The organism is Bacillus sp. KH172YL63 (assembly GCF_011398925.1).
Classification (GTDB): Bacteria; Bacillota; Bacilli; order Bacillales; family Bacillaceae_B; genus Rossellomorea.
Window position 1 is genome coordinate 3,997,672 of the sequence record NZ_AP022842.1, and the last position, 115,343, is coordinate 4,113,014.

The window sequence follows — 115,343 nt, forward strand, 5'->3', positions numbered from 1 at the left end:
AGATTCAGGAGGTGAAAGACAATGTCAGCCGCAATGACGAACCAGCAACGCAAAAAAGTCGAAACTCTATTTGTCTATTTATTCTTAATCCTGGCATCAATCGCGACCATCCTGCCTTTATTCTGGATGATTTCGACTTCATTGAAATCAGGGGACATCATCTTTGAAATCCCCCCGAAGTGGATCCCAGAAACCTTTGAATGGGAAAACTATTCACGGGCAGTTACGGATATCCCTTTTTTCCTCTATTTTAAAAATACGGTCATCATCACCGGTTTTCGGATGTTTGCAGAAGTCTTTGTCTCCGCACTGGTTGCCTATGGATTCGCCCGCTTTCACTTTCCAGGAAAGAACATCTGGTTTGTGATCCTGCTCTCTACCATCATGCTGCCTGGGGAAATCACGATGATTCCTGTCTTTATCATGTTCAGTGAAGTCGGCTGGATCAACACCTTCAAGCCGCTTATCGTACCGTCCTTCTTCGGAGGGCAAGCCGTATTTATCTTTCTGCTGCGGCAATTCTTCATGTCCATCCCGAAAGAACTGGAAGAGTCGGCTGTCATGGACGGAGCGAACAGGTTCCAGATCTTTTATAAGATCTTCCTGCCATTGTCCAAACCGGCTTTGATCACAATCGGTTTATTCTCATTCCAGGGCTCATGGAACGACCTGCTCGGACCATTGATGTACTTAAATGACGCCAATAAATTCACCTTACAGCTCGGATTAGCCATGTTCAACGGAATGACCAAGGTAGAATGGGGGCCGTTGATGGCAGCTTCCCTACTTGTACTCCTTCCAACCATCGTGATATTCTTCGCGATGCAGAAGCATTTCGTCGAAGGCATCACTGTAACAGGAATCAAAGGTTGATCCAGTGCGCGGAGAGTCTTTCTCCGTCCACCATTCTATTACATTGGAGACGACACATATGAATCTCTCGAAAGACTTGAACGAAAATATCTTTTACCGCACGCTTCATTACATCTATTGGTTTCTATTGACCAACATCTATTTCTCCCTTTTCACCGTACCGTTCTGGTTCGTACTGCAGCTTTCATGGAATCCTGCCAATCTATTCAGCTGGTGTCTTCTTTTGATCAGCTTATTACCGGTAGGTCCTGCGTTGACAGCAGTGTACAGTGTCATGGGGAAATTACAACGGGAAAAGGCCATTTCTGTCACCAGGGATTTTTTCAAAGCGATGAAAATGAACGTTCGCCAGGCTATCCTTCCCTGGACCGCTCAATTGCTCATCACGTTCATCTTAATAGGGGATATTCTGTTTCTTACAGGTCACGAGGCGGGTACATACCTCACCCCGCTATGCTATCTGTTCTTGATCATACACGTCATCAGTGCCTTATATCTTTATCCCATTCTGTCCCGGCTGGAAATTCCCCTGATAGGATTGGTCAAGCTTTCCTACGGATATACTTTATTCCATATCAAAACGACGTTCATTCTTATTAGCCTGACCGCCATAACTGGTATACTAATATATAGCATTCCATTTATTTCATTTTTCTTTGTCATCGGCCCGTTCGCATATGGCGTCATATGGATCCTGAAGAGCACGATCCAAGAACTTGAAAAGAAACTAATCGTTTAGCAGATTGCGAGTGAAAAATTATGAAGAAGAAAGTAACGATGCAAGACATTGCCGATCGTTTAAATATATCGAAGAACTCCGTTTCCCAGGCGCTGACCGGAAAGCCCGGCGTCAGCGAAGAAACACGGCAAATGGTGAAAAAGGCCGCCAGAGAGCTCGGGTACGATTATCCGAAATCAAGGCAGCTTTCCACCGGGAAGAAAAAAGGAAGCATTGCCCTCATCGCATCAGACCTTGCCTTTTCTCTCAAAAGCTTCTTCGGTGATATATTCTTAAGCATTGAAAAAGAAGTAAGTCAAAGAGGGATGAGCCTGCAGATCCAATCGATCAACAAGGAATCGACACAGCAGCTGATCCTTCCTTCATTCATCGAGAATCAGTCTGTAGACGGGATCATCATCCTGTCACACATCAGCAACGACTACATCAACAAAGTTATCGGGACCGGCATACCGACCATCATGATTGACCACCACCATCCGACAAACAAATCGGATGCGATTTTGACCAACAACCGATTCGGTGCCTACACGGCCGTAGACCATTTGCTGAAACTGGGACACAAGGACATTGCCTATGTAGGGAACGTCGACTACTCCCCAAGTTACCAAGAGCGGTACGAGGGTTATGTCCACGCATTGAAGGATCACGGGATCACACCTCCCCAAGCGTTCACGTTCACAGAGGCAGCGGAAGAAGAAAGCATCATTCACGATTATATAAAGAACCTGACGACCAAGCCCACTGCCTGGTTCTGTGTAAACGACGGCCTCGGCTTCCTCGTCAACTCATGCCTGCAGCAGCAAGGCTACAAAGTTCCACAGGACGCTTCTGTCTGCAGCTATGACAACGGTCAGCTCTCGAAACTAGCGAGCCCTAAGATCACAACAATGGATATCGATTTGGAACTGTATGGAAAGAAAGCGGTGGAGCAATTGTGTTGGAGGATGGAGAATCTTGGGGAGCCTTTTCAGGAGGTGTTGATTTCTTCGGTGTTGGTGGAGAGGGAGTCTACCAGCACTCCTTCGTCGGAAGAATATTAAACTTAAGCATATTAAAAAGACCTAGAAGAATGATTTCTCACTCTTCTAGGTCTTTTAGTTTTTATTAAACAATAGTCATACTACTCTTGTGCCACTTCCACGCACTTTCAATAATATCCTCTAACGTGTACTTTGTCTTCCAACCTAATTCACGATAGATCTTCTCAGAGGAAGCTACCAAGATTGCCGGATCACCAGGACGTCTATCTGAAAGAATAACATTCGCTTCAATACCAGTTACCCTTTCACAAGTATCAATGATTTCCTTCACAGAATACCCTTTACCATTACCTAGATTATAGGTTGCTTTTTGAAGTTTCTCTTCCAATAAAGCATTCAGGCTTAATATATGGGCATTGGCCAAATCTGTAACGTGGATGTAATCACGAATGCACGTTCCATCATGCGTATCATAGTCTGTCCCAAATACGGAAATACTTTCGCGCTTCCCTAATAATTGTTCAAGAACAATGGGAATCAAGTGTGTTTCAGGGTCATGGTTTTCACCAATCTCTCCAGAAACATGGGCTCCGGCGGCATTGAAATATCTTAACACAACATAGTTTAGACCATACGCTTGGTGCAAATCTTCTAAGATTTGTTCCACCATCAGTTTGGAATGGCCATAAGGATTAATTGGATTCGTAACAGTCTCTTCTGTAATAGTATCCGTCTCAGGTATACCATATGTTGCCGCTGTAGAAGAGAAAATAAATTTCTTGACGCCGTGCTTCAACATCACATTTAATAGTGTTAAAGTATTTGAAACGTTATTCTCGTAATATTTGAAAGGATTCTGAACCGATTCCCCCACCAAGCTATTTGCAGCAAAATGCATAACAGCTTTAATTGGATAGTTAGAGAAAAGTTGATTCAGTGTTTCTCTATCCCCTAAATCACCTTGTACAAAATGAACCCGCTGATCAATCAAATATTCATGTCCAGTCGATAAGTTATCCAGAACAACTACCTCATTTTGTTCAGCCAATTCTTTCACTAGGTGACTGCCAATATAACCTGCTCCGCCAACTACTAGAATCATGTTACTTTCTCCTTTCAAACTGTCACTAGATAATGAACTCTATCCATTACACGCTTTTTAAGCATCTTTAACTTTTCTTGACTATCCGTTAGTAAGTTGTCCTGTACCACAAAATAAAACTTCGCTTTTGATTCTGTTCGTGATAGGGATTCACAAAATCAAGACCGTATGCGAGGAAATATTTAAATGCATATGAATTTAGAAGGTTGATTGTTTTCTTACTACCAAAACTACCAATTTAAATGAAAACTCCCTCTAAGGTTTTTTAATTCCATAGCCCCAACTAAACTTAAGTTAATATTAGAAACTCTAATAGAAAATACAAAGTTGAATTAAAGGTATTTAGTTTTTAAATTTTTTTATCCTCAAAGCCATTCGGATTTCCCGACTGCCACCTCCAAGCATCAGTACACATCTCTAAGATACCTTTTTCTGCTTTCCATCCAAGCTCCCTCTCAGCTTTTGTAGGGTCTGCGAAGCAAATAGCTATATCACCCGGCCTTCTCGTAATAAACCTATAAGGTATTTTTATATTTGTAGAGATTTCAAAAGCTTTCACTACATCTAAAACACTATGTCCTAGTCCAGTTCCCAAATTATAAGTCTCTATACCCTCTCTCTGGATTACTTTATTAAGAGCTTTTAAATGTCCCTTAGCAAGATCTACGACATGTATGTAATCTCTTACACCAGTTCCATCAGTTGTAGGATAATCGTTTCCAAATATGTTTAACTCTTTAAGTTTCCCTATTGCCACTTGTGTAATAAAAGGCATTAAGTTATTAGGTATTCCATTAGGATCTTCTCCTAACTGTCCACTTTTATGAGCACCAATAGGATTAAAATACCGTAAAATTGCTATACTCCATTTTTCATTTGCTATAGGCAAATCTTTCAAAATCTCCTCAATGATCAGTTTAGTTCTACCATATGGATTTGTAGCTTTCAGTTCAAATTCTTCAGTTATTGGAACATGGGTTGGATTTCCATAAACTGTGGCGGAAGAACTAAAGACTAAATTATATATATTATACTTCTCCATAAGTTCAATTAGAACTAGGGTTCCGGTAATGTTATTTGAATAATATTTTAAAGGTCTTTCAACAGATTCACCGACGGATTTCAGACCTGCGAAATGAATCACTGAATCTATTGAATTTTCTTCAAAAATCATATTCATTCCTGCTTTATCTAAAAGGTCAACATTATAAAACTTAACTTTTTTATTAGTTAAACTTTCAATGTTTTTTATTGAAATAGGACTACTGTTAGAAAAATTATCCACAATTACTACTTCGTGATTTTCCTTTAATAGTTCTACACAAGTATGGCTCCCAATAAATCCAGCACCACCAGTAACTAAAATATTCATTTTGCATATTCCTCCAGTTCTAAAATACAATGTTTCCATATACTCGCGTTACTTTTGACCTATAAACAAAAAGGCAAACGGCGTTCTTCTAATAACCACTGTAAATGAATATGAAATAAGTAAGGAAAGAACGAAACTAAGAGAAGTGAAAAGAAAATTCGAAAAAAAGATATCTGAAATTTCTTTTAATAATATAATTATTGCTAAATGAGCTAAATAAATCCCAAATGATTGCATGTATATTTTTCTTAAAACTTCAAATTGGAAAAATGAGCTAATCTTAAACAATAATAATAGTGAAAAAAAAGTATATATGGCTATTTCTGGTCTAAAAAAACCCAATAAAGCAGTTCTATTGGGTAGGTTCCACCATCCGAAATAGCAATCTATAAATAATATTATTAGTGAAAAACAGTAACCTAAAATTACCATCTTCAAACTGTATTTACTTATTATAGATTTAAAATTTACATAACTCCCTCCTACAACTATGCCTGTAAGATAGTATACTATCCACAAAAAATAACCTGATTGTAATACTAAGCTTATCCTATTAAAAGTTTTAGTGATTCCAATTGGTTGCTTTAAATAATATTCAAATACTATCAATCCAAGTATATTAAGAATAATTATAGATATTACATAAAGTTTTTTTCGGGCAATTTTTATTAAAAAAGGAGTTAATAAATAAAATTGAATTAGTAACGGTATATAATATAATTGAAAAAAAGGACCTGTGCCTGTAAATAAAGCTATTCCTATCTTTTTTAATGAAAACTCACTAACCATTAATAGACCCAATACTGTCCAAGTGACATATGGAATCATCCACTCTCTTATCCTTTTCAGAATAATCTTCTTAAATGTATATTTTTCGAAAGTCCAAAAAGCCAATATACCTGATACAAATAAAAATGCGGGTACTGAAAATCTACTTATCTGATTTATGAACATTGAAAAATAGAAAGTGGTACCACTAGTATTTTGATCTACTAAGAGACTTCCATAAACATGTATAGCTAACACAGCTAATATTGCAATCGATCTAATAAAGTTCAATTCCCACAAATTATTATTTCTGTTATACATAATTACTCCTAGATTTACTCTTTATACTATTTTGTCATTTCCTCATAAGTACATAATTTTTCAATATCCACCCAGTCTGATTCCAACCTAACTATATCATCTTCAAGTAATTCTTTCCCTCTCTGAACTTCAATAATCTGTAGATTCGTTATTGCTTTAATTCCATGAAATTGACCTTCCTTTATATATAGTACATCACCAGCTTTAACTTTATTTAATTTTCCATTAAGGGCGTATATCCCTTCTCCACTAATGATTGTCCACAACTCACTTCTATTATTGTGAAAATGGTAACTGATATTTTGTCCAGGATTCACCTCAAACCTTTTTGTTAAGACCTCATTACCATCCCTACTTTTTATTAAATCTAAAACAACGTAATGTCCCCATCTTCTCTCGACATGCATAGGTCTATTACTAAAATTATTTACGACATCTTTGATTCTAGGACTTGAATTTTTATCTGATACTAAGATTCCATCTGGGCTAGCTGCAACAATTAAATTGGAAGCTCCAATAATTGCTATAGGAATATCTAATTCATTAATCATATGTGTGTTAGTACAGTCGGTACTAATATTACCTTTACCAATTTGATTTGAAGACATTTCTTCAGATAATGTATTCCAAGTTCCAAGATCCTTCCATTCCCCGTTGTAAGGTAATACCGTTATCTTTTTACAGTTTTCTACAACTTCATAATCAAAGCTATTTTTGGGAAGGTCATTGTACCTAGATAACAATTCATTATATTTTATAGGGAAATTCATATTTTTTAATATGTCTAAGATATATTTCAATTTAAATGCAAATACTCCGCAATTCCATAATGCCCCTTCATTTATTAATTTTTCCGCACATTCTTCTGTGGGTTTTTCTGTGAAAGCCTGAACACTTCGATATTCTCTAATATCTACCTGATTATCAGGAAGTATATACCCGTATTTTGATGAAGGGTATGTCGGTTTGACACCAATAAGACCAATATCAACCTTACTTTCATTCAAAACACGCTCTAGATCTTGCAACCTATCAAAAAATCTATCCTCTACAAAAGGATCAACTGGGAGCACAGATATAACTTCATTTTCATCAGTTTCTTTCTTACTGTATAGATAACTTGCAGCTAAAGCAATCGCTGGAAAAGTATCTCTCCTACTAGGTTCAATTACTATTTCTCCTCGAGCTTCTAATTGATTTCTAATTATTTCGGCTTGTAACCGACTAGTAGCAATTATTGTTGAGTTTTCCAAATTAACTTTTCTTATTTGACCCCAAACCCTCTGGATCATCGACTGAGTATTATCTCTATCATCTTTTAATACTTTTAGAAATTGTTTGGATCTTAAATCATTTGATAATGGCCACAGTCTTTTTCCTGAACCACCTGATAATAAAATAACTTTCATTGTCTCACCCTTTTTGTCTTATTTGTATGGCTTTCGTTACGAAGTATAATTTATATTTTTTTTTAATATTATGCTTCAAATAAAGATATCCAAATAATCTAATGAATGAAAAAGCAATCGGGAAGGAATAATAACCCACATATTTGAAAAATACCATTATTATAATTAGTTGTATAAAAAGTTGAAGTATCTGAATTATAAATAGAACTTTTGTATTTTTTTCTTTATAAGTTATAATAGAGTAAAAATTATACTTAATACTAAAATAAAATCCAAAAGAAAGAATCAATATTGTCATTGTCAATAATTTCTCTTGGCTATAAATAAATTTAATAGCTACTAATAATACTATTATAAAAATTAAGAAAAATGATATTAATAGGGCATCAATCTTCTTTTCATTTTTTCGGAGCCATTCATAGATCTTGTGTGGAGATAGTGTTTGGACTTCAGAAAATGAATACTTTAGTAATGATGTACTAATAATCGATATTATCATAAACCATTGTATAGAAATCATATACCAACCTAATAGATTCTTATTTAAAAAATGTCCAATTATAATTTGATCTAGTCTCATTAATAAAACCGCTATTAGGGTACTTAAACTTATCCATTTAATATCAAACCAAAACCTCTTATTTATAACTTCTTTGGATATTGTGTACTTATAATTAACTTTCTTCAAATAAAACAATGTTGGTAATACGTTAGATATTATTAAAATTATAAGAATCATATTTAAATTTGTATCAGTAATAGCAACAAGCAATACAATTATTAATTTTATTGTTCCATTTAATATTGAAAATATTAGCTGATGTTTAATCATTTTATTTTTTATTAACATTGAATAAACTATTTGATACAAACTCGCGGCAGCTACATTAATAAAAATCAACGCAAACTCTATATTTGAACTAAACAGCAATACTCCTAAAAATACACAAAGTGATAGCATTAAATTAACAAGACTTAATATCGAATTTTCATACTCAGCATAGTTATTCGAAAGTAAGAAGGTTGATACCCCCAATTCCACAAAAGGAATAAATAAAAAAATCATTGCATATGCGAAGGAGAATTCACCAAAAAATCTCTCTGATGAAATTATTGACAAAAGTGTAAATAACAAGAAATTAAATACTGAGTTTAATATCGAACTACTTAATATTCCTAAAAATCTTTTCAAGTATTTTGTATAATCTTTCATATATCTCCAACTTTTTTTTCATATATATTTTTTTCTCTCTTTTTAGTTTACGATACAAGTCTAGGTTCCTTCTATTTCTTTGAACTTTTGAACCATAAAACACAGAGTATGGTGGAATATCTCCCCTTATGACCTCGCCGGCGCCTATTATTGAACCTTCTCCAATACTAACTCCAGGAGTGATAATAACATTCCCACCTACCCAAACATTTTCATCTATAGTAACTTTTTTTTCCACTGTCCTTGGGTCATAAGGAATTGAAACAATGTCCTTCCCTTCAAAATAGTGATTGCTAGTATATATAGTAATATTAGGGCCAATTATTGCTCCATTTTTTATTTCAAGCCCACCATTAGAAGAAACTTTTGCTCCAGGTCCAATATAAACCCCTTCTCCTAATGTAATTTTATTAGGTTGATAATATTCTCCCTTTTCTAGAATAGTATACCTACCTATTTCTTTGAATTTTCGAGCTCTTAAGTGGGTTTTTATTATTTTTAATATCATATTAAGCCACCAACTTATTTAATATTTACAAATTTTTGTGCTATATTCTGGACATTGTATTTTTCAACATTTTTTATAAGTTTAGTTGATGTTTCATAATAATATTTTTCATTAGAAATCAAATCAAAAATCACTTTATAAAAAGAAGAAACACTTCTCTTTGTAATAAGATTTTCCGCATCTAACTCGGTTAATACCTCAACAGGTCCTTCACATTGGTGAGATACGATTATTGGAACTCCTTTACTCGCAGCTTCTATTACTACCATTCCAAAGGATTCATTTAAAGACGGCACTATTAATATATCAACTTCATACTCTAATAAATTCAAAATATCTTTTCTTTCCCCTAGTAGACTTACCTTCTCTCTCAAACCTAATTTTTTTATTTGATCTAATACTTTACTTTCAAAATGATTTTCTTCTTTTGTATTAAAGGGTTTTCCACCAATAATTTTAAATTCTACATTCATATTTTTATCATTAATATACTTGCAAATATTAACAAAAAAATCATGCCCCTTTATCTCTTGAAACCTACCAATCATTGCTATTGTCGCTTTATTGCTAGTGATTTTTTTAGGCTTGATGTTTTTATTGTTTATTGGAATTCCTAAAGGTAATATCTTGAGTATTTCATTTTTTATATTTATTTGGTTTAATAAATTTCTTTTTACTGCCTTTGAAACAGCTAAGACATAGCTGCAATTTTTTATTAATAACCTCTCTAAAATTCTATATTCTGTCCAATTTGAATGTTCGATATAAATAATTTCCAATTTGCTATTAATAATTCTTATAAAAGGAATTAAATATAAAGTAGACTTAGAATTTAATACTACCGTATCAATCTGTTTTAAGTGTTTTCCTAGCTGTTTAAATATTCGAAAGAACTTGAAATTCCTAATGAGAGCTTTGTAGTTAAACTCAGAATTATAAATGCCCTCGAGATCTAATTTGGAATTTAGCTCCCCCCGGTTTAAAGTGAGGATTCTTGAAATATGATTAGAGTTATTTAGTTCTACTGTTAAATTATATAGGGAACTTTCTCCGCCCCCTATCCCAGAATATTCTGTGATAAACAAGTATCTTTTGCTCATACTCCCTCCATTATCTTACCGTTTACATCTGCGTTTTCTTTATATTTTTGTATATTTTTTTTGATTGTTTCTTCATTATTCAATAATTCATTAAAAGATTGAATAAATTCTTCCTTACTAAAACAAGTATCTAACCAGTTGTTTCCATCACCCACTGATAATGATATATTTTCTATCTCTAACATTTTTGATAAGTCTGATAATTTATGATCGTATATTATCGGAATCATTGGTGTTTCAAAGAGAGTAGAAAGTACCATTCCATGAAACCTCATAGGAACAACAAATTTAGATTTAATAATTTCTGTATAAACTTCTTCATATTTATTGTAATCTAATACACTAAATTCACAGTCAGTTAAGTGATTTATAAAATACTGTTTATCAAATTCTTTTTGGAAAGGAATAATTAATACATCGTATTTTTCAGAAAGAAATTTTATTATTTCTCTCATTGAATTAATGTACTCTTCTAATCTTTGTTCGTTATTATTCCACAGAGAATTATAAAATAAAGGTGTAGGAATAATTGAGACTTGATCCTTTTTAGTTACCATTTTATTTTTTTCATAAAACTCTCTTAAGTTTTCATTTTCAAACACAATATCGTTAGATAAAATAATGTTGTTAAGTCCTAATTTATCTAGATTATCTTTAGAGGTTTTATCTCTCACTAAAATAGAATCGGCTAGTGAGAAAACATCTTTTATTTTTTCTTTCTTAACATTCCCAACAAATGGACCAGCACCTACACCAATAAAATATTGCTTTTTTCCTAGTAGTTTAAAGAACTTCATTCTATTAATTAATCTTCTTATAACAACTTTGTTCCAATCTGATACTCCACCACCCACTGAATATAAAATTATATCTACCTCTTTATATGCTCTAATATTTTCCCATATATTTGCTCTTAGTATTAATTTAGCCCAACTTTTCATTGTGAATTCATGATCATATATCCAGTTATATTTTTTTGAAACTTTTTGATTACTCGCAATATAGATTTTATCTGGATTTATCCTTTTCATAACTTGCTCATAAGTAGATTCTAAGATTAATTCATCTCCTATATTTTTCTCACCAAACCACCCTACTATTAATACTTTCATTTTAATAACTCCTTATAAATTCCGATAACTTTTTTGGATGTTAATTCATAGCTAATCCCTTTATCAAATAAAAATTCCCTTAGTTTCGTGCCATCCATTGGAACATTTAAAAGTTTTTCACTCATTTGAACAAACTGATCTTTATTATCACAAATTAAGAATTCGAGACCTGATGATAATAACTCTTCTAAGTCCCCGACCCTTGAACAAAGAATAGGTGTGCCGCATGCTAAACTCTCTTTTACTATTGTGGGTGAGGCTTCAAACTTGGAGGTTAAATAACAAATGTCTGCTGCATTTAAATAAATATACATTTCTTTTGTACTTATTTTCCCACCGTAAATTACATGAATTTTTTTACTGATTTTTTTCTGGAGTTCATCAACAACATTATCAAATAAGTCAACGTTTTTCTCTATTCTCGGCTCATGAGGAAAAAGCAAAAGTATATCATTAACAGGGATACCTAATGACTCTTTTGCTTTATTTTTATCTATAATACGAAAATTATTGAAATCTATTCCCATAGGATTATTAGTTATTTTCATGTTCTTATAATATAATGTATTATCAGAATATCTAGTTAGTATTAGGTGATCCATCTGATTAAATATTTTTGTTCTGATGTCAAATATGGAAAAAATCTTCTCAATGAAAGCTTTCCTACCATGTCCATAAGCGGGGAATATTTCATTGTTCTTTATATTAATATTTCCCCCTTCGTGAATAGTCATAATTTTCTTTATTCCCCTATTACCTCTAATAAAAAATGCATACCAAGCAATATATGAATGATGAAAATGAATAATATCGTAGTCTTTATAGACCTTTAGAAACCTATTTAATCCTATTAAGTAGTTCAGCTTATTCTCTCTTCCATTTAAAAATAATAAGTCAACTTTTTCTCCTTGGCTTTTCATGAATTTATATTCCAGTTCTAAAAAATTCCCAAAATAGTCCATATCTTTGTATGGAAACATATTTGTTACTATCAAAATTTTCATATTATACTCCTCATTCAAATAAACTATGAAGTAAGGTATTATTTTTCGAATCAAACATATGATGATTTAAAATATATTTATAACCTTGCTCTCTTATATTACTGTACTTATTTTTTTCTTCTAATACACTTAATATACTTTCAATAAACTCACCATTTTCATTTGAAATTATTAAGTGTTCTTTGTTTATTATAGTCTTAATTCCTTCTACACTTTTATCTGAAGCGATTACTATACTATTTTGAGCTAAAGCTTCAAGTATCTTATTCTTCATTCCAGAACCTGATACCAATGGAGAAACATATATAGTAGAACAGTGTATATATTCTTTTAAACTATCAACTTTTCCTATCCCGAATATGTTATGATCCGGAGCATTATATTTTTCACTACCCACTCCTGCGAGTAATAATTTTAATTTCGGTTTTTTGTTTTTAATATATGGAAATATATCATTTATTAACCTTAAAGAAGCTTCGTGATTTGGTGGATATTCCATATTTCCTGTAAATAAAATATAATCACCATATGTTTTTCTAATTTCCCCCATCAATTTGATATCATTATTGATGTATAAATCATCCTCATCCAACCCTATTTCAAGAACTGAAAAATTTCTATAAGTTACCATTGATTCGATAAATTGCTTATCCAGTTCAGATACAAATATTACTTTTTTGAATTTTTTATATATTTGTGTTTCTAATTTTAAGTATGCAATTGAACTAATTGAGTAATAAATTCTTTTTAACCAATTAGAACTATTCATAGCTATTGACTGTTGTAATCTCGCAATTGAATCCTGAGCTAATAACACTGAGTTATCACCTTTTTTGATAAATGGAGCTAAATATATACTTTCTATTATGGAAAACTCATTAGTGCTATGGGTGTCTAATTCAGAAAATTTTTCTCTATAAGTATTCTGTACTGGTATATTTTTAGTTAGTAACAAAATAAAAGCTTTTATCTTATTTACTTTATTAATTTTTGGTTTATTAATTATGCAAAGTTCTACATCATTAATAGTTTGGCTTTTATAAAAAGATAGAATTTGCTGTATATACTTGGTGCTGCCTACCTTATTTTGTTTATTAATATCATTTTCAGTATAAAATTTTATTTTTTTCATTCTATCCTCCTAACTTCTTACCTATCATATGAGTTACATACCTAGCATTTCCAAATAAGTACCTTTTATATAAACGCTTGGGTTCTTGTATTAATCTAAATAACCACTCAAGTCCATATTTCCTCATAAAAAGGGGGGCTCTTTTTACATTACCTGAGTAATAATCAAACAAACCGCCACATGTAATGAATGCTTTTACGTTATATAATTCCTTTGAATGATCGTCAACCCATTTTTCTTGAACAGGACAACCAAATCCCACAAATAGTATATCTACTTCTAAATTATTTACAATACTAATTATGTCCGCTACATCCTTCTCCTCAAAATACCCGTGGTGGTATCCTACGAAATTGACATTTGGGTATTCTTTTTTAAATCTTTCTATTACTCTCTTCCCAGTTTCCCCCTTACCTCCTAATAAAAATATTCTGTATCCTAATTTTTTTTGATTTAATTCTTTTAATAGTTGAGGGAATAAATCAGTAGTTGCTATTCGTTCCTTAGCTACTGGTAATTTCAAAAATTTCTGGGTATATATAATACCCATACCATCAACATATACTATGTTTTTTTCGTTCTGCAATATCTCTTTATATTTATAATCATCTAGAAATTTAAGATAACAGTCCGGGTTCAGAGCATAAAAATATGATTTTTTATGCTCTGACACACTTGAAATGATTCTTTTTATTAGTTGGTCTGATGTATCTAAAAATAATTTTATTCCATTGAAATCCATTTAGATCTTTCCTCTTTTCCAAGAAAATATTATTCCCAACAAAATCCACACAAAACATGTTCTTAATGAGAAAATAAAAAGTATCCCAGATTCAGTAATACCTCTAATAAAAACTAATAATACTAGAGAAAAACTAATAAAGAATAATTGCTTATTTTTCCTAACACCTGCTTTTACAAAAATATATAAAAGAAATGTCATTATAGCAATAAAACCTAGAACACCAGTAATCACCATTAGATGAAGATACATGTTATGAGCACCTAAACCTTGTAAAGATGCTGGTAAATTGGAATCATAGAGGTTTCTAATTTGAGAAATAGGGGTACCCATAAAAAAATGGTTTGATATTATAATTTTTGATGCTCTCCAAAGCTCTTCTCTTCCAGAAAAAAGTTCGGTTTGATTAAATTTTCCTAAAAAATAAAAAACGTTTATAAACTTCTGGATAATAATTATTAGACCAAAAAGATAAATACTTAAATAAACATATACAGGCTTTATTTTTTTCTCTATAAACAAATATGCTAAAAATATTAGTAGTGATAAAAATATCGAGGTCCTACTTATAGTCATTATTACTAATATAATTGATAACACAAATGAAATTTTAGAAAATTTAATTTTATTTTGTATTCCTACTAAGCTGAAAAGCAATAGAAAAACTTGAAGGTCTCCAAATTCATTTACAGCAATAAACGGTCCAGAGATTATATTTTTCCCAAAAAAACTCTGTTCAATAAGGATACTATATAAACTTCCATTAATATTTAGGTATAATGGTTCACTAAATAGAATATACAAAATCAGTGACAGCATTGATACAAACATCGTTATCTTCATTAAAAATTTTAATATTTCTATTGATCGTTCATTTTCAAACGAAGTATATAGAGAGACTATATAAAAAAGTGTTATATAGTAGTAAATTCTTAAGAAGTATGATATAAAATCTGCCAAAGAGTTTCCGTTTGAAATTAAGCATAATCCCACAATAATTAGCAGGAAAAATATATTGACTTCAAAATAACTTTTCTTATTTGGTCGATTTAAGAATAAATAAAATGCATATGTTGAGTTAATTATTAACAAAACAAAAAATAATACCTGGTACAGTAAACTACTAAAACCTAGCCCAAGAGAATATATTATTGTTAGATTAATTAATAAAAATAGTTTCATGAAATTTCTCCATATTAGTAAGAGCCTTCAGTTTTTAGTAGAACCCAAATAGTTTTCATAATTATTTTCAAATCCAAACTTAAACTTCTATTTTTGATATATTTTATATCTAGCCTCACCATCTCTTTAAAACCAATATTACTTCTCCCACTTACTTGCCATAACCCTGTGCATCCAGGTGTCACCAAAAGCCGTTGCATATCGTGTTTGCTGTATTCTTTTACTTCTCTTGGTAGGGGAGGTCTAGGTCCAACTAAGCTCATTTCTCCCCTAAGCACATTAATTAGTTGCGGAAGTTCATCTATACTTGTTTTCCTGATGAATTTTCCGATCTTTGTAACCCGGGGGTCTTCTTTCATTTTAAACATAGCTCCACTGACCTCATTTTTTTGTATTAAATCAGCTAATTTGAACTCAGCGTCTGTAACCATGGAACGAAATTTATACATATTAAACTCTTTTTGGTTTTTTCCTACTCTTTTTTGTTTAAATAAGATTGCTCCCTTTGGATCATCCAGTTTAATAAGTACACCAATTATTATAAACAGCATTAATAATAAGATTATCCCAAGAGAAGCTCCAATAATATCTATGGTTCTCTTTGAAAGTTTATATATCTTACTTTCATTGATTACAACTATTTCAGTCGCTTCCATAAATATTAACTCTTTTTCCCCAAAGTTCGACACTTATTTATCACCCTTTACTAATTTACTTTTTCAGAGGAATTCTATCAATTAAAATACTTTCCATATATTCAATAATCCCATGCTTAATTTCTTCATTCTCTAACGCAAAATCTATAGTTGTCTTAACAAATCCGAGTTTTTCACCCACATCGTAGCGTTTGCCCTCGAAATCATAAGCATACACTTTTTGTGTCTCATTCAATTTTTGAATTGCATCTGTCAACTGAATTTCTCCACCTGCACCTTTTTCTTGTTTCTCAAGCAAATCGAATATCTCAGGTGTTAACAAGTAACGTCCCATAATTGCAAGGTTTGAAGGTGCTGTTCCTAAAGTTGGTTTTTCAACAAAATTGTTGACTTGATATCTCCTATCTTCCTTTGTAGCTGGATCAATAATTCCATAGCGGTCCGTTTGATTATGTTCAACCATTTGAACACCTATGACTGAGGAACCTGTTTCTTCATATTGATCAATTAGTTGCTTTACACATGGTGTTTTACTTACTACTATGTCATCTCCTAGTAATACCGCAAATGGTTCATTACCTATAAAGCTTCTGGCACACCATACTGCATGACCTAATCCTTTAGGTTCTTTTTGACGGATGTAATGGATATTTACAAGGTTACTTGAGTGTTGAACTTTCTCCAACAATTCAAATTTACCTTTTTCCTCTAAACTTCTTTCAAGTTCAGGTGCAAGATCGAAGTGGTCTTCTATTGCACGTTTTCCTTTTCCGGTAACAATAATAATGTCTTCAATTCCTGAGGCAATAGCTTCTTCTACAATATATTGAATAGTAGGTTTATCTACAATTGGTAGCATTTCTTTAGGCATAGCCTTCGTTGCAGGCAAAAATCTCGTTCCTAACCCTGCTGCTGGAATAATCGCTTTTCTTACTTTTTTCAATTTGGTATCCCCCTTGAATGTGTTTTGAAGGTTTTTTGTGTACGACATAATAAATACCTAATGAAAAAACACATTCTCCAAATGTTTTTTCATTAGGTATCCAATTGGTATCCAACCAACAATAAAGCGTTTTCATTATTTTTTTATTCTTTTTAAAATTAATATTTGTGGGCATCTAACCCTTCCTCACATCCCACCACCGACGACGAGCGTCTAAGGCGAAGTTGCCCCTTCACCCACGGCGTGACCGAGTGCCTCCGATGATAACGGTAAGGAGACATTCCCAAAATTCTACTGTTGTCTGTGTGCTGCTTATTCCGATTTACCAACGACAATAGTACCTTAGGATTACCTGTATCCTGATAGGTTAGAAGATTCCGAGGAATTTCTTCTTTTTGATCAACTCAGGTATTTCTTTATATATATTTTTCCCATCGACTAGCATCTCTGCATTTTCTGTAAAGTAATAGACCATGTCTATTCCGTACTTCTTCTCTATAAAGTCCATCGCTTCTTCCATTTTGAAGGTGCGATTATGAATATTATGGGCGTCTGATGCGATGAAATGTGTCAGGTTGGCTTGAATCATTTGTTGTGAGAACTTCTGGATGTTCTTGCCGAAGTAGCCTGTCAGGCTTGATGCCGTCAGCTGTGTCGCTGCGCCCCCCTGCACCAGCTTGTACAGTTTCTCGGGCCGCTCCATGAGTTCAGCGTTCCGTTCCGGGTGAACGATGATGGGCATCAGCCCTTCTACTTGCAGGTCATACAATAACTGTTCAGCGAACCGCGGGACGGAGCTCGACGGAAACTCGATGAATATGTATTGGGACATGTGGTTTAAAGGAAGAATCTCCCCTTTATGATAGTCCTCCAATATCTCCCCATAAATCCGGCATTCCTGCCCGGGAAGGACCTCGAGGTTTATGCCTTCATTTATGAAACGCTCATTGACTTCTTTCACCAATGGCAGGATGTCTGACTTCACGTTAGAATATTTACCATTCCGGTGATGGGGAGTTGCAATGATTGTATGAATCCCTTCTGAAACAGCCTGTTTTGCCATGTCTATGCTGTTGTAGATCGTTTTCGCTCCGTCATCGACCCCAGGAAGGATATGACTATGGATATCAATCATAACAACTCCTCCATTTCTAGTACATTTGACTTATTTTTGCATCGAATTCCATTTTACACCACCAGCATTCATTGTAAAGGGGTGTATTTTGTCGAATGTTGTTTATTTTCCGTAATAGTAATAATAGCTAGTGTCCGTGATCTTTTTATTATTAAGGACAGTGCCTAACAGCTTGCCTCTTGCTGACTCCAACAAATCCTTCGATTTTTTGGCTGCGTCGATTTCCGTTTTCCCGCTGGACACCACAAGGATAGATCCGTCGCATTGGTTAGCCAAGATCTGAGCATCTGTTACGACTAATACAGGCGGGGTATCAAAGATGATCAAGTCATATTCCTTGTACGCATCCTCGAAGAATTGCTCCATCGCCCGTGAGCTCAACAGCTCAGCCGGGTTCGGGGGCACGGGACCGCTTGAAAGGATATGAAGTTTGTCCACTCCACTGTCTTTCACGGCTTCTGTCAGTGCTACCTGTCTCGTCAATACATTCGTAAGACCCGTTGTATTAGGGAAGTTGAATGTATAATGGACCGTCGGCTTTCTCATGTCGGCATCGATCAACAGGACCGTCTTTCCCTGCTGGGCGAACACCACAGCCAGGTTGGCAGCCGTCGTCGACTTCCCTTCCCCTGGTCCTGATGATGTCACCATGATCGAGCGGTATTCTTGATCCACCGATGAGAATTGAATATTCGTACGAATCGTCCGGAACTGCTCCGAGATTGGAGATTTCGGATTAACCTTCGCAATCAATTTACGGATATTTGAGTTAAGTTTGTTTCCTTTTCTATTAAACACCGACACTTTCACCTCTGCGTCTTGACGTTCTTTCTTGGCGGTGGGCTACTTTCTGAAACTCGCTGTCTGTGATCGTCGGGATCACACCGAGGATCGGCATCCCAAGATGCTTCTCGATATCCTGCTCGTTCTTCACCGTGTTATCCATGAATTCCAATAAGAAGGCAAGTCCTACACCGGCCATCAATCCTACGACCATTGCAATCGCAATGTTCAAAAGGGGTTGCGGTTTGACAGGAGAGGGGTTCTCACCAAGCTCTGCTTTCGCCAGGATGCTGACGTTATCCACGTTCATGATCTTGACGATTTCTTCTTTAAACACTTCTGCCACTTTATTGGCAATATCTGCTGCCTGCTTAGGATCCTCATCTTGAACTTGAATGTTCACGACCTGGGAATCCTTCTGGCTTGCTACAGTGATATGTTCATTCAGGGTGCTTGTCGACATATCAAGATCGAGTTCATCTTTCACGATATCGAGGATGACAGGACTCTTCATGATCACGTTGTACGTATTGATCAATTGGAGATTCGTCTGTACTTCCCCGATATTGAGACCTGCTTGCTCCTGATTCGATTTATTGACGAGTAATTGGGTGGACGATTGATAAATGGGTGTGAGCACAAAATAACTGATCGCGGCACTTACCGTGACTGCCATCAGTGTCAGTATGATGATGAGACTCATACGCTTTTTGAGCGTATGTATGAGCTCTTTTAAGCTGATCGTTTCTTCCATGATTGCCTCCTACATATCTTGTAAATGAAAATCTTGTCATATTATATCATAAGTTCTTGTTATTTTAAGGGAATCTTGTCATAATTTTAATAGAATTGAAATCATTTGTTATATTTACTATTAAACAACAGTCAACCGTTTATTGGAAGTAGAATTCACACATTGGTTCTATTTTCCAACATTTTTTCAGAGGGGGATACACATGAAAAAAGCTTTCATTCTACTATTATTTATCATCGCCGCCGGGGTCATCGTTTATGGCAACCTGCATTGGAATTCCATGACGGCCACAAGCGGGGAGAAAGAAGGTCAGGAGACCGCGCCAGCCGTCACTTCCGAAACCAAAGAATCAGCGGCCAATGAAGATGACTATATATCATTTATGGAGAACTGGCCTGAAGGGGCACAGGAAGTATACGAAGAGAAAGCCAAAGCAGACGAACCGTTTCATATCGTCCTGATGGGATCACAGGCAATGGATGCAGCGGAAAAAGGCTGGGACGATCTTGTCATGGAGAAGCTTCAGGACGTCTATGGGGATACGATCACCGTACAGAGTGTTTCTTTCGACATGAATACACTTGAATTCGTAAATGAGACAAAGTATGGGGAAATCGCTGACTTCTCTCCAAATCTTGTCATCTTCGAACCTCTCACCCTGAACGATAACGGTGAAGTGGTGATCGAAGATTCATTAATCAACATCGAAACCATCATGGACGGTATTCAAGGTGATGCAGATGACACCTTTTTCGCTCTTACTCCTCCGCAGCCCGTCTATTCTCCCAACTTATATGCGTTCCAGATCGAGCAGACCCGGGAGTTTGCAGAGGATCATGAAATCCCGTATATCGACCATTGGGAGAATTGGCCAAGCGTAGACGACGAAGAAATCAAAAATTATCTGAATGCAGACAGCAGCCCGAATGCAGAAGGTCAACAAGCTTGGGCACAAGGGGTCATCGATTACTTGATTTCGGAATAAATTATGACAATTATAGTGATATTCATCCAAATATTGTGATAAAATGACGGTATTATCTATCACTCTATGAAAAGAAGGAGAAGTGCCTGTGAAAAAAGCATTGGTTTCCGTTGCTGCTACTGCTGTCTTATCTTCATCGTTCGCAAGTATCGCCTCGGCGAACACCTATAAAGTAGAATCAGGGGATTCCTTATGGTCGATTGCCAGGAAGCATGATACAACTGTTTCTACCTTGAAATCTCTGAATCAGCTTCAATCAGAAGTCATTTACCCGAATCAGGTTTTGAAGGTAGCAAAGAGTTCTGTCCCTTCCGTCAATACACCGGCTCCTGCCAAGCAGAAGGAAGAACCTGTTACATCGGCAGGGCAAACCTATACGGTTAAATCCGGAGACACACTCGGTGCCATTGCCAATCAATATTCGATTTCCTTATCGGACTTGATGGCATGGAACGGTCTCAGTAATCACTTGATCTACCCCGGTCAGGTATTGAAGGTGTCAAAGAACAGGGCCGCGACTGCAACTCCTGTACCAACGGCACCCGCCGCTCCCCCGAAGCAATCCAGCGAAAACGGGAGCACAACTTACACGGTAAAGTCCGGTGATACACTGTCTTACATCGGTGCACAATTTGGCGTAACGGTCCAGCAGCTGAAGAGCTGGAATGGATTGAAGAATGACATGATTTATGTCGGTCAGAAACTGTCAATCCAGGGTGCTTCCACGCCGACAGCACCTCAAGCACCTGAGGCTCCGCCGGAGAACGTATCCTCTTCTTTCAATGTAGATACTCTACTGAAAGAAGCCAAGTCCCACCTCGGTACGCCTTATGTATGGGGAGGATCAACTGCCGGAGGCTTCGATTGCAGCGGTTATATCTATTATGTTTACAAACAGGCAGGCGCTCCGATCCAACGCTTATCAAGCGGCGGCTATTACAATCGCTCCTACTATGTAAACAACCCACAGCCTGGAGATCTTGTATTCTTTGAAAATACATACAAAAAAGGCATATCTCATTTAGGCATTTACTTAGGAAATGATCAATTCATCCACGCAGGCGACAATGGGGTCCAGATCACGAGTCTGAGTAACTCTTATTGGAAATCCAAGTTTGATGGATTCAAGAGATTTTATGAATTATAGAAGGTACGGAAGGGCTGATAACCATGGATGGTTTTCAGCCCTTTTTCCAGTCTCCATCATATGACAAAATTTTTCATTAAAGTATATCTTTTTCTATCCATATCTTGTATATTCTTGTTATGTTCAAAATTATTCTAATTAGGTGGAATGAAACATGAGATCAGATAAACATACATCAAAGAGAAAATGGCCAAAGGTTGTAGGAATCATCGTTCTTCTTCTTTTCTTAGGGGGAGGCGCATATGCCTATTCTATCTACCATTCTCTCAATAAAACCGTGGAAACCATGAACGAGGAAATAGATCGTCCGAAATCGGAAAAGAGGACCGAAGAAGTTGAATTCAACAAGAAGCACCCATTCTCCGTCCTGCTCCTTGGTGTGGATGAAAGAGCCGGCGACCGGGGACGTTCCGACACGATGATCGTCGTGACCGTGAACCCTCAGGAAAAGACGACGAAGATGCTCAGCATCCCACGGGACACACGCGTGGAGATCGTCGGTAAAGGCATCGATGATAAGATCAACCACGCCTACGCTTTCGGCGGAGTAGAGATGTCGATGGATACAGTCGAACAATTCCTTGATATCCCAATCGATTACTATGCAAAAATCAACATGGAAGGCTTCAAAGACATCGTCAACGCTGTCGGCGGCGTGACGGTGAATAACGATTTCGCCTTCACCTATTCAGGGCATACATTCAATGAGGGTGCTCTTTCACTAAACGGCGATGAGGCCCTTCTTTATTCCCGTATGAGAAAGCAAGACCCACGTGGTGACTTCGGACGACAGGCACGACAGCGTCAGGTCATCCAAGCGGTCATCAAGGAAGGCGCCAGCGTTTCATCTCTATGGAACTACGGCGACATATTTGAAGCGATCGGTGATAACGTGAAAACGAACCTCACCCTCGATGAAATGGTTGAGATTCAAAAGAACTACAAAGATGCGACGAAAGACATCAAACAAAGCCAGATTGCAGGGAGCGGCGCCATGATCAACAACGGCAGCCAGGATATTTACTACTATATCGTCCCTGAGGAAGAAAGACAGAAGGTCCAGGAAGAGTTGAAAAGCCACTTGAATCTTCAGTAACCTGTTGCCGGCCCTCGTGGTCGGCTTTAAAAAAAAAAAAACATCCCCCAGCAAAAAAAGGACCGGCTCTTGGCTGGTCCTTTCCTGTACGCAATACTATTTCACTTCTGAAAGCTCTTTGATTTTATTGCGGATGAACATGATATACTTGTCATCTTCCTGAAGTTCAAATACGATCAGCGCTTTTTCCATGTAGCCCTTCGCTTTTTGAGGCTGATTCAACAGTTCTAAATTATAGCCGATTTGATAATGCAGCTCCCCCAATAAATAAAGGCTATCTTTATTCAAACACCACTTAATCGCGTCTTCACAATAGCGATTAGAGTCATTGATCCTGTTTAATTTCGTCAATACCCTCGACATATTATAGAATAGTCTTGTTTTGATGGTATAATCATTAATATGAGGCAGCACCTGGATATGCCCTTTGGCCTCTTCGAAGACGGCCAATGCTTTCTCGTAATCCTCATTATAATAAATGGCACCGATCGTCAGAAGGATTTCAATTTCACGTTCGAGCATGACTTTCCCTTTAACATGGGTGATATTCAACGCTTCCCTTAACGTAGAAATGGCAGCTTCGACATCCTTCTTCACTTCCCAGAGATATATGCCTTTATGCCAAAGAAGAAGCTGCATGTTTTTCTTATTCTGAAGAAACAATGGATTGACTTCTTCGGTCCGTACAATGTCCATCATCTCTTCAAAGCGGAGACTTCTCCTCATGATTTGGAGCTGCTTGAATACTTCCTGAACATAATCCAATCTTGGGGTTGTCCCAATATCGAAGAAATAGTTCACATCCACCCCTAATTTCTGTGAAATTTGATAGAGGGTCGACGCATAAGGGAACACATCTCCCTTCTCGATCTTGCTGATCTGAGCCTGGGTACAAATGCCTTCAGCCAATTCCTCCTGAGATAATCCGCTATTCTTTCGTAACTCTTTTATTTTTCTTCCTACTGCCCCAAAATCCATTAAACCCTCTCCTAAATATGCCTAAAGTTATATTTTTAGCTATAAACCTTAGAAAACACTGTTATATATTCATAAAATAAGAAAAAAGGATGATACACACACTTTTTACACTCTTAGGAAATATGTTTTAATAATTATAACATTTCTTTTAATAATCATAACGAAACTTCTTTTGAAGAAGAAAGGGAGGAAAGACCTATGAAAAGACGTTTTCTTGCAATTGTGACAGCTTCCATCTTAATCTTAGGATTTGCCGGAACGACAAGCGCTGCGAGTGTTTCTTCAAACTCCACTGTGACTACTCCTCAGAATGATTTACCAGGTTGGGCATACTGATTATACAGACTTTTTGAAAAGTGCTTCCTCTCTCAGGGAAGCTTTTTTTCTTCCCACGGATTTTTTCAATTTATGCTTAGAGTTATGGGAAAGGACAAAAAACGGTTGATTCCACCCTAAATACAAGTTGTTTAACCAAAATGGGTGCATCAGCCTAAAATCCCCTTTTTCCCGTGTGTGATAGGATAAAAGTACAATAACAGAAAGGGGGCTTCATGATGAAAAACATAAGCATGAAAGTAAATCCTCTATACTCAGATGTAGATTTGTCGATTGTATTTCAATTCGAATTCACCAAGGGAGATTGTAAGATCGGGGAAGCTATGGTTTCAACCTACGCCATGAATGACAGCGTAACCTATCGAAAGTCCCAGCACACCACAAATGCCCATATTGATAAATGCGCCGTCATCGATCAATACGAAATTGCAGGTGACCTCGGAGAAACATGCATGAAAAAACTCAAGCACTTCCTAAAAATCATCGGCATGAAAGAAATCCACGCCGGATATGAACTAAATAGACAAGAAAGCATATAAATAACCCTGTAAACTCAAAAAATCCACACTGACGTGGATTTTTTTACTTGGAGGGACGGACCTCACCAGAATTTCCTAATAAACCGCTTTAGGATCAGGTATTTTCTTCTGTTCGTTTGTTTGAAACGCACAAGCATTGGCACAGCGATTAGCTTCGAAATGTTTAGAAAGATCACAGCCAGTGCGAATGTTTTCACAAGTACATAGACCGGATTTATGAGAAGGATGAGTGATGCACATCCTATCCAAATGACAGCCTCAACAGTCAGTTTCTTCTCAAACGTTGTGCTCTTTATATGCAATAAAGAAGGGAGTTTGAAGACGACCACTGCAGATATAATCAGAAATAACCAGGCGAATACCATACCAATAAGCGCTTGCACCATTTGATTTAACCTCCTGAATGTTTCATACATTCCATCATTCTACAACTGACACTGAACTTCCTATGAGGACCTAAAAAAAGCTTTGGCATGTGGTGATGCCAAAGCTTTTACTTTAATTCACGAGAGTTTCCAGGAGTAAAAGGGCCGCGATACGGCTCGTCATATCCCTGATGTCGAGCGTAGGATCAATCTCTACAATATCCATCACAGTGACCTTCGGATGTTGCAAGGCGGTCTTTATGGCCACTTTGAGTGTATCCGGGTGCATGCCGCCCGGACCGATCGCCGGACACCCGGGTGCGAATGCCTGATCCAGCACATCCATATCCACCGACAGACAGATCGTATCCACCTGACCTTCAAGCTGCGAGAGGGCGTCCCGGATCATTGCCGATATCCCGCCATTGTACTCACGCACATCCTTCATCGTATGCACCGTCACACCCTGCTCGATGGCATAATCATGATACGCTTTCGCATTGGCGTAATTGCGGATGCCGATTTGGATGAGGTGCTCTCCCTTGAGGTGCCCTCCTTCTATCAATCTCCTGAAAGGCGTCCCGTTCGTCGGGCCACCGTCCTCCGTGTTCCGTAGATCATGATGGGCATCGAACTGGATGATTCCGACCGTTCCCTTCGTTTCCTTGATGGCTTTCACCGTGGACGTGGTGATGGAATGGTCGCCGCCAAGGATGATCGTGAAGGGTGATGCGTTGGTATTCATCACCTCTGTGAGGGATTCATAGATTCGTTGATGGGATTCTTCAATCGATGTCGGATGCATGGTGATGTCACCGAAGTCGATGATGGTTTTGTTTTCTTCGGCGAGGTCCGTCCCCCGTTCGATGTTGTATGTGGTGAATGCATTCAGGCACCGTCTGATCGCGTCAGGCGCGAAGCTTGCGCCGGAGTGGGAGATGGACGGTTTGGAGAGGGGGGCGCCGATGATGGCGATGTCCCCTTTCTTCCCTTCTACCCACGGCGTGCAGAGCTCCGATGCTTTCGTTGTGTACCGGTCCTTGAACTGGGCCTTTCCTGCCGGCTTAATGTGTTGAAATGTGCTCATGGAGCTTCTCCTTGCGGTAGATGATCCGGCCGTTTTTCATGACAGTGTGGGTGTGGTTCACGCCGTAGTGATACGGAACGTAATGATAGTTCGGGACATCCCACAGGACGAGGTCGGCTTTACGTCCCTTGATCAGTTTCCCGGCTGTGTCGCCCCTGTTGATTGCATAGGCTGCATTGACCGTGACGGCGTTCCAGATTTCTTCTGGCGTCATCTTTAATTGAAGCGATGCCAGGTTCATGATGAACTGCAGATTCTCAGTCGGCGAGCTGCCCGGGTTGAAGTCTGTGGACAGGGCGACGGCCGCTCCCGCTTCAATCATGCCCCTTGCGTTGGCAAACTTGCCTTTGTTCAGATAGAAGGACGTGCCTGGCAGCAGGACCGCGATCGTGTCGGTTTCTCCCAGTGCCGTGATGCCTTTGTCGGATGCGCCCACAAGGTGGTCCCCGCTCGTTGCCCCGATTTCGGTTGCCATTTCAGTGCCGCCGAGCGGATCGATTTCATCGGCATGAATTTTCACGGAGAATCCTTTTTCCTTCGCCTTGGAGAGGAAGCGGCGTGATTGTTCCACCGTGAACACGCCCGTTTCACAGAAGATATCGACGAACTCGGCAAGCTGGCCATTTTCGATGTCATTCAACAGATCGAGCATTTCATCCAGGAATTCATCGGAGCGCCCTTTGAACTCAGGTGGAATCGCATGGGCACCAAGGAAAGTGGAGACGATGTCCGCCGGATGGGTGTCGTTCAATTGTTTCGCCACCCGCAGCTGCTTCAGCTCAGTCGCCCGGTCAAGACCGTATCCGCTTTTCGCTTCTACCGTCGTGACCCCGTACTTGATCATTCGGTTCAGATGGAAGCGGGCTTTCTTCAAGAGTTCGTCTTCCGTCGCTTCCCGTGTCGCGCCAACAGTCGATAGGATGCCCCCTCCCCGCTTCAGGATCTCCAAATACGGGACTCCCTGCTGCTTGAGGGCCATCTCATGCTCACGTGACCCGCCGAACACCAGATGCGTATGAGGATCAACAAGCCCAGGCGTCACAAGCTTCCCTTCCCCATCGATCCTTTCCGTCGCCTTCAATTCCTGCGCCTCCTCATGGGTGCCGATCCATGCGATGAGCCCGTCCTTAATGGCGAGGGACGCACCTTCAAGCACTGGTAAATCGGCCATTTTTGTACCCTTTAGAGGTCCGTCCCCCTGGTTCCCATGATCCATTGTCAGGAGCTGGCCGATGTTGTCGATGATGGTGTCGTAGTGTACTGCGGTCATGTTATTCTCCTCCTTTGTTCATCGGAATGTGGATGTTGTGCTTTTCTGCTGTTTTCTCGGCGATGTCATAGCCTGCGTCGACGTGGCGGATGACGCCCATCCCAGGGTCGGTTGTGAGCACTCTTTCCAGGCGTTCCCGGGCAAGGTCCGTTCCGTCTGCGACAACGACCATTCCTGCATGAAGGGAGTAACCCATCCCAACGCCACCGCCGTGGTGGAAGGAGATCCAGGAACCGCCTGCCGCTGTGTTGATGAGGGCGTTCAGGATCGCCCAGTCACCTACTGCATCACTGCCGTCCTTCATGCTTTCGGTTTCCCGGTTTGGTGAAGCAACGGATCCGCAGTCAAGATGGTCGCGGCCGATGACGACCGGTGCTTTCAGCTCGCCGTTTTTCACCAGTTCGTTGATGGCAAGACCCATCTTCACACGTTCCCCGTAGCCAAGCCAGCAGATCCGGGAAGGAAGGCCCTGGAACGCCACCTGTTCCTGCGCCATATCAATCCAGCGGTTCAGCGCTTCGTTTTCAGGAAAAAGCTCTTTGATTAAACGGTCTGTTCTGTAGATGTCCTCCGGGTCACCGGACAGCGCTGCCCAGCGGAATGGTCCTTTCCCTTCACAGAATAACGGTCGGATGTAGGCCGGAACGAATCCAGGGAAATCAAAGGCATTCTCGACTCCTTCGTCCTTGGCGACCTGCCGGATGTTGTTGCCGTAGTCGAATACGATCGATCCCCGGTGCTGGAATTCAAGCATCGCTTCTACATGTTGGGCCATGCTTTTTTGTGATAGCTCCGTGTAGCGCTTCGGATCTTTTGTCCGGAGCTCTGCCGCTGCTTCGAGTGAATACCCTACAGGGACATAGCCGTTCAATGGGTCGTGGGCGGATGTCTGGTCTGTAACGATATCGATTTTCACGTCACGCTTGAGTAGTTCATGATGAACCTCTGCCGCGTTTCCAAGCAAGGCGATGGAAAGAGGCTTGCCCTGGTCACGTGCTTCATACGCCATCATCAGGGCTTCATCGATGGAGTCTGTTTTCACGTCACAGTATTTTGTATCAAGGCGCTTTTGGATGCGCTCTGCGTCGACGTCAACAGCGATTACGACTCCTCCATTCATTGTGACGGCAAGTGGCTGCGCGCCGCCCATGCCGCCAAGTCCCGCTGTAAGGGTGATCGTCCCTTTCAGGGAGTTGTTGAAATGTTTCTTCGCAAGTGCCGCGAACGTTTCGTACGTCCCTTGAAGGATCCCCTGTGTCCCGATGTAAATCCAGCTTCCCGCCGTCATTTGTCCGTACATCATCAGGCCTTTTTGATCAAGCTCATGGAAGTGCTCCCAGTTCGCCCATTTCGGGACTAGGACGGAGTTTGACAGCAGGACCCTTGGCGCCGCTTTATGGGTTTTGAACACACCGACCGGCTTTCCGGATTGAACGAGCATGGTTTCATCGTTCTCCAAGTTTCTTAATGTGTGGACGATAGCGTCGAAGGACTCCCAGTTACGGGCCGCCTTCCCGATGCCGCCGTAGACGACGAGCTCCTCCGGGATTTCCGCCACTTCGGGGTCAAGATTGTTATAGAGCATGCGGAGGACTGCTTCCTGCTCCCACCCTTTACATTCGAGGTCCGTCCCCCGTTTTACTTGAACGATTCGTTTGTCTGCCTTAACCATTTGTCGTTTCCTCCTTTGTTTTGGTTGGTGTGATCAGTGCGCTTAGGGTTGTTTGTTGTAGCCATTCGTTGGCCTTTTCTATGTCTTTCGAGAAAATCCGGTCCTTTGTGATGGAAGGGATGACCTTTCTCGCTGCTTCGTAAAATTGTTTTGTCTTGCTTGCCATGAGGTCCGTCCCTCTATGTTCTGCTGCCTGTAAGTTGCAGATGAGCTCTACTGCGAGGACTCTTCTTGTATTCTGCAGGATCTGGTAGGCGTGGCGTGATCCGATCGTGCCCATGCTGACGTGGTCTTCCTGGTTCGCTGAAGACGGGATGGAATCGACGCTTGCCGGGTGGGCGAGCGTTTTGTTTTCCGACACGAGTGAGGCGGCGCAGTACTGCATGATCATTGCCCCCGACTGAAGACCCGGCTGCGGGCTTAAGAAAGGAGGCAGATCGTTCAGCTGCGGATTCACCAGCCGCTCGATTCGTCTTTCCGAGATGTTCGCAAGCTCTGCCACGGCAATTTTCATAAAGTCCATGGCGAATGCAATCGGCTGCCCGTGGAAATTCCCGCCCGAAATAATCTTTTCCCCGTCGTCGAAGATCAGCGGGTTATCGGTCGCTGCGTTCATTTCGATTTCCAGCTTTTCTTTTACATAATCAAGTGCCTGCCAGGAAGCTCCGTGTACCTGCGGGATGCATCTTAGTGAGTAGGCATCTTGGACTCTTAGCTCTCCCTGCTTTGTTGTGAGTTTGCTGTCTTCAAGATATGTTCGGATTCGTCTCGCCGTTGCGACCTGCTGAGGATATCCCCTCACTAAATGAATATCTTCGTCAAAGGCATCCATGATTCCTCTAAGTCCTTCCAGCGTCAAGCTCGCGATCATCTCACTTTGGAAAGCAAGCTCTTCTGCTTCAAGGTACCCAATCACACCCATCGCCGTCATCGCCTGAGTCCCGTTGATGAGGGCCAAGCCCTCTTTTGCCTGAAGCTGGACGGGGAAAATATTTTCTTTCGATAGAACAGATAGTGTTGGATGGATCTCACCTTTATAGTGGACTTCCCCCTCACCCATCAGTGCAAGTGCGAGATGGGACAGGGGCGCCAGGTCCCCACTTGCCCCAAGCGATCCCTGCTGAGGAACGACCGGATGAATCCCCTTATTCAGAAATTCCGCCAGACGTTCCACAATGACCGGCCTGACACCCGAATACCCTTTTAACAGGGCGTTGCATCTCAAAAGCAGCATGGCCCGTGACACATTCTCCGGGAAAGGATCTCCCACTCCGCACGCATGTGAATGAATGAGGTTCAACTGCAGCTCTTCCACATCCTCCGCATCAATCAGCACATCACTGAACTTCCCGAACCCCGTATTGATCCCATACACCACACGCTTCTCCTTCACAATCCGCTCAACCGCCTCACGACTCTTCCGCACCCGCTCCATACTAAGCGGCGAAAGCTCCACAAGCTCCTTCCCAAAAATCACCCGCTTCGCCTCATCCAAACTCAAACCACAACCCGTCAACTCAACCATTCCAATCACCTCTCCTTTTTCTGTAGGGACGGACCTCTAAAAACCGTCGCTTTTTCATGTCATTTACTTATATTTCTTTTATAAATAGCGGTATGAATGGGTTCTTGTGCTTTACCACTTTAAACTGCTCAGGGACGGACCTCCCCGCCACACGACACGACACCTCACCACACCGCACCAAACCAACCCCATGCCACCTTCCTCACACAAAAAGAGGGCCCGACCAACGACAGACTTCTGCCAGTGGTCGAGCCCCCTTTTGACTATGATCTATAGGCTCTCATCTATTAAATATGATTGATTCCAAGTCCGATCGTCTCGTGCTCCAATCCTTTGATCGGCGCACCGATCGTCCCGTACAGGGCGACCGCTATCCATTCGCCTTCTTCTTCGCTCTCGTACGGCGTTCCCCTTACGACCGAAAAACGTAGACCGACAGTACGAAGCACCTCACCGAGCTGGGTATGCCCCCGGGTGACGCCAGTCAATGCTTCCATGATCGCATGATACAGGGCATGCATCTCCCGGTACAAATCTTCCCGGACAAGATCACTCCGCTTCGCTGCCGTTTCAATGGCTGCCACGATCTTCTGACTGTCCATGGAGCCGATTTTCCCTGTGCAATAGCTCCAATTCAATTCATTGAAATGCCGGTTCCACTCTTCTTCCTCACGATCCAGGAGAAGGAGCAGCATGGCATTCTTTCCGATACGACTATGTTCTGATTTATTCATGCAGCATTCGCACCTTATACGAAAATTCTAAAAATACTAATAACTACTTATATTGTATGGTCTGCTTTCAAAGAGGTCAACGAAAAAAGTGGTGATTTTAGAAACTTAGAGAGGTAGTTTGGTAGCGTGGTAAAGGGGGTTCGGGCGTGACTTGGGATGATCGGCACGATGGAAGGTCCGTCCCTCAAAAAAAGACGTACCTAGGGGAATCAGGTTCGCCTCATTCCTCCCTATTCTTCTTGCTTTTTGCCCTTTCCTTTGAACACTCGGGGGTCGTTCAAGAGGCATGTGACGATCCCGTCATCAGATTTCAAGCCGAGATACGATAGAATATCATGCCTGTCCTCTTCAGAAAGGGGACCGTCCATGGGATAAAGCGGCCGGATATTCAATTGCTCCGTACCTTCCTGCTTTTCAAGCACCACCTGGCAATCCATCGGTGCCCGGCCGTCTACCCGGACGAACCTGAATGGGATGGCATGATTTCGATCGATGGGAACAGCGAACAACGTGGTAAACCCGACTGTTTCAAGAATTCTGTCCGAGTACATGATGCTTTCCAATGCGAGGGAGAATCCAGGCGGCCGATTCACCACAACGAACTTGTTGTAATAATGCTGGCCTTGAAATACGACGAGGTGCTTTCTTGATTTCTTCACGCTCCCGTTGGAAAGGGCAAGATCTTCGAAGACTAGTATAAAGTCTTTTTTCATATTTCTACCTCCTTTAATAGGAATTTCGAACTACACCTTATACTTTTCGACACAAACACCCTTTACCCTCTAAATTTTTCCAAAAATATATTATTTTTTTTACAAATTTTGTAACTCATTCAACACACTTCTCCTTTTTCTCAATCGTTTCAACAAATTTCTTGTAAAGTTGAATCTGAGGCGCTGGAAAATAATTCAGCGTACGCTCTTTTGAAAGAAGGGGGTTATCGATGGAGTGAATGTAAGAGGGGTAGCTGCTCCACGGGTATTGTTCGCCACTGACGGTGAGCTTCGCTTCAACGGGGTTCTGGTGGATGTATCTGCTTGCCTTGATGAAATAGGATGGGGTGTCAATTTTCGTGGATCCATATCTGCCCTGGAACACATGGCCGACATAATCGTATTTCTTATTAAAATAAACGGCATAGCGTGTGTGAAGGATCCTGATGATCTTTTCGAGGGGAATCTCTTGGGTTTCGATGAGAAGATGGATATGATTGGGCATCAAACAGTAGGCGTGGATGGTGAACGGGTACTTATCTTTCGTCTCTTGCACATACAACAAATACTTCCTGCGGTCTTTCTGATCATGAAAGAGATCCTGCTTTCGGTTCCCCCTCGCTGTCACATGGTAAGTCGATCCCGGAACCCAATTCCGAGGTGTCCGTGACATAACATCACTCCTCTTCTGCGGATTATAAAACCTTACCTACTCCCTATTCGACAAAAATATGGAAAATCCTTCTTTTTATTCGAAGGGACATGTTGAGGGACGGACCTCTTTATCTCTAACAACCGGCCGGAAATCCGCTGCTGAGAGGTCCGTCCCCACCCCTTAATCGTTGGTGAAGCTTTTTTGAGAATAGTAGATTATGCGTTGCTTTCGGGAATGACTGGTGCTACTGGTGCTGAATACCAACTTGGAATCTGGATTCAGACGAATCCACTTTATTTTGGTTGCCTCAATTCTTTCCGTTCCATTCCCTTTACTCCCCTTGACCTGTTCTCCCATTCCATCTCCACCTTTGCCTCAAATCGACAAAGTTACAACTATATTTACATTTTAATACTTTCATCTGTAAAATTGTATACTTTTTCCAAAATATATTTATTTGTCATCATTAATCATATTTCAAATCGTGTAATTTCAGAATCACCCCCATTAAAACCTTTATCTTGAAGAAAAACGGGATAGTCGGTGAAAACAATGGACTTACATGTGGAGTTAAAACGTTATCGCAATGACATATTAGAACTTAGCCAGCGAGAAGCCGCCCTTCGCTTGAACATCAACCAGAGCACATTATCAAATTATGAAAACGGGACAAGGGACATCCCCTATAAAATGCTCCTTACCTTCAAGGAAGTATACAAAATCCCCACCTATGAAATGAACCGGATTATGTACGGAGAAGAAAGCAGCGCTTCCGGCCAAAGCCATCATCCCATGATCCTGAGAGAAAGCTTCGAAGACGAGGAGTACAAAGAAATCCTCAAGATCCTCCAGGAACATCCTAAACTCAAACGGACACTAGCATCCCTCGCCTACTTCACAGAAAAACGCAAAGAAAAATTCATCACCCACGTCAACCACCTTTATCAGACGTTGAAGGAGTGGTAGAGGTTTGTCCGTGGGGGGTGTTGTGTGGGGGACGGACCTCCGCAAAAGAAGCAGAAACATTGCTAAACCGGGATTCCGGTCTGAAAAACCATTCAAAAATGAGGTCCGTCCCTCCAACCACAAAAACAAAAAGCGCCTAGATTCCCTGATGTGGGTTTCTAGAGCGCTTTTTGATTTTCATCTATTGAGTATCCTGATTGAAGTTCTTGTTTGAGCCAGTGGATCATGGAGTTTGTGTCCATGTTGCCTTGTTGGCCTTTGTCGAACGCTTGCTGGATGACATTGAGAATGTGGTGATTGGTTTTCTCATTTCCTTTCAAAACAGACAACCTCCTACAATAAAAAACGGTTTCTATCACCTTATTACACTATTAGACAACATTTCAAACATCAATTCTATGCAATATTACCAGAAAAAACCACAAAGTGAAAGAAAAATTTATTAGAATTTTCTCCAAAAAACAACTTTATACCCATTCAATTTCCTCTCTTTTTAGCCGATATATGAATGGTATGGAATGAATAAGGGCAAAATCATCGAAAGGTGATGACGCAAAGCTATAGGGGCTACACTGCCAGCCAGCTACCAATCTAGGAGGGATAGAGTTGTCGTTTTTGACACCCGAGGAATTCGCAGCAAAAAGAAAGTATAAAAAGATAGGAATGTATGTAAGCCTATTTTTTATTACGATTGCTATAATTGCTGGAACTACATATTTAACGTATAACATGTAAAAGCGTCTATTGGCGCTTTTTTAATTTTATATACTTTCATTCTACAATTTATGGAAAGTTTCGAGAATATTCGATAGAATAAAAGGAGTAATCTAAACTAGTTGGAGGCAACCATACATGCATAAAGAAGTTAAACTCATCCGGGGATTGAGACAACCTTCCCACTTCTTTTATCAGTTACAAGTGGCGGAAGGATTGAAAGGATATAAACAAAAAGTTCTCCTTGTTATTCTATTATCTGCTCTTGTCTTTGGACTCATTTCCTCTTTCGGAATCGGAATGGATCCTCTTTCAAAACAACTAACGGAACTGTCACCTGCCACATTTGAAATGGAAAAATTCCTTTTCTTCCTGGGAAGACTGATCGCTGGTCTATTATATGCAGCAGTCGTCCTATTCGTACCGGCACTGATTTTCTGGACGATTTCAGATGAGGGTGAATACCGTAAGCTCGTCATCATCCAGGCTCTCGTATTGATGATCCTATTAATTGAAAAGCTGACGTATATCCCTTTGTCTATCTTCTTTTCTCTTGACTGGTTCTCATCACCCCTATCGCTTGGGGTCATCGCCCAATATATAACGGGCAAAGCTTTGGTCATCTATTTCTTAGGATGCTTCTCACTTTTTAAGATATGGATTTTCTATATTCAATACAAAGGAATCAAACGCCTCACTCAACAGAAGAACTGGGTGATTTGGCTGGTAATCCTCTTAACGAATGCATTGTTCTGGGGCGTTACTACACTTCTGGCGTTTCTTGATATATCTACTCTAATCTAACTATTAAAAGGCTGTGAACATTCATGAAAAAACGAACCATTTTCTATAGTACCCTCACTGTGTCGCTCCTTTTCATAGGTACCAATACATATCTGATTGAAAAAGCGAACAGCAAAGTCGACCGGGAAGTCCGTGTTGCCGAATGGGAACCGGTCACGAAAGGCGACCTTGCCAAGGAACTGCCCAAAGCCGGCGTGGTAGACGCTGAAGAAGAGAACTACCTTTATTTCAACGACGAATTCGGCTCTTTCAAAAAATTCCTTGTAAAAGAAGGGGACCAGGTAGAGTCCGGGACACCGCTCTATGAGTATGAAGTGACCGACCAAACGCGTCAAAAGAACGTGTTGAAGTCAGAGGTCGATCAATACGAAGACGAAATTGATAGTATCGAAGAAAACATCTCGGATTTAAATCGATTAGAATTATCCTTACCATCCACTTCAATTGACGAAAAGGACATTCCGATTGACGCAAGTGCCTTGCAATCTGAGTACGATTTAAAAAAAGAAATCGCCGATAAAGAACTTGAAATTGACCGCCTTGAAAGCCAAATCGACAATCTTGAGCGTCAAATCAAAGATATCGAGTCTTACGAAACCACCCTTACCGTTCAAAGCAGTGTGGCCGGCACGATCAAAAATCTGTCTCATGCAGTCGACAACCCGTTGATCACCATCGCCTCACAGGCGACCATCGTCACGACTGACCTCACCGAAAAGGAAATCATCACGGTCGACGAAAACATGAACGCAACGGTTCAATCGGACATTGAGAAAAAGACTCAAAAAGGGATCGTGACCAAAGTCGCCACACTCCCTAAAAACAATCCGCACATCCAAACAGACAGCATGTACCCTGTTGAAGTGAAACTCCAGGATCCGGACAACAAGCTGCTTCCAGGCCACCATGTGGCTCTATCCATCATCACCGAGGAAGTGAAAGGTGCAACGGTGGTGCCAGTAACCGCCGTTGAAAAGGACGGAAAGAACAAATATATGTGGATCCTTACCGATAAAGGTACTGTAGAAAAGCGTAAAGTCACCACAGGACTTGAAGTCGACGGACAGCAGGTAATCAAATCTGGCGTAAAAGCCGGAGAGTACTATATCATCTACCCTGATGACATTCCGGCTCTACAAAAAGGCGCAACATTCATTACGGCCCTTGATTGGGATAAAGTGAAACTGAAGGATTTGAAGAAGTTCGATCGTCAGGCAGTATTGGAGAATTTGCTGTTGGGGATTTTGGAACGGAAATAATATTAGATCAGGACCGGCCCCTTTAAAAGGGCCGGTTTTTTCATGAAACATACATACTCCTTCCCTTCAAACAAATACTAGTGGATAACCAACTGCGAAAAGGAGTCCACTAACCATGAAAACACTTAAAACACTCATCACCCTTCTCCTACTCCTCTCTATCACGCCCCCACCCACGCAGCCCCGCCCAAAAACGTCATCCTCCTCATCATGGACGGAACCAACTCCGACATACTCACCCTATCCCGCTGGTACCGAGGGACGGACCTTCACCTGGACAGCATCCTGTCAGGCGGCGTCCATACCCATTCAGCACAGTCAGCGATCACCGACTCGGCTGCTGCGGGGTCTGCCATGGCAACCGGGATGAAGACCCGTGCCGATTACATTGGGATGAGTCCTGACGGCCGCCCGGTGCTGACGGTCCTTGAAGGAGCAAAGCTGTCCGGCTACAAGACGGGCATCGTCGCCACCTCCCCGGTCCAGCACGCCACACCCGCCGCGTTCACCTCCCACGCACTGAACCGGGATGAATTCGGCGACATCGGTGAACAGCAGGTGCATCAAGGGCTCGATGTCGTACTCGGCGGTGGTGCCGCCTGGCTCAAGCCGCAAACGAAGAATCCTGTCAAAAACGACGATGGCATGCTGAAAACAAAGCAGGTCAGCCGTGAAGACGGAGAAAACCTGCTCGAAACAATCAAGGCAAACCAGTATCAATTGGTACGGAAGAGGGACGGACTTCTAAACAGTACCGGATCCGGCAAGCTGTGGGGTTCTTTCGCTAATGAAGACATCTCTTTTGAAATGGACCGACGCAAACTCCATCCCGACGAGCCGTCACTTAAAGAGATGACCCATGCCGCCATCAACAAACTTTCCGAAGGCGACAAAGGCTTTTTCCTCATGGTCGAAGGCAGCAAGGTCGACTGGGCCGCCCACAAAAACGATCCTGTCGGCATGATCAGCGAGGTGCTGAGCTTTGATGACGCGGTCGGTGAAGCGCTGGCATTTGCCCGAAAAGACAAGAATACGATGGTCATCGCCGTCACCGATCACGGAAATAGCGGCCTTACCCTCGGGAATCAACACACGAACGGTGACTACAAGCACCTGCCTGCCGGTAAATTTGTAGAACCACTCAAAAAAGCCAGGCTCACCGTTAAAGGTGCCGTCTCCCAGCTCAAACCGGACCGCTCTAATTTAAAAAAGGTCCTGACAAACTATGGGCTTAAGAATCTGAGCAGTAAAGAATTTTCTCTGATGAAACGTGCCGCCACGGCAGAAGAATTCGAGAACCACATGGTCAAACTGATGGCAAAGCGGGCCAACCTGGGCTTCACCACCCACGGCCACACCGGGGAAGACGTATTTCTATATGCATACGGACCCGGTAAACCAGTGGGACTGATCGACAACACCGACATCCCCAGGGTGATTTCCGATTACCTCGGCTTTTCCTTAACTTCGGGAAAACTCGCCCATTGGTATGTCGACGGGATGACTATTTTTCGGGAAAAGGGCTATCAGGTACGGATTGAGGGACGGACCTCTGAAAATCCCGTCCTGGTAGCAGTCCGGGGTGAAGAAGTGCTCCGTTTTCCAGAAAACAAGAACTTTTATTGGAGAAATGATGAGAAAGTGATGTTGAACAGTGTAAATGTGTTCGATGGGAAGACGTTTTATGTGCATGTGGAGGGCTGAGATGGGGATTTGAGCGGAGCGTGATTGTGTTTATTTTCAAATTGGGGTGGTTTGTTTTCAATTCCGGGGTTTTATTTTCAAAAATGAGGGTTTTATTTTCAAATCCAGCATTTTATTTTCAATAAGCGATCTACCGGCTGGTGTCAGGCCTCCTTATAAGAGGTTCGACAAACAATATATTATCGAGTTGAGCCTGTATATTATCGACTTCACTCCGCTTATTATCAACTCTCACCCTTATATTATCGACTTTCCCAATATATTATCGACTCCGCCCCTTTTATTATCAACTTCCCCACATATGATCACCCCCTCTCATCACCAACGCTCCCCATACCTGACACCACCCTCCACCACAATTCGACAACCCCACACCACCCTTCCCACCACTTCCCCGCCCCGCCGGTTCCTTTTCCCCCTCCTTTTACGTTATAATAAAAGAATGCGATTTTATAGATTGGAGAGGTTGGTTGATGTCGATTCGTATTCAGGAGTTGAAGGATAAGTTGCTTCCGATGAGTCAGTCGATACAGGGTGAGCTGGACCCGAATCAGGATGCTGGTAAGAATGTTGTGTCCAAGGGGCTCCTCTTGTTCCGTCAGAACCTGGTTTCGAATGTGAAAGTGCGGGATGAGGAAGTGACGGCTGAGGTGCAGGATGTGACGCCTGTTTCAATTGAGCTGAATTTGTCGTTTCCCCTGTTGAGCAAGTGTTCGTGTCCGTCAAACGGCTGGTGCCGGCATCAGATGGCCACTTTCTTTGTGCTGTACAACAAGGTGGGCCGTGTGAGTGAGTGGATCCAGGATTGGCGGAGCCGGTCTCAGGCGTCTGCCGGGGAACCTAAGTCTTTGGATGATTTATTGAAGAAGCACGGCGGTTCCGGTGCCCTCCGTAAAGCCAGCGATCTATTGAATGAACGGAAAACACGGGGCAATACGCCGGAGGAATGGTGGCAGTTCTTTGAGTCCCTTCTGAGGCAGGAGGATATGGATTTACTTGAAAGGCAGCCCTATTTGATGGATGTCCTCGTCCAGAATATGACGAAGCGTTTCATGAAGGAAGCGCCGTTTGAACGGGAATGGAAGCCGCTTTATCAGCTGTTTGCGACCTTCTTTCTGTCGATTGAGATTGATACACGCCTTCAGGAGCAGAATGTGGAGCTGAGCCGGGAGCAGTACAGCATGTATGATTTCCTGCTCGGTGAGATGGAGGATGCGGTCGAGAAGCTGTCGATTCACGCCATGCCGTTCAGTTTCGACCCCTTCATTGCTTTTTTGAAAACAAAGACGGTCGACATGAGCGATTCTGCAGAAAACAGTACGATGATGAAAGCGGAAGTGTACCGCTTCCTGTGGTACTACCTGTTCAAGCAGAAGTCGTGGCGCAAGGATGAGATTGCCCGGTTGGAAGCACAGGCCAATGAGGATGAGACCTTCCATCACGTGGCGCTCCTTCATCAATACCTGCTTCTTGAGGATTTGGAGAAAGCAGATGCAGTCGTTGATCAGCTTGGATCTGAGCTTGTCCCATTCAGTGAGTTCTGGCTCCGTAAGTTTTTCTCCGGAAAACGGTATGAGGTCGGATTCTTTCTTGTTCGCCATCTGTTGTCACGGCTTCCTGCCCATGTCGAGGGGCTGGATTATTACGAGGCGACCCGATTTGTCCGCTGGTTCGTTCGGATTCTGCCGATGGATTGGCTGATGGAAAAGGACAGTGGGCTTGTGAATGAGCTTCTGCTGTCGATGCTCCCATACAGCTTCTTCTCGTACAATGAGTACCTCATCAACGCGAAAGCCTACCGGGAGTGGGTTGAGCTGCAGCGTTATATGAGCTACAGCATCAGGGAAATGGACGGCATGGGCCTCCGGGATGTGACAAAGGAAGCACCGGAGCTCGCACTGCCGATCTATTATACAGGCGTCATGGAAGCGATCGAGCAGAAAAACCGGGACAGCTATAAGCTTGCTGTCCGTTACATGAAGAAGATCCGGACGATTTATAAAAAAACGAAGTCTATAGATAAATGGGACGCGTATCTCTCCTATATCCTGGAGAAATATAAGCGGCTACGGGCGTTCCAAGAAGAGTGCAGAAAGGGTAAATTAATCGATGCTTAAACTGTCTTCCGTCAAAATCAATGTCCATACAACTGAATATGAAGACCGTTTCTTCATCACGGCGGAAAACGACAAGGGAGAGCTTCTTCCGCCCAAAGATTGGAAAGGGCAGCTGTTTCTTTGGCATGAGGAAAGCTATTACGGGACCCTCCTTCAGGAAGAGGACAACGGGATCCCGGTCACACAATGGCAGTTTCTGACCCTCCTTGCCGGTGAACATTTCAGCAGCATGATACAGTGGGACTGGGATGAGACCGGTCAGGCGTGCATCGCGATTGCACCGGTCATGTATGAAGCGCTGGAAGAGGGGCGCTGGCTGCCGAGGTTCGGGGAATGGCAGGAAACAGGCCTTCAGTTCCATATCCCTGATGAAGTGTGGGGCAATTTCAATGACGAGTTTTGGGAAGAGACGCTTCCTGATGGAGGTCCGTCCCTCAAAAAGCTCACGGAAAATTGGTTCCAGGGGGCGTTGAATGAGGCGATGGCTTCAGGGGGTTCTCATGCGATGAAGCGGATCCAGAAGTTGAAGGACAGTACGCTGACGTCTGAGGAGCTTGATGCTTATTTCGATGAGAAGCGCTGGAGTGAATGGATTGCCGGAGCCGATGAAGAGCTTCCGTTTTCAATGGGTCTCCGGATTTCTGAACCGCTTGATGAAGATGAGTCTTGGGAGCTTGAGACGATTCTCCGTGACCGAAAGAGAACGAACCGGGTTGTGTCATTGACAGAAGACACCGTCCCCCCTTCCTGGAAAAAACATTTAGGTGAAGTGTCTGAAGAGCAGGAACGCTGGATGAAGATGCTTCCGATCCTCCGAGATGTGGACGGCTCTCTGCGGACGTCCCTCGGTGAACACGATGCTTGGGATTTCTTGTCGGTCCTCAGTGAAAAGCTGATCGACCTGGATATCGAGATCCTGCTGCCGTCCTGGTGGGAAGCGATGAAGGATGCCCAGGTGCTCGTGAAGGCGAAGCTGAAGAATACCGATACGAGCTACCGGCCCTCTTTTGTGGGCTTGAACGCCATGCTTGATTTTGACTGGCGCCTTTCCATGAACGGCGTCGACCTGAACGAGGATGATTTCAATCAGCTCGTCAACGACCAGCGCCGTCTGGTGAAGATCCGCGGACAGTGGATGAAGCTCGACCCGGCCATGATTCGCCGGATCCAGCAGATGATGACCAAAGCGAAGCAGGAAGGCATTTCGATCCAGGATATGCTCGAGCAGGAGCTTGTCCCACGGGATTCCGACGAATCTAACGTAGAAGAAGATGACGAAGGGCATGACCCTTTCAAATATGCCAAAATCCAGCTGGAACTGAACCGTTCCATGAAAAAGATGATTCACCAGCTGACGAATGTTTCATCGATCCCGTTGACGGACACACCCGCTGATTTTCAAGGTGAGCTCAGACCGTATCAGCAGCTTGGCATGAGCTGGATGCTCTTTTTACGTAAGTTCAATTTTGGCGCCTGCCTGGCGGATGACATGGGACTCGGGAAAACGGTGCAGCTTATCACGTATTTACAGCATGTGAAGGAAACCGAGAAACCGGAGGCACCATCGTTGATCGTTGCCCCGACATCCGTTCTCGGAAACTGGCAGCGTGAATTGGAAAAATTCGCACCGAACTTGAAGGTTCATCTTCATTACGGGCCGACCCGGGCGAAGGGTGCGGATTTTGCCGGCGTGATCAAAGGCGTCGATGTGATCCTCACTTCTTACGGATTGTCCCATATCGATTATGACGAACTGTCAGAAGTCGAGTGGACCTCGATCTCACTAGATGAGGCGCAAAACATCAAGAATGCCAACACGAAGCAGTCACGGGCGATCCGCAAGCTGACTGGAAAGCATCATATTGCCTTGACCGGAACCCCGATGGAAAACAGGCTGTCAGAGCTGTGGTCGATCTTTGACTTCCTGAATCACGGCTATCTTGGCGGATTTACCCAATATCAGAAAAACTATATTGCACCGATCGAGAAGGATGAATCGGAGGAAAAAGTGAAAGAGCTGCAGGCGAAAATCAAACCGTTCCTGCTGCGCCGGACAAAGAAAGATCCGGAAGTCGAACTGAACCTCCCTGAAAAACTCGAGCAGAAGGAATATTGCCATCTGACTGCCGAGCAGGCTGCCCTGTATGAACAGCTCGTGAAAGACACGCTCGCACAAATCGAGACGGTGAGCGGGTTCGAACGGAAAGGCCTCATCCTGCAGATGCTGAATCAGCTCAAGCAGCTCTGCAACCACCCGGCTCTTTACTTAAAAGAACCGGATCCAAAGTCGATTCTGTCCCGCTCTGAAAAAATGCAGAAGCTCAAGGACATCGTCGAGACCGCCTTGGAATCCGGGGAAGCGTGCCTCATTTTCACCCAGTATATCTCGATGGGAGAAATGATCCAGGACGTGATGAAAAAAGAATTCGATATCAAGGTACCATTCCTGAACGGAAGCATGGCAAAAGGTAAACGGGATGAACTCGTGGATAAATTCCAAAAAGGCGAGTTCCCTGTATTCCTCCTGTCACTGAAAGCAGGCGGCACCGGATTGAACCTGACCGCTGCCAACCACGTCGTCCACTACGACCGCTGGTGGAACCCGGCCGTTGAAAATCAGGCAACAGACCGTGCCTACCGGATCGGACAAAAACGCTTTGTCCATGTCCACAAGCTCGTTTCCTCAGGAACACTGGAAGAAAAAATCGATGCCATGCTGACGAAAAAGCAGGCACTGAACGACGAAATCATCCGCAGCGATCAGTGGGTGACCGAATTGTCGGATCAGGATCTGGAGTCGTTATTGGTGTTGGAATAGATGATAAAGCCTCTTTCCTTAGCGGGAAGGGGCTTTTTCTCGTCATAAAAAAACACCAGCCTCCCTCAGGAAACCGGCTCAATCATGAAGACATGCAGGGGAACGACTCACTTTGCTTACATCACACATTTATTTCTAATGAGGAAATACAGAGGAAACATACGGTGAACCATTGGAATTTGAGACAGAACTTATAGGTTGGATGATGCGTCTGGAAATTCTAGGTGGGGCTTTTTCAGGATGAGGTTTTCAGCACCGGATTCCGGTACTCGTAGCCTTGTTCAAGGGCAGTCACGCGCTGGGATAAGTAGAAATTTTCGACGTTCAATCTAGCGACTTTTTTGATGAGATCTTCTGTCAATCTCTCCATCCGGTCAATTCGTTCTTCAAGGTCTTGCAGTTTCGCCACGGGTCTCTCTCCTTTATGAAACAATATTAGAACGGTAATTCGATCGGCTCTTTCTTCGTCGTTTCCGGTGCTGAGGTTGATGCAGGCTTGTTGTCGAGGAACCGGACATTTTCAGCGATGACTTCGGTTATATACGTTCGCTTTCCTTGGTCATTGTCATAATAACGGGTTTGGATGCGCCCGGTTACACCGACGATGGAACCTTTCCGGCAGTACCTTTCCGTATTTTCAGCGGCACGGTCCCAAATCGTACAGAGGACAAAGTCCGTATCCACCTGGCCTTTTTGATTCTTGTAAGGCCTGTTAACGGCGACCGTTACACTGAGTACAGATTTTCCTTCCGTCGTTTTTCTTGCTTCCGGGTCTTTGGTCAGCCTCCCCACCAGGGTCACTTGATTGATCAATGTGTTGTGTTCCCTCCTTTCTCTAAAGTTGCTCTCATCATACCTCTCACCCCCATTTATTGTAAAATCATGAATTTCCGAAATTCGAGGCAAAAATGCGTTGAATTTGCCAAATTCGCCTAGGTGAATTTCACCACTTTTCATCAAAAATTGGCCTCAAAACACAAAATTGCATGTTTCGACGATTTTTTTTCATCGCTCAATGTGTTAGGGAAACATTTATGGCTGTGATATAATTTGATAAAAACCTTTAAATGGGAGTTGTTCGTTCATGAAAACCTTTAAAGTGATTTCACTGCAGGTCGTGGAAAATGATGAACTTCATGACTTTGACATTGTGGACGGTCTGATCATCAACAAGGAAGATCGACAGGGTACGTGGCTTGTCGAAACATATTTATCAAATGAACACATCCGGTTCTTTCAAAAGGCAGAGCAAAGTAAAGAGGACTTGGAAATCCAAGTCGTCATCTCCCATAAAGCCAATGATCCTGCCGCTTTCATGACGTCGATCCGTTGCATCAAGGAAATGGATGACCATATCAGCATCATGTTTGAAGGAAAATTGAAGAAACAGCGGAACGAATATGCCGAAATCCTTCTCGACGACCTTGTACAAAAGGGGTATGCAGGGGACGAATTGATTCGCGAGTTCCGGGAGAAAATGATCTCCAAACCAAGGATTCCCGCATCGGCAAAACCTAGGTTATAGTATGTAAAATTCTTCTAGAGCAGATGAATGGGGTTTGATATAATGAGGATAATCAGGTTATTTTCTTCATTTATCAGGGAAATAACCTCTATAAAGAACCTTTGAGGCAGGTGTGCTCATTTGATTGGAGAGAGAGTAAAGAAGTATCGTAACCAAAAGAAAATGTCTATGAATGAGCTTTCTGAAAAAGCAGGCATTGCCAAATCATATATCAGCTCTATTGAACGGAATCTCCAAAAAAACCCGTCGATTCAGTTTTTAGAGAAAGTATCCGCGGCTCTCGGGATTGGCGTAGACGCCCTATTATATGATGAACCGGAAAATCAAAACATAGATGGAGACTGGTTAAAAATTGCTGAGGAAGCCATGGACTCTGGTATCACAAAGCAGCAGTTCCGTGAATTCATCGAAGCCAATAAGTGAAATAAAGAAAGACTTGCGAATCGTCGCAAGTCTTTCTTTATCTTATAACACTTTATGCTCGATGCCGGAATCACAGGGATGATTTTGCAAATATTCCCTGATTTGCTCTTTACTGATGCCCGCCTCTATCGCTTCTTTAATCAACTCCACCCATTCAAGATCCACATCTCTATTCACCAATGTGATTACCTCCTAAAATACAATCAATGTATTCCAGGCAACCCAGCCGTCATAGTATTAATATTCCTGGTCATGGGTGAATGTGGCGAGACTCTGGTTAATTACTATTAATACGGTAGACCTGTGATTTTGCGTCCCCACCTTTCAATGGGTTTGCCTTTAGCTGATACTTGATCATTACCCTATTTCTTACCACCATAATACCATTCTCACTGATAGATTTTAAGAAATATCCTTCATCAATTTGATGTGTTTTATTACATTAATTGACAAAAATCTGAAATCATCCACTTTTATGAATAGAAATTCACGAAAACAATTGAAGAACTTGTCGAAGATTATAGATATCTTTTCTGCTGCTTTTGGTAGGCTTCCAGCTTTTTTCTGAGAGGATACAGATTTTGAGGTTTTAAGGTCGAGCGATACAATGGAGAAGCCGTTAGTTGATTTCCGCAGGAAGGGCATACCCATTCCCCTGATTCAGAGCTGCTGAAGGAAGATCTGGAACAACGGGTACATATTTTTTTATACATTTCCTCACCTCATTTTTGATATATGGAATGATCAATTTATCTGAGATGGTTTTCTTGTATGTAACGGGATTGTTCATTATTGCGAACTCTTACTTTAACTTTACCCTATGTAATATAAATTTGGAATAGTTTTCTGAAAATTCATTAAAAAAAGAGGCGACCTTAAGTCACCCCCTTCATTTACTATTCGTCTTTATGATCCTCATCCTGCACATCAATATCATCTTCTATGATATCTTCTTCAGGCGTATTATTATCCTTCGTGGCATCTTTATCGCCTTCCACGTTTTTGTCCTCAGACTCTGGATAATTCTCTTCGTTCATGTCCCCATCCTCTTCCATTGGTGCTTCATCTTCCGGAGGAGGCTCCTGGTCGGCATTACATCCTACTAAAAGCATTGCGGCAAACACTGATCCGCCGAGAATCGATAATAATTTTTTGCTCATGATGGTGACTCCTTTCTCAAGTGGAATAAGACCGTTGCGTTGGTCTTTTGTTAGCTTTCCCATAAAATGATTTTAGTTGCACGGTGAGGAAGAATTTTCACAGGGAAAGAATTGGTTTCACTTGAGGGGAGGTATAAAAAAAAGGATTGGCATGTATTGAAACACGCCAATCCCGTTATACGGTCTACTGTTTATCTCCAAGGGCAAACATCATTTCAAGCTCGCAAGCGACTTCGCCGTCAACTGTCGCGACACCTTTTCCTTTACCGATCGGCCCTTTAAAGCGGATCATTTCCACCTCAAGCCTCAGCTGATCCCCAGGCTTCACCTGACGCTTGAATCGGCATTTATCGATGCCTGTAAAGAATGCCAGACGTCCACGATTGTCTTCCACCTTCAGCATCGCAACAGCCCCAACCTGCGCCAGCGCTTCCACGATCAGTACGCCAGGCATCACCGGGTAATCAGGGAAGTGACCATTAAAGAACTCCTCATTCGCAGTCACATTCTTGATCCCAACTGCCTTCTTGCCTTCCTCCACCTCTAAAATCCGGTCCACCAACAAAAACGGATAACGATGGGGAATGATCTCTTTAATCTCATTAATATCAAGCATCAAAATTCCTCCTACCAATATGTATGTACACCTTATTGTACAAAAACAGACGTTGGAATAGCAACCGGAGAAAGACCTGGTGGGGTTCTTTGGGGACGGACCTCGAAAACCGCACCCTTATTCATAAAAAACCCTTGTTTATCAAGCTTCTCTCCTACTCAACAGCAGTAAATCCCAGGTCCGTCCCCAAACTCTCCGCCACAACTCCGCCACAACAAAAAGAAGGACGGACCTCCAAATCCATCCCCCTCCCACCAGAAACCCCATACTACCAGGAATCCCAGCGAAAAAAGCTGAATATTTGGAGGTCCGTCCCTCTCAATACAATTTATTTCTTAGTTACGATGTCAAAGATGTGCTGCCAGGTTTCTGCTTTGAAGACGTCGGCTGCCTGGCCGTTGCCGATGACTGCGAAGCCTGTGACGGCACCCAGTGCGAGGCTTCCTGCAAGAAGAAGGATGAACAGAAGGATCCGGAGCCAGATCGGAAGCATGCGGACACGCACCCAGCGAGATGGTTTGGACTCGTTATTCTGCTTCGCCTTTTTTTCTGCTTTCACTGATTCTCTTGTCGCTTTTCCTTCTTGTAGCAGCTCTTTTTCACTCATAGCGTTTAACTCCTTTTAGCGTATCCCGTTTACAAGCCCCATCATTTGATCAGCAAGTGTGATCGAGCGGGCTTGAAATTGATATGATCGTTGCACGTTCAGCATGTCGGTCATTTCTTTGCTAATATCTACATTCGAGCCTTCAAGTGAGCTCTGCACCATTGAAATGTCAGACCGGGCTCCCCCGATGACGTTGGTCACCACTTCATCCTCCGTTACGCCGAGTGCATCCAGGTTGTCTGCAAACCCTAACAGATTACCTCCGAACTGCTCAAGGAATTGTGGTTTTTCAACAGTGATGATGCCCAGATTGAATTGTTGCTCTCCTCCACCTGATCCCGTTACCGTCAGCACACCACCTTCTCCTAATGAGAATGAAGATGAGTCTTCAGGGAAAGTGATGAAGTTATCATTTTCATCCAGGATCGGCAAGCCGCTTGCGTTGAGGAGCATCGCTTCACCATTCCCGGTTGGATTGGCATAGAATGCTCCGTCACGTGTAAAGCGAACAGCACTCGTTTTATCATCCTGAGCAAGCACTTTAAAGAACTGCCTGTCATTCGTGATGGCAAAATCAAGCTGGCGTCCGGTTGCTTTCAGCGAGCCCTGATTCAAAATCAGTTGAGATTGAGAAAGCTTGGCACCATTTCCTTCCCTTACGCCAAGGGGAGTGAGCCTGCCTGCTTCAAACTTGTCCACACGCTGGTTTTTCACCTGCTGCACGAGGAGATCAGTGAATGTTGCATCCCGTCGCTTGTAGCCATTTGTATCAGCGTTCGACAGGTTGTGACCGATCATGTCCATCTGTTTTTGTAATTGGCTTAGTGTGTTGGTTGCTGTAATCATCGTTCGATTCATGACATGTTCTCCCCTATTATAAGGTATTCAGTGGCGAAATTCATTTACAATCTTTACTATCAGTTGACCCTGCCGATTTCGTTGGCCGCTTTTTCCATACTGCGGTCATACGCCTGCAGGACCTTTTGATTCGCTTCAAACGCCCTGTAAGCAGAAAGCATGTCAGTCATCGTCCGGGAAGCATCAACGTTGGACCGTTCCAGGAATCCCTGTCTCGTGGCAAACGAGACATCGCCTTCTTCATTCGCATTTGGAAGAGGAACATTCCCTTCCGTGACAAATAGTCCGTCCCCCTGCTTAACAAGGCGATGAGGGTTGTCCGAAAACCCGATACCCAATGTCGCCACGACGTTCTCTCCGACCGTGATCTGACCCTTTTCCCCAACAGTGAAGGAATCACTGTCCAGCTGGATCCTTTCACCATTCTCATCCAAAACATAGTAACCGCTGTTCGTCGTCAGAAATCCGTTGCCGTTCACAGTCAGATTGCCGTTCCGGGTATACCGTTTAAGTCCGTCCCCACCTTCTACGGTCAGGAAAACAGATCCGCTCGTCCCTGTTTCTTCATTGGTCGGCATAGACAGATCTATCAGGGCAAGATCAAGGGTTCTCCCCGTTTCCTGTAAGTCTCCCTGCATGAAAGAAGGGATCGTCTCCTGCATATAGACCCCAGTATTAAGTGCGCCCACCTTGTTGTTAAAAGGAAGGTTGAGCGTCTTTTCTGTCGGGAGGGATGTCTGGTCCATTCGGTCAAGAAGCATCTCAGGGAACGCCCTCATGGACGCCTGATCCGCCTTATACCCTGGAGTATTGGCATTGGACATATTGTTCGTTAACATTTCGGTCTTTCTCTGTTGAGAAAGCATGCCTGATGCTACTGAATAAAATCCGCGAAACATTTCTTTCACCTCATCATTTTCTTGCTGTTTTCACATGGAAAGAGTGACGGGATGCTTATCCGATTCTTCTTCTTGAAATTTTGTCGATGTTCTCAAGCATCAACCCTGTACCGATCGCTACGCAATCCATTGGGTTTTCTGCAATCAGTACCGGTACTTTCAGCTCTTCTGCTAGTAGTGTGTCCATTCCGTGCAGAAGGGCTCCACCGCCTGTTAAAATCACTCCGCGGTCGATGATATCAGCTGATAATTCCGGCGGCGTCTTTTCAAGTACGTTCTTCGCAGCCTGAACGATTACGCCAACTGATTCACGAAGGGCCCCTTCGATTTCTTTCGACGTCACTGTGATGGTGCGTGGAAGACCTGACACCATGTCACGTCCACGGATGCTCATTTCTTTCCGGTCCTCTTCAAGCGTCTCAGAGAACACAGTTCCGATATTCACCTTGATATCCTCGGCTGTACGCTCACCGATCAGAAGCTTGTACTCTTTTTTAATATAATTCAGGATTTCGTGATCAAACTTATCGCCGGCCATCTTGATCGATTGACTCGTCACGATGTCACCCATGGACAGAACCGCTACGTCCGTCGTTCCGCCACCGATGTCCACGACCATGTTTCCAGTCGGGTTGAAGATGTCCATGCCGGCACCGATTGCCGCCACTTTAGGCTCTTCTTCCAGGTAAATCTTCTTACCGCCGCTCTTTTCAGCTGCTTCCCTGATTGCCTTTTGCTCTACACTTGTAATATTCGTCGGGCAGCAGATCAGGATTCTTGGCTTAGAAAGGAAGCCTTTTACATTCAATTTATTAATGAAATGCTTCAACATCGCCTCTGTCACATCGAAATCTGCAATTACTCCATCTTTTAATGGGCGTGTAGCCACAATATTTCCAGGAGTACGTCCGACCATGCGGCGGGCTTCCTCCCCAACCGCCAATACCTTGCCGGTGTTCTTGTCAAGCGCCACAACCGATGGCTCATTCAAGACAATCCCTTTTCCTTTAACATGAATTAAAACATTAGCCGTACCAAGGTCAATCCCAATATCTTTCGCGAACATCTTGTGTTTCTCCCTTCTTCTTATACAAAGTCATCATTACATTTTCATCTATAGTTTCACTTGTTTGTCATTACGTTAAAACGTTAAGCCAAAACTTTCACCTAATTAATTATTTTACCATAAATTTGTCGAAGCGAGATGGTATTTGTCAAAAAAATGTATCAATTTTGTTATATTTTTGGGAATATGTAGGGGGTGGTGGACTGGGGTTAAGATCGGGTTTACCTGTTGAAATCAATCAATTTTTTGTCTGTTGAATTTTACCGTTATGTTGTCAGTTAAAATTCAGCGCTAATTCAACTGACAAACACTCCCCTTTATTTGTCAGGCAACACAACCCCAAAATTCAACAGGCAAAACCACAAAACAAAAAACACACCAAGCGTCACCCATCTTTCTGGGGCTTGGCGTATTTCGGCTAACTGTGGAGCTCTTCTTTTTTGTACTTTTGCTTTGTGGCTTCGCCACCTCGTAGATGCCGGATTGATTTATGGTAATCAAGTATCGTTTTGACTTCATTTGCGAGATCTGGATTAATTTCTGGCAGTCGTTCTGTTAAGTCTTTATGGACAGTACTTTTGGACACGCCAAACTCCTTCGCGATCACACGAACGGTTTTTTTCGTCTCCACGATATACTTTCCAATCTTGATTGTTCTCTCTTTGATGTAATCGTGCACACCACTCGACCTCCCTAAATTGGATGTGAGAAGTGTGAAATGAGACTCGCTTTCGCATCAATGAAATAGTATAAACCTCCTGCACACGTGCAAGGGACAGAAAGCTTCAAGCTTCCCGATATTAGCGCATATAATCAAATATTCAGCTCTCGACCAATGGTATAGTGACGATTCCTCACCTCAAACACTCTCTTTTTTGATAGGTTTGTATCATTTTATTAGCTTGTGCCCACATATATGCACAAAAAACACAATAAGGACAAGGTTTCGCGTTAATTTTCTGAAAATAAAGACGAGGGACGGACCTTCCCCCGACCCTAAAGCAAAAGACTATTCGACACCCACTCCCCACTTCTCGCCGTTTCCTCACTATTTCCTGAGAAATGAGTCGAGTCTGCTTGAAAAATGTATGTTTTCCTTTACCTGTACATAAGAAAAGCCACACTTCGATCCGAAGCGTGGCTTTTCCCCCTATGCTTTAAAGTCGACGTCGTCATCGACCCATACTTCACCGTTTTTAAAGGTCATTTGTTCTGGATAGCGCAGATCAAGCACTTCTTCCTGTATCTTCTGGGAAGGTGCTTTCGTCATGAGGGACACGACGATATTGGCGATGGCCGCTGCCGTTGCCCCGAAGACGCCGGCGCCAGTATCGATGATCCCGAACAAGGTCACACCAGACCTTGCCAGGAAGATGTAGGAGAGGGTGACTCCGAGCCCCACGAGCATCCCTGCGATGACCCCCTGGGCGTTGGAGCGCTTCCACCACACCCCGAGGAGGAGTGCCGGGAAGAACGTTCCAGACGCAAGCGCAAAGGCCCACGCAACAATCTGGGTGATGACGCCTGGAGGATTGAGGGCAACGATCCCTGCAAGCACGGTCGCGACGATGATGGACAAACGGGCAACCGCCAGCCGGTTCCGCTCTGTTGCCTCCGGCTTGAACACTCTGTAATAAATATCATGGGCAAAGGAAGAAGAAATCGCGATCATCAATCCGCCGGCTGTTGATAAAGCCGCAGCCATCGCACCTGCTGCCACAAGACCGATGACGAACACACCGAGGTTCGCAATCTCAGGTGTGGCCATGACGACGATGTCATTTGAGATGATGATTTCCTTCCATTGCAGGATGCCGTCGCCGTTCCCGTCGGCCACCTGCAATTTTCCCGTATCCACCCAGGAGGTTGTCCAGGATGGAAGCTCGCTGATCTTACTTCCGGCCACTTTCGTCATCAGAATGAACCTTGAGAATGCTGCGTACGCCGGTGCTGACAGGTATAGAAGTCCGATGAAAAGAAGTGCCCAGGCGCCTGACCAGCGGGCTGCTTTCATTGTCGACACCGTATAGAAACGGACGATAACATGTGGAAGCCCTGCGGTCCCTGCCATCAGGGTGAACATGAGGGCGATAAACTGCCACTTCGTCCCGTTTGTGAAGGGAGCGAAGTATTCCGACACCCCAAGCTCCCGGTCAAGTTCCCCGATCTTCCCGACAAGCTCACCGTATGACAGCCACGGGGCCGGGTTACCGGTGATTTGCAGGGACATGAAGATGACGGGGATTAAATAAGCAATGATCAATACGATATATTGGGCCACCTGCGTCCACGTGATCCCTTTCATTCCACCGAACGCTGCGTAAAAGGCAATGAGTACGACGCCGATCATCGTCCCAACTTTGGCGTCGATTTCGAAAAGACGGCCGATCACGACCCCTGAACCGGACAGCTGTCCGATGGAATAGGTAAAACTGATGATGATCGTACAAAGCGCTGCGATCACCCGTGCTGTATGACTGTTATATCTGTCCCCGATGAATTCAGGTACCGTATAACGGCCATATTTCCGCAGCTGTGGCGCAAGCAGGAAGGTAAGGAGCAAATAGCCACCGGTCCAGCCCATAATATAGGCGAGTCCGTCATAACCTAGGATCATGACGGTACCGGCAAGCCCGATGAATGAAGCCGCACTCATCCAGTCGGCACCGATCGCCATTCCGTTGAAGATCGGCGGAACGCCACGGCCTGCGACGTAAAAGTCCGATGTCTCCTTCGCTTTGTTATAGACCGCGATCCCGATGTACAGTGCAAAGGTTAATAAAATAATCGACGTTGATACTAAAAACTGAGTATCCATTTATCTCTTCCCCCTGTTTTTCTCTCTATTTATCAAGAACCTCAATGATCCAGCGTCTTCCCATAGCTGATCTGCTCGTTTTTACTTTCTTCAATGCCATATTTGCGATCGATCCCGTCGCTCACTTTGGCATTGACGTATAATAATAGAATGAAGATGACAATCGACCCTTGAGCGCCCATAAAGTAATGGAATGGGAATCCGTTAAAGGTGAATGTAGCAAATTTTTCTGCAAACATGACGACGCCAAAGGAAGAGAGAAACCAGATGGCGAGATAAATGGCCATATAGCGGTTCTTCTCTTTAAAATATTGATCCGCTTTTGCTCTATCAATCTTTTTCATATATGTAACCCCTTTTCAAGCTCTTTATTTTAAACTGAAAATGAACTTCACGGTTTCAAAAAACGGCACGGGGACAAGTGCGATCTGCACAATGAAATAAAGGAATAAAGACATGAATGGAATGGTCAAAAAGATTGCCCGCTTCTTTCTCAGGGCAAGCGTGATGCATCCAACAGTGATGATGACAAACGCCATAAAGTAAATCAATGGTTCACCTCCTGAATAATAACTTAATTTTCTGAAATTTCATCCATGAACTCATTATCTTTACTGGAAAAAGCTTGGTCAATAAAGAAAAAACGACAAATATACGTCCTAATGCCGGAAACATTTTACTAAAATAAGGAAATGAATGATTTCCTTCATATAATTCACATTTAATCGGATGGTAATGCTTTTCCAGTAAACTTTCACCCCTGTCGAATTTCCAAGGAAATTTTCCACAAAAAAAAGACTGACCGCAGTCAGTCTTCATTTATATTGGCTTACTCTTCGTCTTTTACGTCAGTGCTGCTTTCCTGCTTAGGCTTAGCCTGATCAGCTGTGTCTTTTTCTTCTGATGCGTTGTCTTCACTCGCTTGATCTTCTGCAGCATTCTCTTCTGATGCTTCAGCATCCGGTTGTTCACCTGACACTTTTTTGTCTTCAAGCTGGGCTTCCTGCAATGTGGCAAGAGACTTATTGAAGTATTCCAGTGGATTCACGGCAACATCGGCTTTACGGATTTCAAAGTGTACGTGGACGCCTGCTTCTTCATTGAATAGGCTCTTTCCTGCTTTCGCAATGGCTTGTCCCTGTTCGACGACATCTCCTACTGCAACTTCAAAGTCTTTCACAGATTGATAACGTGTCACGATACCTTTGCTGTGCTCGATTTCAATTGTGTTGCCAAGCAGTGAATCTTCCTGGACCTTTGTGACTGTCCCGCTCATGGCTGCCAATACATCGAATTCTTTCCCATCTTTCGAGATATCGACCCCCTGGTTCGGGTAATACATATTTCCATACACGACAAGGGCTGCTTCCTGTTCTTCCGCTGAAGCTTCAGTATCGTAGAATTGTTTTTCGATGACTGTGTCTTCTGGACTTGAAACAGGCATTACAAAGTTTTCCAATGACCGATTGACTTCTTCTGCAGGCTGGTTGAACTCATTATCAGTAGGAACTCCATCATAGCTGTAATCCTTGGCTTTCTCGTTTACATCATTTCCTGCCTGGTACCACAGGATCCCCGTGATAATGACTGCTGCACTTGCTAAATAGATTGCTGGGTATGCCCAACGTCTTTTCAAAAAGTTTTGAGAAGGTTGTTTCTTTTCTTCCTCTCTCATTTTCATCACCTCTGCAATCATTCTGAACAGAATTCTGAAAATATATACACATTCGAAAAAAATTTTTAAATACTTATCTTTCGACAAAATGAAGAGGATTATGTATGAATGCTTAAACTTTCTTAAAACATCTTTCAGCAATTAGCCATATTTCTACGTTTCACCCTTCACGACCCATGTTACAATGATAAAAATAGAAAGGACGGGTAGTATATGAAAAAGCTCCTGAAGGCTGTACTGACAGCCGCGCCTTTTATCTATATGGTCATGATCTGGGTGATGTCCGGGAATCCGGACGATGCGATTCTCCGTTTGCCTGACAACCAGGTCGATCGCTTTGTGAAGGAATCACTCCATCTCGTGGAATTCGGGATATTGTATGGATTATTTGTGATCGCGCTGATGGCACACGGAAGACTTCAGTACAATGTGAACTTCATTGTGGCACTGATTGCCATCTTCTACGGTTTCATCGACGAAATCCACCAATCCTTCGTCCCGTACCGGTCATCGACCTTGATCGACGCTGCCAAGGATCTGATTGGTGTCACGGTTCTGTTCTGGATCGTCAACCACACCTATTTTAAAAAGCCCGGGCATCGCTTGACTAAAAAGATGAAGGCATTCGAAGCGTATATGAAAAAGGATTGAGCCACACCACCATGGGGACTCAATCCTTTTGTTTTTTATCTTTGTGCCGTCACTTTTTGAAGGAGCTTGGATGACTCGGTAATTTTGACATCTTTATAGTAGTGGGTGACGATTTCCTGATAGTCCTTACCATCCTTCGCCATGCCGTTGGCCCCGTATTGACTCATTCCTACCCCGTGACCAGATCCTTTTGTAGAAATGACAATATGATCGTCCTTCTTATACCAAGTGAAGTCTGATGATCGAAGGTCTAATTTTTCCCTTATCTCACGACCGGAGAATCCCTTACCGTTTATTTCTACACTCCCCACTCTCTTGCCTTCTGTCCTTGAGGTGATCGCCCCAACGGAACCATCTTTCGGCAAAGTGACGCCAAGTTTTTGTTCAAATTCTTTTATGGGAATAACCTTCTGATCCTCAAATTTAGGAGAGTCTGCGTCCCAAGGGCTCTCGACACTGCGTAAATACGGAATATCATCTGTCCAATACGCCTCTGAGTTTTCCGTATACCCGTTGCTTGTAGAGAAGAAAGCAGCGGTAATCGGCTTATTGTCATATGTGAGTACTTTTCCTTTTGTTTCAAGCACCGCTTCTGAGATTTTCTTGATTTTCCAATCATAGTCAGCACCCCATAGGGCGACCAGTTCGTTTTGATTTTTATACACCTGATGAGAAATGGTATCCGTTACATCAGCCCCCTTTGGAACAGAGTCATCATCAGAGAGAAGCTGATTCACAATATACGTCCTTGCCGCCAATGCTTGTGCTTTCAATGCTTCTTTTTCAAAGTCTGCCGGCATTTCACCAGCCACGACTCCCACGACATACTGCTCGAGGGGGAGTTTTTCGATCAAATCCTGGTTAGAGCGGTAGACCGCCACCTCCACCGAGTTTGCCAGTTCTTCAATGGATGGTGATTTCTTCAGCTTTTCGTCCAGATTTGCCGTGTCCTTATCTGACGAAAACGGGAGCACCAGCAGAGTAGGTACAATAAAAATGATGGTCATAAAGATTGTGAAGACGATCAGTACTGGTTTCAAATGCTTCATGTTTGCGGCCTCCAATGAAAGATTAAATAGGAGAATGTCCTGGAACACTTCTCCACTCTCTTACATATGTATGGTAGTGGACAAGTATTTATGAGTGGGAAATCGGAGAGAATTCTGACGGCGTGCAGGCTATTGGGGAGTGGTTTTGAAAATAAAATCCTGAAATTGAAAATAAATGTCTGGGTTTTAAAAATAAAATTGTTTTTTTGAAAATAAGTGTGAGGTTTTTGAAAATATATCTTTGATGAGACTTGATTCTCACTAGGAGACAGGTGTCGATTGCTCCAAATCCAGCCATTTTCTTAATTTATCGGCCGGACGAACCACTTTTTTGCCAAACAAACAAAAAAAGGCAAGCTCCTCATCACAAGAAGCTCACCTTTTCCTATTATTTAGGCATCCTTGATCATGTTTTGTTCAGAAACAGGTGTTTCTTCCACTTCTTTCACACGCTCGATATCGGCACCAAGGCCAGCAAGCTTCTGATGGAAGTTGACATATCCACGATCTAAGTGCTTCAGTTCAGTAACGCGCGTGTAGCCGTCTGCTACAAGACCAGCGATGGAAAGTGCTGCTGCTGCACGTAAATCCGTTGCAGCGACTTCAGCCCCTTGAAGGGACGTTGGTCCGTTCATAATCACAGAGCGCCCTTCGATCTTGATGTCTGCACCCATACGACGGAATTCTTCCACATGCATGAAACGGTTTTCGAATACTGTTTCAGTGATGACACTTGTGCCTTCTGCAGCAAGAAGTAAAGCCATCATTTGGGATTGCATATCTGTCGGGAAACCAGGGTGTGGCATTGTTTTGATATCGACTGATTTAAGTTTCTCCGGTCCGATGACGCGAAGTCCTTCTTTCTCATCGATGATCGTTACACCCATCTCTTCCATTTTTGCAACTAAAGAAGACAGGTGTTCAGGGATTGCACCTTTAACAAGAACATCACCTTTTGTGATCGCTGCAGCCACCATGAATGTACCTGCTTCAACACGGTCAGGGATGATGCTGTGCTCGCAGCCGTATAGACGGTCGACACCTTCGATACGGATCGTTCCAGTACCTGCACCTACAACGTTTCCTCCCATTTTGTTCAGGAAGTTCGCTAAGTCGACGATTTCAGGCTCTTTCGCAACGTTCTCAAGAATGGTCGTTCCTTCTGCAAGAACGGCTGCCATCATGATGTTTTCTGTCGCCCCGACGCTTGGGAAGTCCAGATACACTTTGGCACCTTTCAGTCTTCCATCAACTTCAGCTTCAATGAAACCATTTCCAACCTTCACTTTTGCTCCCATTGCTTCGAAGCCTTTTAAGTGTTGGTCGATCGGTCTTGATCCAATCGCACATCCGCCAGGAAGCGCAACACGTGCTTTACCTGTACGGCCAAGTAATGATCCCATCACCAGGACAGATGCACGCATTTTACGTACATATTCGAACGGTGCTTCTACAAACAACTCTCTTGATGCATTCACGATGACTTCACCATTGTCAAACGCTACATCTGTATTTAAATGACGTAATACTTCATTAATCGTATATACATCGGAGAGTGGTGGTACATTTTTAATTACACTTTTTCCTTCACTTGCTAATAATGTAGCAGCGATGACTGGTAAAACGGCATTCTTTGCTCCTTCAACTTGCACTGTACCGCTTAAACGCTGACCGCCGCGGACGATAATTTTATCCAAGAGTATTCCCCTCCGCGTCCAATTTCTCTATATTAATATTCAATAATTAGGATGGGTGTTCCAATGACAAAGGTTGTCTTAGCGCCCATTCCGCTTTTCCTTAGACCTAGTTGTATATTCATATCATCATTTTTTGTTGGTATTGTCCGTGACATTTGTTCCGAGTAAGCTGAAATGGAATAAAAGTCTTCTTCTTCAAGTGATTCCAATTCTTTTGCGTCTAAATTCGACATTAGTTCGACAGCCTGATTCGACAAAACTTCCTCAAGCTTATCATTGAATTCGCCTTTTATACAAGAGAAAATCATAGGTTTATTAGTGAAAATGATTTCCATATTTGGGATGAATTCAGACTTGATATACTGCTTCGTCTGATGATCCAACGCTTCCTGATTTCCCCGCAATTCATACATAATGTACGAAACCGAACTTTCGCTTGTGGGGGTGTGCTGGAGTTTAATGGTTTCTTCCCCGTGAGACGTCTGGCGCTGTCCCACAACCATTACCGTGTCAGCAGACTTTTCAGTCACCCACTGAAAATCAGAAAATTTTTCTTGCATAGTAGTACTGTATTTGGCAAATCCTTTATTCGTGAAACTTTTTTTGTTTTCTCTTGCATATAGAGACCATTCAGTTATCCGACCTTGAGAATGAACAATGGCTTGATCGAGCTTTTCAATGTCTAATAAATGATTGGCTTCGATAGTGTTGTTCCCATTAATAACGGGAAGAAAACCTAATCCAACAAAAAACATTAAAATAATGTAAAAATACCGACCCATCTTCATTCCTCCCCTTACCTAAAAGTCTTTCCGATTCAGGGAAGAACATACTTGAAAATTGTCGTCATCTTTTTACAAATCATGAATGTGGACAGGCTGTCATGTAAAGCGGTTTCACATTGAAACTTTTTCACAAAGGTACTTAACACAGAATTAATCTTACTTAAAACATGTCTTGTTGAAAACATGCAGGAAGACCTATTTTTTGTCAGAAACTCTATCTATTCGAAGAAAACGGGTAAATTTTGAGACCAAAGGTAATAATCCAGTAAAAACCGGCTGACGGCTGATCCGATCGCAACCGTTAACAGGATGTACAATAGTCTCGCCTGGGCGACTCGATTCTTTTTCAGGAGCTTGTCTAACTGAATGGCCTGCAAAGACCAGAACGTGATCCCGAACACAAACAGATGCACAAGCATGCTGACCAGGGCCTGTTGACCAAAGCTTTCCACCACTCTACTCACTCCCTTTCCTCTCATTCGCACACAAAGACTATTTTACCACATAATTCAAAAAGTACATATGTATTTTACAAAATTTTTAAACCGGCTGGGACGTTGGGGTCACTGGGGTTGGCAGGTTTTTTTGGGGACGGACCTCGGTTGGGGTTCTGGGGTGAGTGTAGGGTTGTTTATCGGAGGTCCGTCCCCATAAAAACCACTCATTTTAAGAGAAAATACCTCTATTAATGGGTTTTATCTTCATTCAGCAAGGTCCGTCCCTCAAATATGTACACTTTCACCATTTTGGCTTTGTTTTGGGTCTTGTCCTTTAAAAAGGGCCTTTGTATCGTTGCGGCGTCATGGCATGTCACATATATATAAGGTGAAAATGTTTATATTTTACAGGAGGGAATTTAAATGAATAAAGAGTTAATGACTGCATTGTTGGGGAAGGTTGTACGGGTGAATCGGGGAGGTCCTGAATCCCGCACCGGGATGGTTTTGTATGCAGGGGAGGATCATTTTGCACTATTAACTGAAAAAGAAGGTGTCGTGTATTTCCACGGGGCCCATGTGAAGAGTATTACGCATAATGCCAAGACTGGCTTGCCGTTTAAGGCTGTCGGGAAAAACAACGAATTCATGAAGGAAGATACTTTTGCCGGTCTGGTTGCCAGCCTGCAATATAAATGGGTCACCATCAACCGGGGAGGTCCTGAAAAGATCGAAGGTGTATTGGACAATTTCACTGATGACTACCTGTCTTTGGTCGTCAATGAAGAAGTCGTCCGAATCGCGATGTTTCATGTAAAAAGCCTCAGCTACGTCGACCATGATCAAAAAGATGAAGAGAAGAAAGACGAAGCGCAGGAAGAATCCAACTCCAATGAAGGATCAGATGAGCAATCCTCTAAGAAATCTTCCGGTAAGAAATCTAAGAAAAGACAACCGTCATCTTGTTATTACGATGAAATTGAAGGGGCAGAAGCCGGTTACTAAGAAATGGTGTAAGCAGGGACAATCTCAGCATCCTTTATTGAAGTACATCCTTCAGGAAAAAGATGCTGAGATCCACCATACAGGCAATGGTCCCATATTCTTATGACAGTTGGACAAGCACCCAAGTCATGCCCGGGACTTTCCTAGGCTTGAAAAGAAAGGAGTATACGATGAAGAAAATCTATTCCAGTTTCACCGGCGAAGCGGTCATGATTGAAATGACCGGAAAAAAAGCCATCAACGGGCTGTTGATCGAGGTGGGAAATGAAGTGATGATCGTTTTTGACGGAAATGACTATCTCTACCTCTCCACTTCCCATATCAAAAGGATGGCCATCGTCTCGAAGGAAGAACTCGGCATCAATGACCCTGTAGCAGGCACACAGCTCGAGCAGGATGATACACTGTCTCTCCGGAAGATCCTCACCTCCGCCAGGGGTGTCTTCCTTGAAATCTATACGGTCGGCAATCAGGCGATCCATGGCTACATCACCGGGATCATGAATAATTATTTCTCCTTTTATTCACCGGTCTATAAAACGATGTACATCTCCATGCAGCACTTGAAATGGCTCGTTCCTTATTCCACGAACCACTCCCCTTATCGCCTCAGTAAAGAAAACCTCCCCGTCAACCCCCCAAGCTCCCTCACACTGGCGAGAAGCTTCGAGGTTCAACTCGAGAAGATGATCGGTCATCTCGTCGTGTTGAATCTTGGCATCGAAGAGGAACTGATCGGTAAAATAGAGAGAGTCGAAGACACTATCCTCGATATGATCACGGCAAAAGGCGATTCAATCTTTTTGAATATGCAGCATGTACAGACAGTCCATTTACCGTAAAAAAAGACCCGGCTTTCATAATTGAAAGCCGGGTCTTTCTGTATTAGAAGTGACGTTCGGAAACGTTGATTCTATTCATAGCACGCTTAAGAGCGAGTTCAGCACGTCGGAAGTCAATGTCATCCTTCTGTGCCTGCATGCGGTCTTCTGCACGGCCTTTTGCTTCTTTCGCGCGTTGTACATCGATAGCTTCTGCTTTTTCAGCAGACTGTGCTAAGATTGTCACTTGTTCAGGACGAACTTCTACAAATCCGCCACTGACAGCTACAAGCTCAGTGTTTCCACCTTTTTTCAGGCGAACCGCACCGATTTGTAGTGGAGCAACCATCGGAATGTGTCCAGGTAAGATTCCAAGCTCACCGCTTTGGGCTTTTGTGCTCACCATTTCCACTTCTGAATCGTACACTGGGCCATCGGGAGTGACAATATTGACTTTTAATGTCTTCATTTTCTTCCCTCCTGGTCCCTAATTATACCTCTACGCCCATTTCTTTAGCTGCTGCCAGTACGTCCTCGATCGGACCTACTAGACGGAATGCATCTTCTGGAATGTGGTCGTATTTACCGTCAAGAATATCTTTGAACCCTTTGACAGTATCTTTTACTTCTACATAAGAACCTTTTTGTCCAGTGAACTGTTCTGCAACGTGGAAGTTTTGAGATAAGAAGAATTGTACACGACGTGCGCGGTGTACCGTCAGCTTATCGTCATCAGAAAGCTCATCCATACCAAGGATCGCGATGATGTCTTGCAGTTCTTTATAACGTTGTAATGTTTGTTGAACATTACGCGCTATGCTGTAGTGCTCTTCCCCAACGATCTCTGGAGAAAGAGCACGTGAAGTAGATGCCAGTGGATCTACCGCAGGGTAGATACCCATCTCAGAAAGTTTACGCTCAAGGTTCGTTGTTGCATCCAAGTGAGCGAAAGTTGTTGCAGGAGCTGGATCCGTGTAGTCATCGGCAGGTACATAGATCGCTTGGATCGATGTAACAGAACCTACATTTGTTGACGTGATACGCTCTTGCAGTTGACCCATTTCAGTCGCAAGTGTCGGTTGGTAACCAACGGCAGAAGGCATACGGCCTAGTAGGGCAGAAACCTCTGAACCTGCTTGCGTGAAGCGGAAGATGTTGTCGATGAACAGAAGTACGTCTTGACCTTGCTCATCACGGAAATATTCAGCCATTGTCAGACCTGTCAGGGCAACGCGCATACGCGCTCCTGGCGGCTCGTTCATTTGTCCGAATACCATCGCTGTTTTCTTGATAACGCCAGAATCGCTCATCTCGTGGTAAAGGTCATTTCCTTCACGAGTACGCTCTCCAACACCTGCGAATACAGAGATACCGCCGTGCTCTTGAGCGATGTTGTTGATAAGCTCCTGGATTAATACGGTTTTACCAACACCGGCACCACCGAATAGACCGATCTTACCACCCTTGATGTATGGTGCAAGTAAGTCTACTACTTTGATACCTGTTTCAAGAATCTCAACTTCTGTAGAAAGCTGATCAAATGTAGGTGCTTGTCTGTGAATTGGATCGCGACGGATACCTGCTTCGATAGGCTCGTCTAAATCGATTGATTCACCTAGAACGTTGAATACACGACCTAAAGTGACATCCCCTACTGGTACAGAGATTGGCGCTCCTGTATCAAGTACTTCGGCTCCACGTTGTAAACCATCTGTGGATGCCATCGCGATCGTACGTACAGAATCATCACCTAGGTGAAGGGCAACCTCTAATGTAAGTTCAGCTCTATCTGCAATTTGGACCTTTAATGAGTTGTAGATATCAGGAAGTTGGCCATTGGCGAACTTGACATCAACAACTGGACCCATTACTTGAAGAACGTGTCCTTTGTTCATCTCTTTCCCTCCTAACTAGCTTTTGACGACAAAACTATGTTGTAATCCGGGCCTAAGCCGGAATTTCGTTTCTATTCGAGTGCTGCTGCCCCGCCCACGATTTCCGTGATTTCTTGGGTAATCGCTGCTTGACGCGCACGGTTATAAGAAAGTGTAAGGCTGTTAATGATTTCTTTTGCATTATCTGTCGCATTTCTCATTGCTGTCATACGGGCAGCGTGCTCACTGGCTTTACCATCAAGTAGCGCACCGTAAATCAAGCTTTCAGCATATTGAGGAAGCAACACTTCAAGAATTTCTTCAGCATTAGGTTCAAACTCATAAGAAGTTAACTTCGATGAAGAAGAGTCCAGCTCCGTTAAAGGCAGCACCTTCTTCTCGGTAACATCTTGTTGAATGGCACTGACATAGTGGTTATAGAACATGTAAAGCTCATCATATGCACCATCAGAGAACATGCTGACTGCTTTGTTGGCAATGTCCTTGATATCTGCAAAGTTTGGCTGATCTGGTAGCCCTACAATGCCTTCCACTACATTATCGCCTCGTTTTTGGAAGAAATCTCTTCCAATACGACCTAACGCAATAATGGCGTATTCATCTTTTGAGCTGTGACGCTCTTTAATCGCATTACTTACAGCACGAATGACGCTCGAGTTATAAGCCCCCGCCAAACCGCGGTCAGATGTAATGACCAAGTAGCCGGTTTTTTTTACGGGGCGGGAGACTAGCATCGGATGCGTTACATCTGTGCTACCAAGGGAAATGGACGTTACAACTTCCTGGATTTTCTCCATGTAAGGAACAAAGGCTTTCGCATTTGTTTCAGCACGGTTCAATTTAGAGGCAGAGACCATTTCCATTGCTTTCGTAATTTGACTTGTTTTCTTCGTAGATGTAATACGAGTTTTTATGTCGCGTAACGATGCCACTGGTTCTCACCACCCTTTTAAAATGTTAGTCATATTCAATAGAACCAACTGAATGATTGAATAAGCCGCCGGTGTCAACAAGCGACACCGACCCGGCAGTCAATTATTCAGATTTCACAAAAGTCTTCTTGAATTCGTTGATCGCAGCGACCATTCCTTCGTCCTCAGGAAGTCCTTTTGTTGTACGGATATGATCTAACAGTTCTGTATGGTTGTGATCTAACCAGCTTAGGAATTCACCTTCGAAACGGCGGATATCTGTAACTGGAATATCATCTAAATGACCTTTTGTCAGTGCATAGAAGATCATTACTTGTTTTTCAACATTAAGTGGTTTGTTAAGATCCTGCTTCAGTACTTCTACTGTGCGCGCTCCACGATTCAACTTCGCTTGAGTCGCTTTATCAAGATCTGATCCGAACTGGGCGAATGCTTCTAGCTCACGGTAAGCAGCCAAGTCAAGACGCAGCGTACCTGAAACCTTCTTCATCGCTTTGATTTGTGCAGATCCACCAACACGTGATACGGAAAGACCCGCATTGATCGCCGGACGTACACCGGAGAAGAATAGGTCAGATTGTAAGAAAATCTGTCCGTCCGTGATGGAGATAACGTTTGTTGGGATATAAGCGGAGATATCTCCTGCTTGTGTTTCAACGAAAGGCAATGCAGTGATCGAACCGCCACCTTTTGCATCACTCAATTTCGCTGCACGCTCGAGTAAACGAGAATGTAGGTAGAATACGTCACCAGGGAATGCTTCACGGCCTGGAGGACGACGTAATAATAGTGAAAGCTCACGGTAAGCAGATGCTTGCTTAGAAAGATCATCATATACAACAAGAACGTGCTTGCCGTTATGCATGAATTCTTCACCCATAGTGATACCAGCGTATGGTGCTAAGAATAGCATTGGAGCTGGTGAAGCCGCTGATGCCGTTACAACGATTGTGTAATCAAGGGCACCGTGCTTACGAAGCGTTTCAACTGCATTACGTACAGTTGATTCTTTTTGTCCGATCGCAACATAGATACAGATCATGTCTTGATCTTTTTGGTTCAGGATCGAATCGATCGCAACAGATGTTTTACCTGTTTGACGGTCTCCGATGATCAGCTCACGTTGACCACGACCGATTGGAACTAGCGCATCGATCGCTTTGATACCCGTTTGAAGTGGCTCGTGTACAGATTTACGATCCATTACACCAGGTGCTCCACCTTCAATTGGACGTGTCTTCGTTGTCGCAATTGGACCTAACCCATCAACTGGTTGTCCTAGTGAGTTTACAACACGACCTACTAATTCTTGTCCTACTGGAACTTCCATGATCCGTCCAGTACGACGAACCTCATCGCCTTCACGAATGTCTTTAAATGGTCCGAGAATGATGATACCTACGTTGTTTTCCTCTAAGTTCTGCGCCATACCCATGACACCGTTAGAAAATTCAACAAGCTCTCCAGCCATGACATTGTCGAGGCCATGAGCACGAGCGATACCGTCACCGATTTGGATAACTGTACCTACATCGCTTACTTTCATCTCAGACTGATAGTTTTCAATTTGCTTTTTTATCAGCGCGCTGATTTCTTCCGCCTTGATGCTCATGAATTTCACCCCTCATTTATACGAAAGTTAACGAACGAGTTCACGCTCAAGACGATTCAACTTGCCGGCAAGGGTTCCGTCATAAATACGGTTGCCGATACGGACCTTAAGTCCGCCAAGGATGTTTTCGTCTATCACATTCTCAATTCTTAATGATTGTTTACCAATTTTCTTAGCAAAAGAAGCTGAGATTGCTGCCTTCTCATCTTCCGTTAAAGCACGTACGGAATACACCTTTGCTTCTGCAATTCCCATCGCTTCATTAGAAAGCTCAATGAATGCATCTACAACGCCCACTACCTGATCTTCACGATGACGATCTGTCATGAGTAACAGCGTATTTAATACTGGTGCTGAAACGCTTGAGAACGCTTCTTTTAACATCTCTTTCTTCTTATCCGTAGAAAACTTCGGATTTTCCAATAGAGTGCTTAATTCTTTATTTTGGTTAAAAACGGTTTTCACTGCACGAAGCTCTTGTTCAATCGCTTCTAATTGATTGTGTTCTTTGGCAATTTCGAAAAGAGCTAACGCATAGCGTTTTGCGACTGTAGAGTAGCTCATCGCTCTTCTCCTGCCTCTTTAATATAATCATTGATCAGCTTCTGTTGATCTTGGACAGAAAGTTCTTTCTCAATCACTTTCGATGCAATCAGAACAGATAGTGAAGCAACCTGCTCCCGCAGAGCTGTCATCGCTTGTTCTTTCTGCGTCTCGATTTCACGTTTCGCAGACTCTTTCAAGCGCTCAGATTCCTGACGGGCGGCGATGATGATTTGTTCGCGCTGCTCATCACCCTGCTTCTTAGAGTTCTCGATCATTGCTTGCGCTTCCTGACGAGCCTCTTTTAGAAGTTGACGTTGCTCTTCCAAGCTCTTATTTGCTTCTAGACGGCTTTGTTCAGCCGCTTCAATTTCACTTGCAATGTGATTCTCACGTTCTTGCATGATGCCCATCAAAGGACCCCAGGCAAACTTCTTCAATAACGCAAGAAGGATGAGGAACATAACAAGCTGGAATACGATATCTCCACCTGTAAAGCCATCAGCGGCTCCAAGGACAAATGCGTTTGTAAGCACGCGGTTTCACTCCCTTCAAGAGTCGATGCCTTCTTTAAGAAAGCTGGACAATAACGGCAAATGCCGTACCATTCATAATCTGTTTAAGTACTAAACATAAAGGAATGGCGAAGGTTCTTATCGAATGATCTTCGCCATCTTGAACTTGAAATTGCTATTATTGACCCATTACGATGAATGCGATAACTACTGCGATGATAGGAATCGCCTCTACTAGTGCAACCCCGATGAACATTGTAGTTTGAAGCATTCCACGAGCTTCCGGCTGACGAGCCATACCTTCTACCGTACGTGAAACAATAAGACCGTTACCAATACCTGCACCTAGTGCTGCTAAACCGATTGCAATTGCTGCTGCTAAAAGACCCATTCTGAATTTCCTCCTTTAAATGTATGAAAAAGTTTGTGTAGTTTGTTCAATTTTGAACAGGGTATATATTAATGGTCCATGCTGACTTTGTGAGCCATATAAACCATCGTTAACATAACGAAAATAAATGATTGGATTGCGCCGACAAAGATTGAGAAACCTTGCCATACAATCGTCGGGATAATGGCACCCAGTAAACCGGCTGCTCCCATGTGTGCGAGGCTTCCTACCAGTAAAGTAAGCAGGATTTCCCCAGCATAAATGTTACCGTAAAGACGAAGACCAAGTGTTAACGTATTGGCAAATTCTTCAATGATCTTCAGCGGGAATAAGAACGACATAGGTCTGAAGAAGTCTTTACCGTATTCACCGAACCCTTTCATCTTGATTGCATAATAGTGCGTCAATACGACGACCATAACCGCAAGAGTCATAGTGATAACTGGATCCGCTGTTGGTGACTTCCACCATAATTCGCCTTCAATGACTACCGAGAACGGAAGTCCTAACATGTTTGATACGAAAATGTACATGAGTAAAGTAAGTCCAAGGAGATGGAAACGACCACCTGTTTTCCAATCCATATTACTTTTCACGATATTTTTGACAAAGTCCATGACCCATTCCATAAAGTTTTGCACTCCGGTCGGTTTCATGGCCAGTCTACGAGTCGACAGAACGGCGATGAGGAATACAACGACACTTGCCACTGTGATCATCAGTACGTTCGCCAGGTTAAAAGTTAACCCCAGAAACTCGGCTGTAGGATTTTCATGATGCAATGAAATTCACCTCTCTTCCCCGCTATTTATGAGATTTAAGCTGCTGAATAAAATAATCTATCATAATGACAACATAAATTGTCATTAATCCAAAAATGACGCTCGGAAGATGAAAGTACTCAGGGTACTCCATTGCAATCATCACTGCAAATGCCGCACCTGCCATCCTTGAGAAAGTCCCTAAAGACCTAACCTTTTGACCAGCTTCTACGGCATCACCGAATCGCACGGTTCTCCTCATAATCAGCCAGTGACTAAACAGACTGATGCCTGTCCCTAAAATAAGCCCAAGGAAAATAGACTGATAGGAAGTGAATCCCCAACCGAGGACGTAAAAGGAAAGGAGGAAAAATATGTACTTACGATGCCTGTTAAACACTTGCTGAAGTTCTGGCATTTACATTAATCTCCCGAATTGAAATGTTGGACTGTACGGAGCATGGTGTAGATTCCTGTTGTAAGCCCAAGGAATAGTCCAATAATTAAGAAAAGTGGTGTGGTGCTAAACATTCCGTCTACCCATCTTCCTCCGAAGACCCCTATTAAAATGGAGCCGACAAGCTGGGAAAGAATGGCGGAATATAAGACCATCGGATGTTGCGGGCGTCGATTGGTTTGACGCATATCAATCATCTCCACAGACGCATTATAGTGGAAACTCTTTCATTTGGATCACATGATAAAAAACCTTTCCCATCAGGGTTTCCCCATTGTGAAAACCTTACCATTTTACATCCTTTGTAAGCATACAATAGGGTGTAATCTATGTCAATGCGTCAAAGTTAAAAAGTTCACAACCTATCCACGTGTTTCCAGATTGTTCACATTTTCAACACATTTAGTAGAAAAACGGCGGGGCTGTTCTGGGGCGACCGGCATAAGGTGAGGCGGCCAGAAAGGCGGTCTTTGCCTTTTTGGCATATTCATCTAATGCATCCAGAAACTGAAGGCTACTGCATATCACCATGAGTAGACTTATAGCACCAATCTCTAGTCAAAACCTACTGCTTGCATACATCTCCACTTTGAGAATATTCCTTCATTTAAATATGTATAAAGAGCTTCTCACCCCTACTTCACATGCCCCTCCATTATATAGAATATATACTAGGTGAGTAACCCTTGAATTTAATGTAAATACTTCCAGTTAAAACAAAAAGTCCGGATCATCATATATTGATAATCCGGACTCTTTTTACTTTTCCTTATTTCGTTCCGTACAAACGATCTCCAGCGTCCCCCAGACCAGGAACGATGTAGCCTTTTTCATTCAGCTTCTCATCAAGGGCTGCGATGAAGATATCAACGTCAGGATGTGCTTCCTTGATTGCGTCTACCCCTTCAGGGCACGCTACTAAACACATAAACTTGATGCTGACCGCTCCACGCTTTTTCAATGAGTTGATGGCTTCAACCGCAGATCCGCCTGTCGCAAGCATCGGATCGACAACGATGAAGTCACGCTCTTCCACGTCGCTTGGAAGCTTTACGTAATATTCAATCGGTTTAAGAGTCTCGGGGTCACGATATAACCCAACATGTCCCACTTTCGCAGCAGGGATCAACTTCAGGATTCCATCGACCATTCCAAGTCCAGCTCGTAAAATAGGAACAATTCCCAATTTCTTTCCGGCAAGGGTTTTGGCCTTCGCATTGCTCACCGGCGTTTCCACATCGATATCTTCAAGTGGCAGATCGCGTGTGATTTCAAACGCCATCAGTGTTGCCACTTCATCCACCAATTCACGAAATTCCTTCGTACCTGTTTCTTTATCACGGATAAACGTCAATTTGTGCTGGATTAACGGATGATCAAATACATATACTTTACCCATTCGACTCTCTCCTTCAGATTCAATTTTATGTAAAATGGTTGTCCACTTCATTTACACCTCAGACTATTGTACATAAAAGACAATTTAAGAGCAACACGTGAGGAAAAGTGTAATGGAAACGTTAAAATTGAGTTGGGAATGGAGATTTTTTTATTATTTGGGACTGGAGCAGGATGTGACGGGGTATTTTCTTAAAAAACTTTAGATGGTCACTACTAGAGAAGTGTCTTCTCATGGATTTATGCGTCAATTCCCATGCGTTATGCGTCAAAATAATTTTTTATGCGTCTCTTTCACTGGTTTATGCGTCATTATTTCATTTTTTGCGTCTCTTCCCCTGGTTTATGCGTCACTTTACATAATTTTCCACACCACAACAAAAACCCCTCCACCATGGAAATCCTTCCTTGGTGAAGAGGTTCTGATTCATTACCGCTCTGGATACAATTCAAACTTACCTGTCAGATCGATGACGCGTTGACGTGCTTCTTCCAACTTCGCTTCGTCTTCATGGTTTTTAAGAGTCAAAGCCATGATCGATGCGATTTCGTCCATGTCTTCAAGCCCGAATCCTCTTGAAGTCACAGCAGCCGTTCCGATACGGATACCGCTTGTTACGAATGGACTTTCAGGGTCGAATGGAATCGTGTTTTTATTGACTGTGATCCCGATTTCATCAAGGACTTTCTCAGCAACTTTACCAGTCAGCCCGAGTGAACGAAGGTCGATCAGCAGTAAATGGTTGTCCGATCCGCCAGATACGAGGTCGATGCCTTCTTTAACAAGGCCTTCTCCTAGACGCTTCGCATTGTCGATGATGTTCGCTGCATAGTCTTTGAAAGAATCCTGCAGGGCTTCACCGAATGCAACGGCTTTAGCAGCAATGACATGCATCAGCGGTCCGCCTTGGATCCCTGGGAAAATGGACTTGTCTATCTTCTTCGCAAACTCTTCTTTACAAAGGATCATTCCTCCGCGAGGTCCGCGCAATGTTTTGTGCGTCGTTGTTGTGACGAAGTCTGCGTACGGAACCGGGTTCTGGTGAAGGCCAGCCGCTACAAGTCCGGCGATGTGAGCCATGTCCACCATCAGATAAGCACCGACTTCATCGGCGATTTCACGGAACTTCGCGAAATCGATCGCTCTCGGGTAGGCACTCGCTCCCGCTACGATCAGCTTCGGTTTATGTTCCAACGCTTTCTGTCTTACATCTTCATAATTGATCAGGTGCTTCTCTTCATCCACACCGTATTCTACGAAATTATATTGAACACCACTGAAGTTTACGGCACTTCCGTGAGTCAAATGCCCACCGTGGGAAAGGTTCATCCCAAGCACCGTATCTCCTTGCTCAAGGATTGTGAAGTAGACTGCCATATTGGCTTGTGCTCCTGAGTGAGGCTGAACGTTCGCATGTTCTGCTCCAAAGATCTGTTTCGCACGATCGCGGGCAAGATTTTCTGCTACGTCCACATGCTCACAGCCACCATAATAGCGACGACCTGGGTACCCCTCTGCATACTTATTTGTCAGCACAGAGCCTTGTGCTTCCATGACGGCTTCACTGACAAAGTTTTCAGATGCAATTAACTCGATCTTCGTCCGTTGACGTTCTAATTCATCTTGAATCGCTGCATAAATTTCCGGATCTTGCTTGGCAATCTTACTCATACATATCCCCCTTTAATTCATAGGCCCCTCAATGGGCGCCTCCTTGATTCATTCCCTCCCATTCTAACACGATTCACCCAAAGGCGAAATAAAAACTCCAAACAAATCGTAACGTTCGTGTTTAGAACCCCTTTCGAGGGACGGACCTCCAGTGAAGGCACCCACAACCAGTCATCCACCATCCTTCACTACCTGCAAATCAACACCAATTCTAGGTTTTACCAACATATTTACTCCGCCTGTTCCTTCAATACAAAACCGACATGCCTACACCAAACAATCACCTGTCTCTACCTAAAGCCACCCTCAACCCTTGCCCACCTTGAACGTTCGGAATTCAGGACCAAAAATCAAAAGAAAGGTCCGTCCCCCAATCAAAAAGGAACGGACCCTCCTATCAAGCTGTTTTTTACCCTGCGAGAGGGTTATTCGTAGGCCGCCCGGTTTCCGCCGATGAGTTTGGGTCTGGTTTTGGCGAGGGTGACGTGGGCTTGGCCAAGGCTTTTCTGGGTCACGCGGACAGGGACAGCGACGTGCTTCAGGTGCATGCCGATGAAGGTGTCCCCGATATCGATGCCTGCGTCTCCCTTGATATGCTCGACCATGACCGGATCATGAAAGGAATGGTACGCTTTCGTTGCCATGGCGCCACCTGCACTGCGCACAGGGACGACGGTGACTTCATCCAGTCCCTTTCGTTCTGCCACATCCCTTTCCAGGACGATTGCCCGGTTCAAATGTTCACAACATTGAAAGGCAAGTGATACGCCTGATGATTCCGCCCATGCCTGTAGTTCACCAAAGATCATATCCGCCACCTCGATAGTCCCGGCGGTGCCAATCCGCTCCCCCATCACTTCAGATGTGGAGCAGCCGACAACGAATACTTGTCCACTTTTCAGCGGAACCTGACGAGTGAAGTCCTGGAGGATCGATTGAAGCTCTTCCTTTAGTCGAGCGATTTCCATGAAGGTCACTCCTTATTTTTTGTCTTCGTATGCGGTGATCTTCCCTACCCGGTTTTCATGCCTACCGCCTTCGAATTCGGTCAGAAGCCAGGTTTTTGCGATTTCGCGGGCAAGCCCAGGTCCGATGACACGTTCACCCATCGCGAGCATATTGCTGTTATTATGTTCCCGTGTCGCTTTCGCACTGAACAGGTCATGTACAAGGGCACAGCGGATGCCCTTTACTTTATTCGCTGAAATGCTCATCCCGATTCCCGTGCCACAAATAAGGATGCCCCGGTCAAACTCTCCGCTCGCTACCTTTTCTGCTACCGGAACCGCGTAGTCTGGGTAGTCGACGGATGTTCCGCATTCACAGCCGAAATCTTCATATTCCAGGCCCATTTCTTCTAATAATGATTTGATTTCTTCTCTGATGTTTACCCCACCATGATCAGACGCAATGGCGATTTTCATTCATCCCACTCCCTCTTGCTTTTGATACGTTTATTTTGCCACAGAGACTTCATTATATAAAGCTTTTCGAATTCTTTTTCTTTCTATAAAACTGTTTTCGTGAACATTGTTTTTTAAACGAGTCAGATGCGGTTGATTTCCGCTCCAGATACTCGCTTTCCGCGGGGCAGGCGGTGAGCCCTATAAAAAAACAGACACAGGATTCCCCCATGTCTGTCTTGACTATAAATGAAAACGTGTGATTGTGTTTTTCAGTGATTCTGCCTGTTCTTTCAGGTTAAGCGCAAGTTTCTCTACATCATTCATCACGACCGCTTGTTCCCTGGTTGAATCGGACACTTCCAATGCCCCTGCGGACGTTTCTTCGGCAATTGCGGCTACTTCCTGTGATTGCTGTGAAGTGAGTTGGATGCTGTCCATCTGCTGGTCGACGAGGACTGAGATATTTTTGACTGCATCGGCCACTTCATGGATCGTCGTTGTCATCGTTTCGATCATTTCATTGGTTTGGGTTCCTTTTTCCGCTTCCGAATTAGCCGACTGTACCTGAGTGGTAATTTGTCCGACTACATTCCCAACTTCGGTCTGAATGTTTTTGATCAATTCGGAAATGCCTTGAACGGCTGTGCCGCTCTCATCTGCAAGCTTGCGGACTTCTTCTGCCACGACGGCAAATCCTTTACCGTGCTCACCGGCCCGTGCCGCTTCGATGGATGCATTGAGGGCGAGGAGGTTCGTTTGGTTCGCGATATCCCCGACAAGCTGGATAATCTGCTCTACCTTTTTCGCATTGTCTTCAAGTCTGCGGACAGCGTCCAATGAATCTTCATTTCCTTTTGCCAGGCGGCTGATGCCTTCAACTAGGGAATGGATGACCTCTTTACTTCCTTGAAGCTCCGTTACCATGTTTTTAGAAATGTGCTCCGATGATTTCGAATGATTCTGAACTTCCCGGGCAATCCGGATCACATCCTCAACAGATTCAGCCGTCGATTGGATCGCTGTTGCAGAACTTTCTGCACCGGCTGAAATCTCACGGATCGTCTTCGAGATGGAATCCGCTTGCGTTGACGCGATTTCCGATGATTTTGACAGCTCAATGACATTCGAATTCGTTTTTGTGAAATTCTCGTCGATGGAAGATACCATATCCCGCAGGTTATGCAGCATGCGGTTAAACGCAAGCGCTAGGGAACGGATTTCATCATCTGATTTCGGCACTTCCACATCGATTGCAATATCCCCTTCAGCAGCCTTCAGGGCGACCTGCTCCAATCGCTGCAACGGCTTCACGATGAATCCTGCCGCGAAAAAGGCCAATACCGCCGACCAGAAGATCCCCATGCCGAGCGTCATGATCGTAAACATCAGCTCGTTCATATCCGGTGCAAAAGTAGGTTTAATAAAATAAATAAAAAGTGCACTTGTGGAATACGTTACCACTGCCAGAAGCGTGATAAAGAAGACTAATTTCTTTCTAAGACCCGACTTGTAACTGTTCACTTTCCCCATCCTTTTCTCTCCCTGTCTCAACCAAGCTTTTTAATTAACGCTTCAATCAATGAATCCAGTTCTCTGTATGTATGTCTGTAGATGTCCACACTTCCCCCATACGGATCCGACACGTCCAAATCAACAGGATCTTCAAGGACAAATTCCTTCAATGTGAAAATCTTGTCTGCCACATGAGGATATTGATCCACAATCGCCCGTTTATGATTCGACGTCATCGTAAAAATATAGGTTGCCCAGTCCAAACGCTCTTTCGTCAATGAACTCGATTCGTGTCTATGTATTATATCGTTCTCTTGGAGCACTTCTTTAGTCTGATTTGAGGTATCGCTTCCATCCATCGCAAAGACCCCTGCAGATTTCACCTCAAAAGCACCCTTGCCCCTATGCCTCAACACCGCTTCCGCCATAGGGCTGCGACACGTATTTCCCGTACAAACAAATAAAATATTCATCACGTCCACCTCCTTCATGCCTATTATAAAATATTTTCCAATCCGCCCATAGTCCATTCACAAAGAATACATAACTTAAAGCGTAGGCGGCTCGGTCAGGCCCGACAAGCATAAGTTGAATATTCCGGAAAGGCGTTCTTTGCCTTTTTGGCATATTTAGCTTATGACCTCGAGGGACTACCCGCAGGAGCTGGATACACTTAAAGCGCAGGCGGCTCGTTCAGCCCCTACCAACACAAAAAAAGCCCGCCGGGGGACGGACCTTCATCAAAGTTAAATCGGCAGCAGCAGCTTCACCCCGAAGGCAAACAGAATACTTCCCCCGAGCGCCTCGCTATAATTCCCGAGCACTCCCTGAAATCTCCGTCCGATCAGCAATCCTGCCCAAGTAAGGACGGTCGCGGCGATTCCGAAGCAGAAAAGGGCAACGGCTGTCCTGGCTCCGAAGATCCCGAGTGTGAGCCCGACAGAAAAGCTGTCCAGACTGACGCTCAAGGCGAAAAGGATCAAGCCGAAGCCCACCGGGGAGATGAGGGACGCTTCCTCTTCCTTAAAGCTCGCCATGAACATCTGAATCCCCAGCACGATCAAAAGCAGCCCGCCAGCGTATGCGGCAAGGTCCCCGAATGTTTCTGATAAAAATTTCCCGGTTATCATCCCGAACATCGGCATCCATACATGAAAGATGCCGACAACCAATCCTATATAAAAAATTTGTTTTAATCTGAGCCTCAACATCCCCATTCCGATCCCGATCGAAAAGGCATCCATCCCAAGGGCAAATGCCATCAACATCAGTGTCACCAATTCTCCTATCATCGCTGTCATCTTTATTTCTTCCCCCTCCGGACATGCCTTCAAGACAAATTTATGCACGTCCACCGGGAATTAGAATGACAAATACACATGTATGAGCCCATAAAAAAAGCCCCGCCGCTCACCACTGCGACAGGGTCTGATCAACTTCACATTATCCTTTTATGACACGGTATCCGGCCGCTTTCTGCAATCTGTTCATGATCGCAAGGCCGACTCCCTCTTCCGGGAACATCTCGGCAAAGATGATATCCACATCACTTCTATTAAAAGCACGGAGCGTATCATACAAATGATGGGCGACCGTACTCAAGTCATCGCGACGCCCTGCAGACAAGATGAGATCCGCTTCAAACTCCTCCAAGTATTCCGCAGTCGTCATCACCCCAACCTTCAGGCCTTCCGCTTTTTTCTCATCCACCAGTCTCTGCAAATCAGCCCGTGTCCCGTCCACTAAATAGACCGGCGCGTCCGGTGCGTAGTGGGTATATTTCATGCCTGGGGATTTCGGGGCCCCTTTTCCTTCTTTCAAGGAAGGATCCACTTCAACAGCTCCGACGACTTCTTCAAGCTGCTCCTTCGTGACGCCGCCCGGTCGCAAGATGACAGGCACCGCACCGGTACAGTCCACCACCGTCGACTCCACACCTACCCCCGTTTCACCGCCATCAACTACACCTGCGATCCGGTCTTGCAAATCGTCGATCACATGATCTGCTGTTGTCGGGCTCGGTTTGCCTGAACGATTCGCACTCGGCGCCGCAATCGGAAGTCCGGCGGCTTCTATGATCGCAAGGGCCACAGGGTGATCTGGCATCCGGATCGCCACCGTGTCCAATCCTGCCGTCACCTTTTCAGAGAATACTTCGGCTTTTTTTTCAAAAATAATCGTAAGGGGTCCCGGCCAGTAAGCATCGATCAGCTTCTCCGCAACGTCTGGAATGTGTGCCACAAGTCCGTTTAGCTGCCCTTTATTTGATATGTGGACAATCAGTGGATTATCCGACGGTCTGCCTTTCGCTTCGAAGATTTTCCCCACAGCTGAATCAGATGTGGCGTTTGCACCAAGCCCGTAAACCGTCTCAGTCGGGAACGCCACCACTTCATCCTGCTGAAGAAACTTCGCTGCATCCACAATTTGTGGATAACTTTTGTTTTTATCCACATCACTTTCCACAATCCAATGTTTCATCATCTATGTCATCCACCTTTATCATTTCAAGCTTCTTCTTTACATTTTAAGAGTGAAGAATACTGGATTATCAAGTATTTCCCCACCACGCTTCTTTGAAAGTATAAAAGAAACCCTTTGAATTCTCAAGTATTATCCACAAACTGAAGATTCTCTTCTTATAACTGTGGATAAACCTGTGGATGGTGTGAATAATTCTGAAAAAAGAGATAGTTATCCTCTCACCCTGTCTCTAGTCCTCCCTGAAGGAATTTGTCGAATGATCCACACAAAAAAACTGAACCATTTTTCATCAAGAAATGATTCAGTCAATTACCACGTTATTTCACCGCTATTTTAACATTCAGAGATTTTTGTCGAAAAATCTAAAGATCCAGCTTCATCGTAATGCAGTTATCCACTGTGGATAACTTCTGGGCGTGCACGAAAGGCTTCAGCTCGTCCACAGTCGCTTCCTTCTCCTGTTGAAAACCTAATAAATCGAAAAACGTCAGCGATGCTTTGCGATTCGAGATTAAGTAGAGTCGCTGCAGTTCCTTTTCTTTTGCCAGCTTTAAAATTTCCTGAAAGAGGGCAAACAATTCTTCACTTTCAAATGACGAGGTAACAACAAGCGAGCGAAGCAGTCCAATTTTTCCTTGAACCTCGATTCCAAGCGTCCCGATGAGCCGGTCTTCCTCGTCCTCCACTACTAAAAAACAATCAATGCCATCCTTGACCCCTTCTGTACTCAATCCCGCTTTCAATAAAAAGGCAACCACTTCATGAATGTCCTCATGGTTTGCCTGACGAATCACTTTCAACATCATCCCATCCCCCTTATTCTCTTATACCCTAGTTTATATGTATGAGGAGAAAGAGAAGATAGAACTGAAATTGGTAGAAAGCTAGTTTTAAAAGTACTGTTTCCCTGAAGGAGTCGAAATCCGACCTTCGTTTCTAAGTGACAGCGTAAAAAAAGCCCCATCCCTAAAGATGAAGCTTCCACCCTACTTACTGAATATACCTTTGAACAAGTCTACTACGAAGAAGCGAACCTCTACTTCTTCCTCTTCCCCCTCTTCTACAAAGACCGGGTCCGGCTGGATCTCGTTGACCATGCGGGATTCTTCCCGGTTCGCACCCGTTTCCACCGCAGCTTCTTCAGGATCCACTTCAGTCACTTCGTTGCCGCTTGCTTCTACGGTCGTTTCAAATCCCGGACTTCTGACTGCCGTGCCTGTGGAGAAATCAAGGAAGCAGAGAGGCGGATAAAGGACGCACCACCAATTCGCCCCTTCCCCTTTCCCTAACGTAATCAGCACCGCTTCATATTCCCCTGCCGGATAAAGATACTGACCGTACAGTTTTGTAGGAAAATTCACTTTTCCAAAATCCACTTTCACCGATTGATCCATGCCTTCTGCTGCCACTACCTTTTCCGCAATCATTTGAAGCTCAGGAAGACCGGCTTTGATCACTGTTTTCGCTTCATCCTGTGACGTCAGCTCCGCCACCCACTTCGTGATCTCCTTATTCACTTCATCCCGGACCAGCCTTTTCACCGCCTGATCTTCCTCCAGATCACTGTTGGCCAAAATCCGCAGCCTGATTGCTTCTTCCGGGATCACCGTCGCCTCCTGTGCCGCCATTTCCTGTTTCGGTATATATAAACTTAGAATCGTTCCTAATGATAGAATCAAGATATATAATAGTACAGTATGTTTTGTTTTCATTTCCTCTCCCCCTCAGTAAAACAGTCTTGTCAAAAGGGGCGAATCTTAAACTAGTAAAATAACATTTTTTTGATGAGGAGGCTGCGAAGGGAAGAGTTGATAATAAATGGGGAGATCTCGATAATATATTTTGGAAAGTCGATAATAAGTGGACCGAACTCGATAATATATCCTTAAAGTCGATAATAAATGCCCCAAACTCGATAATACAGCATGGCCCACCAGCCTAAAACCACTACAACCCCCCCACAAAAACATCCACCACTTCATTTTCCACACAAAAAAGCCCCCGATCACCACAACCGGAGGCCAAACCTACTATTTTCTCACACAAAACACCATGCGATCTTTTCCATTAATATCATTGACGACTTCTGTTTCAGCTTCTGGGAATGTTGCCTTCAGCAATGCTGCGACGGTCTGCCCCTGACCTACACCGACTTCAAAACCGATGAGGAAGCGTTCCTTCATCACGGAAGGCAGTTCTTCCATGAATCGCTTATAGAGATCATAGCCATCTTCCCCGCCGAATAAAGCGAGTTCCGGTTCGTGGCCGACGACTACTTCCGATAAGGTCTCCCGATCGGTCAACGGAATGTAGGGAGGGTTCGATAGAAGAATGTCGAGCCTGCGGCCGTCACGGATCATCGGCTGAAGCAGGTCCCCTTCCAAAAAGTCGATATCCGCTCCCAGCCTGTCAGCGTTTTCCCTGGCAACGGCCAACGCTTCCCGAGAAATATCCACTGCGGTCATAGAGAGAGAAGGGCGCGCCGCTTCAAGCTTGAACGTGACCGCGATCGCACCGCTTCCGGTTCCAATATCCGCTGCCTGTAACGGTACCTCTTTATCAGGGAAAAGTGCTTTCACCTTCTCCAAAGCGAAATAGACCAGCTCTTCGGTTTCCGGACGCGGGATGAGCACATGCCCATTGACGACAAACGTCCGGCCATAGAACTCCTCGACTCCGATAATATGCTGAATCGGCACACCACCGACATGCTCGTGTATCCCTTTCTGAAATTTATCCCACATTTCTTGAGGAACGGACCTCCGCTGTTCTGCGAGCAGTTGCGAACGGGATAGTCCCATCAGATGCCGTAAATAGATTTCTCCCACATTTTCATCACGGTTCTGTTCCACTAAAAAAGAAGAAGCCCATTTAAGGGCTTCAAATACTGTAACAGCTGTCACTTACGCTTGTTCCATTCTTTCAAGGAGTTTGGTTTGGTCTTCGATGATCAGTGCATCGATGACGTCATCCATCTTCCCTTCAAGGATTTGGTCAAGCTTTTGGATCGTCAGGCCGATACGGTGATCCGTGACACGGTTTTGTGGGAAATTGTACGTACGGATACGTTCCGAACGGTCACCAGTACCAACGGCTGACTTACGATTTGCATCGTACTCCGCCTGTACTTCACGTTGGAATTTATCGTAAACACGAGCGCGCAATACTTTCATTGCTTTCTCTTTGTTTTTGATTTGTGATTTTTCATCCTGACAGGATACGACGACACCTGTTGGCATGTGCGTCAAACGGACGGCCGACATGGTCGTGTTGACACTTTGTCCCCCTGGTCCGCTGGATGCGAATGTGTCGACACGGATGTCTTTATCGTGGATATCCACTTCGACTTCCTCGGCTTCCGGAAGGCACGCTACCGTTGCAGTCGACGTATGGATACGTCCGCCCGATTCTGTTTCAGGCACACGTTGTACACGGTGGGCACCGTTTTCGTATTTCATCTTTGAAAATGCGCCGTTCCCGTTGATCATGAAAATGATCTCTTTGTATCCACCGACACCGGTGGAGTTCGCTTCCATGACTTCGATCTTCCAGCCTTGTGATTCAGCGTAGCGGCTGTACATGCGGTAAAGGTCACCGGCAAACAGTGCGGCTTCATCCCCACCTGCAGCACCACGGACCTCCATGATTACGTTCTTGTCATCGTTCGGGTCTTTCGGAATCAATAATATTTTCAGACGGGCTTCCAATGCTTCGATTTGCTCTTCAAGCTCGGAAACTTCTTCCTTCACCATTTCGCGCATATCTGCATCAAGCTTATCATCCAGCATCGCCTTGGCGTCTTTATACTGCCCAGAAAGTTCTTTATATTCTCGATATGCTTCTACCGTTGCTTGGATGTCTGATTGTTCTTTTGAATAATCTCTTAGCTTCTTTGGGTCATTCACAATTTCTGGATCACTCAACAATTCATTTAACTTATCGTAGCGATCTTCCACTGCTTGTAAACGATCGAACACAGCTATTCACCTCAATTTTAATCCATAACAGTCTAATTATATTATATGAAAGTGGTAAACACAAGGAGCATCAAGGGAGGCAAACTGTGGACTTTCCTATGTAAAAGGCGGACAGATCAGCATCCTGACCTGTATCCACCCACAATTATCTTTCGATGATTTTCACTTGGATATCATAGCGGGGAATCGCTTTTTGAAGCGTTTCTTTCAGCATCGCTTCCTCTTTGTTCGTCTCCGCCATCGTCATCTCTTTCTTCGTATGGGCAGTCACCCACATTTTCTCGCCATTGATCCATACTTCATCAGGCTCAAATCTTGAGTTTTCCCTGACCACTTCCCGGGCCTTATCTTCAAACTCCCCCATCCTGTTCGAAGTCGCACCCGGTGAATTCGTCAAGTTCGGGAAATTCGGGTTTTGATCGGTGATTTCCCTTACGTTCTCATCCTGGCGTTTATCCATTTCTGCCATTTTATTATCGATGAAGCGGGTCCCGCCCCCATCCTGATGGATACCATATTCCGACTCCTGATTCACACCGCATGCAGTGATCAACAGTAAGAAAAGTGTAAAGAGCAAAGCGGACATAAGTTTTTTCATGATGTGACACCTCCTGATGTTAGGATTTCCTGAAGGAGGGTGGATATGCACAGGTCTGAATGGAGACATGGATAAGCTTATAGGAAATATATGTTATTAAAATCTTTACAATCCTGAATCACCCCAACACGGTTCCGCCTCATTGCCACATTATTTCCCCATAAAAAAACAAAGCCGCATCTCCACGGCTTTGTTCTCATTCATTCTTTAGCTTTCTTTCACCATATCAGGCGTGACGCTCATCCCGGTTGGGACTTCGTGATGATGGCGGCATCTCGGCTCATAGGCTTCTGATGCACCGACGAGGATGACCGGGTCATCATAGCATGCCGGTTCGCCATTGATCAATCGCTGTGTACGGCTTGCAGGAGAGCCGCATACTGCGCAAACGGCTTGAAGCTTCGTCACTTGCTCGGCAATCGACATTAAGAACGGCATCGGACCGAACGGCTCTCCCCGGAAGTCCTGATCAAGACCTGCGAGGATCACCCGGTATCCGCTGTTCGCTAACGTTTGGACAACTTCAACGATGCCTTCATCGAAAAATTGCACCTCATCGATCGCAACCACATCCACCTCTGGATTCAGGTCATCGAGGATGACACGGGATCCCTCTACTGCTTTGGCAATAACAGAGGTACCATTATGAGATACAACCGATTCATCGCTATAGCGATTATCTAATTTTGGCTTATACACAGCAATTTCCTGTTTTGCAAATTGAGTGCGGCGCACACGGCGGATCAGTTCCTCGGATTTCCCTGAGAACATGCTGCCGCAAATGACTTCCACCCAACCCGTTTGTTTCATGACATACACGAAAGCGCCTCTCCTTCCTTACACATTATTCTATAGTTAAACAGTCTGACTGTTAGGATAAATGAACGATTCTTTATTATAAAGCATTCCTTTATGTACGGGAAAAATGCTTGAAATTCAGTAATTTGGCAGAAAAAAAGAGGCACAGCTCAATTGGAACTGCCTCTATTTTCCCACACTTTGCTTCTTGACGTAAAAAAACAGGCAAGCATGAAGATCCTTGCCTGTTTTTCTGATAGAAGAGAAAGCCCGGAACATTCGTGCCTAGGCACAAAGGCGTTCGAGAGGGCTTTCTGGCTCTTCATTATTGTTGTTGATTTTTAAGACCGTATTTTTTGTTGAAACGGTCAACACGACCACCTGCATCAGCGAATTTCTGACGGCCTGTGTAGAATGGATGGCATTCAGAACATACCTCAACGCGCATTTCTTCCGCTACAGAACCAGTTTCAAATTCGTTACCGCAAGCACAGCTAACTTTGATCATGTTGTACTTAGGATGAATTCCTGATTTCATTACTTTCATCTCCTTCCGCCCTGAATCATCTGAGACAGAGTAATTTATTACGAAGATATATGTGATATGAGCATAAGCATGAGAGTGATTGCCAGCCCCTTACCACATCCATTTTTTAAAACACATTGACACTATTATAACAAGGACATGCAATATTTGCAACCTGAAAAATTGGAAGTTACAGTCATCATTTGTCCCTTTATAAAGCTTCGGATACTAGATTAACGCTTCTTCGACTCTTCTGTCAAGACATTGAAAAACTCTTCATTTGTCTTCGATTGCTTCAGCTTGCGCATCAGCTTCTCGGCGAAATCAGGCTGATCGGACATGGCTTTGCGGATCGCCCACAGCTTCTCCAAATGATCCGGTTTGACGAGCAGCTCTTCGCGGCGCGTTCCGGAACGGCGGATGTCGATTGCCGGGAAGATGCGTCTTTCGGCAAGCGCACGGTCAAGGTGAAGTTCAAGATTCCCTGTTCCTTTGAACTCTTCATAAATCACATCGTCCATACGGGAACCGGTGTCTACAAGTGCAGTAGCAAGAACCGTCAAGCTTCCACCCTCTTCAATATTACGGGCAGCACCGAAGAATCGCTTCGGACGGTGGAACGCAGCAGGGTCGATACCGCCTGAAAGCGTCCGTCCGCTTGGCGGGATGACCAGGTTGTACGCACGGGCCAAACGGGTGATGCTGTCCATCAGGATGATGACGTCGCGCTTATGCTCGACGAGACGCATCGCACGTTCAAGTACCAGTTCCGCCACTTTAATATGATTTTCCGGTACTTCATCGAACGTCGAGCTTACGACTTCCGCTTCCACCGAACGTTCGATATCCGTTACTTCCTCTGGTCGCTCGTCGATGAGGAGGATGATCAATTCCGCTTCCGGATGGTTCGTTGTGATCGAGTTTGCGATCTCCTTGATCAGCATCGTTTTACCGGCTTTAGGCGGGGCAACGACAAGCCCACGCTGACCGAAACCGACCGGTGCAATCAAGTCCATGATGCGGGTCGAGATTTTATTCGGTTCTGTTTCAAGCTTCATCTGACGATCTGGATACAACGGCGTCAAGCCTGGGAAATGCACGCGCTCCTTAGCTGAATCCGGCTCTTCCCCGTTGACCATTTCCACGTGAAGCAATCCGAAATAACGTTCGTTTTCTTTCGGGGGACGGACCTTCCCTGACACTTTGTCACCATTTCTCAAGTCGAAACGACGGATCTGGGATGCAGAAATATAAATGTCCTCAGAGCTTGGTGAGTAGTTGATTGGACGCAAGAATCCGAAGCCCTCTGACTGGATGATTTCCAGGACACCTTCCATGAAGAAGAAGCCTTCTTGTTCTGCACGCACCTTCAAGATGGCAAAAATCAATTCTTTTTTTGTTAATTTGCTATAATAAGAAACTTTGTATTGTTTGGCTAGCTCATAAAGCTCTTTCAGCTTCATGTTTTCCAAGCTAGAGATTGTTAGTTCTTCCATTATGACACCACGCTTTATTAATTTGTCCTGCTGATTGAATATAAGATCTAAGAAGAGAATGCCGTTTGACTGTAAGGGGTTGTCCGCTTCATCCAGAAACCGGTCACATCCAACTCTGAACAATCTCTTGTGCTAAATGGCTTTCCATTAAGAGAATTTCCCAGTAGGCATGGAGAGTGAATACCGCTCGTTCAGCAGGTCTCATGCAATCACTATAGGGGATCTCTGGAAAGCGTCAAAATCGGGTAGATTTTTCTAAAATGAAGAATAATGTTGAAGCATAAATATAAAGAAAAATACTGAAGATTTAAACCTTATCTATTGTAACCATCTTTTCATTAAGAATCAATAACCGGGGCATAAAAGGAAGGCAAGTTTGGTAGATAGGCAGTATTTTTCCGACCTTTGAAGGGTAAAAGTGAGTGATAAGAGTGGGGATGGGGACTCGCTCGTCCCATCCCGCTCCCTTATATGTGAAGAGTTGGTTTCTCTCTCGTCGTATCTTTATCTATTATTTCATTACAAGGTTCGGCTTCTTCTGAAGGCTGTGTCGGCCGTCGATGAAGCGGACGGTTCCGGACTTGGCACGCATGACAACTGAGTGGGTCAGACCATATGCCCCTTTCAGCTGGACGCCCCTCAACAGCTCCCCGTCTGTTACACCGGTTGCTGCAAAGATTGCATCGTCACCGCATACCAGATCTTCCATCCGAAGCACTTTGTTCACATCAAGCCCCATTCCGATACAGCGTTGAAGCTCAGCATCGTTTTGAGGAAGCAGCTTTCCTTGAATTTCTCCGCCAAGACATTTCAGCGCAACCGCTGCAAGGACACCTTCAGGCGCGCCTCCTGATCCGAACAGGATGTCGACACCGGTATGATCGAATGCGGTGTTCATGGCCCCGGCCACATCACCATCGTTGATCAGCTTGATGCGGGCACCTGCTTCTCTCAGCTGTTGGATAATCTGTTCATGACGCGGACGATTCAGGACGGTTGCGACCACATCTTCAATGTCCTTGTTCTTCGCTTTTGCAACGGCTTTCAAATTGTCGATGACCGAAGCGTTGATATCGATCTTCCCGACAGCTTCCGGTCCGACCGCAATTTTGTCCATATACATATCCGGTGCATTCAGTAGGTTCCCATGATCTGCCACTGCAAGTACCGCAAGTGCATTCCAGCCACCTGAAGCAACGATGTTCGTCCCTTCGAGCGGATCGACGGCCACGTCAACACGCGGGCCGTAGCCGGTCCCTAATTTCTCACCGATATAAAGCATCGGAGCTTCATCCATTTCGCCTTCACCGATGACAACCGTCCCTTTCATCGGAACCGTATCGAACACGTCGCGCATAGCAGAAGTAGCAGCGTCATCTGCTTCATCCTTCTTCCCGCGACCCATCCATCTCGCCGATGCAAGGGCAGCCCCTTCTGTTACTCGAATAAGCTCCATTGATAAACTTCTTTCCATGTATATAGCCTCCCGTAATCCCTTTTGTTTTACAATCACGTTCAATTGTATAACATATTAACAGATTTATTGTAACACATTAAAGCGTTTCGAGAGACTTATTTTCTAAAAAAGTAGGACACAATGGGGTGGAAATTCATTGATTTTCAGGAAACGGAGGAAAAACGTTGCAAAAACGGTCCTTCAAAATATGCTACAGGTGATCGATTTCCCGGAGGAATCGATCACCTGTACATGATACATTTACGACTTCAACTGCTCCAGTTCTTCCGCAGACATCTTTTCACGCCAGATCGTGGCACCGAGTCCTTCGAGTTTGGCAACGAGGTCGCTGTACCCGCGATCGATGTGCTCAAGGCCCGTCACTTCGGTGATTCCTTCTGCCATTAAGCCGGCAATGACAAGGGCGGCTCCTGCACGGAGGTCACTTGCCTTCACTTTGGCTCCCTGCAGCTGGACAGGACCGTTGACGATCGCAGAGCGGCCTTCTACCTTGATTGTCGCATTCATTCTTCGAAGCTCATCAATGTGCTTGAAACGTGCTGAATAGATCGTATCCGTTACGACGGCAGATCCTTCCGCACGGTTCAGCAAGGTTGTGAACGGCTGCTGAAGATCAGTAGGGAAACCTGGATACACAAGCGTTTTGACATCGACAGATTTGAGCTTGTCCGCTTGGCCGATAAAGATCTGATCATCATTCGTTTCAACGGGCACGCCCATTTCACGGAGCTTTGCAATGACTGATTCCATATGTAATGGGATGACATTGTCTACGAGTACTCCTTTTCCTACTGCCGCAGCCAGGATCATGAATGTTCCCGCTTCGATCCGGTCAGGGATGATGGTGTGACGGCAGCCGTGAAGCTCGTCCACTCCGTCTATACGGATGACGTCGGTACCGGCACCCTTGATTTTCGCGCCCATATTGCTGAGTAATGTTGCGACATCGATGATTTCAGGTTCTTTCGCGGCATTTTCGATGATTGTACGCCCTTTGGCACGGACCGCGGCAAGCATGATGTTGATTGTTGCCCCGACGCTGACGACATCAAGATAGATGCGGGCGCCCTTCAGTTCATCGGCGCGCAAATAAATCGCACCTTGTTCATTGGTGACTTCTGCACCGAGGGCTTCAAATCCCTTTATATGCTGATCGATCGGACGGGGACCAAGGTGGCAGCCGCCAGGCAGTCCGATGACAGCCTTTTTGAAGCGTCCAAGCATGGCGCCCATCAGGTAATAAGAAGCACGGAGCTTCTTCACTTTTCCGCTTGGCAGCGGCATGGATACCATCCGGCTTGGATCGACACTCATTTCCCCATCATCCAACGCGACTGTGCCACCGATTTCCTCTAACAGGCTCTTCAGTGTCCTTACATCAGAGATGTCCGGCAAACCTTCGATCGTGACCGGTGAATCAGCCAGGATCGTTGCCGGGATCAAGGCTACCGCACTATTTTTGGCCCCACTGACTTTAATGGTGCCTTCAAGGGGATATCCTCCTGCAATTTTTAGCTTTTCCATATTAAACTCCCTTCCACTGTTCATCGGCTCAGACTTCTCCTCACCAATAACAGAAAGGATTATTTTTCCAATAGAAGACGTTCTAAGAAGTATTGTCTACTAGTGTATACATATTTCGTCAAAACATGTATAGGAGAATCGAATTTTTTTCGTGTGGACCGATCGACCTATACGCTAGCGGTTGTTCCAGTCATTCAGGAATGCATCGATTCCTTTGTCTGTAAGGGGATGCTGGAACATTTGCTTTAATACTTTAAGTGGGACAGTGGCAATATGAGCCCCTCTCAGTGCCGCTTCCGTAATGTGCTGCGGGTGGCGGGTGGATGCTGCGATGATTTCAGTTTCCAGTTCGTGAATCGCAAAGATTTCAGCAATCTGGGAAACAAGTTCCAGTCCGTCCTGACCGATATCATCCAGTCTGCCTAAGAACGGTGATACGTAGGTGGCTCCTGCACGTGCTGCAAGCAAAGCCTGGTTCGCACTGAAGATCAATGTAACATTCGTCTTGATCCCTTCTTTAGCGAAAGTCGATGCAGCCGTCAATCCATCCGGTGTCATCGGCAGCTTCACCGTAATATTTGGCGCGATTTTTGCCAGCTCCCGTCCCTCTTTGATCATGCCTTCCGCGTCTGTCGCGATGACTTCCGCACTGACAGAACCAGGGACAAGATCCGTGATTTCCTTCAAGCGGTCTTCAAATGTGACGCCTTTCTCCTTGGCTACAAGCGACGGATTGGTTGTCACCCCTGAAATGATACCCCATTCAAATGCTTCTTTAATTTCACTCATGTTTGCTGTGTCAATGAAAAATTTCATGTCCTTTTACCCCTTTTTCGACAAAATTTTCAATCTATTTTAAAGGAACGGAAGGGACTGACCCAGTATCAAACCTCTCCTGGTGCCAGTCCCATCCCTCAACATCATTCTTTTTCTACCACGATTGGACAGGGTCTAATCTACATCAGACACCATTTCCAAACATTACCTGTCATTACGCTTGGTTAGAAGAACCGAATTCGCGCATTTTACCAGCAACTGTCGCTTTGATCGCTTCACGAGCTGGCCCCATGTATTTACGTGGGTCATAGACTTCTGTATCCGCTGCAAGTACTTCACGTACTGCTTTAGCAGAAGCAATTTGGTTTTCAGTGTTTACGTTGATTTTAGCTGTTCCGTAAGAAATCGCTTTTTGGATATCTTTTGTAGGGATTCCAGTTCCGCCGTGAAGTACTAGAGGTACACCAGTAGCTGCTCCGATTTCTTCCATTTCCTTGAATCCAAGGTTTGGTTCACCTTTGTAAGGACCGTGAACAGAACCTAGTGCAGGTGCAAGTGTGTCGATACCAGTGCGTTCCACTAGCTCTTGACACTCTTTAGGATCTGCATAGATTACGCCATCAGCGATGATGTCATCTTCTTGTCCACCGACAGTTCCAAGCTCAGCTTCAACAGAAACACCTTTAGAATGAGCATATTCTACCACTTTAGAAGTGATTTCAATGTTCTCTTCGAAAGGACCGTGAGAAGCATCGATCATAACAGATGTGAAACCTGCATCGATTGCTTCTTTACATTTGTCATAGCTTGAACCGTGGTCTAAGTGGATTGCAACAGGTACTGTGATGTTTAAGTCTTCCATAAGACCTTCAACCATTTTCACAACTGTTTTGAATCCGCTCATGTAACGGGCTGCACCTTCAGATACACCAAGGATGACAGGTGATTTCTCTTCTTCTGCAGCTTGCAGGATCGCTTGAGTGAACTCAAGGTTATTCAGGTTGAATTGACCTACAGCATAGCTGTTTTCTTTTGCTTTGATAAGCATGTCTTTCATAGAAACTAAAGGCATGGTTATTTCCTCCTTTTATTCAGTCAGTGCACCATTCTGATAGAAATGGCGGTCCGGTATCGGGCACCTTATGACATTGTTTGCAATTTCACTTGTATCATACCAAAACACAATTGATTTTACCAACTGCAGAGGCGAATTGTTAAAAATACTACTATTTTCACTATTCAAACAAAAGAGTTAAGCTGGAATATATTGTTTGACTGCTTTTCTGATATCATCAATATCAAAAGGCTTCGCGAAATGAGTAAGCGCTCCCAGGTCTTTCGCTTCCTGGATCATGTCGAGCTCACCGTATGCGGTCATGATGATGACGCGGATATCCGCATCCTTCTGTTTCATCCGTTTCAGAATTTCAATACCATCCATCCCGGGGATCTTCATATCTAATAAAACCAAATCAGGGGAGTGCTTATCAACGATCTCCAGCGCCTGGATCCCGTTTGCTGCCTGAAACGTCTGGTAGCCTTCCTTTTGTAACACTTCATTCAATAGTATTCTAATACCAAATTGATCGTCTACAATCAGAATTTTCTCATTCATACTTCCATTCCCCTTCACATTAAAGTAAATTATGTATTACTCCTATAAGCAAACCGTTAATTGTATATATATTACTTATTCTCTTTTTTCTGTTAAAATCCTGCCCGCAACAGAGATTTTGCCCCAGACCTTTTTCCCCTTTATAATAAGCGTTATGATGACAAATGTCGAAGTAAAAATGAAGGAGTTTATATTCTATGATTAAAATGTTCACAACCCAGTTAACGGGACTGTTCAAACGCATGTATGATAAACAGGAATTTGAAATCGAGGACGGTGCCCGCCTCCTCGCACAGGCTGCAATCGGCCAGGGAAACATCTATATTAAGGGATACGGCGAAATGGAAGCTGTCACTGCAGAAGCGCTATACGGTGCAGAGCCTCTGCCGTCTGCCAAAAGACTGGATGCTTCCACCACTATCACGGAAGCAGACCGCGTACTGATTCTTACCCGATTTTCAACCGATGAAGAAGCTGTGGCGCTCGGCCGTAAATTGGCCGATGCAGGCGTTCCATTTGTAGCAGTATCAGGTGTGGTGGAAGGAGAAGAGAGTCTCTTGAACCTTGCCGATGTACACCTTGATACAAAATTGATTAAGGGGATGCTTCCCGGCGAAGAAATCGGCGAGCGTGTCAGCTTCCCGTCCAGCATGGCTGCCCTTTACCTCTATTTCGCACTGGGCTTTGTGATCCGTGAGATGCTGGAGGAATATGAGGAATAGGAATCTGGAGGATGGAATTCCAGGGCAAATATACAAAATGTATTTTGTTTTTGAACACCACAGTTGATTTCCATGCAGGACCTTTCCTCGGGCGGAAGGCTATTCTAATAAATGCGTTGTTGTTTTATAATTTCGAGATATGGTCCCTGTCCAACCATGGAGGCGCTTCGACGCACCAAGTTTGCGAGAACAGCCTGTCTCTTCAAGCACTTCTATATTGAAAAATACACAAAAAAAGCTCTCCCGATAAAGGAGAGCTTTTTCTATGCCAATTTTATTTCCCGCCGTAAGCAAGTGACGCTTCCACGAAGTCTCTGAACAGAGGCTGTGGACGTGTCGGACGTGATGTGAACTCAGGATGGAATTGAGAAGCAACGAACCATGGGTGGTCGCTCAACTCGATGATTTCCACCAGGCGGCCATCCGGGCTTGTGCCTGAGAAGATGAAACCGGCTTTTTCCATTTGCTCACGGTAGTGATTGTTGAACTCGAAGCGGTGGCGGTGACGCTCGTATACCACTTCTCCATCGTAGGCTGTATAGGCTTTTGAACCTTTTGTCAGCTTACATGGATACAGTCCGAGGCGAAGTGTTCCGCCAAGGTCTTCGATGTCTTTTTGTTCCGGTAATAGATCGATGACCGGATATGGCGTTTCAGGATTCAACTCAGCAGAGTGAGCGCCTTCCAGACCAAGTACGTTACGTGCATACTCTACAGATGCAAGCTGCATTCCAAGGCAGATTCCGAGGAAAGGAATTTTATTTTCACGTGCGTATTGGGTAGCAGAGATCTTTCCTTCTACTCCACGGTCACCGAAGCCGCCAGGTACGAGGATTCCATCGACCCCTGCAAGCTTTTCAGCTACATTATCATTGTCAATCAGTTCAGAATTCAACCATCTTACTTCGATATCGCTGTCGAAGTGATACCCTGCGTGACGAAGTGCTTCCACAACGGAAATATACGCATCTTGTAATTCAACGTATTTACCGACAAGGGCGATCGTCGTTTTGCGGGACAGGTTCTTCACCCGGTCAACCAGTTCATTCCACTCGGTCATCTCTGCTTCGCGGCAGTCGAGCTTCAGGTGCTGACATGTGATTTCGTCAAGCTTCTGGTCCTGAAGTGCAAGTGGTACAGAGTATAATGTATCTGCGTCCATTGCTTCGATGACAGCATTTTTATCGATATCACAGAATAGGGCAATCTTATCCTTCATATCTTGCGTCATTGGCATTTCTGTACGAACGACAATGACATTTGGCTGGATGCCAAGGCTGCGCAGTTCTTTCACGCTGTGCTGAGTCGGCTTCGTCTTCATTTCACCGGCCGCCTTGATGTAAGGAACAAGCGTACAGTGGATGTACATGACATTGTCACGGCCCACGTCGCTCTTGATTTGACGGATCGCTTCAAGGAATGGAAGAGACTCAATATCCCCAACCGTTCCACCGATCTCTGTGATGACAACGTCTGAATTTGTTTCGCGGCCGGCACGGTAAACGCGCTCTTTGATTTCATTGGTGATGTGCGGGATGACCTGCACCGTTCCGCCAAGATAGTCACCGCGGCGCTCTTTTTTCAGAACCGTTGAATAGATTTTACCTGTTGTCACAGAGCTGTACTTCGTCAGATTGATATCAACGAAACGCTCATAGTGACCTAAGTCAAGATCCGTTTCCGCACCGTCGTCCGTTACGAATACTTCACCGTGCTGATAAGGACTCATCGTTCCCGGATCCACGTTGATGTATGGATCGAACTTCTGGATCGTGACGCTTACCCCACGGTTTTTTAATAGTCTTCCAAGGGACGCTGCTGTGATCCCTTTCCCTAGTGACGACACTACGCCGCCTGTTACGAAAATATACTTAGTCATGTATATGTCCCCCTTCAAAATATGTGTGGTTCAAAAAAAGTAGAGGGTGTCTATTTGTAGTCATGTCATGAATTTATCTTGTTCAAAGAAGGACAAGTCCATTCTTTTAAAATAAATCCATTTCCATAAACAGCTAAAGACAGCCTCTTATGATCAATATACATCCGAATGTAAGGGGTGAAACGTTACTCATAAAGGAAGTAAAAGCCCTGATGTGACAGTGTTTCTTCTTTATAAAAACAAAAAACGCCCCGCTTACAATCAAGTAAGGGGAGCGTGATATACGTTATTCGTCCTTTTTTAAGGAGCCCAAATAAAATACTACCTTCCGAGACGGAAGAAGTCAAGCATAGAATCATGTCGGAAAATGGAATGAATCCGGGATTATTTCTCCTCTTCTTCGTCCTCGTCATCTTCGTCCAATTCGTCAATGTCAAGATCCTCGTCATCTTCATCGATCTCAAGATCTTCATCCGTATCATCATCATCATCATCTGAAAGATCGTCCTCGTCATCTGTCAGATCATCTTCATCATCGGCATCATCCAGATCCTCATAATCAAGGTCTTCATCATCGAGGTCATCGAAATCTTCAAAGTCCAGATCTTCGTCATCGCTTTTCTTCGATTTTTTCTTCTTGCTTGATTTCATCGTAGGCACGGTTTCTTCCTCGATTTGATCAACAGGGTACCATTCACGAAGTCCCCATGTGTTGTCTCCCATTGCAAGGAAACGGCCATCGATGTTCATATCTGTGTAGAATTGAAGCAAACGGCTGCGTACCTCTTCATCGGAGATTTCAAGAAGACCCTTGATTTCCTTTACGATTTCTTCGAAGGCCATTGCCTTCTTCTTCGTTGCTAATATTTCATGTGCCAACTCAATAAAAGATGTTTGACGTAATTCTTCTTTGGATAACTGTTTTAGACTCACTTTACGCACTTCCTTTCTCTATTTCACACTCTACTTGGTAGAGTAAAAAAGGGCAAAAATTCTCCATTATCAATTTTAACCATATTAATCATTATAAACAATAAAAAAGACTTTATGCTATACCTATCTCGTAATTCTATCATTTTTTTCGCAGCCTGCTTCAGGAGGGTCTTCCGCCTTCCCCGGCCTCTTCTTTCTGACTATTCTTCAACACACGGTATGCTTCATAGAATAAATAGAAGGAAAACAGTAAGAAAGGGATTGCGCCCAGCTGAATCTGATATAAGAGGACCGCGATATAAATGATGATGATCAATGTTATGTAACGTAAAAGGGTCTTCACAGTTTCACATCCAAACGTTTGTATCGTCTCCGCTCACTAGTCTGACAATTCTCATTATATAGGAAATCCTACCCTATAACCATTAAGATCATGTTAAAAATTGGTTGATTCCGTATAAAGGATAGACGGTTTGGAGACTTTTTAAACTTGGCGGATGGATTTTACCTCTGAACGGCTTTCTTGAAAAAAGAGACCACTGCCTAGAACAGTAGTCTCATCTTCCTTTCAGTCGTTACATATTGCGGCGGTACTGTCCGCCCACTTCATAGAGGGCACGGGTAATTTGCCCGAGGCTTGCGACTTTGACCGTTTCCATCAGTTCTTCAAAGATATTGCCGCCGCCGACTGCCGCCTGCTTCAAACGGTTGAGGGCTTCTTCGGTTTTATCTTCGTGCTGTGATTGGAACTCCCGCAGGTTCTGAATTTGCGTTTCCTTTTCTTCCTTCGTCGCACGTGCGAGTTCCATGCTGTCCATCTGCTCTTCTGAAGGAGGATTCGGATTCAGATATGTGTTCACCCCGACGATCGGAAGCTCTCCCGAATGTTTCTTCATTTCGTAGAACATCGATTCTTCCTGGATTTTCCCGCGTTGATACTGGGTCTCCATCGAGCCGAGCACCCCGCCCCGGTCATTCAGGCGGTCAAATTCCGTCAACACCATTTCTTCAACAAGGTCGGTCAGCTCTTCGACGATGAACGATCCTTGAAGCGGATTTTCATTTTTTGATAATCCGTGTTCTTTTGTGATGATCATCTGGATCGCCATCGCCCGGCGAACCGATTCCTCGGTCGGTGTCGTGATCGCTTCATCATAGGCATTCGTATGCAGGGAGTTACAGTTATCCTGCAGGGCCATCAACGCTTGAAGTGTCGTGCGGATGTCATTGAAGTCAATTTCCTGGGCATGCAGGGAACGTCCTGATGTCTGGATGTGATACTTCAACTTTTGACTCCGTTCGTTCGCACCATATTTATCACGCATCACCGTTGACCAGATGCGGCGTGCCACACGGCCGATCACCGTATATTCAGGGTCGAGCCCGTTTGAGAAGAAGAAGGATAGGTTCGGTGCAAACGCATTGATGTCCATTCCACGGCTTAAGTAGTACTCCACATAAGTGAAGCCATTCGCCAATGTAAAGGCGAGCTGGGAAATCGGATTTGCTCCCGCTTCTGCAATATGGTAGCCGGAAATCGATACAGAGTAGTAGTTTCTCACTTTGTGATCAATGAAGTACTGCTGGATATCCCCCATCATGCGCAGGGCAAATTCCGTTGAGAAGATACAAGTGTTTTGTCCCTGGTCTTCTTTCAGGATATCTGCCTGAACCGTTCCCCGAACAACCTGCAGCGTCTGTTCCTTCACTTCCACATATTCCTCGACCGTAAGCACGCGGCCAAGCTCTTCTTCCTTCATGCGGATCTGCTGATCAATTGCTGTATTCATGTACATGGCAAGGATGATCGGTGCCGGGCCGTTGATTGTCATTGAAACCGACGTGGACGGTGCACACAGATCGAAGCCCGCGTACAGCTTCTTCATGTCTTCAAGCGTACAGATGCTGACGCCGCTCTCCCCGACTTTTCCATAGATGTCAGGACGGTGGTCCGGATCTTCCCCGTACAATGTCACCGAATCAAATGCCGTACTGAGTCGCTTCGCATCATCATCCTTCGACAGATAGTGGAAGCGGCGGTTCGTCCGTTCCGGTGTCCCTTCCCCTGCGAACTGGCGCTTCGGATCTTCCCCTTTCCGTTTAAAAGGAAACACGCCTGCTGTATAAGGGAATGAGCCTGGCACATTTTCTTTATACACCCAGTCAAGGATCTGGCCGTAGTCCTTATATTTCGGAAGCGACACTTTTGGGATATCGAGACCGGATAAGCTCTTTGTCTTTAATTCAGTGATAATCTCCTTATCACGGATTTTCGTGACAAACTGATCCTTGCTGTATGTCTCTTTCAAGCTGTCCCATTTTTGTAAAATCTGTTTTGATTCTGCTGTCAGCTTATTTTCGACTTCTTCTTTCAGCGTTTGAAGGGATGTGATGACCCCATCATTGGTTTCTTTTTCGTTTACTGCTTCGATCGCCCCTTCAAGCTGGAACAGCCTGCGTGCAAGCTTGACCTGCTCTTCGGCTTTTTTATGATAATGCCGCACCGTTTCGGCGATTTCACGGAGATAGTATCGGCGGTTGTTCGGGATGATGACGTTCTGCTTTTCCACGTCAGCATTTTTCGTGAATCCCGTCTTCCAGTCCAGCCCCATTTTCTTGTTCACCGTTTCAATGACCGCTGCAAACAGTGCGTTCGTTCCCGGGTCATTGAACTGACTTGCGATCGTGCCGTACACCGGCATGTCATCCAGGTCTTTGTCAAACAGCATATGACTGCGCTGATACTGCTTCTGCACCTGACGCCTTGCATCCTCCGAGCCTTTTCGCTCGAACTTATTGATGACGATCAAGTCTGCAAAGTCGATCATATCGATCTTCTCAAGCTGTGACGGCGCACCGAATTCACTCGTCATCACGTACATGGACATGTCGCAGATTTCAGCGATTTCCGCATCCCCCTGCCCGATTCCGCTCGTTTCAACGACGATCAGGTCATATCCTGCCGCCTTCACGACATTGATCGCATCCTTGATCGCAAGGGAAAGTTCCGTTTTCGACCCGCGTGTGGCAAGGCTTCGCATATAAACACGTGGATTGAAAATTGCATTCATACGGATCCGGTCCCCAAGAAGGGCCCCGCCCGTCTTTTGTTTCGTAGGATCGATGGACAAAATCGCGATTTTCTTCTCAGGAAGCTCGTTGATGAAGCGGCGGATGAGCTCATCAGTCAAGGAACTCTTCCCGGCGCCGCCTGTCCCGGTGATTCCGAGGACCGGTGCTTTTTTCGCCAGATTCTTGATTTCAGAGAAGACTGTCTGAGCCGTTGCCGCCACTTCTTCATTTGCCCCTACCTGGTACTCGGCGAGTGAGATCAACTTGGAAACTGTATTCACATTCCCGCTGGACAGCTTCTCCACTTCTTGATTCAAACTCCCTTTGATTGTCGGGAAATCACATTCTTCGATCATATCGTTGATCATGCCTTGAAGACCCTGCGTCCGTCCGTCTTCAGGAGAGAAAATGCGGGCGATCCCGTATTCATGAAGCTCTTTGATTTCCCTCGGGATGATGACACCGCCCCCTCCGCCATAGATGCGGATGTGGGATGCCCCTCTTTCTTTTAGCAGGTCGTACATATATTTGAAGTATTCGACGTGACCGCCCTGATAAGATGAAATCGCAATCCCCTGAACATCTTCTTGAATAGCGGCATTGACGACTTCTTCCACAGAACGGTTGTGGCCCAAGTGGATCACTTCCGCCCCACTTGCCTGAATGATCCGGCGCATTATGTTGATCGACGCGTCATGTCCGTCGAACAGACTCGATGCCGTGACGAAACGGACATGATGCTTTGGTTTATAAATCTCAACCGTGCTCATATTACTCCCCCTGTTCTCCCTTGTTTTTCAAATCCGATGATGCCTGTAAAGAGCAGTTCGATTTGAAGCTCGATATATTCCTCAAGCGTAAACCGCTTTTGCATCGCCCAGCGACGGAATCCCCACATCTGTCCCTGGACGAACACATTTTGAGCAAGCATATGGATCTGATTCGCATCAAGCTCAAGCTTTCCGCTTTCCACGCAGCCCTTGATGAGGTCTTCCACCATCCCGACCATCTCAAGTTCCTTCCTGAGGACGTACGGAAGGGCATCCTTCGATAACGACTTCGCTTCCTGATACATGACGAGTACCTCATCCTGCATCCTGTCCATCACCTGAAAATAATGGGCGATGCCAAGCCTCAGGCTTTCGATCGTCCCCTTGCCCACATCCAGCTTCTCAAGCTCCAGACGGACCTGCTCATAAATGCTGTCACACACCAAATACAAGACATCTTCCTTTGTTCGTATATATTCATACAGCGTTCCGATACTGAATCCGGCGGCCTTGGCAATCTCCCTTGTCGTGGTGCGATGAAACCCCTTTTGTTTAAACAAAGAGACGGCCCCCCGGATCATCTGGTCACGCCGCTTCTCCACCAAACGCTCATCCTTAACAGAAGCATGAACTTCCCTCTTCTTATCCAAAACAACCGACCGCCTTTACAATCCATTTCTCCCATTGACCCCAAACCATCTGCTTCATCCCCCAACAAAGCAGACGGCCTTTCATATGTGCAAGCACCGGGGCTGGCACGCTAACTGCTACGAAACCCTATTAAGCCCATTGGTGCCTAACACGATTTCAACCTTACCGCAGATTCTTCCAGCAGGGTCTCTCCAACAAAATCCCTTACTTCGTCACCATCCGTGAAATAACCAACCGCTGAATCTCCTGCGTCCCCTCATAAATCTGAGTAATCTTCGCATCACGCATATAGCGCTCTACAGGGTAGTCTTTCGTGTAGCCGTATCCGCCGAAGATTTGAACCGCTTCTGTCGTCACCTTCATCGCCGTATCCCCGGCCATCAGCTTCGACATCGCTGATTCTTTCCCGTACGGAAGGCCTTCAGACTCCAACCACGCAGCCTGGTAGGTTAATAGACGGGAAGCTTCAATGGACGTAGCCATATCTGCAATCTTGAATGAAATACCCTGGTTCGCAGCAATCGGCTTGCCGAACTGCTCACGCTCTTTTGCATATTCGACCGACGCATCCAGTGCCCCTTGTGCAATCCCCACTGCTTGAGCGGCGATGCCGTTTCGGCCTCCATCGAGGGTCATCATGGCAATCTTAAATCCATCTCCTTCATTCCCCAGCATATTCTCTTTAGGAACCTTACAATCTTCAAACACGATTTCAGTTGTTGGAGAGGAACGGATGCCCAGCTTCTTCTCTTTTTTGCCTACAGAGAACCCTTCGAAGCCTGCCTCTACGATGAACGCGCTCGTTCCACGCTGGCGTTGTGAAGGATCCGTTAAAGCAAACACAATGTACGTATCAGCGATCCCGCCGTTTGTGATGAAAATTTTAGAACCGTTCAATACGTAATGGTCTCCTTCCAAGCGGGCTGTTGTTTTCATCCCGCCTGCGTCAGATCCTGACCCCGGCTCTGTCAGTCCGTATGCACCGATTTTCTCACCCTGGGCCATTGGACGAAGATATTTCTGCTTTTGTTCTTCTGTACCGAATTTATATACCGGCCACCCTGCCAAGGATGTATGAGCGGATAACGTCACCCCTGTAGATGCACACACTCTTGAAAGCTCTTCTACAGCGATGCAGTACGCCAAATAATCGCTACCGATCCCGCCGTACTCTTCAGGCCAGGGAATCCCCGTCAATCCAAGCTCCGCCATCTTCTTGAATAAATCCATATCAAAGCGCTCTTCCTCATCCCGCTCAGCGGCAGTCGGTGCCACCTCATTCCGTGCAAAATCACGGACCATCTTACGAATCATCTCATGCTCTTCCGATAATCTAAAATTCATCTGGTATTCCTCCCCATATCTACTAAACTTCCGTGCGAATCATATATTCCAACTCGGGTGCCTGACAACAAGCCGGCGCCCAAAACACCCTACTTACTTACACCAGCAGATTCTTCCCAATCACTATCCGCTGAATCTCACTCGTACCCTCATAAATTTCCGTCACCTTCGCATCACGGAACAAGCGCTCAACCGGATATTCCTTCGTATAGCCATAACCCCCGTACACCTGGATCGCTTCCGTCGACACTTCAACCGCCGTTTTCGACGCGAACAGCTTTGCCATGCTCGCTTCTTTTCCGCAGGAGATGTTGTTGGAACGAAGATCGGCAGCCCGGTACACAAGGAGCTTAGCCCCTTCAACCGCAGTCGCCATATCGGCAAGCTTAAAGCCGATCCCCTGCTGGGCTGCAATCGGCTTCCCGAATTGCACACGTTCTTTCGCATACGCCGTTGAATAATCAAATGCCGCTTCAGCAATCCCCAGCGCCTGGGCAGCAATCCCGATCCGGCCCACATCCAGATTGGCCATCGCGATTTTAAAGCCTTCCCCTTCCTGGCCGAGAAGGTTCGCTTCAGGCACTAACATATCCTCGAATGTCAGCTGAACGGTCCGTGAACCGTGGAGGCCCATCTTATGTTCGTCCTTGCCGATGACAAGACCCGGCGTATCCTTCTCGACGATAAAGGCAGACACACCCCGGCTTCCCTTCAATGGATCCGTCGTGGCAAATACGATATATGTATCCGCTTCGCCACCATTTGTAATGAACACCTTCGATCCGTTCAACACGTAATGATCCCCACGCTTTTCAGCACGGGATTTCAGGCTTTTCGCGTCGGATCCTGCACTCGGCTCTGTCAGACAGAAAGCCCCCAGGTATTCCCCTGAAGCAAGCTTTGGAAGGTACTTTTGCTTCTGTTCCTCATTTCCGAAGTAAAGGATCGGATTCGTCCCCACCGACGTATGGACCGATAAGATGACCCCGATCGTCGCACTGACCTTCGAAAGCTCATGGATTGCAATAATATAAGAAGTGAAGTCCATCTCTGAGCCGCCGTACTTCTCAGGAACGGTGATCCCCATCAAGCCGAGCGCGGACATCTTGTTTAAGATTTCCCGCGGGAACTCCCCTTCTTCCATCTTCTCTATAAAAGGTTCGATCTCTGTTTGGGCAAAATCCCGAACCATCTTCCTCATCATCTGCTGTTCTTCCGTGAATCGTAACTCCATGCCTATCCCCCCTGATGTTCATCGTTGTCATTCGTATGAATAAAAGCCCCGTCCTGTCTTGCGGCCAAGCCAGCCAGCCTTCACATATTTGCGCAGAAGCGGGCACGGACGATATTTATCGTCACCAAAGCCTTCATGCAGCGTTTCCATGATATACAGGCATGTATCCAGACCGATGAAGTCTGCCAGAGTCAGCGGTCCCATCGGATGATTCATCCCAAGCTTCATCACTTCATCGATCGCTTCTTTACTCGCCACTCCTTCGTAAAGGGTATAAATCGCTTCATTGATCATCGGCATCAGGATCCTGTTCGAAACAAACCCTGGGAAATCCTCCACCTCAACCGGTACTTTATGAAGCGCCTTTGTCATATCCTCAATCACTTGATACACTTCATCCGTCGTGGCAAGCCCCCGGATGATTTCAACAAGCTTCATCACCGGCACAGGGTTCATGAAGTGCATCCCGATGACCTGGTGGGGACGCTTCGTCGCTGCAGCAATCTCCGTGATCGGCAGTGAAGACGTATTGGAAGCAAGGATGGTATGCCCCGGTGTGATCTCATCCAGCTGGGCGAAAATCTTTGTTTTGATTTCCATGTTCTCCACCGCTGCTTCGATGACAAGATCGACTTCCTTGGCATCCTGAATGTCTGTGGATGGAATCAGCCTGTTCACCGTTGCCGTTTTATCTTCTTCCGACATTCTTCCTTTTTCCACGGAGCGTGTCAGGTTCTTCGCGATGATCCCCATGCCCTTTTGGACAAATTCTTCTTTCAAATCGTTCAGATATACGCTGAAACCGGCCTGGGCACATACCTGGGCAATCCCTGATCCCATCTGTCCCGCACCGATGACCATGATCTTTTTGATATTCATTGTGTTCTCTCCTTCTTCATTGTGAAAATTTATATGGTTATGCGTCTCTAGCGTTTCGGAACCTCGATCATGATTGCATCTCCCTGACCGCCTCCGCTGCAGATCGACGCAATGCCGATGCCGCCGCCGCGGCGTTTCAGTTCGTATGCAAGTGTCAGGATGATGCGGGCTCCGCTTGCTCCGATCGGATGACCGAGTGCAACCGCCCCGCCGTTCACATTGACTTTTTCAGGATCGAGGCCGGCAATTTTTCCGCTCGTCAATGCGACTGCGGCGAACGCCTCGTTGATTTCAAACAGGTCGATGTCTTCAAGCGATTTGCCTGTTTTCTTAAGCAATTCATTGATGACAAGACCCGGTGTCTGCGGGAAATCCTTTGCTTCAACCGCTAGAGCAGTGTGACCGATGATCGTTGCCAGCGGCTGTTTACCTTCCCTTTCCGCTCTTTCTTCACTCATTAGCACCATGGCCGCTGCGCCGTCGTTGACCCCAGGTGCGTTCCCGGCAGTGATCGTACCTTCAGAACCGAAGACCGGTCCTAATTTAGCCAGCGCTTCGATCGATGTTTCCTTTCGTGGTGCTTCATCTTTATCAACCACCACTGGAGCGCCTTTTCGCTGCGGCACTTCGACGGCAACGATTTCTTCACCAAGCAGTCCTTCTTCAGTCGCTTTCACTGCCCGTTCATGGCTTCTCAGTGCCCATCTGTCCTGCTCTTCCCTTGATAACTCGAATTCCTTCGCTGTTTCGTTCCCGTACGTTCCCATGTGGACATGGTTGAAGCTGCACGTCAGTCCGTCGTGGACCATGGAGTCTTTCACCTGGGAGTCTCCCATCTTAAATCCCCAGCGCGCTTTCGGCAGGAGGTACGGTGCATTTGACATCGACTCCATGCCGCCTGCCACGATGACTTCACCGTCGCCTGCACGGATGATTTGATCGGCAAGCGTCACGCTGCGCATCCCTGAAGCACATACTTTGTTGATCGTTTCCGTTTTGACATTCCAGGGAAGGCCCGCATGCCGTGAAGCCTGGCGGGAAGGAATCTGCCCCTGTCCCCCTTGTAAGACCGACCCAAGGATGACTTCCTCTACCTCGTCACCCTTCACATCTGCACGGCTCAATGCTTCCTTCACGGCAAAACCGCCAAGCTCTGCTGCAGTGAACTGGCTCAATCCCCCTCCGAATTTCCCAAAAGGTGTTCTCGCTCCGTCTAAAATGACCGTTTTTCCCATCTCAATCGCTCTCCTTTTTATATGAAAGTTCATTTCCGATAGATTTGTATACGCTTTCAATTTCCGTTAAAAAAATTTGAAACGATTCTCGACTGAACGCTCGCTCAACGCATATTCACAAGAGAAGGGACAGTTTTTGTCCCTTATATACTTCTTATTGTACTCCAAATTCCCATCGAACGTAATGATTTTTTAGAAAGTTTTTATTTTTCTATACAATTTATTATTGCAGAAAAATAATAGGAGTGAAACGCAATAGAGACTATTTTGTTTCACTCCTGTTTTTTACATGTTGATAAGGTAAACGTGCCGATCAATCATTATCAAAATGATAATATTCTTTTTATGAAGCAGCCGGTTGATCTGTTTGATCGCCGCACACTGCTTTTTCGAGGATTTCTGCTACGTCGAGTGTGGAAACCTTCTCTTCCACTTCCTTCGCTTTCGTACCATCGGACAGCATCGTCAGGCAGTAAGGGCATCCTGAGCTGATGACGGAAGGATTGACCGCAAGCGCCTGTTCGGTACGTGAAACGTTGACGCGGTGACCTGCGTCTTCCTCCATCCACATCAAGCCTCCGCCGGCTCCACAGCACATGCCTTTTTCCCTGTTGCGTTCAATCTCGACAAGCTTCACGCCGGTGATCGATTTCAGGATTTCACGTGGTGGATCATACACCTCGTTGTAGCGGCCGAGGTAACAGGAGTCGTGGAATGTGATCGTTTCGTTCACTTCGTACTGCGGCTTCAAACGGCCTTCCTGCACGAGCTGATGAAGAAGCTCTGTATGATGGTAGACCTCTGCTTCCAACCCGAAGTCAGGATACTCATTTTTGAAAATATTATAAGCATGCGGATCGATTGTCACGATCTTCTTGATTTCATTCTTTTCAAACTCGGCGATGTTCTGGCCTGCAAGCTCCTGGAACAGGAATTCATTCCCGAGACGGCGCGGTGTATCACCGGAGTTCTTCTCTTTATTTCCAAGGATCGCGAACTTCACTCCCGCTTCATTCATCAGCTTGGCAAAGGATAGCGCAATCTTTTGACTTCGATTATCAAATGAACCCATGGATCCGACCCAGAATAGGAATTCGAAGTCTTCTCCCGCTTTTTTCATTTCTTTTACCGTAGGGATCGTGACGTCTTCTCTCGCTTCACGCCAGTTTTCACGTTCTTTACGGTTCAGACCCCAAGGATTCCCCTGGCGCTCGATGTTCTGCATGGCGCGCTGTGCGTCTGCATCCATCTTTCCTTCCGTGAGGACGAGGTAACGGCGAAGGTCGATGATTTTATCAACGTGTTCGTTCATGACCGGACATTGATCTTCACAGTTCCGGCACGTCGTACATGCCCAGATTTCTTCTTCCGTGATGACGTCCCCGATCAGGCTCGGGCTGTAAGTCGCACCAGCAGCCGCTTCTTCCGCAGCCTGGGTCGCGCCTGCCATCGCAAGCTGATTCCCTTTCGTGCCGTTGAATGCGAATGTCGGTACCCAGGGTTTCTTCTGGGTGACGACCGCACCGTGGTTCGTCAGGTTATCCCTCAGCTTCACAATCAGGTCCATCGGGGACAGCATCTTCCCTGTTCCCGTAGCCGGACACATATTCGTACAGCGTCCGCATTCCACGCATGCGTAGAAATCGATCATTTGATGCTGTGTGAATTCTTCGATTTTCCCTACCCCGAAGCTTTCCGCTGATTCGTCTTCGAAATCAATCGGCTTCAACTTCCCTGGGTTATCCAACCGGTTGAAATAAACGTTGGCAGGTCCTGCGATCAAGTGAGCGTGCTTCGATTGCGGCACATACACAAGGAATGCCAGTAAGAATAAGAGGTGGATCCACCAAGCCACATAGAAGATGACGATGGATGCCGTTTCCCCGATTGCGCCAAGTGCCCCTCCAATCAGGGATGCAACCGGCTCTGTCCAAGACAGTTCTTCACCGTGCCAGATGAGCCCCATCCCGTTTCCGACGAGCACTGATAACATCAGACCGCCGATGAATAACAGGACCAAGCCTGACTTGAAGCCCCTCTTTAAACGAACCAGCTTTTCCACATAGCGGCGGTGGAAAGCCCATACAACCGCTACCAGGATCATCAATGTGACAAGTTCCTGGAAGAACGTGAAGCCTGGATATAATGGACCGAGCGGCAGATGGCTTCCTGGAGCCAGTCCTTTCCAGATGAAATCAATCGCCCCGAATTGAACCAGGATAAACCCATAGAAGAACATGACGTGGATCGCACCACTTTTCTTATCCTTCAAAAGCTTCTTCTGTCCGAAGACATTGACCAGGATCTTCTGGAATCGCTCTTTGAACCGCTTGTCGAACTCGACTTTTTTCCCGAGCTTAATATATTCAATTCTCGTCTTTACTACATACACGAACAAGCTAAGTGCGTAAACGGTTACAAGAATGAATGCAACCCAATTGAGAATGAGCAACCCATTCATAACAAACACTCCCCCTACTTTGGCCTAAATTGAACTTCCCCTTTGTTCAAACTTTTATAAACCAAATTAATATTCTGAATAGTTCATATATCCATTATATTATGAATGAGCATTCAGTCAATGGTTTTTCCAAAGAAAATGAAAACCTTTTCATTTGGTGGTGTGAAAGAAATAGGTCTTTTGTATACCTCGCAGGTTTCAATCTCGCTCCTTAATGGGAAAAGAAGAATGGATGCAACGAAAGACAATTTAAGGACATACTAAATTCAATGCAGATGAGAGAGTGATGTTATGTGGTGGTTAATCCCATTATTCATAGTGACGGCCGTTATTGCCTGGCTGTTGATCGATTTTAAATTAGGAAGAAGTCAATTCATCCGTACGCGGACGAGGAGGGATTACGAAAAGCGTCACAGCGACATCCGGCTGTTTTCCAGGGGGCCGGAGCTTTTCGATGTCATGTTCAAGGAAATAAAAGAAGCGGATTCCTCCATCCATGTCTTGTTTTATATCGTACAGGATGATCACTTTGCCTTGAGGTTCATGGAATTATTAAAAGAAAAAGCAAAGGAAGGCGTGGAAGTCCGCCTGCTGATGGACCAAATCGGAAGCCATAATGTGCCGAAATCGGAAGTCCGGGAGCTGCGGGATGCAGGTGTGGAAGTCGACTTCTGCAGGAGGGTAAAGCCCCCTTATTTCTTCTTTTCCTCCCAACAGCGGAACCACCGGAAAATTACCGTCATCGACGGAAAGATCGGATACCTGGGCGGCTATAATATCGGGAAGGAATACATCGATGAAAACGACATACCTGAACTGTCCCCGTGGAGGGATTATCATCTCCGCCTTGAAGGCGAAGGCGTCCACGACCTGCAGACCGAGTACTGTATCGACTGGTTCCGTGCAACCGGAAAAGAACTGAGAAATGATGAACAGTATTTCCCTCCAGCCGGAAAAGGGAGCTGTCAGCATCAGATTTTCCCGACCGAAGGCGTCAATATCGAGGATTTCTTTAAAAAGTTCATAGACGGCGCCCGTGAAGAAGTAATCATCGGCACCCCTTACTTCATCCCGACCCCGATCTTGATGGATGCACTGTGCAATGCCCTCGACCGTGGCGTTCAGGTAAGGGTCATCATCCCAAATTATGCAGACCATATGCTCGTGAAGGAAGCGGCCTTCCCTTATTTCAGGACGCTGCTGTCAAAGGGTGCGAAGGTATATCAATTCATGAACGGCTTTTACCATGCGAAGGTGTTGATCGTCGATAACCACTTCTGCGATATCGGTACGGCCAACTTCGACAAACGGAGCTTTTTTATCAACTTTGAAATCAACAACCTGATTTTCGATGAAGGCTTCATCCAGACGCTGAAGAAGGAAATGAAAAAAGACATGGAGGCTTCCGATCCATTAAGCGAATCAGATCTTGCTTCCGTTTCCCTCCTCACCCGCGTGAAGGAAAAAATCGCTTCATCGATCTCAATCTTACTCTAGGGGGAAGGCACATGAGAGTACGACTTGGATTTGTGGCTAACTCCCTCTCATTATGGGACGCAAGCCCTGCCAAAACCATGACGTTCAAACGATATACAGAATGCCCTAAGAATGAGCGGCTGGAGCGATTGAAGGAAGTGACAAGATTGAATCTTGCCCACACGAAACGGATCCTCTACCTCTGTGCCGCCCATGAAATCAAGCTCTACCGATTATCGAGCTCCCTTGTCCCCCTTGCCACCCATCCGGAAGCGGCATGGGATTTCCATACCCCTTTTCAAAAAGAATGGAAGGAAATCGGGGACCTTATCAAACAGTTCGGGATCCGGGCGAGCTTCCACCCGAATCAGTTCACCCTGTTCACCAGCCCGAAACAGCATGTGACCGACAATGCGGTAAAAGATATGGTCTATCATTATCACATGCTTGAATACATGGGCATCGAAAAAGAAGGCGTCATCAATATCCATATCGGAGGAAGCTACGGAGATAAAGAAGCGACGCTCGTGCGCTTTCATGAAAATATCAAAAGCCTGCCTCCGGATATTAAAGAAATCATGACCCTCGAGAACGATGACAAAACGTATACGGTCGAAGAAACATTGGAGGCTTGTCAGAAAGAAGACATCCCCATGGTCCTCGATATCCATCACCATGAGGCCAATCCCGATGAAAAGCCGCTTGAGGATCAACTGGAAGACATCTTTGCCACCTGGGACAGGCGGGACCTGGTCCCTAAAATACATATCTCCTCCCCCAAATCGGACAAAGCCTTCCGCTCCCACGCTGACCTCGTCGATCCAGGTTTTGTGGAACCCTTCTTCAAAACGCTGAAGGCCACCGGTCAGGACGCGGATTTCATGATTGAAGCAAAGCACAAGGATTTGGCCATGCTGAAGCTGATAGACGACCTGGCTTCCATCCGCGGGGTGAAGCGCGTCGACGGTGGGACGCTTGAGTGGTAGACGGACATGTGGGTGTCCGTCTTTTTTAGTTCCTCCCCCTCCCTCTATCCGATATACTTACCTCAAAGGGGGAATGGAAGATGGATAAGCTTTGCCTTTCATGGAGCGGCGGACGGGACAGTATGATGATGCTTCATGAAGTAATGAAAAATGAACGTGTACACGGTCTTTTCACCACATTCTTGAAGGAAACGGAACGGATGATGATGCATGAAGTGCCTTTTTCTCTTGTGCAAAAGCAGGCTCACGAATTGGGGCTGCCTCTTTATCCGGTTTGGTTTGAAGATACGCTTGATAATAAGCAATATGAACAAGTCATGAAGGGTGCATTAGAAAAGCTTCAGGGGGATGGTTTCACCCATATGGGCTTCGGGGACCTCTTCTTAGAGGATATCCGGGCATACCGGGAAGAGCAAATGAAAGAAAGCGGGCTTGATCTTGTATTCCCATTATGGGGAAGGGATACACAGTCACTGTCACAGACATTCTTAAAGGAGGGCTACAGAGCCGTGATTGTCTGCGTCGACGAAGAGCAGCTTGATCCCCGGTTTCTTGGGCGCGTCTACGATGAAGATTTTCTTCGTGACCTTCCCGACTCTGTTGACCCTTGCGGGGAGAATGGTGAATTCCACAGCTTTGTGTTTGACGGCCCGGCATTCCGGGAACCGGTGGCTTACACCATCGACGGAACCTACCGGAAGTGGGACCGGTTTTCTTATGTAAGAATCACTTAAAGACCGATTCAATCCAAGGCTGGATTGCCATGAATGCCTTGAACCCAAGGTAGATCCCCACAATGCCTGCAATGCCGGCAAGCGCTGGCGGCGCAGGAATGGGGAGTTTGAAAAGCGCAAATATGAACCCAACTAAAAATCCAGTTACAATCGCTAACACAACCGTTTTCATAATAGCCTCCTGAACATTTTGTCTTCTACTATTATACGTTAAATCAGGAAAATTATAAGAAAAAGGTCCACCCTTTGAGGGACGGACCTTTTGCTATGTTCATTACATTTTTTCCGGTGCATCTACCCCGATCAGGGCAAGTGCATTTTGCAATGTGACGCGCACCACTTTTACAAGTGCAAGACGTGCAGTCGTCAGTTCGCGGTTTTCATCATCCAATACTTTATTGGCATTGTAGAAGCTGTGGAAAGCTGATGCCAGATCATTGATATAATTCGCTACACGGTGAGGTGTGCGTTTTTCTGCCGAGTCGGCGATCATTTGTGGGAATTCACCTAACTTCTTCAGTAAATCCACTTCTTTTTCAGTGCCGATCAGCTTCAGGTCGATCTTGTCTTCAGACGCAAGCCCCTGCTCTTCAGCCTGGCGTAGGATGGAGCAAATGCGGGCATGGGCATACTGGGCATAGTACACAGGATTTTCATTGGACTGGGAAACCGCCAAGTCCAGATCAAAGTCCATATGGGTATCGGCACTTCTCATCGCGAAGAAGTAACGTACCGCATCAAGGCCGACTTCCTCTACAAGCTCGCGTAACGTCACAGCTTTACCTGTACGCTTACTCATCTTCATCTTTTCACCATTTTTATAAAGGTGCACAAGTTGGATGACTTCTACTTCCAGCTTGTCACGATCAAAGCCGAGTGCTTCGATGGCTGCCTTCATACGGGGGATGTATCCGTGGTGGTCCGCTCCCCAGATGTTGATCAGCACGTCATGGCCCCGCTCGAACTTATCCTGGTGATAAGAAATGTCTGGAGTCAGGTATGTGTACGTCCCGTCATTCTTGATCAGAACACGGTCCTTGTCATCGCCAAGTTCAGTTGAACGGAACCATGTAGCACCGTCCTCTTCGTAGACGTGACCGTTTTCTTTCAGCTTATCGAGTGCTGCATCGATTTTCCCGTTTTCGTACAGGGATGTCTCGGAATACCACACGTTGAAAGGTACACGGAACATTTCAAGGTCCTTCTGAAGTTTTGCCATCTCGACCTTCAGACCGTATTCACGGAAAAACTTGTAGCGCTCTTCATCGCTTACTTCTGCATATTTAGAGCCGTATTCTTCAACAAGCTTCTTCCCGATCCCGATGATGTCCGCACCATGGTACCCGTCCTCAGGCATCGCCTTGTCTTGTCCAAGTGCCTGGAAGTAACGTGCTTCAACAGAGATTGCCAGGTTGTGGATCTGGTTTCCGGCGTCATTGATATAATATTCGCGTGTTACTTGATAACCGGCCTTTTCAAGGACGTTACAGAGAGAGTCACCGACCGCCGCTCCACGGGCATGTCCAAGGTGAAGATCCCCGGTAGGGTTGGCAGATACGAACTCGACGTTCACACGCTCACCATTTCCGGCATTCGATTGACCGTACTCCTGATCTTGATCAAGGATCAATGGGATTAAGTCTGTTAAGTATGCATTGTTCATGTAGAAGTTAATGAATCCTGGGCCTGCGATCTCCATTTTTTCGATGGAAGCCTTCGACTGGTCGAAGTTTGCAACGATGTCGTCTGCGATCATGCGGGGCGCTTTCTTCGCGACACGGGCAAGCTGCATCGCCATGTTCGTCGAATAATCCCCGTGTGATTTTTCCTTCGGGATCTCAAGGATGACATCAGGGATCTGATCCTCTGTTGCAAGTCCCGCTTTCAGGACCGCGGCTTTGATTTCTGCTTTCAGGTTTTCTTGTACTTTTTCAACGATATTCATGCTTCTATGCTTCCTCCTTATAGTGAATGGACATCACATAATCCCCAACGGGACTGTCTTGCATCTTTAACTCGTAAGAAAGGCTGAAATCCCCTTCCAGTTTTGACTCATTTTGTGTATGTGAAAGTTGTTTGGTTTTGGTTGTAAGCAGCAGTGTGCCAAGCTGGCTTTCGTATGAGCCGTTCTGCTCCTCTGACTCATTAAAGGCCATCCTCATCTTCACGGCACCGCTTCTCAGGATGAGGGCTTGAGTGTCGGTTACTTTGACAATCGTATGAGTGGTCCCTTCCTCTTGAACCTCATCATACTTAAGAAAAACCGCATCTCCTTTTTCATAGTATCGACCGAATGATACCAATTCAAAAGAGTCACTTTCTTCTCCTATCGTGATTTTGGTTTTCAAGTGAACCTTGACAGGGGTAAAATCTGTTTTTGCCGTCAAACCACTCACATCCTTTTCTTTATTAGGGTCCGATCAAGTGACAGGTCCGTCCCCGGTAGAGACGTGCCTTCCTTCTAACTAATTAAGTATAAGAAGTATTGTGGGAAATTGCAATGGAACAGGGTGAGTTTTCATTTTTTGGCGGGATGTAAGCGGTTTATGCGGAGAGGCTTGCTTATTCCAACAAAAATCCCCTTCTTTTGCCGGAAGGGGATTTCAACAATTATTTTACCCAGCCCAGAAGCATTTCACGGATCAGTTTGCTTGCTGTATTGGCTGTTTGCTCGGATGGATCATAGATTGGTGCCACTTCGACGAGGTCAGCACCGACCACATTCACATCTGAATGGGCGATGGCATGGATCGACGCCAGAAGTTCCTTCGACGTGATACCTCCGCAGTCTACAGTCCCAGTGCCGGGTGCGTGTGCAGGATCCAGTACATCAATATCGATCGTCACATAAACCGGACGGCCTGCAAGCTGAGGAAGGATCTCCTTCAGCGGCTCAAGCACTTCAAATTTAGAAATGTGCATGCCGTTTTCTTTCGCCCATTGGAATTCCTCTTTCATTCCGGAACGGATCCCGAATGAGTAGACGTTCTTCGGTCCGATATGCTCGGCGATCTTGCGGATCGGAGTCGAGTGGGACAACGGCTCCCCTTCATACTCTTCACGCAGATCCGTGTGGGCATCCATATGAATGATGGCAAGATCAGGGTACTTTTTCGCCACGGCTTTCATGACAGGCCAAGACACAAGGTGCTCTCCGCCCATTCCGAACGGGATCTTCCCGTCGCCTAAAAGGCCGTCAATATAATCTTCAATCATATCGATGCTGCGCTGCGGATTACCGAACGGCAGTGGAATGTCACCTGCATCATAGTACTTCACTTCTTCAAGCTCACGGTCAAGGTACGCACTGTACTCCTCAAGCCCAATCGACACCTCGCGGATGCGTGCAGGACCAAAACGGGACCCGGGACGATAACTTACCGTCCAATCCATCGGCATACCATAAAGGACCACCTGGCTGTCCTCATAAGACGGATGACTCTTAATAAACACATTACCTGAATAAGCCTCATCAAAACGCATATTCTTCAACCTCTCTTTTTTAGGAGAGGGACGGACCTTTGAAAAGGTCCGTCCCTCCTTGATTTATCGCGATTTACCGTTCATATGTGAGGTCCGTCCCTCAAACGGTTTTATTTTGTTAGGTCTTTAACGAATTTAGGCAGGGCGAATGCTGCGTTGTGCAGTTCCGGCGTGTAGTATTTCGTTTCGATGTCGTGGAAACGCTCTTCCGGTACAGCGATCGGGTCGTGCTTTTTGGAACCGATCGTGAATGCCCACAGTCCACTTGGATACGTCGGGATGTTCGCAGTGTACAGGCGTGTGATCGGGAAGATTTCCTTTACATCGCTTTGTACCTGACGGATAAGATCTGCCTTGAACCAAGGGTTGTCACATTGTGCAACGAAGATACCGTCTTCTTTCAATGCTTTTGAGATTCCTGCATAGAATCCTTTAGTGAACAGGTTTACTGCCGGCCCGACAGGCTCAGTGGAATCAACCATGATTACGTCATACTCGTTTTCACTTTTCGCGATGTGCATGAAGCCATCGTCCACCTGCACGTCTACGCGCTCGTTTTCAAGCTCTCCCGCAATCTCAGGAAGATATTTCTTAGAGTACTCGATCACTTTCCCGTCAATTTCAACAAGAACGGCTTTTTTCACGCTTGGGTGCTTCAATACTTCGCGGATAACGCCACCGTCTCCGCCGCCTACTACCAATACCTTCTCAGGGTTCGGATGCGTGAATAATGGAACATGCGCCACCATTTCATGATAAACGAACTCATCCTTCTGGCTTGTCATCACCATTCCATCAAGGAACAGCATGTTGCCCCACTCTTCTGTTTCAGCCATTTCAAGATATTGAAAATCCGTTTGCTCTGTATGTAAAGTCTTCTTGATTTTCATCGTGATTCCGAAGTTTTCTGTTTGTTTCTCTGTGTACCAAAGTCCACTCATTGTTTCAACTTCCCTTCTTATTTTCAATTTAATTCATATTTTGAATCAGGTGCCGGTCTTTGCTGTCAACATCATCCGCGACTCGTTCAATGTTCCCTCACGGCCATGCCATGACCAAATCGATTTCTGCGTCAAAGCGAAAGCCCAACATCGTATTTACTCCTATTTATAAAAACGTCCCCAACAGACGTCATTTTTATCCTTCCCTATCAAGATAAATACAAACATGAGAAAAAGTATAGTGGAATCTAGCAAAATTTCAAGTGAAATTTTTTCTAAACCTTTGACGTTTAAAATCTCGTAAATCTTTTCATACTGATACTACACACTAAACATAATATACGACGTTCATTCATGTCCAATATAAAAAAATACAAGGTCCGTCCCCCATGGGGTTGCTGACCATATGAAAGCAGGGAGAGGTATGGAGCTGATGGCTCGGATGGAGAAAACGAAAAAGTATGCGAGAGTGGCAGTGGTGGGGGCCATGCTGATGATGATCTTTTTGCTGTTGGGGCTGATCGGCGTCTTGGCGTATGCGAAGATAGAGGGCCCGCCGCCTCTTGCCGTACCTCAATCAACATTGATCTACAGTGACAACGGCGAGGTGATCGGTGAAACGAACACCGGTGAAAAGCGCTATTGGGTCGGCCTCAATGACATTTCCCCGGCGCTGATTGAAGCGACCATTTCCATTGAGGACAAAAGCTTCTACCGTCACTATGGGTTTGACCTGAAGCGGATGGCCGGCGCCGCCCTGGCAGACGTAAAGGCGATGTCAAAGGTACAGGGGGCAAGTACGATTTCCCAGCAGTATGCTCGTAATCTATTTTTATCCCATGATAAAACGTGGAAAAGAAAAATATCCGAAGCGCTGTACACGATCCGGATCGAGATGAACTACTCGAAAAAGGACATTCTAGAAGGCTATTTAAATACCATCTACTACGGACACGGAGCATACGGGGTGCAGGCAGCAAGCCAGTACTACTTCGGCAAGGACGCCAATCAGCTTACCGTTGCGGAAGCGGCCATGCTCGCCGGGATCCCGAAAGCACCTTCCTATTATTCACCTGTCTCCCATCTCGACCATGCCAAAGCCCGCCAGGAACTGATCCTTCAGTCCATGACCAGTGACGGCTTCATAACCAAAGAACAGCGGGACATTTCAAAAGCGGCAGCGATCCGCATCACCGGGGAACATGCCCATCAAAAGGTTGAATCCGCGCCTTATTTTCAGGATGTGGTCAAAAGCATCCTGCGCTCCCATCTCGGAATCGAAGAGCGCACAATCGAAATGGGCGGGCTGAAGGTGTACACGACCCTCGACCCGGCTCATCAAAAGGCAGCTGAAAAGGTCGTGAAGGAGCAAATGACCGAGGAGTCAGACATCCAGTTGGGATTTGTTTCCATGAATCCGAAGAATGGGTACGTGACCGCTCTCGTCGGGGGACGGGACTACGAAGAAAGTCCGTTTAACCGCGCCGTCCAGGCCATCCGACAGCCAGGGTCGACAATCAAACCGCTACTCTACTATTCCGCCCTGGAACAGGGATTCACCCCATCAACGACGATGAAAAGCGAACTGACCTCCTTCAGATTCGATGACGGGAAATCGAGCTACACCCCTCATAATTACAATAATAAATATGCCGACGGGGACATCACTCTTGCTCAGGCGATCGCCCTTTCCGATAACGTATACGCCGTGAAGACCCATCTCTTCATCGGACAGGACACACTCACGAAAGCATCAAAAGAAAAATTCGGACTGACAACCAAAGTCAAAAAATACCCTTCCTCTGCACTCGGAACATCCGGTGCCAGGGTCATCGACATGGTCAACGCCTACAGCATCTTCGCCAACGGCGGATACAAAGTGAAACCGGTATTCATCACAAAAGTGGAAGACTGGTCCGGCAACATCATATACGAACACGAATCGAAGAAAGAACAAGTACTCGACCCTGACACCGCCTACGTCATGACCCACATGCTGAGCGGCATATTCGACCCTAAGCTCAATGACTACTCAACGGTGACAGGCATCCAGATCAGAAAAGACGCAACCCGCCCCTACGCCGGCAAATCAGGGACGACCAACACCGACAACTGGATGATCGGCTACTCGCCCCAGCTCACGGCAGGCGTCTGGACAGGCTACGATCAATCAAAGGAAATCTCACGGCTGGATGACAAATACCTGGCCAAGAAAATCTGGGTCCACTTCATGGAAGAAGCCCTGAAGGATGAACCGGTCAAGAACTTCAAAACAACCAAAGGCGTCATCGGCGTAGCCGTAAATCCCCACAACGGGCTCCTGGCAACCGAAGACTGCCCCGTCCAGCGGTTCACCTACTTCGTAAGAGGAACCGAACCGACAGAATACTGCCACGAACACCTGGGAGAAAAAGAAACACCTAAAGAGAAAGAGCCGGTGAAAAAAGAGGATAGGTCCTGGTATGAGAAGGTGAAGGATTGGATTTTTTAGAAGAAAAGCGGAAGGGGCTTGCTCTGGGGCGACAAGCATAAGGCGAGGCGACCGGAAAGGCGCTCTTTGCCTTTTTGGTCGGCTTGACTTATGACCTCGAGCCCCAAGCCCCTGGAGCTGGACATCGCGCAAAGCGGAGGCGGGTTGGGCAGAGGCGACAAGCATTTCGAATAGGCAATTACGCAATAAACCCTAAAAGTCACGCAATAAACTCCTGAAGTTGCGCAATAAGTGGCAAAAGTTACGCGAATACCCCTGAAAGTTACGCAATAAGCCAAC

The 115,343-nt window shown here is 44.7% G+C and carries 117 protein-coding genes and 2 riboswitches (1 of these 119 running past the window's edge); of the genes, 24 read left to right on the forward strand and 93 right to left on the reverse strand.

Annotation, left to right across the window (positions count from 1 at the left end; translation table 11 throughout):
- The 4 genes in view from KH172YL63_RS20270 to KH172YL63_RS20285 are tightly spaced (at most 58 nt apart) and all read left to right on the forward strand, a layout consistent with a single transcriptional unit that may run on beyond the window.
- Nucleotides 1–2 carry a 2-nt sliver of a carbohydrate ABC transporter permease gene (locus tag KH172YL63_RS20270; RefSeq protein WP_173107772.1) on the forward strand. It extends 919 nt beyond the left edge of the window, so only 2 of the gene's 921 nt are visible here; its start codon lies off the left edge, out of view; only part of the stop codon is in view: it crosses the left edge, with 2 bases visible at nt 1–2.
- 19 nt (nt 3–21) lie between these two features.
- Entirely contained in the window at nt 22–873 is an 852-nt protein-coding gene (locus KH172YL63_RS20275) for a carbohydrate ABC transporter permease (protein ID WP_197747084.1), read from the forward strand.
- 58 nt (nt 874–931) lie between these two features.
- On the forward strand, nt 932–1,612 hold the full coding sequence (locus KH172YL63_RS20280; RefSeq protein WP_173107773.1) for a YesL family protein: 681 nt from the start codon (nt 932–934) through the stop codon (nt 1,610–1,612).
- Between the two features lie 20 nt (nt 1,613–1,632).
- A complete protein-coding gene (locus tag KH172YL63_RS20285) occupies nt 1,633–2,655 on the forward strand; it encodes a substrate-binding domain-containing protein (protein WP_173107774.1) in 1,023 nt (340 codons plus the stop codon).
- Between the two features lie 64 nt (nt 2,656–2,719).
- On the opposite strand, the gene galE (KH172YL63_RS20290) is transcribed toward KH172YL63_RS20285, so the two are convergent.
- The 17 genes from galE (KH172YL63_RS20290) to KH172YL63_RS20370 form a co-directional block, all read right to left on the reverse strand.
- A complete protein-coding gene (gene galE, locus KH172YL63_RS20290) occupies nt 2,720–3,697 on the reverse strand; it encodes a UDP-glucose 4-epimerase GalE (RefSeq protein ID WP_173107775.1) in 978 nt (325 codons plus the stop codon).
- A 349-nt stretch (nt 3,698–4,046) separates the two neighbouring features.
- On the reverse strand, nt 4,047–5,069 hold the full coding sequence (gene galE / locus KH172YL63_RS20295) for a UDP-glucose 4-epimerase GalE (protein WP_173107776.1): 1,023 nt from the start codon (nt 5,067–5,069) through the stop codon (nt 4,047–4,049).
- 48 nt (nt 5,070–5,117) lie between these two features.
- On the reverse strand, nt 5,118–6,158 hold the full coding sequence (locus KH172YL63_RS20300) for an acyltransferase (RefSeq protein ID WP_173107777.1): 1,041 nt from the start codon (nt 6,156–6,158) through the stop codon (nt 5,118–5,120).
- A gap of 26 nt (nt 6,159–6,184) precedes the next feature.
- Entirely contained in the window at nt 6,185–7,567 is a 1,383-nt protein-coding gene (locus KH172YL63_RS20305; protein ID WP_173107778.1) for a sugar phosphate nucleotidyltransferase, read from the reverse strand.
- A gap of 4 nt (nt 7,568–7,571) precedes the next feature.
- Nucleotides 7,572–8,780, reverse strand: coding sequence for a lipopolysaccharide biosynthesis protein (locus KH172YL63_RS20310; RefSeq protein ID WP_173107779.1), 1,209 nt, complete (start codon nt 8,778–8,780; stop codon nt 7,572–7,574).
- Complete coding sequence (locus KH172YL63_RS20315) at nt 8,731–9,288, reverse strand: acyltransferase (RefSeq protein WP_173107780.1); 558 nt, start codon at nt 9,286–9,288, stop codon at nt 8,731–8,733. The genes KH172YL63_RS20310 and KH172YL63_RS20315 overlap by 50 nt, the downstream gene beginning before the upstream one ends.
- A 14-nt stretch (nt 9,289–9,302) precedes the next feature.
- Entirely contained in the window at nt 9,303–10,388 is a 1,086-nt protein-coding gene (locus tag KH172YL63_RS20320) for a glycosyltransferase (protein WP_173107781.1), read from the reverse strand.
- Complete coding sequence (locus tag KH172YL63_RS20325; RefSeq protein ID WP_173107782.1) at nt 10,385–11,500, reverse strand: polysaccharide pyruvyl transferase family protein; 1,116 nt, start codon at nt 11,498–11,500, stop codon at nt 10,385–10,387. The genes KH172YL63_RS20320 and KH172YL63_RS20325 overlap by 4 nt, the downstream gene beginning before the upstream one ends.
- Nucleotides 11,497–12,504 (reverse strand): glycosyltransferase family 4 protein, encoded by a 1,008-nt coding sequence (locus KH172YL63_RS20330; RefSeq protein WP_173107783.1) that lies wholly within the window; start codon nt 12,502–12,504, stop codon nt 11,497–11,499. The genes KH172YL63_RS20325 and KH172YL63_RS20330 overlap by 4 nt, the downstream gene beginning before the upstream one ends.
- A gap of 10 nt (nt 12,505–12,514) precedes the next feature.
- Nucleotides 12,515–13,636, reverse strand: a complete 1,122-nt coding sequence (locus tag KH172YL63_RS20335) for a glycosyltransferase family 4 protein (RefSeq protein ID WP_173107784.1) — start codon at nt 13,634–13,636, stop codon at nt 12,515–12,517.
- 1 nt (nt 13,637) lies between these two features.
- Nucleotides 13,638–14,378 carry a WecB/TagA/CpsF family glycosyltransferase gene (locus KH172YL63_RS20340; protein WP_173107785.1) on the reverse strand — a complete coding sequence of 247 codons (741 nt, stop codon included), beginning with the start codon at nt 14,376–14,378 and terminating at the stop codon, nt 13,638–13,640.
- The gene (locus KH172YL63_RS20345) at nt 14,379–15,560 is read right to left on the reverse strand and encodes an O-antigen ligase family protein (protein WP_173107786.1); all 1,182 of its coding nucleotides are present in this window, start codon (nt 15,558–15,560) and stop codon (nt 14,379–14,381) included.
- A 14-nt stretch (nt 15,561–15,574) separates the two neighbouring features.
- On the reverse strand, nt 15,575–16,216 hold the full coding sequence (locus KH172YL63_RS20350) for a sugar transferase (RefSeq protein WP_173108320.1): 642 nt from the start codon (nt 16,214–16,216) through the stop codon (nt 15,575–15,577).
- Nucleotides 16,217–16,271: 55 nt separating this feature from the next.
- The gene (gene galU, locus KH172YL63_RS20355) at nt 16,272–17,159 is read right to left on the reverse strand and encodes a UTP--glucose-1-phosphate uridylyltransferase GalU (protein ID WP_173107787.1); all 888 of its coding nucleotides are present in this window, start codon (nt 17,157–17,159) and stop codon (nt 16,272–16,274) included.
- 367 nt (nt 17,160–17,526) lie between these two features.
- On the reverse strand, nt 17,527–18,294 hold the full coding sequence (locus tag KH172YL63_RS20360; protein ID WP_173107788.1) for a tyrosine-protein phosphatase: 768 nt from the start codon (nt 18,292–18,294) through the stop codon (nt 17,527–17,529).
- A gap of 102 nt (nt 18,295–18,396) precedes the next feature.
- Complete coding sequence (locus KH172YL63_RS20365) at nt 18,397–19,098, reverse strand: CpsD/CapB family tyrosine-protein kinase (RefSeq protein WP_173107789.1); 702 nt, start codon at nt 19,096–19,098, stop codon at nt 18,397–18,399.
- On the reverse strand, nt 19,085–19,831 hold the full coding sequence (locus KH172YL63_RS20370; protein WP_173107790.1) for a YveK family protein: 747 nt from the start codon (nt 19,829–19,831) through the stop codon (nt 19,085–19,087). The genes KH172YL63_RS20365 and KH172YL63_RS20370 overlap by 14 nt, the downstream gene beginning before the upstream one ends.
- Nucleotides 19,832–20,033: 202 nt before the next feature.
- Between KH172YL63_RS20370 and KH172YL63_RS20375 the strand changes: the two genes are divergently transcribed.
- From KH172YL63_RS20375 to tagU, 3 genes are all read left to right on the forward strand, one after another.
- A complete protein-coding gene (locus tag KH172YL63_RS20375) occupies nt 20,034–20,816 on the forward strand; it encodes an SGNH/GDSL hydrolase family protein (protein WP_173107791.1) in 783 nt (260 codons plus the stop codon).
- Between the two features lie 88 nt (nt 20,817–20,904).
- On the forward strand, nt 20,905–21,963 hold the full coding sequence (locus tag KH172YL63_RS20380; protein WP_173107792.1) for a C40 family peptidase: 1,059 nt from the start codon (nt 20,905–20,907) through the stop codon (nt 21,961–21,963).
- A gap of 154 nt (nt 21,964–22,117) precedes the next feature.
- On the forward strand, nt 22,118–23,059 hold the full coding sequence (tagU, locus tag KH172YL63_RS20385; protein WP_173107793.1) for a polyisoprenyl-teichoic acid--peptidoglycan teichoic acid transferase TagU: 942 nt from the start codon (nt 22,118–22,120) through the stop codon (nt 23,057–23,059).
- A gap of 96 nt (nt 23,060–23,155) precedes the next feature.
- Here the strand turns inward: tagU and KH172YL63_RS20390 are convergent, their stop codons facing one another.
- Together KH172YL63_RS20390 and KH172YL63_RS20395 are read right to left on the reverse strand one after the other, a co-directional pair.
- Nucleotides 23,156–24,037 carry a helix-turn-helix domain-containing protein gene (locus KH172YL63_RS20390; protein ID WP_173107794.1) on the reverse strand — a complete coding sequence of 294 codons (882 nt, stop codon included), beginning with the start codon at nt 24,035–24,037 and terminating at the stop codon, nt 23,156–23,158.
- Between the two features lie 155 nt (nt 24,038–24,192).
- On the reverse strand, nt 24,193–24,330 hold the full coding sequence (locus tag KH172YL63_RS20395) for a hypothetical protein (protein WP_173107795.1): 138 nt from the start codon (nt 24,328–24,330) through the stop codon (nt 24,193–24,195).
- Between the two features lie 261 nt (nt 24,331–24,591).
- On the opposite strand from KH172YL63_RS20395, the gene KH172YL63_RS20400 reads away from it, so the two are divergent.
- The gene (locus KH172YL63_RS20400) at nt 24,592–24,912 is read left to right on the forward strand and encodes a hypothetical protein (protein WP_173107796.1); all 321 of its coding nucleotides are present in this window, start codon (nt 24,592–24,594) and stop codon (nt 24,910–24,912) included.
- Nucleotides 24,913–24,974: 62 nt separating this feature from the next.
- On the opposite strand, the gene KH172YL63_RS20405 is transcribed toward KH172YL63_RS20400, so the two are convergent.
- From KH172YL63_RS20405 to KH172YL63_RS20440, 8 genes are all read right to left on the reverse strand, one after another.
- On the reverse strand, nt 24,975–25,298 hold the full coding sequence (locus tag KH172YL63_RS20405; protein WP_173107797.1) for a hypothetical protein: 324 nt from the start codon (nt 25,296–25,298) through the stop codon (nt 24,975–24,977).
- Between the two features lie 112 nt (nt 25,299–25,410).
- Complete coding sequence (hutG, locus tag KH172YL63_RS20410) at nt 25,411–26,364, reverse strand: formimidoylglutamase (RefSeq protein ID WP_173107798.1); 954 nt, start codon at nt 26,362–26,364, stop codon at nt 25,411–25,413.
- A complete protein-coding gene (gene hutI / locus KH172YL63_RS20415; protein ID WP_173107799.1) occupies nt 26,342–27,634 on the reverse strand; it encodes an imidazolonepropionase in 1,293 nt (430 codons plus the stop codon). Before hutI ends, hutG begins: the two co-directional genes overlap by 23 nt.
- 1 nt (nt 27,635) lies before the next feature.
- Complete coding sequence (gene hutU, locus KH172YL63_RS20420; protein ID WP_173107800.1) at nt 27,636–29,306, reverse strand: urocanate hydratase; 1,671 nt, start codon at nt 29,304–29,306, stop codon at nt 27,636–27,638.
- A complete protein-coding gene (gene hutH, locus KH172YL63_RS20425; protein ID WP_173107801.1) occupies nt 29,299–30,831 on the reverse strand; it encodes a histidine ammonia-lyase in 1,533 nt (510 codons plus the stop codon). Before hutH ends, hutU begins: the two co-directional genes overlap by 8 nt.
- 287 nt (nt 30,832–31,118) lie before the next feature.
- The gene (gene hutP, locus KH172YL63_RS20430) at nt 31,119–31,565 is read right to left on the reverse strand and encodes a histidine utilization transcription antiterminator HutP (RefSeq protein ID WP_173107802.1); all 447 of its coding nucleotides are present in this window, start codon (nt 31,563–31,565) and stop codon (nt 31,119–31,121) included.
- A gap of 230 nt (nt 31,566–31,795) precedes the next feature.
- Nucleotides 31,796–32,278, reverse strand: a complete 483-nt coding sequence (locus tag KH172YL63_RS20435) for a hypothetical protein (protein WP_173107803.1) — start codon at nt 32,276–32,278, stop codon at nt 31,796–31,798.
- Between the two features lie 115 nt (nt 32,279–32,393).
- The gene (locus tag KH172YL63_RS20440; protein WP_173107804.1) at nt 32,394–32,951 is read right to left on the reverse strand and encodes an REP-associated tyrosine transposase; all 558 of its coding nucleotides are present in this window, start codon (nt 32,949–32,951) and stop codon (nt 32,394–32,396) included.
- Nucleotides 32,952–33,485: 534 nt separating this feature from the next.
- Here KH172YL63_RS20440 and KH172YL63_RS20445 point away from each other — a divergent pair.
- Complete coding sequence (locus KH172YL63_RS20445) at nt 33,486–33,899, forward strand: helix-turn-helix domain-containing protein (RefSeq protein WP_173107805.1); 414 nt, start codon at nt 33,486–33,488, stop codon at nt 33,897–33,899.
- 158 nt (nt 33,900–34,057) lie between these two features.
- Here KH172YL63_RS20445 and KH172YL63_RS20450 read toward each other — a convergent pair whose 3' ends face one another.
- Nucleotides 34,058–34,219, reverse strand: coding sequence for a hypothetical protein (locus KH172YL63_RS20450; protein WP_173107806.1), 162 nt, complete (start codon nt 34,217–34,219; stop codon nt 34,058–34,060).
- Between the two features lie 197 nt (nt 34,220–34,416).
- A riboswitch (cyclic di-GMP riboswitch) is annotated at nt 34,417–34,490 on the forward strand.
- A gap of 261 nt (nt 34,491–34,751) precedes the next feature.
- Here KH172YL63_RS20450 and KH172YL63_RS20455 point away from each other — a divergent pair.
- The 5 genes from KH172YL63_RS20455 (at nt 34,752) to KH172YL63_RS20475 (ending at nt 43,315) form a co-directional block, all read left to right on the forward strand.
- Nucleotides 34,752–35,417 (forward strand): hypothetical protein, encoded by a 666-nt coding sequence (locus tag KH172YL63_RS20455; protein WP_173107807.1) that lies wholly within the window; start codon nt 34,752–34,754, stop codon nt 35,415–35,417.
- 23 nt (nt 35,418–35,440) lie between these two features.
- The gene (locus KH172YL63_RS20460; RefSeq protein ID WP_173107808.1) at nt 35,441–36,676 is read left to right on the forward strand and encodes an efflux RND transporter periplasmic adaptor subunit; all 1,236 of its coding nucleotides are present in this window, start codon (nt 35,441–35,443) and stop codon (nt 36,674–36,676) included.
- A 198-nt stretch (nt 36,677–36,874) separates the two neighbouring features.
- Nucleotides 36,875–38,380 carry an alkaline phosphatase gene (locus KH172YL63_RS20465; protein WP_269475218.1) on the forward strand — a complete coding sequence of 502 codons (1,506 nt, stop codon included), beginning with the start codon at nt 36,875–36,877 and terminating at the stop codon, nt 38,378–38,380.
- A gap of 473 nt (nt 38,381–38,853) precedes the next feature.
- Nucleotides 38,854–40,497, forward strand: a complete 1,644-nt coding sequence (locus KH172YL63_RS20470; RefSeq protein WP_173107810.1) for an SWIM zinc finger family protein — start codon at nt 38,854–38,856, stop codon at nt 40,495–40,497.
- Entirely contained in the window at nt 40,490–43,315 is a 2,826-nt protein-coding gene (locus KH172YL63_RS20475) for a DEAD/DEAH box helicase (RefSeq protein ID WP_173107811.1), read from the forward strand. Before KH172YL63_RS20470 ends, KH172YL63_RS20475 begins: the two co-directional genes overlap by 8 nt.
- Nucleotides 43,316–43,550: 235 nt before the next feature.
- Here the strand turns inward: KH172YL63_RS20475 and KH172YL63_RS20480 are convergent, their stop codons facing one another.
- A complete protein-coding gene (locus tag KH172YL63_RS20480; protein WP_173107812.1) occupies nt 43,551–43,724 on the reverse strand; it encodes a hypothetical protein in 174 nt (57 codons plus the stop codon).
- Nucleotides 43,725–43,750: 26 nt separating this feature from the next.
- Nucleotides 43,751–44,128, reverse strand: a complete 378-nt coding sequence (locus tag KH172YL63_RS20485) for a single-stranded DNA-binding protein (protein ID WP_173107813.1) — start codon at nt 44,126–44,128, stop codon at nt 43,751–43,753.
- Nucleotides 44,129–44,399: 271 nt separating this feature from the next.
- Between KH172YL63_RS20485 and KH172YL63_RS20490 the strand changes: the two genes are divergently transcribed.
- Both KH172YL63_RS20490 and KH172YL63_RS20495 read left to right on the forward strand, forming a co-directional pair.
- Entirely contained in the window at nt 44,400–44,840 is a 441-nt protein-coding gene (locus KH172YL63_RS20490; protein ID WP_173107814.1) for a YwpF-like family protein, read from the forward strand.
- 120 nt (nt 44,841–44,960) lie between these two features.
- Entirely contained in the window at nt 44,961–45,263 is a 303-nt protein-coding gene (locus KH172YL63_RS20495) for a helix-turn-helix domain-containing protein (RefSeq protein WP_173107815.1), read from the forward strand.
- A gap of 42 nt (nt 45,264–45,305) precedes the next feature.
- Here KH172YL63_RS20495 and KH172YL63_RS20500 read toward each other — a convergent pair whose 3' ends face one another.
- From KH172YL63_RS20500 to KH172YL63_RS20555, 13 genes are all read right to left on the reverse strand, one after another.
- A complete protein-coding gene (locus tag KH172YL63_RS20500) occupies nt 45,306–45,440 on the reverse strand; it encodes an anti-repressor SinI family protein (RefSeq protein ID WP_232066218.1) in 135 nt (44 codons plus the stop codon).
- 36 nt (nt 45,441–45,476) lie between these two features.
- A riboswitch (cyclic di-GMP riboswitch) is annotated at nt 45,477–45,611 on the reverse strand.
- 170 nt (nt 45,612–45,781) lie between these two features.
- The gene (locus tag KH172YL63_RS21895; protein ID WP_442858745.1) at nt 45,782–45,976 is read right to left on the reverse strand and encodes a TFIIB-type zinc finger domain-containing protein; all 195 of its coding nucleotides are present in this window, start codon (nt 45,974–45,976) and stop codon (nt 45,782–45,784) included.
- Between the two features lie 183 nt (nt 45,977–46,159).
- Nucleotides 46,160–46,423 (reverse strand): hypothetical protein, encoded by a 264-nt coding sequence (locus KH172YL63_RS20505; protein ID WP_173107817.1) that lies wholly within the window; start codon nt 46,421–46,423, stop codon nt 46,160–46,162.
- A 184-nt stretch (nt 46,424–46,607) separates the two neighbouring features.
- On the reverse strand, nt 46,608–47,039 hold the full coding sequence (gene fabZ, locus KH172YL63_RS20510; RefSeq protein ID WP_034765205.1) for a 3-hydroxyacyl-ACP dehydratase FabZ: 432 nt from the start codon (nt 47,037–47,039) through the stop codon (nt 46,608–46,610).
- 328 nt (nt 47,040–47,367) lie between these two features.
- Nucleotides 47,368–47,646 carry a DNA-directed RNA polymerase subunit beta gene (locus tag KH172YL63_RS20515; protein ID WP_173107818.1) on the reverse strand — a complete coding sequence of 93 codons (279 nt, stop codon included), beginning with the start codon at nt 47,644–47,646 and terminating at the stop codon, nt 47,368–47,370.
- Between the two features lie 15 nt (nt 47,647–47,661).
- Nucleotides 47,662–48,504, reverse strand: coding sequence for a flagellar hook-basal body protein (locus KH172YL63_RS20520; protein WP_173107819.1), 843 nt, complete (start codon nt 48,502–48,504; stop codon nt 47,662–47,664).
- A 59-nt stretch (nt 48,505–48,563) separates the two neighbouring features.
- Nucleotides 48,564–49,403 carry a flagellar hook-basal body protein gene (locus KH172YL63_RS20525; protein WP_173107820.1) on the reverse strand — a complete coding sequence of 280 codons (840 nt, stop codon included), beginning with the start codon at nt 49,401–49,403 and terminating at the stop codon, nt 48,564–48,566.
- 55 nt (nt 49,404–49,458) lie between these two features.
- On the reverse strand, nt 49,459–50,469 hold the full coding sequence (locus tag KH172YL63_RS20530; RefSeq protein ID WP_173107821.1) for a rod shape-determining protein: 1,011 nt from the start codon (nt 50,467–50,469) through the stop codon (nt 49,459–49,461).
- A gap of 418 nt (nt 50,470–50,887) precedes the next feature.
- The gene (gene spoIIID / locus KH172YL63_RS20535; protein WP_034765200.1) at nt 50,888–51,148 is read right to left on the reverse strand and encodes a sporulation transcriptional regulator SpoIIID; all 261 of its coding nucleotides are present in this window, start codon (nt 51,146–51,148) and stop codon (nt 50,888–50,890) included.
- A 471-nt stretch (nt 51,149–51,619) separates the two neighbouring features.
- Entirely contained in the window at nt 51,620–53,287 is a 1,668-nt protein-coding gene (locus KH172YL63_RS20540) for a sodium:solute symporter family protein (RefSeq protein ID WP_173107822.1), read from the reverse strand.
- 41 nt (nt 53,288–53,328) lie between these two features.
- Nucleotides 53,329–53,631: a DUF4212 domain-containing protein gene (locus tag KH172YL63_RS20545; protein ID WP_173107823.1), complete on the reverse strand. Its 303-nt coding sequence runs from the start codon at nt 53,629–53,631 to the stop codon at nt 53,329–53,331.
- Between the two features lie 24 nt (nt 53,632–53,655).
- Nucleotides 53,656–53,838, reverse strand: coding sequence for a hypothetical protein (locus tag KH172YL63_RS20550; protein ID WP_173104252.1), 183 nt, complete (start codon nt 53,836–53,838; stop codon nt 53,656–53,658).
- 278 nt (nt 53,839–54,116) lie between these two features.
- Complete coding sequence (locus tag KH172YL63_RS20555; protein WP_173107824.1) at nt 54,117–54,962, reverse strand: stage II sporulation protein SpoIIQ; 846 nt, start codon at nt 54,960–54,962, stop codon at nt 54,117–54,119.
- Between the two features lie 213 nt (nt 54,963–55,175).
- Between KH172YL63_RS20555 and KH172YL63_RS20560 the strand changes: the two genes are divergently transcribed.
- Complete coding sequence (locus KH172YL63_RS20560) at nt 55,176–55,613, forward strand: VanZ family protein (RefSeq protein WP_173107825.1); 438 nt, start codon at nt 55,176–55,178, stop codon at nt 55,611–55,613.
- A 35-nt stretch (nt 55,614–55,648) separates the two neighbouring features.
- Here KH172YL63_RS20560 and spoIID read toward each other — a convergent pair whose 3' ends face one another.
- The 4 genes from spoIID to KH172YL63_RS20580 all read right to left on the reverse strand — a co-directional run bounded on the left by spoIID (nt 55,649) and on the right by KH172YL63_RS20580 (nt 59,599).
- The gene (spoIID, locus tag KH172YL63_RS20565) at nt 55,649–56,662 is read right to left on the reverse strand and encodes a stage II sporulation protein D (RefSeq protein ID WP_173107826.1); all 1,014 of its coding nucleotides are present in this window, start codon (nt 56,660–56,662) and stop codon (nt 55,649–55,651) included.
- 392 nt (nt 56,663–57,054) lie between these two features.
- Nucleotides 57,055–58,359 (reverse strand): UDP-N-acetylglucosamine 1-carboxyvinyltransferase, encoded by a 1,305-nt coding sequence (gene murA / locus KH172YL63_RS20570; protein WP_173107827.1) that lies wholly within the window; start codon nt 58,357–58,359, stop codon nt 57,055–57,057.
- Nucleotides 58,360–58,391: 32 nt separating this feature from the next.
- Complete coding sequence (locus KH172YL63_RS20575) at nt 58,392–59,141, reverse strand: YwmB family TATA-box binding protein (protein WP_173107828.1); 750 nt, start codon at nt 59,139–59,141, stop codon at nt 58,392–58,394.
- 221 nt (nt 59,142–59,362) lie between these two features.
- On the reverse strand, nt 59,363–59,599 hold the full coding sequence (locus KH172YL63_RS20580) for a DUF1146 family protein (RefSeq protein WP_173108322.1): 237 nt from the start codon (nt 59,597–59,599) through the stop codon (nt 59,363–59,365).
- 405 nt (nt 59,600–60,004) lie between these two features.
- On the opposite strand from KH172YL63_RS20580, the gene KH172YL63_RS20585 reads away from it, so the two are divergent.
- Nucleotides 60,005–60,586 (forward strand): hypothetical protein, encoded by a 582-nt coding sequence (locus tag KH172YL63_RS20585; RefSeq protein ID WP_173107829.1) that lies wholly within the window; start codon nt 60,005–60,007, stop codon nt 60,584–60,586.
- Between the two features lie 170 nt (nt 60,587–60,756).
- Entirely contained in the window at nt 60,757–61,428 is a 672-nt protein-coding gene (locus KH172YL63_RS20590; protein ID WP_173107830.1) for a DUF2642 domain-containing protein, read from the forward strand.
- Nucleotides 61,429–61,471: 43 nt separating this feature from the next.
- Here KH172YL63_RS20590 and KH172YL63_RS20595 read toward each other — a convergent pair whose 3' ends face one another.
- The 31 genes from KH172YL63_RS20595 to KH172YL63_RS20745 all read right to left on the reverse strand — a co-directional run bounded on the left by KH172YL63_RS20595 (nt 61,472) and on the right by KH172YL63_RS20745 (nt 89,773).
- Complete coding sequence (locus tag KH172YL63_RS20595; RefSeq protein WP_173107831.1) at nt 61,472–61,876, reverse strand: F0F1 ATP synthase subunit epsilon; 405 nt, start codon at nt 61,874–61,876, stop codon at nt 61,472–61,474.
- Between the two features lie 22 nt (nt 61,877–61,898).
- Nucleotides 61,899–63,302 (reverse strand): F0F1 ATP synthase subunit beta, encoded by a 1,404-nt coding sequence (atpD, locus tag KH172YL63_RS20600; RefSeq protein ID WP_173107832.1) that lies wholly within the window; start codon nt 63,300–63,302, stop codon nt 61,899–61,901.
- 71 nt (nt 63,303–63,373) lie between these two features.
- Nucleotides 63,374–64,234, reverse strand: a complete 861-nt coding sequence (locus KH172YL63_RS20605; protein ID WP_173107833.1) for a F0F1 ATP synthase subunit gamma — start codon at nt 64,232–64,234, stop codon at nt 63,374–63,376.
- A gap of 103 nt (nt 64,235–64,337) precedes the next feature.
- Nucleotides 64,338–65,846, reverse strand: coding sequence for a F0F1 ATP synthase subunit alpha (gene atpA, locus KH172YL63_RS20610; RefSeq protein WP_173107834.1), 1,509 nt, complete (start codon nt 65,844–65,846; stop codon nt 64,338–64,340).
- Between the two features lie 27 nt (nt 65,847–65,873).
- Nucleotides 65,874–66,410 carry a F0F1 ATP synthase subunit delta gene (locus KH172YL63_RS20615; protein WP_173107835.1) on the reverse strand — a complete coding sequence of 179 codons (537 nt, stop codon included), beginning with the start codon at nt 66,408–66,410 and terminating at the stop codon, nt 65,874–65,876.
- The gene (locus tag KH172YL63_RS20620; protein WP_173107836.1) at nt 66,407–66,925 is read right to left on the reverse strand and encodes a F0F1 ATP synthase subunit B; all 519 of its coding nucleotides are present in this window, start codon (nt 66,923–66,925) and stop codon (nt 66,407–66,409) included. Before KH172YL63_RS20620 ends, KH172YL63_RS20615 begins: the two co-directional genes overlap by 4 nt.
- A 157-nt stretch (nt 66,926–67,082) precedes the next feature.
- Nucleotides 67,083–67,295, reverse strand: coding sequence for a F0F1 ATP synthase subunit C (atpE, locus tag KH172YL63_RS20625; protein ID WP_044339990.1), 213 nt, complete (start codon nt 67,293–67,295; stop codon nt 67,083–67,085).
- A gap of 68 nt (nt 67,296–67,363) precedes the next feature.
- Entirely contained in the window at nt 67,364–68,077 is a 714-nt protein-coding gene (gene atpB / locus KH172YL63_RS20630) for a F0F1 ATP synthase subunit A (RefSeq protein ID WP_173107837.1), read from the reverse strand.
- A 22-nt stretch (nt 68,078–68,099) separates the two neighbouring features.
- The gene (locus tag KH172YL63_RS20635) at nt 68,100–68,474 is read right to left on the reverse strand and encodes an ATP synthase subunit I (protein ID WP_173107838.1); all 375 of its coding nucleotides are present in this window, start codon (nt 68,472–68,474) and stop codon (nt 68,100–68,102) included.
- 5 nt (nt 68,475–68,479) lie between these two features.
- Nucleotides 68,480–68,701, reverse strand: coding sequence for an AtpZ/AtpI family protein (locus tag KH172YL63_RS20640; RefSeq protein WP_173107839.1), 222 nt, complete (start codon nt 68,699–68,701; stop codon nt 68,480–68,482).
- Between the two features lie 581 nt (nt 68,702–69,282).
- Entirely contained in the window at nt 69,283–69,912 is a 630-nt protein-coding gene (upp, locus tag KH172YL63_RS20645; RefSeq protein ID WP_173107840.1) for a uracil phosphoribosyltransferase, read from the reverse strand.
- 429 nt (nt 69,913–70,341) lie between these two features.
- Entirely contained in the window at nt 70,342–71,583 is a 1,242-nt protein-coding gene (gene glyA, locus KH172YL63_RS20650; protein ID WP_173107841.1) for a serine hydroxymethyltransferase, read from the reverse strand.
- Between the two features lie 425 nt (nt 71,584–72,008).
- Entirely contained in the window at nt 72,009–72,551 is a 543-nt protein-coding gene (locus KH172YL63_RS20655; RefSeq protein WP_173107842.1) for a TIGR01440 family protein, read from the reverse strand.
- 12 nt (nt 72,552–72,563) lie between these two features.
- Nucleotides 72,564–73,007, reverse strand: coding sequence for a ribose 5-phosphate isomerase B (rpiB, locus tag KH172YL63_RS20660; RefSeq protein WP_173107843.1), 444 nt, complete (start codon nt 73,005–73,007; stop codon nt 72,564–72,566).
- A gap of 222 nt (nt 73,008–73,229) precedes the next feature.
- Nucleotides 73,230–74,519, reverse strand: a complete 1,290-nt coding sequence (locus KH172YL63_RS20665) for a methyl-accepting chemotaxis protein (RefSeq protein ID WP_173107844.1) — start codon at nt 74,517–74,519, stop codon at nt 73,230–73,232.
- 17 nt (nt 74,520–74,536) lie between these two features.
- Nucleotides 74,537–74,977 carry a low molecular weight protein arginine phosphatase gene (locus tag KH172YL63_RS20670; protein ID WP_442858746.1) on the reverse strand — a complete coding sequence of 147 codons (441 nt, stop codon included), beginning with the start codon at nt 74,975–74,977 and terminating at the stop codon, nt 74,537–74,539.
- 270 nt (nt 74,978–75,247) lie between these two features.
- Nucleotides 75,248–75,802 (reverse strand): manganese efflux pump MntP, encoded by a 555-nt coding sequence (locus KH172YL63_RS20675; protein WP_173107846.1) that lies wholly within the window; start codon nt 75,800–75,802, stop codon nt 75,248–75,250.
- Nucleotides 75,803–75,944: 142 nt separating this feature from the next.
- Nucleotides 75,945–76,985, reverse strand: a complete 1,041-nt coding sequence (locus KH172YL63_RS20680; protein ID WP_442858747.1) for an L-threonylcarbamoyladenylate synthase — start codon at nt 76,983–76,985, stop codon at nt 75,945–75,947.
- Between the two features lie 362 nt (nt 76,986–77,347).
- Nucleotides 77,348–77,788, reverse strand: coding sequence for a GNAT family N-acetyltransferase (locus KH172YL63_RS20685; RefSeq protein WP_173107847.1), 441 nt, complete (start codon nt 77,786–77,788; stop codon nt 77,348–77,350).
- Between the two features lie 183 nt (nt 77,789–77,971).
- The gene (spoIIR, locus tag KH172YL63_RS20690; RefSeq protein ID WP_173107848.1) at nt 77,972–78,697 is read right to left on the reverse strand and encodes a stage II sporulation protein R; all 726 of its coding nucleotides are present in this window, start codon (nt 78,695–78,697) and stop codon (nt 77,972–77,974) included.
- 318 nt (nt 78,698–79,015) lie between these two features.
- Nucleotides 79,016–79,888, reverse strand: coding sequence for a peptide chain release factor N(5)-glutamine methyltransferase (gene prmC / locus KH172YL63_RS20695; protein ID WP_173107849.1), 873 nt, complete (start codon nt 79,886–79,888; stop codon nt 79,016–79,018).
- Nucleotides 79,889–80,962: a peptide chain release factor 1 gene (gene prfA, locus KH172YL63_RS20700; protein ID WP_173107850.1), complete on the reverse strand. Its 1,074-nt coding sequence runs from the start codon at nt 80,960–80,962 to the stop codon at nt 79,889–79,891.
- A 145-nt stretch (nt 80,963–81,107) separates the two neighbouring features.
- Nucleotides 81,108–81,560, reverse strand: a complete 453-nt coding sequence (locus KH172YL63_RS20705; protein ID WP_173107851.1) for a hypothetical protein — start codon at nt 81,558–81,560, stop codon at nt 81,108–81,110.
- 207 nt (nt 81,561–81,767) lie between these two features.
- A complete protein-coding gene (locus tag KH172YL63_RS20710) occupies nt 81,768–82,379 on the reverse strand; it encodes a thymidine kinase (protein WP_173107852.1) in 612 nt (203 codons plus the stop codon).
- Between the two features lie 304 nt (nt 82,380–82,683).
- Nucleotides 82,684–82,896 (reverse strand): 50S ribosomal protein L31, encoded by a 213-nt coding sequence (rpmE, locus tag KH172YL63_RS20715; protein ID WP_138780848.1) that lies wholly within the window; start codon nt 82,894–82,896, stop codon nt 82,684–82,686.
- Between the two features lie 221 nt (nt 82,897–83,117).
- Nucleotides 83,118–84,380, reverse strand: coding sequence for a transcription termination factor Rho (gene rho, locus KH172YL63_RS20720; RefSeq protein ID WP_173107853.1), 1,263 nt, complete (start codon nt 84,378–84,380; stop codon nt 83,118–83,120).
- A 511-nt stretch (nt 84,381–84,891) separates the two neighbouring features.
- Nucleotides 84,892–85,854: a class II fructose-bisphosphatase gene (glpX, locus tag KH172YL63_RS20725; protein ID WP_173107854.1), complete on the reverse strand. Its 963-nt coding sequence runs from the start codon at nt 85,852–85,854 to the stop codon at nt 84,892–84,894.
- A 243-nt stretch (nt 85,855–86,097) separates the two neighbouring features.
- The gene (locus KH172YL63_RS20730) at nt 86,098–87,381 is read right to left on the reverse strand and encodes a UDP-N-acetylglucosamine 1-carboxyvinyltransferase (RefSeq protein ID WP_173107855.1); all 1,284 of its coding nucleotides are present in this window, start codon (nt 87,379–87,381) and stop codon (nt 86,098–86,100) included.
- 174 nt (nt 87,382–87,555) lie between these two features.
- Nucleotides 87,556–88,197, reverse strand: coding sequence for a fructose-6-phosphate aldolase (fsa, locus tag KH172YL63_RS20735; protein WP_173107856.1), 642 nt, complete (start codon nt 88,195–88,197; stop codon nt 87,556–87,558).
- Between the two features lie 175 nt (nt 88,198–88,372).
- Nucleotides 88,373–89,230, reverse strand: a complete 858-nt coding sequence (locus tag KH172YL63_RS20740; RefSeq protein WP_173107857.1) for a class II fructose-bisphosphate aldolase — start codon at nt 89,228–89,230, stop codon at nt 88,373–88,375.
- A 180-nt stretch (nt 89,231–89,410) separates the two neighbouring features.
- Nucleotides 89,411–89,773, reverse strand: coding sequence for a response regulator (locus KH172YL63_RS20745; protein ID WP_138780836.1), 363 nt, complete (start codon nt 89,771–89,773; stop codon nt 89,411–89,413).
- Nucleotides 89,774–89,970: 197 nt separating this feature from the next.
- On the opposite strand from KH172YL63_RS20745, the gene KH172YL63_RS20750 reads away from it, so the two are divergent.
- A complete protein-coding gene (locus KH172YL63_RS20750; RefSeq protein ID WP_173107858.1) occupies nt 89,971–90,495 on the forward strand; it encodes a DUF2529 domain-containing protein in 525 nt (174 codons plus the stop codon).
- A gap of 274 nt (nt 90,496–90,769) precedes the next feature.
- Here KH172YL63_RS20750 and KH172YL63_RS20755 read toward each other — a convergent pair whose 3' ends face one another.
- The 10 genes from KH172YL63_RS20755 to KH172YL63_RS20800 form a co-directional block, all read right to left on the reverse strand.
- Entirely contained in the window at nt 90,770–92,374 is a 1,605-nt protein-coding gene (locus KH172YL63_RS20755; protein ID WP_173107859.1) for a CTP synthase, read from the reverse strand.
- A 384-nt stretch (nt 92,375–92,758) separates the two neighbouring features.
- The gene (gene rpoE, locus KH172YL63_RS20760; protein WP_173107860.1) at nt 92,759–93,307 is read right to left on the reverse strand and encodes a DNA-directed RNA polymerase subunit delta; all 549 of its coding nucleotides are present in this window, start codon (nt 93,305–93,307) and stop codon (nt 92,759–92,761) included.
- A 160-nt stretch (nt 93,308–93,467) separates the two neighbouring features.
- Nucleotides 93,468–93,650 (reverse strand): hypothetical protein, encoded by a 183-nt coding sequence (locus KH172YL63_RS20765; protein ID WP_173107861.1) that lies wholly within the window; start codon nt 93,648–93,650, stop codon nt 93,468–93,470.
- 232 nt (nt 93,651–93,882) lie between these two features.
- A complete protein-coding gene (gene icmF / locus KH172YL63_RS20770) occupies nt 93,883–97,149 on the reverse strand; it encodes a fused isobutyryl-CoA mutase/GTPase IcmF (protein ID WP_173107862.1) in 3,267 nt (1,088 codons plus the stop codon).
- The gene (locus tag KH172YL63_RS20775) at nt 97,146–97,799 is read right to left on the reverse strand and encodes a TetR/AcrR family transcriptional regulator (protein WP_232066070.1); all 654 of its coding nucleotides are present in this window, start codon (nt 97,797–97,799) and stop codon (nt 97,146–97,148) included. Before KH172YL63_RS20775 ends, icmF begins: the two co-directional genes overlap by 4 nt.
- 205 nt (nt 97,800–98,004) lie before the next feature.
- Entirely contained in the window at nt 98,005–99,144 is a 1,140-nt protein-coding gene (locus tag KH172YL63_RS20780) for an acyl-CoA dehydrogenase (RefSeq protein WP_173107863.1), read from the reverse strand.
- Nucleotides 99,145–99,241: 97 nt separating this feature from the next.
- The gene (locus KH172YL63_RS20785) at nt 99,242–100,378 is read right to left on the reverse strand and encodes an acyl-CoA dehydrogenase (RefSeq protein ID WP_173107864.1); all 1,137 of its coding nucleotides are present in this window, start codon (nt 100,376–100,378) and stop codon (nt 99,242–99,244) included.
- Between the two features lie 27 nt (nt 100,379–100,405).
- Nucleotides 100,406–101,257, reverse strand: coding sequence for a 3-hydroxybutyryl-CoA dehydrogenase (locus KH172YL63_RS20790; RefSeq protein WP_173107865.1), 852 nt, complete (start codon nt 101,255–101,257; stop codon nt 100,406–100,408).
- 47 nt (nt 101,258–101,304) lie between these two features.
- Entirely contained in the window at nt 101,305–102,492 is a 1,188-nt protein-coding gene (locus KH172YL63_RS20795; protein WP_173107866.1) for an acetyl-CoA C-acetyltransferase, read from the reverse strand.
- A gap of 343 nt (nt 102,493–102,835) precedes the next feature.
- A complete protein-coding gene (locus tag KH172YL63_RS20800) occupies nt 102,836–104,953 on the reverse strand; it encodes a 4Fe-4S dicluster domain-containing protein (protein WP_173107867.1) in 2,118 nt (705 codons plus the stop codon).
- A 291-nt stretch (nt 104,954–105,244) separates the two neighbouring features.
- On the opposite strand from KH172YL63_RS20800, the gene cls reads away from it, so the two are divergent.
- From cls to KH172YL63_RS20815, 3 genes are all read left to right on the forward strand, one after another.
- Entirely contained in the window at nt 105,245–106,450 is a 1,206-nt protein-coding gene (gene cls / locus KH172YL63_RS20805) for a cardiolipin synthase (protein ID WP_173107868.1), read from the forward strand.
- Between the two features lie 11 nt (nt 106,451–106,461).
- Entirely contained in the window at nt 106,462–107,415 is a 954-nt protein-coding gene (uvsE, locus tag KH172YL63_RS20810) for a UV DNA damage repair endonuclease UvsE (RefSeq protein WP_173107869.1), read from the forward strand.
- Nucleotides 107,416–107,495: 80 nt separating this feature from the next.
- Complete coding sequence (locus KH172YL63_RS20815) at nt 107,496–108,149, forward strand: Dph6-related ATP pyrophosphatase (RefSeq protein ID WP_173107870.1); 654 nt, start codon at nt 107,496–107,498, stop codon at nt 108,147–108,149.
- On the opposite strand, the gene KH172YL63_RS20820 is transcribed toward KH172YL63_RS20815, so the two are convergent.
- From KH172YL63_RS20820 to speE, 5 genes are all read right to left on the reverse strand, one after another.
- Entirely contained in the window at nt 108,142–108,321 is a 180-nt protein-coding gene (locus KH172YL63_RS20820; protein WP_032086963.1) for a XapX domain-containing protein, read from the reverse strand. The genes KH172YL63_RS20815 and KH172YL63_RS20820 overlap by 8 nt on opposite strands.
- A 102-nt stretch (nt 108,322–108,423) precedes the next feature.
- Nucleotides 108,424–110,094, reverse strand: coding sequence for an arginine--tRNA ligase (argS, locus tag KH172YL63_RS20825; protein ID WP_173107871.1), 1,671 nt, complete (start codon nt 110,092–110,094; stop codon nt 108,424–108,426).
- 4 nt (nt 110,095–110,098) lie between these two features.
- A complete protein-coding gene (locus tag KH172YL63_RS20830; RefSeq protein WP_232066071.1) occupies nt 110,099–110,536 on the reverse strand; it encodes a YwiB family protein in 438 nt (145 codons plus the stop codon).
- 223 nt (nt 110,537–110,759) lie between these two features.
- A complete protein-coding gene (speB, locus tag KH172YL63_RS20835; RefSeq protein ID WP_169215486.1) occupies nt 110,760–111,632 on the reverse strand; it encodes an agmatinase in 873 nt (290 codons plus the stop codon).
- 110 nt (nt 111,633–111,742) lie between these two features.
- Nucleotides 111,743–112,573, reverse strand: coding sequence for a spermidine synthase (gene speE, locus KH172YL63_RS20840; protein WP_173107873.1), 831 nt, complete (start codon nt 112,571–112,573; stop codon nt 111,743–111,745).
- Nucleotides 112,574–112,997: 424 nt separating this feature from the next.
- Here speE and KH172YL63_RS20845 point away from each other — a divergent pair, with 424 nt between their 5' ends.
- Entirely contained in the window at nt 112,998–115,064 is a 2,067-nt protein-coding gene (locus KH172YL63_RS20845; RefSeq protein ID WP_173107874.1) for a transglycosylase domain-containing protein, read from the forward strand.
- Nucleotides 115,065–115,343: the final 279 nt, after the last annotated feature.

Bases quoted from the DNA above. Each gene is read 5' to 3' on its own strand.
- KH172YL63_RS20275 (WP_197747084.1), top strand. From the start codon at position 22: ATGTCAGCCGCAATGACGAACCAGCAACGCAAAAAAGTCGAAACTCTA.
- KH172YL63_RS20280 (WP_173107773.1), top strand. From the start codon at position 932: ATGAATCTCTCGAAAGACTTGAACGAAAATATCTTTTACCGCACGCTT.
- KH172YL63_RS20285 (WP_173107774.1), top strand. From the start codon at position 1,633: ATGAAGAAGAAAGTAACGATGCAAGACATTGCCGATCGTTTAAATATA.
- galE (WP_173107775.1), bottom strand. From the start codon at position 3,697: ATGATTCTAGTAGTTGGCGGAGCAGGTTATATTGGCAGTCACCTAGTG.
- galE (WP_173107776.1), bottom strand. From the start codon at position 5,069: ATGAATATTTTAGTTACTGGTGGTGCTGGATTTATTGGGAGCCATACT.
- KH172YL63_RS20300 (WP_173107777.1), bottom strand. From the start codon at position 6,158: ATGTATAACAGAAATAATAATTTGTGGGAATTGAACTTTATTAGATCG.
- KH172YL63_RS20305 (WP_173107778.1), bottom strand. From the start codon at position 7,567: ATGAAAGTTATTTTATTATCAGGTGGTTCAGGAAAAAGACTGTGGCCA.
- KH172YL63_RS20310 (WP_173107779.1), bottom strand. From the start codon at position 8,780: ATGAAAGATTATACAAAATACTTGAAAAGATTTTTAGGAATATTAAGT.
- KH172YL63_RS20315 (WP_173107780.1), bottom strand. From the start codon at position 9,288: ATGATATTAAAAATAATAAAAACCCACTTAAGAGCTCGAAAATTCAAA.
- KH172YL63_RS20320 (WP_173107781.1), bottom strand. From the start codon at position 10,388: ATGAGCAAAAGATACTTGTTTATCACAGAATATTCTGGGATAGGGGGC.
- KH172YL63_RS20325 (WP_173107782.1), bottom strand. From the start codon at position 11,500: ATGAAAGTATTAATAGTAGGGTGGTTTGGTGAGAAAAATATAGGAGAT.
- KH172YL63_RS20330 (WP_173107783.1), bottom strand. From the start codon at position 12,504: ATGAAAATTTTGATAGTAACAAATATGTTTCCATACAAAGATATGGAC.
- KH172YL63_RS20335 (WP_173107784.1), bottom strand. From the start codon at position 13,636: ATGAAAAAAATAAAATTTTATACTGAAAATGATATTAATAAACAAAAT.
- KH172YL63_RS20340 (WP_173107785.1), bottom strand. From the start codon at position 14,378: ATGGATTTCAATGGAATAAAATTATTTTTAGATACATCAGACCAACTA.
- KH172YL63_RS20345 (WP_173107786.1), bottom strand. From the start codon at position 15,560: ATGAAACTATTTTTATTAATTAATCTAACAATAATATATTCTCTTGGG.
- KH172YL63_RS20350 (WP_173108320.1), bottom strand. From the start codon at position 16,216: ATGGAAGCGACTGAAATAGTTGTAATCAATGAAAGTAAGATATATAAA.
- KH172YL63_RS20360 (WP_173107788.1), bottom strand. From the start codon at position 18,294: ATGATTGATATCCATAGTCATATCCTTCCTGGGGTCGATGACGGAGCG.
- KH172YL63_RS20370 (WP_173107790.1), bottom strand. From the start codon at position 19,831: ATGGAAGAAACGATCAGCTTAAAAGAGCTCATACATACGCTCAAAAAG.
- KH172YL63_RS20375 (WP_173107791.1), top strand. From the start codon at position 20,034: ATGAAAAAAGCTTTCATTCTACTATTATTTATCATCGCCGCCGGGGTC.
- tagU (WP_173107793.1), top strand. From the start codon at position 22,118: ATGAGATCAGATAAACATACATCAAAGAGAAAATGGCCAAAGGTTGTA.
- KH172YL63_RS20390 (WP_173107794.1), bottom strand. From the start codon at position 24,037: ATGGATTTTGGGGCAGTAGGAAGAAAAATAAAAGAGTTACGAAAGAAT.
- KH172YL63_RS20400 (WP_173107796.1), top strand. From the start codon at position 24,592: ATGAAAAACATAAGCATGAAAGTAAATCCTCTATACTCAGATGTAGAT.
- KH172YL63_RS20405 (WP_173107797.1), bottom strand. From the start codon at position 25,298: ATGGTGCAAGCGCTTATTGGTATGGTATTCGCCTGGTTATTTCTGATT.
- hutG (WP_173107798.1), bottom strand. From the start codon at position 26,364: ATGAGCACATTTCAACACATTAAGCCGGCAGGAAAGGCCCAGTTCAAG.
- hutI (WP_173107799.1), bottom strand. From the start codon at position 27,634: ATGACCGCAGTACACTACGACACCATCATCGACAACATCGGCCAGCTC.
- hutU (WP_173107800.1), bottom strand. From the start codon at position 29,306: ATGGTTAAGGCAGACAAACGAATCGTTCAAGTAAAACGGGGGACGGAC.
- hutH (WP_173107801.1), bottom strand. From the start codon at position 30,831: ATGGTTGAGTTGACGGGTTGTGGTTTGAGTTTGGATGAGGCGAAGCGG.
- hutP (WP_173107802.1), bottom strand. From the start codon at position 31,565: ATGAATAAATCAGAACATAGTCGTATCGGAAAGAATGCCATGCTGCTC.
- KH172YL63_RS20435 (WP_173107803.1), bottom strand. From the start codon at position 32,278: ATGAAAAAAGACTTTATACTAGTCTTCGAAGATCTTGCCCTTTCCAAC.
- KH172YL63_RS20440 (WP_173107804.1), bottom strand. From the start codon at position 32,951: ATGTCACGGACACCTCGGAATTGGGTTCCGGGATCGACTTACCATGTG.
- KH172YL63_RS20445 (WP_173107805.1), top strand. From the start codon at position 33,486: ATGGACTTACATGTGGAGTTAAAACGTTATCGCAATGACATATTAGAA.
- KH172YL63_RS20455 (WP_173107807.1), top strand. From the start codon at position 34,752: ATGCATAAAGAAGTTAAACTCATCCGGGGATTGAGACAACCTTCCCAC.
- KH172YL63_RS20460 (WP_173107808.1), top strand. From the start codon at position 35,441: ATGAAAAAACGAACCATTTTCTATAGTACCCTCACTGTGTCGCTCCTT.
- KH172YL63_RS20470 (WP_173107810.1), top strand. From the start codon at position 38,854: ATGTCGATTCGTATTCAGGAGTTGAAGGATAAGTTGCTTCCGATGAGT.
- KH172YL63_RS20475 (WP_173107811.1), top strand. From the start codon at position 40,490: ATGCTTAAACTGTCTTCCGTCAAAATCAATGTCCATACAACTGAATAT.
- KH172YL63_RS20490 (WP_173107814.1), top strand. From the start codon at position 44,400: ATGAAAACCTTTAAAGTGATTTCACTGCAGGTCGTGGAAAATGATGAA.
- KH172YL63_RS21895 (WP_442858745.1), bottom strand. From the start codon at position 45,976: ATGTATAAAAAAATATGTACCCGTTGTTCCAGATCTTCCTTCAGCAGC.
- KH172YL63_RS20505 (WP_173107817.1), bottom strand. From the start codon at position 46,423: ATGAGCAAAAAATTATTATCGATTCTCGGCGGATCAGTGTTTGCCGCA.
- fabZ (WP_034765205.1), bottom strand. From the start codon at position 47,039: ATGCTTGATATTAATGAGATTAAAGAGATCATTCCCCATCGTTATCCG.
- KH172YL63_RS20515 (WP_173107818.1), bottom strand. From the start codon at position 47,646: ATGAGTGAAAAAGAGCTGCTACAAGAAGGAAAAGCGACAAGAGAATCA.
- KH172YL63_RS20520 (WP_173107819.1), bottom strand. From the start codon at position 48,504: ATGAATCGAACGATGATTACAGCAACCAACACACTAAGCCAATTACAA.
- KH172YL63_RS20525 (WP_173107820.1), bottom strand. From the start codon at position 49,403: ATGTTTCGCGGATTTTATTCAGTAGCATCAGGCATGCTTTCTCAACAG.
- KH172YL63_RS20530 (WP_173107821.1), bottom strand. From the start codon at position 50,469: ATGTTCGCGAAAGATATTGGGATTGACCTTGGTACGGCTAATGTTTTA.
- KH172YL63_RS20540 (WP_173107822.1), bottom strand. From the start codon at position 53,287: ATGGATACTCAGTTTTTAGTATCAACGTCGATTATTTTATTAACCTTT.
- KH172YL63_RS20545 (WP_173107823.1), bottom strand. From the start codon at position 53,631: ATGAAAAAGATTGATAGAGCAAAAGCGGATCAATATTTTAAAGAGAAG.
- KH172YL63_RS20555 (WP_173107824.1), bottom strand. From the start codon at position 54,962: ATGAGAGAGGAAGAAAAGAAACAACCTTCTCAAAACTTTTTGAAAAGA.
- KH172YL63_RS20560 (WP_173107825.1), top strand. From the start codon at position 55,176: ATGAAAAAGCTCCTGAAGGCTGTACTGACAGCCGCGCCTTTTATCTAT.
- spoIID (WP_173107826.1), bottom strand. From the start codon at position 56,662: ATGAAGCATTTGAAACCAGTACTGATCGTCTTCACAATCTTTATGACC.
- KH172YL63_RS20575 (WP_173107828.1), bottom strand. From the start codon at position 59,141: ATGGGTCGGTATTTTTACATTATTTTAATGTTTTTTGTTGGATTAGGT.
- KH172YL63_RS20585 (WP_173107829.1), top strand. From the start codon at position 60,005: ATGAATAAAGAGTTAATGACTGCATTGTTGGGGAAGGTTGTACGGGTG.
- KH172YL63_RS20590 (WP_173107830.1), top strand. From the start codon at position 60,757: ATGAAGAAAATCTATTCCAGTTTCACCGGCGAAGCGGTCATGATTGAA.
- KH172YL63_RS20595 (WP_173107831.1), bottom strand. From the start codon at position 61,876: ATGAAGACATTAAAAGTCAATATTGTCACTCCCGATGGCCCAGTGTAC.
- atpD (WP_173107832.1), bottom strand. From the start codon at position 63,302: ATGAACAAAGGACACGTTCTTCAAGTAATGGGTCCAGTTGTTGATGTC.
- atpA (WP_173107834.1), bottom strand. From the start codon at position 65,846: ATGAGCATCAAGGCGGAAGAAATCAGCGCGCTGATAAAAAAGCAAATT.
- KH172YL63_RS20615 (WP_173107835.1), bottom strand. From the start codon at position 66,410: ATGAGCTACTCTACAGTCGCAAAACGCTATGCGTTAGCTCTTTTCGAA.
- atpE (WP_044339990.1), bottom strand. From the start codon at position 67,295: ATGGGTCTTTTAGCAGCAGCAATTGCAATCGGTTTAGCAGCACTAGGT.
- KH172YL63_RS20635 (WP_173107838.1), bottom strand. From the start codon at position 68,474: ATGCCAGAACTTCAGCAAGTGTTTAACAGGCATCGTAAGTACATATTT.
- KH172YL63_RS20640 (WP_173107839.1), bottom strand. From the start codon at position 68,701: ATGCGTCAAACCAATCGACGCCCGCAACATCCGATGGTCTTATATTCC.
- upp (WP_173107840.1), bottom strand. From the start codon at position 69,912: ATGGGTAAAGTATATGTATTTGATCATCCGTTAATCCAGCACAAATTG.
- glyA (WP_173107841.1), bottom strand. From the start codon at position 71,583: ATGAGTAAGATTGCCAAGCAAGATCCGGAAATTTATGCAGCGATTCAA.
- KH172YL63_RS20655 (WP_173107842.1), bottom strand. From the start codon at position 72,551: ATGGAAATCGCTCGACTAAAGGAAGAGCTTCAATCGATCCTCCAGGAC.
- rpiB (WP_173107843.1), bottom strand. From the start codon at position 73,007: ATGAAAATCGCCATTGCGTCTGATCATGGTGGGGTAAACATCAGAGAA.
- KH172YL63_RS20665 (WP_173107844.1), bottom strand. From the start codon at position 74,519: ATGGGGAAAGTGAACAGTTACAAGTCGGGTCTTAGAAAGAAATTAGTC.
- KH172YL63_RS20675 (WP_173107846.1), bottom strand. From the start codon at position 75,802: ATGACAGCGATGATAGGAGAATTGGTGACACTGATGTTGATGGCATTT.
- KH172YL63_RS20680 (WP_442858747.1), bottom strand. From the start codon at position 76,985: ATGATGAAACATTGGATTGTGGAAAGTGATGTGGATAAAAACAAAAGT.
- KH172YL63_RS20685 (WP_173107847.1), bottom strand. From the start codon at position 77,788: ATGTTGAAAGTGATTCGTCAGGCAAACCATGAGGACATTCATGAAGTG.
- spoIIR (WP_173107848.1), bottom strand. From the start codon at position 78,697: ATGAAAACAAAACATACTGTACTATTATATATCTTGATTCTATCATTA.
- KH172YL63_RS20705 (WP_173107851.1), bottom strand. From the start codon at position 81,560: ATGAAAAAACTTATGTCCGCTTTGCTCTTTACACTTTTCTTACTGTTG.
- rpmE (WP_138780848.1), bottom strand. From the start codon at position 82,896: ATGAAATCAGGAATTCATCCTAAGTACAACATGATCAAAGTTAGCTGT.
- rho (WP_173107853.1), bottom strand. From the start codon at position 84,380: ATGGAAGAACTAACAATCTCTAGCTTGGAAAACATGAAGCTGAAAGAG.
- glpX (WP_173107854.1), bottom strand. From the start codon at position 85,854: ATGGAAAGAAGTTTATCAATGGAGCTTATTCGAGTAACAGAAGGGGCT.
- KH172YL63_RS20730 (WP_173107855.1), bottom strand. From the start codon at position 87,381: ATGGAAAAGCTAAAAATTGCAGGAGGATATCCCCTTGAAGGCACCATT.
- fsa (WP_173107856.1), bottom strand. From the start codon at position 88,197: ATGAAATTTTTCATTGACACAGCAAACATGAGTGAAATTAAAGAAGCA.
- KH172YL63_RS20740 (WP_173107857.1), bottom strand. From the start codon at position 89,230: ATGCCTTTAGTTTCTATGAAAGACATGCTTATCAAAGCAAAAGAAAAC.
- KH172YL63_RS20745 (WP_138780836.1), bottom strand. From the start codon at position 89,773: ATGAATGAGAAAATTCTGATTGTAGACGATCAATTTGGTATTAGAATA.
- KH172YL63_RS20750 (WP_173107858.1), top strand. From the start codon at position 89,971: ATGATTAAAATGTTCACAACCCAGTTAACGGGACTGTTCAAACGCATG.
- KH172YL63_RS20755 (WP_173107859.1), bottom strand. From the start codon at position 92,374: ATGACTAAGTATATTTTCGTAACAGGCGGCGTAGTGTCGTCACTAGGG.
- icmF (WP_173107862.1), bottom strand. From the start codon at position 97,149: ATGAGCACGGTTGAGATTTATAAACCAAAGCATCATGTCCGTTTCGTC.
- KH172YL63_RS20780 (WP_173107863.1), bottom strand. From the start codon at position 99,144: ATGAATTTTAGATTATCGGAAGAGCATGAGATGATTCGTAAGATGGTC.
- KH172YL63_RS20785 (WP_173107864.1), bottom strand. From the start codon at position 100,378: ATGGAGTTACGATTCACGGAAGAACAGCAGATGATGAGGAAGATGGTT.
- KH172YL63_RS20790 (WP_173107865.1), bottom strand. From the start codon at position 101,257: ATGAATATCAAAAAGATCATGGTCATCGGTGCGGGACAGATGGGATCA.
- KH172YL63_RS20795 (WP_173107866.1), bottom strand. From the start codon at position 102,492: ATGGGAAAAACGGTCATTTTAGACGGAGCGAGAACACCTTTTGGGAAA.
- KH172YL63_RS20800 (WP_173107867.1), bottom strand. From the start codon at position 104,953: ATGAATGGGTTGCTCATTCTCAATTGGGTTGCATTCATTCTTGTAACC.
- cls (WP_173107868.1), top strand. From the start codon at position 105,245: ATGTGGTGGTTAATCCCATTATTCATAGTGACGGCCGTTATTGCCTGG.
- uvsE (WP_173107869.1), top strand. From the start codon at position 106,462: ATGAGAGTACGACTTGGATTTGTGGCTAACTCCCTCTCATTATGGGAC.
- KH172YL63_RS20815 (WP_173107870.1), top strand. From the start codon at position 107,496: ATGGATAAGCTTTGCCTTTCATGGAGCGGCGGACGGGACAGTATGATG.
- KH172YL63_RS20820 (WP_032086963.1), bottom strand. From the start codon at position 108,321: ATGAAAACGGTTGTGTTAGCGATTGTAACTGGATTTTTAGTTGGGTTC.
- argS (WP_173107871.1), bottom strand. From the start codon at position 110,094: ATGAATATCGTTGAAAAAGTACAAGAAAACCTGAAAGCAGAAATCAAA.
- speB (WP_169215486.1), bottom strand. From the start codon at position 111,632: ATGCGTTTTGATGAGGCTTATTCAGGTAATGTGTTTATTAAGAGTCAT.
- speE (WP_173107873.1), bottom strand. From the start codon at position 112,573: ATGAGTGGACTTTGGTACACAGAGAAACAAACAGAAAACTTCGGAATC.
- KH172YL63_RS20845 (WP_173107874.1), top strand. From the start codon at position 112,998: ATGGAGCTGATGGCTCGGATGGAGAAAACGAAAAAGTATGCGAGAGTG.